Annotated in this window: 107 protein-coding genes (1 of these 107 cut by a window edge); 68 read left to right on the plus strand and 39 right to left on the minus strand. The window is 72.6% G+C overall.

Annotated elements, in window-relative coordinates:
- Positions 1-183: 183 nt before the first annotated feature.
- On the plus strand, positions 184-1,722 hold the full coding sequence (locus ABD268_RS18955; RefSeq protein WP_344156046.1) for a hypothetical protein: 1,539 nt from the start codon (positions 184-186) through the stop codon (positions 1,720-1,722).
- Positions 1,723-1,837: 115 nt separating this feature from the next.
- Here ABD268_RS18955 and ABD268_RS18960 read toward each other — a convergent pair whose 3' ends face one another.
- From ABD268_RS18960 to folE, 3 genes are read right to left on the minus strand one after another with little or no spacing between them, the layout of a single operon-like run.
- Positions 1,838-2,620, minus strand: coding sequence for a GNAT family N-acetyltransferase (locus ABD268_RS18960; RefSeq protein ID WP_344156049.1), 783 nt, complete (start codon positions 2,618-2,620; stop codon positions 1,838-1,840).
- A 36-nt stretch (positions 2,621-2,656) separates the two neighbouring features.
- Complete coding sequence (locus tag ABD268_RS18965) at positions 2,657-3,865, minus strand: NAD(P)/FAD-dependent oxidoreductase (protein WP_344156052.1); 1,209 nt, start codon at positions 3,863-3,865, stop codon at positions 2,657-2,659.
- Positions 3,862-4,506: a GTP cyclohydrolase I FolE gene (gene folE / locus ABD268_RS18970; protein WP_344156055.1), complete on the minus strand. Its 645-nt coding sequence runs from the start codon at positions 4,504-4,506 to the stop codon at positions 3,862-3,864. Before folE ends, ABD268_RS18965 begins: the two co-directional genes overlap by 4 nt.
- Before the next feature lie 49 nt (positions 4,507-4,555).
- Here folE and ABD268_RS18975 point away from each other — a divergent pair, with 49 nt between their 5' ends.
- The 4 genes from ABD268_RS18975 to ABD268_RS18990 all read left to right on the plus strand — a co-directional run bounded on the left by ABD268_RS18975 (position 4,556) and on the right by ABD268_RS18990 (position 6,759).
- Positions 4,556-5,257, plus strand: coding sequence for a helix-turn-helix transcriptional regulator (locus ABD268_RS18975; RefSeq protein WP_344156058.1), 702 nt, complete (start codon positions 4,556-4,558; stop codon positions 5,255-5,257).
- Between the two features lie 39 nt (positions 5,258-5,296).
- Positions 5,297-5,704 (plus strand): secondary thiamine-phosphate synthase enzyme YjbQ, encoded by a 408-nt coding sequence (locus tag ABD268_RS18980; RefSeq protein WP_344156061.1) that lies wholly within the window; start codon positions 5,297-5,299, stop codon positions 5,702-5,704.
- The gene (locus tag ABD268_RS18985; protein ID WP_344156063.1) at positions 5,701-6,276 is read left to right on the plus strand and encodes a GNAT family N-acetyltransferase; all 576 of its coding nucleotides are present in this window, start codon (positions 5,701-5,703) and stop codon (positions 6,274-6,276) included. Before ABD268_RS18980 ends, ABD268_RS18985 begins: the two co-directional genes overlap by 4 nt.
- Positions 6,277-6,381: 105 nt before the next feature.
- Entirely contained in the window at positions 6,382-6,759 is a 378-nt protein-coding gene (locus ABD268_RS18990; protein WP_344156065.1) for a cupin domain-containing protein, read from the plus strand.
- Here ABD268_RS18990 and ABD268_RS18995 read toward each other — a convergent pair whose 3' ends face one another.
- Together ABD268_RS18995 and ABD268_RS19000 are read right to left on the minus strand one after the other, a co-directional pair.
- Positions 6,760-8,091 carry a M20/M25/M40 family metallo-hydrolase gene (locus ABD268_RS18995; RefSeq protein WP_344156069.1) on the minus strand — a complete coding sequence of 444 codons (1,332 nt, stop codon included), beginning with the start codon at positions 8,089-8,091 and terminating at the stop codon, positions 6,760-6,762.
- Complete coding sequence (locus ABD268_RS19000; protein ID WP_344156072.1) at positions 8,088-10,235, minus strand: prolyl oligopeptidase family serine peptidase; 2,148 nt, start codon at positions 10,233-10,235, stop codon at positions 8,088-8,090. Before ABD268_RS19000 ends, ABD268_RS18995 begins: the two co-directional genes overlap by 4 nt.
- A gap of 18 nt (positions 10,236-10,253) precedes the next feature.
- On the opposite strand from ABD268_RS19000, the gene ABD268_RS19005 reads away from it, so the two are divergent.
- The 10 genes from ABD268_RS19005 (at position 10,254) to ABD268_RS19050 (ending at position 19,746) form a co-directional block, all read left to right on the plus strand.
- Positions 10,254-12,107, plus strand: coding sequence for an ABC transporter substrate-binding protein (locus ABD268_RS19005; protein WP_344156075.1), 1,854 nt, complete (start codon positions 10,254-10,256; stop codon positions 12,105-12,107).
- Positions 12,108-12,156: 49 nt separating this feature from the next.
- The gene (locus tag ABD268_RS19010) at positions 12,157-13,194 is read left to right on the plus strand and encodes an ABC transporter permease (protein ID WP_344156078.1); all 1,038 of its coding nucleotides are present in this window, start codon (positions 12,157-12,159) and stop codon (positions 13,192-13,194) included.
- Complete coding sequence (locus tag ABD268_RS19015) at positions 13,191-14,102, plus strand: ABC transporter permease (protein WP_344156081.1); 912 nt, start codon at positions 13,191-13,193, stop codon at positions 14,100-14,102. The genes ABD268_RS19010 and ABD268_RS19015 overlap by 4 nt, the downstream gene beginning before the upstream one ends.
- On the plus strand, positions 14,102-15,073 hold the full coding sequence (locus tag ABD268_RS19020; protein WP_344156085.1) for an ABC transporter ATP-binding protein: 972 nt from the start codon (positions 14,102-14,104) through the stop codon (positions 15,071-15,073). The genes ABD268_RS19015 and ABD268_RS19020 overlap by 1 nt, the downstream gene beginning before the upstream one ends.
- Positions 15,070-16,110: an ABC transporter ATP-binding protein gene (locus ABD268_RS19025; protein ID WP_344156088.1), complete on the plus strand. Its 1,041-nt coding sequence runs from the start codon at positions 15,070-15,072 to the stop codon at positions 16,108-16,110. The genes ABD268_RS19020 and ABD268_RS19025 overlap by 4 nt, the downstream gene beginning before the upstream one ends.
- Positions 16,107-17,222 (plus strand): aromatic ring-hydroxylating oxygenase subunit alpha, encoded by a 1,116-nt coding sequence (locus ABD268_RS19030; RefSeq protein WP_344156090.1) that lies wholly within the window; start codon positions 16,107-16,109, stop codon positions 17,220-17,222. Before ABD268_RS19025 ends, ABD268_RS19030 begins: the two co-directional genes overlap by 4 nt.
- Complete coding sequence (locus tag ABD268_RS19035; protein ID WP_344156092.1) at positions 17,215-18,390, plus strand: FAD-dependent oxidoreductase; 1,176 nt, start codon at positions 17,215-17,217, stop codon at positions 18,388-18,390. The genes ABD268_RS19030 and ABD268_RS19035 overlap by 8 nt, the downstream gene beginning before the upstream one ends.
- 148 nt (positions 18,391-18,538) lie before the next feature.
- Positions 18,539-18,757 (plus strand): hypothetical protein, encoded by a 219-nt coding sequence (locus ABD268_RS19040; RefSeq protein WP_344156094.1) that lies wholly within the window; start codon positions 18,539-18,541, stop codon positions 18,755-18,757.
- Between the two features lie 31 nt (positions 18,758-18,788).
- Positions 18,789-19,034: a hypothetical protein gene (locus ABD268_RS19045; RefSeq protein ID WP_344156097.1), complete on the plus strand. Its 246-nt coding sequence runs from the start codon at positions 18,789-18,791 to the stop codon at positions 19,032-19,034.
- A 55-nt stretch (positions 19,035-19,089) separates the two neighbouring features.
- On the plus strand, positions 19,090-19,746 hold the full coding sequence (locus tag ABD268_RS19050) for an SDR family oxidoreductase (protein ID WP_344156100.1): 657 nt from the start codon (positions 19,090-19,092) through the stop codon (positions 19,744-19,746).
- Here ABD268_RS19050 and ABD268_RS19055 read toward each other — a convergent pair.
- Together ABD268_RS19055 and ABD268_RS19060 are read right to left on the minus strand one after the other, a co-directional pair.
- Complete coding sequence (locus ABD268_RS19055; RefSeq protein ID WP_344156103.1) at positions 19,734-21,695, minus strand: CocE/NonD family hydrolase; 1,962 nt, start codon at positions 21,693-21,695, stop codon at positions 19,734-19,736. The genes ABD268_RS19050 and ABD268_RS19055 overlap by 13 nt on opposite strands.
- The gene (locus ABD268_RS19060; protein ID WP_344156106.1) at positions 21,692-22,768 is read right to left on the minus strand and encodes a P1 family peptidase; all 1,077 of its coding nucleotides are present in this window, start codon (positions 22,766-22,768) and stop codon (positions 21,692-21,694) included. The genes ABD268_RS19055 and ABD268_RS19060 overlap by 4 nt, the downstream gene beginning before the upstream one ends.
- A gap of 48 nt (positions 22,769-22,816) precedes the next feature.
- On the opposite strand from ABD268_RS19060, the gene ABD268_RS19065 reads away from it, so the two are divergent.
- Genes ABD268_RS19065 through ppk2 form a run of 3 tightly spaced genes read left to right on the plus strand, consistent with a single transcriptional unit; the run spans position 22,817 to position 25,187 of the window.
- Complete coding sequence (locus tag ABD268_RS19065) at positions 22,817-23,893, plus strand: histone deacetylase family protein (protein WP_344156109.1); 1,077 nt, start codon at positions 22,817-22,819, stop codon at positions 23,891-23,893.
- A gap of 41 nt (positions 23,894-23,934) precedes the next feature.
- A complete protein-coding gene (locus tag ABD268_RS19070; RefSeq protein ID WP_344156112.1) occupies positions 23,935-24,306 on the plus strand; it encodes a hypothetical protein in 372 nt (123 codons plus the stop codon).
- 50 nt (positions 24,307-24,356) lie between these two features.
- Positions 24,357-25,187 carry a polyphosphate kinase 2 gene (gene ppk2, locus ABD268_RS19075; protein ID WP_344156115.1) on the plus strand — a complete coding sequence of 277 codons (831 nt, stop codon included), beginning with the start codon at positions 24,357-24,359 and terminating at the stop codon, positions 25,185-25,187.
- A 2-nt stretch (positions 25,188-25,189) separates the two neighbouring features.
- Here the strand turns inward: ppk2 and ABD268_RS19080 are convergent, their stop codons facing one another.
- From ABD268_RS19080 to ABD268_RS19095, 4 genes are all read right to left on the minus strand, one after another.
- Complete coding sequence (locus ABD268_RS19080) at positions 25,190-25,867, minus strand: endonuclease V (protein ID WP_344156119.1); 678 nt, start codon at positions 25,865-25,867, stop codon at positions 25,190-25,192.
- 36 nt (positions 25,868-25,903) lie between these two features.
- On the minus strand, positions 25,904-26,383 hold the full coding sequence (locus tag ABD268_RS19085) for a GNAT family N-acetyltransferase (RefSeq protein ID WP_344156122.1): 480 nt from the start codon (positions 26,381-26,383) through the stop codon (positions 25,904-25,906).
- Between the two features lie 228 nt (positions 26,384-26,611).
- Positions 26,612-27,991 (minus strand): HNH endonuclease signature motif containing protein, encoded by a 1,380-nt coding sequence (locus ABD268_RS19090; protein WP_344156125.1) that lies wholly within the window; start codon positions 27,989-27,991, stop codon positions 26,612-26,614.
- Positions 27,992-28,338: 347 nt separating this feature from the next.
- Complete coding sequence (locus ABD268_RS19095; protein WP_344156128.1) at positions 28,339-29,358, minus strand: glycosyl hydrolase family 18 protein; 1,020 nt, start codon at positions 29,356-29,358, stop codon at positions 28,339-28,341.
- Between the two features lie 76 nt (positions 29,359-29,434).
- Between ABD268_RS19095 and ABD268_RS19100 the strand changes: the two genes are divergently transcribed.
- Genes ABD268_RS19100 through ABD268_RS19120 form a run of 5 tightly spaced genes read left to right on the plus strand, consistent with a single transcriptional unit; the run spans position 29,435 to position 35,590 of the window.
- Positions 29,435-29,863, plus strand: coding sequence for an NUDIX domain-containing protein (locus ABD268_RS19100; protein ID WP_344156131.1), 429 nt, complete (start codon positions 29,435-29,437; stop codon positions 29,861-29,863).
- Complete coding sequence (locus tag ABD268_RS19105) at positions 29,860-30,789, plus strand: SMP-30/gluconolactonase/LRE family protein (RefSeq protein WP_344156134.1); 930 nt, start codon at positions 29,860-29,862, stop codon at positions 30,787-30,789. The genes ABD268_RS19100 and ABD268_RS19105 overlap by 4 nt, the downstream gene beginning before the upstream one ends.
- A 57-nt stretch (positions 30,790-30,846) precedes the next feature.
- Complete coding sequence (gene dxs, locus ABD268_RS19110) at positions 30,847-32,775, plus strand: 1-deoxy-D-xylulose-5-phosphate synthase (RefSeq protein ID WP_344156137.1); 1,929 nt, start codon at positions 30,847-30,849, stop codon at positions 32,773-32,775.
- A gap of 11 nt (positions 32,776-32,786) precedes the next feature.
- Positions 32,787-34,073: a hypothetical protein gene (locus tag ABD268_RS19115; RefSeq protein ID WP_344156140.1), complete on the plus strand. Its 1,287-nt coding sequence runs from the start codon at positions 32,787-32,789 to the stop codon at positions 34,071-34,073.
- Positions 34,074-34,090: 17 nt separating this feature from the next.
- Complete coding sequence (locus ABD268_RS19120; protein ID WP_344156143.1) at positions 34,091-35,590, plus strand: amino acid permease; 1,500 nt, start codon at positions 34,091-34,093, stop codon at positions 35,588-35,590.
- Here ABD268_RS19120 and ABD268_RS19125 read toward each other — a convergent pair.
- From ABD268_RS19125 to ABD268_RS19140, 4 genes are all read right to left on the minus strand, one after another.
- Positions 35,587-36,288: a L,D-transpeptidase family protein gene (locus tag ABD268_RS19125; RefSeq protein WP_344156145.1), complete on the minus strand. Its 702-nt coding sequence runs from the start codon at positions 36,286-36,288 to the stop codon at positions 35,587-35,589. The two genes, ABD268_RS19120 and ABD268_RS19125, sit on opposite strands and share 4 nt — an antisense overlap.
- Positions 36,289-36,306: 18 nt before the next feature.
- Positions 36,307-36,630, minus strand: a complete 324-nt coding sequence (locus ABD268_RS19130) for a putative quinol monooxygenase (RefSeq protein WP_344156147.1) — start codon at positions 36,628-36,630, stop codon at positions 36,307-36,309.
- A gap of 89 nt (positions 36,631-36,719) precedes the next feature.
- On the minus strand, positions 36,720-38,807 hold the full coding sequence (locus ABD268_RS19135; RefSeq protein ID WP_344156149.1) for a 3-hydroxyacyl-CoA dehydrogenase NAD-binding domain-containing protein: 2,088 nt from the start codon (positions 38,805-38,807) through the stop codon (positions 36,720-36,722).
- 2 nt (positions 38,808-38,809) lie between these two features.
- A complete protein-coding gene (locus ABD268_RS19140) occupies positions 38,810-40,048 on the minus strand; it encodes a thiolase family protein (protein ID WP_344156151.1) in 1,239 nt (412 codons plus the stop codon).
- Between the two features lie 205 nt (positions 40,049-40,253).
- On the opposite strand from ABD268_RS19140, the gene ABD268_RS19145 reads away from it, so the two are divergent.
- The 3 genes from ABD268_RS19145 to ABD268_RS19155 are packed head-to-tail and all read left to right on the plus strand — an operon-like array spanning position 40,254 to position 42,990.
- Positions 40,254-41,201, plus strand: a complete 948-nt coding sequence (locus tag ABD268_RS19145) for a PAC2 family protein (RefSeq protein ID WP_344156154.1) — start codon at positions 40,254-40,256, stop codon at positions 41,199-41,201.
- A 49-nt stretch (positions 41,202-41,250) separates the two neighbouring features.
- The gene (locus tag ABD268_RS19150; RefSeq protein ID WP_344156157.1) at positions 41,251-42,108 is read left to right on the plus strand and encodes an acyl-CoA thioesterase; all 858 of its coding nucleotides are present in this window, start codon (positions 41,251-41,253) and stop codon (positions 42,106-42,108) included.
- Between the two features lie 27 nt (positions 42,109-42,135).
- Positions 42,136-42,990: an acyl-CoA thioesterase gene (locus ABD268_RS19155; RefSeq protein WP_344156160.1), complete on the plus strand. Its 855-nt coding sequence runs from the start codon at positions 42,136-42,138 to the stop codon at positions 42,988-42,990.
- A gap of 2 nt (positions 42,991-42,992) precedes the next feature.
- On the opposite strand, the gene ABD268_RS22845 is transcribed toward ABD268_RS19155, so the two are convergent.
- Both ABD268_RS22845 and ABD268_RS19165 read right to left on the minus strand, forming a co-directional pair.
- Positions 42,993-43,895 carry a MaoC/PaaZ C-terminal domain-containing protein gene (locus tag ABD268_RS22845; RefSeq protein ID WP_425573760.1) on the minus strand — a complete coding sequence of 301 codons (903 nt, stop codon included), beginning with the start codon at positions 43,893-43,895 and terminating at the stop codon, positions 42,993-42,995.
- On the minus strand, positions 43,895-45,229 hold the full coding sequence (locus ABD268_RS19165) for a 3-oxoacyl-ACP reductase (RefSeq protein WP_344156163.1): 1,335 nt from the start codon (positions 45,227-45,229) through the stop codon (positions 43,895-43,897). Before ABD268_RS19165 ends, ABD268_RS22845 begins: the two co-directional genes overlap by 1 nt.
- A 130-nt stretch (positions 45,230-45,359) precedes the next feature.
- Between ABD268_RS19165 and ABD268_RS19170 the strand changes: the two genes are divergently transcribed.
- Positions 45,360-46,655, plus strand: a complete 1,296-nt coding sequence (locus ABD268_RS19170) for an acetyl-CoA C-acetyltransferase (protein WP_344156166.1) — start codon at positions 45,360-45,362, stop codon at positions 46,653-46,655.
- A gap of 63 nt (positions 46,656-46,718) precedes the next feature.
- Positions 46,719-48,122, plus strand: coding sequence for a protein kinase domain-containing protein (locus ABD268_RS19175; protein ID WP_344156169.1), 1,404 nt, complete (start codon positions 46,719-46,721; stop codon positions 48,120-48,122).
- A gap of 16 nt (positions 48,123-48,138) precedes the next feature.
- Here ABD268_RS19175 and ABD268_RS19180 read toward each other — a convergent pair whose 3' ends face one another.
- The 4 genes from ABD268_RS19180 to ABD268_RS19195 form a co-directional block, all read right to left on the minus strand.
- Positions 48,139-48,831: a TetR/AcrR family transcriptional regulator gene (locus ABD268_RS19180; RefSeq protein ID WP_344156172.1), complete on the minus strand. Its 693-nt coding sequence runs from the start codon at positions 48,829-48,831 to the stop codon at positions 48,139-48,141.
- A 112-nt stretch (positions 48,832-48,943) separates the two neighbouring features.
- Complete coding sequence (locus ABD268_RS19185) at positions 48,944-50,488, minus strand: phytoene desaturase family protein (protein WP_344156175.1); 1,545 nt, start codon at positions 50,486-50,488, stop codon at positions 48,944-48,946.
- Between the two features lie 127 nt (positions 50,489-50,615).
- Positions 50,616-51,068, minus strand: coding sequence for an SRPBCC family protein (locus ABD268_RS19190; protein ID WP_344156178.1), 453 nt, complete (start codon positions 51,066-51,068; stop codon positions 50,616-50,618).
- A 71-nt stretch (positions 51,069-51,139) separates the two neighbouring features.
- Positions 51,140-52,651: an ATP-dependent DNA ligase gene (locus tag ABD268_RS19195; protein ID WP_344156181.1), complete on the minus strand. Its 1,512-nt coding sequence runs from the start codon at positions 52,649-52,651 to the stop codon at positions 51,140-51,142.
- 56 nt (positions 52,652-52,707) lie between these two features.
- On the opposite strand from ABD268_RS19195, the gene ABD268_RS19200 reads away from it, so the two are divergent.
- The 3 genes from ABD268_RS19200 to ABD268_RS19210 all read left to right on the plus strand — a co-directional run bounded on the left by ABD268_RS19200 (position 52,708) and on the right by ABD268_RS19210 (position 55,483).
- Positions 52,708-53,655 (plus strand): DNA-3-methyladenine glycosylase family protein, encoded by a 948-nt coding sequence (locus ABD268_RS19200; protein WP_344156184.1) that lies wholly within the window; start codon positions 52,708-52,710, stop codon positions 53,653-53,655.
- Between the two features lie 61 nt (positions 53,656-53,716).
- A complete protein-coding gene (locus ABD268_RS19205) occupies positions 53,717-54,658 on the plus strand; it encodes an SCP2 sterol-binding domain-containing protein (RefSeq protein ID WP_344156187.1) in 942 nt (313 codons plus the stop codon).
- Positions 54,659-54,793: 135 nt separating this feature from the next.
- On the plus strand, positions 54,794-55,483 hold the full coding sequence (locus ABD268_RS19210; protein WP_344156190.1) for a hypothetical protein: 690 nt from the start codon (positions 54,794-54,796) through the stop codon (positions 55,481-55,483).
- A 268-nt stretch (positions 55,484-55,751) separates the two neighbouring features.
- Here ABD268_RS19210 and ABD268_RS19215 read toward each other — a convergent pair whose 3' ends face one another.
- A complete protein-coding gene (locus ABD268_RS19215) occupies positions 55,752-56,228 on the minus strand; it encodes a calcium-binding protein (protein WP_344156193.1) in 477 nt (158 codons plus the stop codon).
- A 121-nt stretch (positions 56,229-56,349) separates the two neighbouring features.
- Complete coding sequence (locus ABD268_RS19220; RefSeq protein ID WP_425573762.1) at positions 56,350-57,570, minus strand: phospholipase D-like domain-containing protein; 1,221 nt, start codon at positions 57,568-57,570, stop codon at positions 56,350-56,352.
- A gap of 160 nt (positions 57,571-57,730) precedes the next feature.
- Between ABD268_RS19220 and ABD268_RS19225 the strand changes: the two genes are divergently transcribed.
- The 3 genes from ABD268_RS19225 (at position 57,731) to ABD268_RS19235 (ending at position 61,891) form a co-directional block, all read left to right on the plus strand.
- Entirely contained in the window at positions 57,731-58,186 is a 456-nt protein-coding gene (locus ABD268_RS19225) for an SRPBCC family protein (protein WP_344156199.1), read from the plus strand.
- A gap of 59 nt (positions 58,187-58,245) precedes the next feature.
- A complete protein-coding gene (gene uvrB, locus ABD268_RS19230; RefSeq protein WP_344156202.1) occupies positions 58,246-60,372 on the plus strand; it encodes an excinuclease ABC subunit UvrB in 2,127 nt (708 codons plus the stop codon).
- A gap of 232 nt (positions 60,373-60,604) precedes the next feature.
- Positions 60,605-61,891 carry an MFS transporter gene (locus tag ABD268_RS19235; RefSeq protein ID WP_344156204.1) on the plus strand — a complete coding sequence of 429 codons (1,287 nt, stop codon included), beginning with the start codon at positions 60,605-60,607 and terminating at the stop codon, positions 61,889-61,891.
- On the opposite strand, the gene ABD268_RS19240 is transcribed toward ABD268_RS19235, so the two are convergent.
- Entirely contained in the window at positions 61,845-62,906 is a 1,062-nt protein-coding gene (locus ABD268_RS19240) for an AbrB family transcriptional regulator (RefSeq protein ID WP_344156206.1), read from the minus strand. The genes ABD268_RS19235 and ABD268_RS19240 overlap by 47 nt on opposite strands.
- Positions 62,907-62,951: 45 nt before the next feature.
- On the opposite strand from ABD268_RS19240, the gene ABD268_RS19245 reads away from it, so the two are divergent.
- The gene (locus ABD268_RS19245) at positions 62,952-63,497 is read left to right on the plus strand and encodes a hemerythrin domain-containing protein (protein WP_344156208.1); all 546 of its coding nucleotides are present in this window, start codon (positions 62,952-62,954) and stop codon (positions 63,495-63,497) included.
- 16 nt (positions 63,498-63,513) lie between these two features.
- Here ABD268_RS19245 and ABD268_RS19250 read toward each other — a convergent pair whose 3' ends face one another.
- Positions 63,514-64,830: an FUSC family protein gene (locus ABD268_RS19250; RefSeq protein WP_344156211.1), complete on the minus strand. Its 1,317-nt coding sequence runs from the start codon at positions 64,828-64,830 to the stop codon at positions 63,514-63,516.
- A gap of 71 nt (positions 64,831-64,901) precedes the next feature.
- On the opposite strand from ABD268_RS19250, the gene ABD268_RS19255 reads away from it, so the two are divergent.
- Together ABD268_RS19255 and ABD268_RS19260 are read left to right on the plus strand one after the other, a co-directional pair.
- The gene (locus tag ABD268_RS19255) at positions 64,902-65,054 is read left to right on the plus strand and encodes a hypothetical protein (RefSeq protein WP_344156214.1); all 153 of its coding nucleotides are present in this window, start codon (positions 64,902-64,904) and stop codon (positions 65,052-65,054) included.
- A 3-nt stretch (positions 65,055-65,057) separates the two neighbouring features.
- On the plus strand, positions 65,058-65,240 hold the full coding sequence (locus tag ABD268_RS19260; protein ID WP_344156216.1) for a hypothetical protein: 183 nt from the start codon (positions 65,058-65,060) through the stop codon (positions 65,238-65,240).
- On the opposite strand, the gene ABD268_RS19265 is transcribed toward ABD268_RS19260, so the two are convergent.
- Positions 65,210-65,974: a DUF4118 domain-containing protein gene (locus tag ABD268_RS19265; protein WP_344156218.1), complete on the minus strand. Its 765-nt coding sequence runs from the start codon at positions 65,972-65,974 to the stop codon at positions 65,210-65,212. The two genes, ABD268_RS19260 and ABD268_RS19265, sit on opposite strands and share 31 nt — an antisense overlap.
- Before the next feature lie 84 nt (positions 65,975-66,058).
- Between ABD268_RS19265 and ABD268_RS19270 the strand changes: the two genes are divergently transcribed.
- The gene (locus ABD268_RS19270; protein WP_344156221.1) at positions 66,059-66,424 is read left to right on the plus strand and encodes an MmcQ/YjbR family DNA-binding protein; all 366 of its coding nucleotides are present in this window, start codon (positions 66,059-66,061) and stop codon (positions 66,422-66,424) included.
- A gap of 13 nt (positions 66,425-66,437) precedes the next feature.
- Here ABD268_RS19270 and ABD268_RS19275 read toward each other — a convergent pair whose 3' ends face one another.
- Complete coding sequence (locus ABD268_RS19275; protein ID WP_344156224.1) at positions 66,438-67,115, minus strand: ion channel; 678 nt, start codon at positions 67,113-67,115, stop codon at positions 66,438-66,440.
- Complete coding sequence (locus tag ABD268_RS19280) at positions 67,115-67,666, minus strand: DUF1707 SHOCT-like domain-containing protein (protein ID WP_344156228.1); 552 nt, start codon at positions 67,664-67,666, stop codon at positions 67,115-67,117. Before ABD268_RS19280 ends, ABD268_RS19275 begins: the two co-directional genes overlap by 1 nt.
- A 187-nt stretch (positions 67,667-67,853) precedes the next feature.
- On the opposite strand from ABD268_RS19280, the gene ABD268_RS19285 reads away from it, so the two are divergent.
- From ABD268_RS19285 to ABD268_RS19355, 15 genes are all read left to right on the plus strand, one after another.
- Positions 67,854-68,627, plus strand: a complete 774-nt coding sequence (locus tag ABD268_RS19285) for an MlaE family ABC transporter permease (protein WP_344156231.1) — start codon at positions 67,854-67,856, stop codon at positions 68,625-68,627.
- A 25-nt stretch (positions 68,628-68,652) separates the two neighbouring features.
- Positions 68,653-69,483, plus strand: a complete 831-nt coding sequence (locus ABD268_RS19290) for an MlaE family ABC transporter permease (RefSeq protein ID WP_344156525.1) — start codon at positions 68,653-68,655, stop codon at positions 69,481-69,483.
- Between the two features lie 4 nt (positions 69,484-69,487).
- Positions 69,488-70,801 (plus strand): MCE family protein, encoded by a 1,314-nt coding sequence (locus tag ABD268_RS19295; RefSeq protein ID WP_344156234.1) that lies wholly within the window; start codon positions 69,488-69,490, stop codon positions 70,799-70,801.
- The gene (locus ABD268_RS19300) at positions 70,798-71,910 is read left to right on the plus strand and encodes an MCE family protein (RefSeq protein WP_344156237.1); all 1,113 of its coding nucleotides are present in this window, start codon (positions 70,798-70,800) and stop codon (positions 71,908-71,910) included. The genes ABD268_RS19295 and ABD268_RS19300 overlap by 4 nt, the downstream gene beginning before the upstream one ends.
- Positions 71,907-72,881: an MCE family protein gene (locus ABD268_RS19305; protein ID WP_344156240.1), complete on the plus strand. Its 975-nt coding sequence runs from the start codon at positions 71,907-71,909 to the stop codon at positions 72,879-72,881. Before ABD268_RS19300 ends, ABD268_RS19305 begins: the two co-directional genes overlap by 4 nt.
- Before the next feature lie 17 nt (positions 72,882-72,898).
- Complete coding sequence (locus ABD268_RS19310; protein ID WP_344156243.1) at positions 72,899-74,089, plus strand: MCE family protein; 1,191 nt, start codon at positions 72,899-72,901, stop codon at positions 74,087-74,089.
- Positions 74,086-75,411 (plus strand): MCE family protein, encoded by a 1,326-nt coding sequence (locus tag ABD268_RS19315; RefSeq protein ID WP_344156246.1) that lies wholly within the window; start codon positions 74,086-74,088, stop codon positions 75,409-75,411. The genes ABD268_RS19310 and ABD268_RS19315 overlap by 4 nt, the downstream gene beginning before the upstream one ends.
- Positions 75,408-76,676: an MlaD family protein gene (locus ABD268_RS19320; RefSeq protein ID WP_344156249.1), complete on the plus strand. Its 1,269-nt coding sequence runs from the start codon at positions 75,408-75,410 to the stop codon at positions 76,674-76,676. Before ABD268_RS19315 ends, ABD268_RS19320 begins: the two co-directional genes overlap by 4 nt.
- Positions 76,673-77,191, plus strand: coding sequence for a hypothetical protein (locus tag ABD268_RS19325; protein ID WP_344156252.1), 519 nt, complete (start codon positions 76,673-76,675; stop codon positions 77,189-77,191). Before ABD268_RS19320 ends, ABD268_RS19325 begins: the two co-directional genes overlap by 4 nt.
- A 5-nt stretch (positions 77,192-77,196) precedes the next feature.
- On the plus strand, positions 77,197-77,916 hold the full coding sequence (locus ABD268_RS19330) for a hypothetical protein (protein ID WP_344156255.1): 720 nt from the start codon (positions 77,197-77,199) through the stop codon (positions 77,914-77,916).
- Between the two features lie 64 nt (positions 77,917-77,980).
- Positions 77,981-78,946 (plus strand): NAD(P)/FAD-dependent oxidoreductase, encoded by a 966-nt coding sequence (locus ABD268_RS19335; RefSeq protein ID WP_344156259.1) that lies wholly within the window; start codon positions 77,981-77,983, stop codon positions 78,944-78,946.
- Between the two features lie 2 nt (positions 78,947-78,948).
- Entirely contained in the window at positions 78,949-79,413 is a 465-nt protein-coding gene (locus tag ABD268_RS19340) for a pyridoxamine 5'-phosphate oxidase family protein (RefSeq protein ID WP_344156262.1), read from the plus strand.
- 13 nt (positions 79,414-79,426) lie between these two features.
- Positions 79,427-79,621 carry a ferredoxin gene (locus ABD268_RS19345; protein WP_344156265.1) on the plus strand — a complete coding sequence of 65 codons (195 nt, stop codon included), beginning with the start codon at positions 79,427-79,429 and terminating at the stop codon, positions 79,619-79,621.
- Positions 79,618-80,544 carry a 3-oxoacyl-ACP reductase gene (locus tag ABD268_RS19350; protein WP_344156268.1) on the plus strand — a complete coding sequence of 309 codons (927 nt, stop codon included), beginning with the start codon at positions 79,618-79,620 and terminating at the stop codon, positions 80,542-80,544. Before ABD268_RS19345 ends, ABD268_RS19350 begins: the two co-directional genes overlap by 4 nt.
- Positions 80,532-81,299: an SDR family NAD(P)-dependent oxidoreductase gene (locus ABD268_RS19355; RefSeq protein WP_344156272.1), complete on the plus strand. Its 768-nt coding sequence runs from the start codon at positions 80,532-80,534 to the stop codon at positions 81,297-81,299. The genes ABD268_RS19350 and ABD268_RS19355 overlap by 13 nt, the downstream gene beginning before the upstream one ends.
- Before the next feature lie 51 nt (positions 81,300-81,350).
- On the opposite strand, the gene kstR is transcribed toward ABD268_RS19355, so the two are convergent.
- Entirely contained in the window at positions 81,351-81,953 is a 603-nt protein-coding gene (gene kstR, locus ABD268_RS19360) for a cholesterol catabolism transcriptional regulator KstR (RefSeq protein ID WP_344156275.1), read from the minus strand.
- 146 nt (positions 81,954-82,099) lie between these two features.
- On the opposite strand from kstR, the gene ABD268_RS19365 reads away from it, so the two are divergent.
- From ABD268_RS19365 to ABD268_RS19375, 3 genes are read left to right on the plus strand one after another with little or no spacing between them, the layout of a single operon-like run.
- Positions 82,100-83,353: a glycosyltransferase family 4 protein gene (locus tag ABD268_RS19365; RefSeq protein ID WP_344156278.1), complete on the plus strand. Its 1,254-nt coding sequence runs from the start codon at positions 82,100-82,102 to the stop codon at positions 83,351-83,353.
- Positions 83,340-84,071 carry a class I SAM-dependent methyltransferase gene (locus ABD268_RS19370; RefSeq protein ID WP_344156281.1) on the plus strand — a complete coding sequence of 244 codons (732 nt, stop codon included), beginning with the start codon at positions 83,340-83,342 and terminating at the stop codon, positions 84,069-84,071. Before ABD268_RS19365 ends, ABD268_RS19370 begins: the two co-directional genes overlap by 14 nt.
- Positions 84,064-85,197, plus strand: a complete 1,134-nt coding sequence (locus tag ABD268_RS19375) for a prenyltransferase (RefSeq protein WP_344156284.1) — start codon at positions 84,064-84,066, stop codon at positions 85,195-85,197. The genes ABD268_RS19370 and ABD268_RS19375 overlap by 8 nt, the downstream gene beginning before the upstream one ends.
- On the opposite strand, the gene ABD268_RS19380 is transcribed toward ABD268_RS19375, so the two are convergent.
- Entirely contained in the window at positions 85,156-85,818 is a 663-nt protein-coding gene (locus ABD268_RS19380) for a class I SAM-dependent methyltransferase (protein ID WP_344156287.1), read from the minus strand. The genes ABD268_RS19375 and ABD268_RS19380 overlap by 42 nt on opposite strands.
- A gap of 78 nt (positions 85,819-85,896) precedes the next feature.
- On the opposite strand from ABD268_RS19380, the gene ABD268_RS19385 reads away from it, so the two are divergent.
- Complete coding sequence (locus tag ABD268_RS19385; RefSeq protein WP_344156290.1) at positions 85,897-88,002, plus strand: acyl-CoA dehydrogenase family protein; 2,106 nt, start codon at positions 85,897-85,899, stop codon at positions 88,000-88,002.
- Between the two features lies 1 nt (position 88,003).
- Here ABD268_RS19385 and ABD268_RS19390 read toward each other — a convergent pair whose 3' ends face one another.
- On the minus strand, positions 88,004-88,618 hold the full coding sequence (locus ABD268_RS19390; RefSeq protein WP_344156293.1) for a hypothetical protein: 615 nt from the start codon (positions 88,616-88,618) through the stop codon (positions 88,004-88,006).
- 78 nt (positions 88,619-88,696) lie between these two features.
- Complete coding sequence (locus ABD268_RS19395) at positions 88,697-89,587, minus strand: EamA family transporter (RefSeq protein WP_344156296.1); 891 nt, start codon at positions 89,585-89,587, stop codon at positions 88,697-88,699.
- A gap of 83 nt (positions 89,588-89,670) precedes the next feature.
- Here ABD268_RS19395 and ABD268_RS19400 point away from each other — a divergent pair, with 83 nt between their 5' ends.
- Positions 89,671-90,549 carry a LysR family transcriptional regulator gene (locus ABD268_RS19400; RefSeq protein ID WP_344156299.1) on the plus strand — a complete coding sequence of 293 codons (879 nt, stop codon included), beginning with the start codon at positions 89,671-89,673 and terminating at the stop codon, positions 90,547-90,549.
- Positions 90,550-90,558: 9 nt separating this feature from the next.
- On the opposite strand, the gene ABD268_RS19405 is transcribed toward ABD268_RS19400, so the two are convergent.
- On the minus strand, positions 90,559-91,794 hold the full coding sequence (locus tag ABD268_RS19405; protein WP_344156302.1) for an alpha/beta hydrolase fold domain-containing protein: 1,236 nt from the start codon (positions 91,792-91,794) through the stop codon (positions 90,559-90,561).
- Positions 91,795-91,940: 146 nt separating this feature from the next.
- Here ABD268_RS19405 and ABD268_RS19410 point away from each other — a divergent pair, with 146 nt between their 5' ends.
- Entirely contained in the window at positions 91,941-93,374 is a 1,434-nt protein-coding gene (locus ABD268_RS19410; RefSeq protein ID WP_344156304.1) for a WS/DGAT/MGAT family O-acyltransferase, read from the plus strand.
- A 5-nt stretch (positions 93,375-93,379) separates the two neighbouring features.
- Here the strand turns inward: ABD268_RS19410 and ABD268_RS19415 are convergent, their stop codons facing one another.
- The 3 genes from ABD268_RS19415 to ABD268_RS19425 are packed head-to-tail and all read right to left on the minus strand — an operon-like array spanning position 93,380 to position 96,475.
- Complete coding sequence (locus ABD268_RS19415; RefSeq protein ID WP_344156307.1) at positions 93,380-94,279, minus strand: aldo/keto reductase; 900 nt, start codon at positions 94,277-94,279, stop codon at positions 93,380-93,382.
- On the minus strand, positions 94,276-95,517 hold the full coding sequence (locus tag ABD268_RS19420; protein WP_344156310.1) for an amidohydrolase family protein: 1,242 nt from the start codon (positions 95,515-95,517) through the stop codon (positions 94,276-94,278). The genes ABD268_RS19415 and ABD268_RS19420 overlap by 4 nt, the downstream gene beginning before the upstream one ends.
- Before the next feature lie 49 nt (positions 95,518-95,566).
- Positions 95,567-96,475: an alpha/beta fold hydrolase gene (locus ABD268_RS19425; RefSeq protein ID WP_344156313.1), complete on the minus strand. Its 909-nt coding sequence runs from the start codon at positions 96,473-96,475 to the stop codon at positions 95,567-95,569.
- 82 nt (positions 96,476-96,557) lie between these two features.
- On the opposite strand from ABD268_RS19425, the gene ABD268_RS19430 reads away from it, so the two are divergent.
- The 8 genes from ABD268_RS19430 (at position 96,558) to ABD268_RS19465 (ending at position 107,753) form a co-directional block, all read left to right on the plus strand.
- Positions 96,558-98,798 (plus strand): acyl-CoA dehydrogenase family protein, encoded by a 2,241-nt coding sequence (locus ABD268_RS19430; protein WP_344156316.1) that lies wholly within the window; start codon positions 96,558-96,560, stop codon positions 98,796-98,798.
- Entirely contained in the window at positions 98,795-99,742 is a 948-nt protein-coding gene (locus ABD268_RS19435; protein ID WP_344156319.1) for a bifunctional MaoC family dehydratase N-terminal/OB-fold nucleic acid binding domain-containing protein, read from the plus strand. The genes ABD268_RS19430 and ABD268_RS19435 overlap by 4 nt, the downstream gene beginning before the upstream one ends.
- Positions 99,739-100,161: a hotdog family protein gene (locus tag ABD268_RS19440; protein ID WP_344156322.1), complete on the plus strand. Its 423-nt coding sequence runs from the start codon at positions 99,739-99,741 to the stop codon at positions 100,159-100,161. Before ABD268_RS19435 ends, ABD268_RS19440 begins: the two co-directional genes overlap by 4 nt.
- Entirely contained in the window at positions 100,158-101,324 is a 1,167-nt protein-coding gene (locus tag ABD268_RS19445; protein WP_344156325.1) for a lipid-transfer protein, read from the plus strand. The genes ABD268_RS19440 and ABD268_RS19445 overlap by 4 nt, the downstream gene beginning before the upstream one ends.
- Before the next feature lie 120 nt (positions 101,325-101,444).
- Positions 101,445-102,035: an OsmC family protein gene (locus tag ABD268_RS19450; protein ID WP_344156328.1), complete on the plus strand. Its 591-nt coding sequence runs from the start codon at positions 101,445-101,447 to the stop codon at positions 102,033-102,035.
- 78 nt (positions 102,036-102,113) lie between these two features.
- A complete protein-coding gene (locus ABD268_RS19455; protein WP_344156331.1) occupies positions 102,114-103,367 on the plus strand; it encodes a flavin-containing monooxygenase in 1,254 nt (417 codons plus the stop codon).
- Complete coding sequence (locus ABD268_RS19460; protein ID WP_344156334.1) at positions 103,364-104,560, plus strand: NAD(P)/FAD-dependent oxidoreductase; 1,197 nt, start codon at positions 103,364-103,366, stop codon at positions 104,558-104,560. The genes ABD268_RS19455 and ABD268_RS19460 overlap by 4 nt, the downstream gene beginning before the upstream one ends.
- A 43-nt stretch (positions 104,561-104,603) precedes the next feature.
- The gene (locus ABD268_RS19465; RefSeq protein WP_344156337.1) at positions 104,604-107,753 is read left to right on the plus strand and encodes an ATP-binding protein; all 3,150 of its coding nucleotides are present in this window, start codon (positions 104,604-104,606) and stop codon (positions 107,751-107,753) included.
- A 7-nt stretch (positions 107,754-107,760) separates the two neighbouring features.
- Here the strand turns inward: ABD268_RS19465 and ABD268_RS19470 are convergent, their stop codons facing one another.
- Positions 107,761-108,492, minus strand: a complete 732-nt coding sequence (locus ABD268_RS19470) for a dienelactone hydrolase family protein (protein WP_344156340.1) — start codon at positions 108,490-108,492, stop codon at positions 107,761-107,763.
- Positions 108,493-108,588: 96 nt separating this feature from the next.
- Between ABD268_RS19470 and ABD268_RS19475 the strand changes: the two genes are divergently transcribed.
- Entirely contained in the window at positions 108,589-109,497 is a 909-nt protein-coding gene (locus tag ABD268_RS19475; protein ID WP_344156343.1) for an aminoglycoside phosphotransferase family protein, read from the plus strand.
- 14 nt (positions 109,498-109,511) lie between these two features.
- Here the strand turns inward: ABD268_RS19475 and ABD268_RS19480 are convergent, their stop codons facing one another.
- On the minus strand, positions 109,512-109,766 hold the full coding sequence (locus ABD268_RS19480) for a PspC domain-containing protein (RefSeq protein ID WP_344156346.1): 255 nt from the start codon (positions 109,764-109,766) through the stop codon (positions 109,512-109,514).
- 110 nt (positions 109,767-109,876) lie between these two features.
- Positions 109,877-110,083 carry the final stretch of a TerD family protein gene (locus ABD268_RS19485; RefSeq protein ID WP_344156348.1) on the minus strand. 360 nt of this gene lie beyond the right edge of the window, so the window shows 207 of its 567 coding nt (coding positions 361-567); its start codon lies beyond the right edge, outside the window — the gene reads right to left on this strand; the stop codon is at positions 109,877-109,879.

Below are 110,083 nucleotides of genomic sequence, written 5' to 3' on the forward strand. Positions count from 1 at the left end.
CGGGGATCGATGGGTTCACTGACAGCCACCGCCGAAGCCTCGGGGCAGAAGTGTCACCACCAAGATGATTCAAAGTGTTACCGATGTCTTGATGCAGAACTGTCACCGATGTCCTGCCACATGACATTCCACATCTGTGAATGAGCGCTTGCCGACTCGAACAGGTGTTCGATAGAATCAGGTATGGACCTGGCCACCGCCCCCGACGCGCCGCCGGCGGACGCCGCGGAGACGTTGGCGTTGGCCGAGCGGCTGGTGGTCCGGCGCCGCCAGGTGGAGCTGGACGACCTGCGGGTCGCGGCGCACTGGGCCGCCCTGCACGGCAGCGACCTGCGGGAGGATCCGGGGTTCGTGCGGGGCCGGCCGGGCGCGGACCGGCTGATCAGCGTGGGCGGGGAGGGCACCCCGAAGGTGCGGGAGCTGTGCTTCCACGAGCTGGGGATCGCGCGGCAGGTGCACGCCCAGGCGGCCCGGGCGCTGGTGGCCGACGTGCTGGACCTGCGGCACCGGCTGCCGTTGACCTGGGCCCGGCTGGAGGCGCTGGCCGGGGACGCGTTCGTGGCCCGCAAGGTCGCCGCCAAGACCCGGGAGCTGCCGCTGGGGCTGGTGGGGCTGGTCGACGTCGCGGTCGCGACGGTCCTCGGCCGGGTGTCCGCGGGCCGGGTGCTGGCGATCGCCGAGGCCGCGATCATCGAGGCCGACACCGCCGGGCACGCCGAGAAGCTGGCGGCGGAACGTCGCCGCCGGTACCTGGGGCTGTCGCGGACCGACGAGCACGGGCTGCGCACCGTGATCGCCCGGGTCGCCGCCGGGGACGCGGTCTGGATCGACGCCACCGTGGACCGGGTCGCCGACCTCCTCACCACCCGACCGGACCTGCGCCCCGAGGACCCCGGGGATGACCTCACCCGGGATGAGCTCCGCGCCCTTGCGTTCGGGTGGCTGGCCCGCCCCGCCGAGCTCCTCCACCTGCTGCTGGAGGCCGCCCACACCGCCGAGCAGGACACCCAGGCTGCGGACGAGACCGATGCCGCGGAGCCCGAGCCCGAGCCCGAGGGGGTCGACCCGCTCGCGGAGTCCCGGTCCACCGCCCTGTCGCAGGAGGCGCTGGACCTGTTCCGGGCCGCCGACCTGACCACGCTGGCCCCGAGTGTGCAGCTGTTCGTGCACCTGCACCAGGAGGTGCTGGACGGCACCCCCGGGGTCGCGAGGGTCGAGGGGATCGGCCCGCACCTGCTCGAACAGGTGGTGGGTCTGGTGGCGCACACCCGGGTCACCGTCACGCCGGTGGTCGACCTGGCCGACCGGCACGCCGTGGACGGCTACGAGTTCCCCCAGGCGGTCCGGCACCGCACGAGGCTGCGGATGCCCGCCGAAGCCGCCCCCCACGCCACCCGGGTCACCGGGAACAGCCAACGCATCGACCTGGACCACCCCACCCCCTACGACCCCACCGGCCCCCCGAAGCAGACCGGCGACCACAACGCCGCCCCCCTGGGCCGCACCACACACCGGGCCAAGACCCATCTCGGCTACCGGGTCCTCCAGATCGGCGTCGACGCCTGGCTGTGGCGCACCCCGCACGGACTCTGGCGTGTCGTCGACCCCCGGGGCACCCACCCGATCAGCGACTTCGACGCCGCAGGGTTCACCAGCCCCGACCCCCTCCAGCGCAGCCTGGCCCGCCTGTGGTGGGAACACTGCGCCAGCAAGGCCGCCTGAGCGCATACTTCCGCTGTGCGATGGCTGATCAGGCTCGGTGCCGGGCTCGTGATCGTGGTGGTCACCGTCGTGGTCACGCACGTCCTGGGCCCGGGGCCGTCGGAAGCTTCCGCCGTCAGGCGCGGACGCGGCTGGCCCCGAGCTGGGTCTCAGTGTCGTCGAAGCCCACCGAGCGGTAGACCCGGATCGCCAGGTAGTCGGGGTCGGCGACCATGACGAGCGTCTCGGCGCCCATCTCGTCGAGCGCGTGCCGGCCGGCGGCGTGCACCAGCGTGCCGGCGAGCCCCTGGCCGCGGAACCCCGGGTGGGTCTTGACCTCCTGGTAGCGCGCCAGGCCGTCGGCCGAGGTGAAGATGCCCATCGAGGCGACCAGCCGCTGGTCGAGGAAGGCGCCGAACCACTGGCCGTGGCCGTTCCCGACGTTGCGCCGGTGCGCCTCGCCCCGCCGGGTGGCGAACTCCACGCTGTAGTGCTCGTCCTCGCCCTCAACGGCCAGCTCGACCTGTTGCGCCCAGTCGTCGTCACTGACCAGCGGGCGGACCTCGGCCGTCGGGTGCGGCCGAGCGGGCGGGGACACCGCGCGCGCCGTCATCACCGACGAGGCGTCGGTCTCGTAGCCCAGCTCGGCGAACGCCGCGAGGTCGCCGACGGAGCCCTCGGCCCCGTCCACGCCGAACGCCCGGTGCAGCGCGTCCGGGAACTCGCGCTCGAAGGTCTTCACCCAGTGGTCGGCCTGGCCCGGCTCCGGGGGATGTGCGAGCAGGAGGTAGTTCCCCCAGTGGAAGGTGGGGTTGGCCGGCGTCCGCACCACCAGGTGGGTGCCCCGGTCCTCGACCACGCTGCCGTCGAGCTGGAGCAGGGCGAGGTCGGTCCGGTAGCCGAGGGAGCGCAGGTGCATGCGCAGTTTCTAGCAGGCGGGGTCCACAGCGTGGGCCTACACGTCGGTGAGGGGAGTGCCCTCGTCGGCGAGTCGGTCGGGGTCGACGGTGCTGCCGACGAGACGGCGTACGACGTCGATCGCATCCCAGTCGTTGGCCTGCATGCCGGCCACGACGCGGGGGCCGTCGAGCCACCAGGCGGTGAAGACCCGGCCCTCGACATCACCGCGCAGCACCACGCGGTCGTAGGCGCCCGGGGTGGCGTGGCCGACGTACTCCATCCCGAAGTCGTACTGGTCGGTGAAGAAGTACGGCAGCGCGTCGGCGTCGGCCTGCCCGCCCATCAGGTTGGCGGCCGCGACCTTGCCGTGCTGGATCGCGGTGTCCCAGTGCTCCACCCGCAGGGACGTGCCGAGCACGGGGTGGTCGGCGTTGGCCACGTCGCCGGCGGCGAAGACGTCCTCGTGCGAGGTGCGCAGGTGCCGGTCGGTGCGGATGCCGTTCTCGACGACGAGCCCGGCGGCGTCCGCGAGCTCGGTGTTGGGCTGGACCCCGACACCCACCAGCAGGTGGTCGACCACCATCGTGCTGCCGTCGGCGAGCCGCACGTGCACCTCGTCGCCGGACCGGCTGATGCCGGTGACCTCGGCGCCGGTGCGCAGGTCGATGCCGTGCTCGCGGTGGAGCTCGGCCATCACGCCGGCCACCTCCGGGCCCAGCACCCGCAGCAGGGGGAGGTCGAGCGACTCCAGGACCGTGACCTCCGCGCCCGACATGCGCGCCGCGGCGGCCGCCTCGAGCCCGATCCACCCGCCGCCGATGACGCCGAGCCGGAAGCCCTCGCCGAACCGGCGACGCAGGTCGACCGAGTCGTCCATCGTGCGGAGGTAGCCGACCGAGGCGCCGCTGTCGTCCGCCAGCGCCAGCCGGCGTGGCCGCGCGCCGGTGGCGAGCAGCAGCCGGTCGTAGGGGATCGACTCGCCGGCGGCGAGGATCCGGCGCCCGGCCAGGTCGAGGCTCTCGACGTGGGTGGCCGTGCGCAGGTCGACGGCGTGGTCGGCGTACCAGCCGACGTCCTTGAGGATCGCGCTGTCGGCCTCCTTCTCGCCGAGCAGCACCGACTTCGAGAGTGGCGGTCGCTCGTAGGGCGGGTGCGCCTCGTCGGCGACCACGGTGATCTCGCCGTCGAAGCCGCGGTCACGGAGCTCCACCACGGTGGTGCCGGCGGCCAGGCCGCCGCCGACCACCACGATCCGGTCACTCATCGGGTGCCTCCTCGGGTCAGGGCCAGGAACTCGGCGCGGCTGGAGGGATCCTCACGCAGGGCACCCCGCAGCGTCGATGTCACGGTACGCGCCCCCTCGGCACGGGCGCCCCGCAGCGACATGCACGAGTGCTCGGCCTCGATCACCACGCCGACGCCCACCGGGGCCAGCCGCTCCTGCAGGTGGTCGGCGATCTGGGTGGTCAGCCGCTCCTGGGTCTGCGCGCGACGCGCGAAGAAGTCGACCAGCCGGGCGAACTTGGACAGCCCTAGGATCCGGTCGTCCGGCAGGTAGCCGACGTGGGCGACCCCGACGAAGGGGAGCAGGTGGTGCTCGCACAGGGATCGGACCGGGATGTCCTGCACCAGGACCAGCTCGTCGTACCCGGCGCTGTTGGCGAAGGTCGTCAGGTCGAAGTCGGGGACCGTGAGCATCTCGGCGTACGCCGCGACCAGGCGCCGCGGCGTCTCCAGCATGTCGTCGCTGTCGACAGGCAGCCCGAGGGCGGCGAGCATGGTCCCCGCCGCGGCCTCGGCGGCGTCGAGGTCCACGTCCGGCGCCGGCCGTGCCACGCGCTGCCGCCAGTGGCTGCGATCGACGGTCTCGTGGGCGAGGCTCCCGGTGGATGCCAGGTGGCTCATGAGGCTTCCCCAATCTTCTAAAAGTCAGTAATGTGAACGTTAGAGACTGGTGGCAACCACCGTCAAGACCCGGGAGGCGCGGACGATGGACGACGAGATCGAGGCGATCGCGGCGCTCGGCGACCCGGTCCGCCGCAAGCTCTACGAGGTGGTGGTCGCCGAGGGGCGGCCGGTCGGTCGCGAGGAGGCAGCCGCGGGCGCGGCCGTGCCGTTGCACACGGCGCGCTTCCACCTCGACCGGCTGGTCGAGGAGGGCCTGCTCGAGGTCGAGTACCGGCGGCTGACGGGTCGCAGCGGTCCCGGCGCCGGCCGTCCGGCCAAGCTCTACCGGCGGTCCGCGCGCGAGGTCGCCGTGTCGCTGCCCCGGCGCAACTACGACTTGGTCGGCTCGATCCTCGCCGCCGCCGTCGAGCGGAGCCTCGAGGGCGGCGAGCTGGCCGAGGCGCTGCGGCAGGAGGCACGTGCCCGCGGCCGGAAGGTCGGCACGGCGTACGCCGAGTCCGCGGGCGCCGAGCTCGAGCGCACCGCGACCGCGCTGGCCGGTGAGGGGTTCGAGCCGACGGTCGCCGACGAGGAGGTGTGCCTGCGCAACTGCCCCTTCGACTCGCTCGCCCGGGCCCACACGCAGCTCGTGTGCGGGGTCAACCTCGGGTTCGTCGGCGGGGTGGTCGAAGGGCTGGGGTGCTCGGGGGTCGAGGCGCGTCTGGCCCCGGCCGAGGACCGCTGCTGCGTGGTCGTCGCCGCGCACTGACGTGCCGGCGCTCCCCGCCGGCGTGGCACCATTCGGCGGATGGACTCCGAGATGCGCACCTACCGCACGGGCGGGCAGGAGACGGTCCGCGACCTCACCCGCGACTGCTCCGACTTCGTCGACGGACGCGGGGACGGGCTGCTGCACGTCTTCGTGCCGCACGCCACCGCCGGGATCGCGATCATCGAGACCGGCGCCGGCAGCGACGAGGACCTGCTGGCGGCGCTGGGCGACCTGCTGCCCGCGGACGACCGGTGGCAGCACCGGCACGGGAGCGAGGGGCACGGCCGGTCGCACGTGATGCCGGCGCTGGTGCCGCCGTACGCCACCGTCCCGGTCCTCGGTGGACGCCTCATGCTCGGCACCTGGCAGAGCGTGTGCCTGGTGGACCTGAACGTCGACAACGCCGAACGTCAGGTCCGGCTGAGCTTCCTGGGGGCGGCGTGAGCTCGTTCGAGATCCGGCCGGAACAGATGGTCGACCGCACCGCCGTGCGCGCCGTGGTCGAGGCCGCCTTCGGCGAGCAGGGGTTGGTGGTCGCCGACATGGTCGACGCCCTGAACGCCGCGCAGCGAGCGGAGCTGAGCCTGGTCGCGGAGGTGGACGGGGCCGTGGTCGGCCACGTGCAGCTGAACCACTCGTGGGTCGACGCCCGTGAGCGCCTCGTCGACGTGCTCGTGCTCAGCCCGCTCTCGGTCGCCCCGGACCGGCAGCGCGGTGGTGTCGGCACCGCCCTGGTCGCGGCCGCGCTCCAGGCCGCCGAGACCGCAGGGAGCCCGGCCGTGTTCCTGGAGGGCTCGCCGGCGTACTACGGCGCCCGGGGCTTCAACCGCGCCAGCGAGCTCGGCTTCGTCCGGCCCTCGGTCCGGATCCCGGTCGCGGCGTTCCAGGTCGCGCTGCTCTCGGCGCACGAGCCGTGGATGACCGGGCAGCTCGTCTACTGCGACCCGTTCTGGGCGGCCGACTGCGTCGGCCTCCGGGACCCGGACCTCGCCGAGCTCGAGGCGCGCTTCGCCTGACAAGGCCCGGAGGGCTGATCGGCCCTAGCCACCCCCCCGGCAGCCGGCGAAGCATGATCCTCGGAGCCTCGGTGAGGCGGGCGCCGGGCAGAGATGGAGGAAGCAATGTCGAAGGCATCGAGGACGACGGCGTCGGAGAGCGTCGAGGTCGAGGGCTACGAGGGTCACTTCGAGAACATGGACGACGGCTACACGGTGGCGTTCGAGAGGTACACCGCCGACGTCGACCTGACACCGTTCTTCAGCGGCCTGCCGGACGACCAGTGCCAGTGCGCGCACTGGGGATACGTGGTCGCGGGGAAGGTCACGTTCCACGGCAAGCAGGGCGACGAGACGTTCGAGGCGGGCGACGCCTACTACATGGGGCCGGGGCACACCCCGGAGCTCTACGCCGGCACCGAGGTCGTCGAGTTCAGCCCGACCCAGCAGCTGCAGCAGACCATGGAGGCGGTCACCCGGAACATGGAGAAGGTGTCGCACTAGCTACCCGAGCAGCCGACGGGCAAGGTCCACGTGGAAGGTGACGGCCAGGAGCAGGTCGTCGATGTGGACGCGCTCGTCGGCGTTGTGGAAGCCCGCGGTGAGCACCTCGGCCGAGGTGGACCGGAACGGGCTGAAGCCGTACGCCGTGGGGGTCCCGGCCGCGCGCAGGTAGACCGAGTCGGTGAAGCCGGTGCTGATGACCGGCAGCGGCAGCGCGTCGTCCCCGCCCGCCCGGAGCACCTCGGTGAGGGCCGTCATGAGCGGGGTGTCCGCGGCTGAGGCGCTGCCGGCGACCAGCTGCTCGGGCCACTCCAGCTCGTAGGCGAGGTCCGGGCCGAGCCGGGCTCGGACCTCGCGCTCGACGTCGGTCTCCGTCGTGCCCGGCAGGATCCGGCAGTCCAGCTCCATCGACGCGCGCGCGGGCATCACGTTGCGCGTGGTCGACCCGGCCAGCAGCGTCGGCGCCATCGTCGTACCGACCAGGGCCGGGAGCGAGTGGGCGAGGACCGGGTGCAGGGCGGCCGCCCGGGCGATGGCCTGCTCGAGGTCGGTGACCGGCTCGCCCAGCAGCAGCTCGAGCGTGCGGTCCACGAGTGCCGAGGGTGTGCGGCTCGGCATGCCCCGGCCTACGCGGCGCAGCAGCTCGCCGAGCAGTGGTGCGGCGTTGTCCCCGACGCTGGGCGTGGAGGCGTGGCCGGCCTCGCCGACCGCGACCACGCGCACCGGGTAGGTGCCCTTCTCGCCCACGCTGACGGTCTGCACGGTGCGTCCGTCGGGCAGCGGCAGCCGCTCGCCACCGCCCTCGTTGATCGCCAGGTCCGGCCGGATGTCCGGCCGGGCCTCGAGCAGCCAGCGCATGCCGACGTCGGCGGTGCCGTCCTCCTCGTCCGCGACCGCGAGGAGCCACAGGTCGCCCCGCGGCCGGAACCCGGACCGTGCCAGCTCGGCCATCGCCACCGCGCGCGCCGCCACCTCGTTCTTCATGTCGATGGCGCCGCGCCCCCACAGGAAGCCGGCCTCGTCGACGACCGCGGCGAACGGGGGATGGGTCCAGTCGCGCGGGTCGGCCGGCACCACGTCGGTGTGGCCGACGAAGGCGAGCGAGGGCGCCTCCCCGGTGCCCGGGATCCGCGCCACCAGGTTGGCCCGGTCCGGGTCGCGGGCGACCAGCTCGCAGTCGACCCCGGCGTCCGTGAGGTGGTCGAGCAGGTACGCCGCCGGGCCGGTCTCGTTGCCCGGCTTGCGGCCGAGCGCGGCCTCGGGAGCGTTGCTGGTGTCGAAGCGGACCAGCTGACGGGTGAGCTCGACGACCTCCTCGTGCAGCGGGTTCACCGGGCCACCGGCCCACCATGGACCCCCAACCGGTCGAGCACCCAGGCCAGCACCTCGGCCTCGTAGGCCAGGTGCCCGAACCGGCCGGACGGTCCGACGTGGGCGCCGGCCCCGGTCTCGCAGCGGAACAGGCAGCGGGGCGACCACTCCGGGTCGCTCGCGCGCAGGGCGGCCACCCACTTGGCGGGCTCGCGGACCATCACCCGCGGGTCGTGCACGGCTCCGGTGACCAGCAGGTCGGGGCGGCCGCCGGCGGGGGGCAGGTTGTCGTAGGGGGAGTAGGCCAGCATCCAGTCGAACTCCTCGCGCTTGCGCGGGTCGCCCCACTCGTCCCACTCGGTGACGGTCAGGGGCGTGGCGGCGTCGAACATCGTCGTGACCACGTCCACGAACGGCACCTCGGCCACCACGGCGCGCCACCGACCGGGCCGCTGGCTGAGGACGGCGCCCTGGAGCAGGCCGCCGGCGCTCAGGCCGCGCGTGGCGATCCGGGTCCCGTCGACCAGCCCGTCGAGGCCATCGGCCACCGCCAGGTGGTCGGAGAAGGTGCGGTGCTTGTGCTCCAGACGCCCGTCGAGCCACCAGCCGCGGCCGCCCTCGCCGCCGCCCCGGACGTGGGTGTGCACGTAGACGACGCCCCGGTCCAGGATGCTCGGCAGGGCCGGGTCCCAGTCCGGCTCCTCGGTCGCCTCGTAGGCGCCGTAGCCGTAGAGCAACGCCGGCGCGGTCCCGTCCAGGCGCGTGTCCCGGTGCCGGATCACGGTGGCGGGCACGAGCGTCCCGTCCGGCGCCGGGAAGCTCATCCGCTCGGTGACGTACCGGGTCGGGTCGTGCCCGGGCGCCCCCTCCCGCAGCCGGTCCTCGACCTTCCCGGAGGCGAGGTCGACGTCGGACCACACCGGGGGCTCGACGTGGGCCCGGTCCGTCACGGTCACCGCGGAGGCGTCGTACGCAGTGTTGCGGGCGAGGTGGACCGCGCCGGCGGGGAACCGGCTGGCCAGCACGGTGCCGGGGCCGGCCAGGTCGTCGGCGGGGACGATCCGGAGCCGGTGCTCGGAGCCGCTGCGCAGGCTCATCACGACGTGCCCGGCGAACGCGTCGACCCGCTCGAGGCGCTCGGCGGGGTCCTCGGGCCGCACCTCACGCCAGGTGCGGTGGTCCTGGTCGGCGTCGAGCGGCACCGGGCAGTCGACCAGGCGGAACTCCGGCGCCTCGTCGTTGGTCACCAGCAGCAGCCGTCCGGGACCGGTCTCGTCGCGGACGTGCTCGGCGCGGTACAGCACGCCGCGCCGGCGGCCGCCGACCGATCGCGCCGGCGACTCGGGGGAGTGGGCGTCGACCGCCCAGGTCTCGCCGGTGTCCCGGCTCTCGGCCAGGATCAGGACCACGTCGCCGCTGCGACTCTGCCGCAGGGTGAGCTCGAACCGCTCGTCCGGCTCGACCAGCACCCGCACGTCGTCCTCGACCGGGGTGCCGAGCCGGTGCCGCCACACCTCGTGCGGGCGGTAGGCCTCGTCGTGGACGGTGTAGAAGAACCAGGCCGAGTCCGCGCTCCACGCGCCGCCGTAGTAGCTGCGCGGCACCACGTCATCGAGGTCGGCGCCGGTGCGCAGGTCGCGGAACCGCAGGGTGAACACCTCGTCGCCGGCGGTGTCGACGGAGTAGGCGAGCAGGTCCTCGTCGGGGCTGACCAGGGTCAGGCCGAGGTCGAGGTAGCCGCTGTCGTCGGCCAGCGAGCCGATGTCCAGCACGACCTGCCCTGATAGCAGTGGGGTGCGGTTTTCGTCGCGTGACCCGCCTTCGAAGTCCGGATTCGGTATCGAATCGGTCTCGGAGCCATGGATTTCTCTGACCAACTGACCGTAGTCACTTCCCGCGAGGTGCCGGGTGTAGTAGGAAAACCTCGAACGCCGCCACGTCGGTGAGACGTCGGCGTCCGGAACTCGGGACACCATCTCGGCCTTAACGGTGGAGACAAGGGAGTGCAGATGCGCACACGCAGAGTCGTAGAAGGCCCGTTCGGCGGCCAGGTTCTCCAGCAGGTCCGACGTCGAGTGGCGCATCCAGTGGTAGGGATCCGGGCGCGTCACGCCGTGCTCGCAGTGCTCGAACGACTCGCGTCGGGCCACCGGAGGTCGGGTCATGGCGGTCAACGTACTCCCGTGAGCCTGCTGGCGGCGGCCGGCCTGACGGCAGCCTTCCTGACGCCGGGGCTCGCCCTGGGCGGGGCCGCTGCCCCGGCGACCGCCGCCGACAAGACGACCTTCACGCTCGGGATCCTCAGCGAGGTCGACTCGTTCAACCCCTTCCTCGGCGTCCAGTCGGAGGCCTACGAGGCGTGGGCGCTCAACTACGACTTCCTGGTCGGCTACTCGATGAAGGACATCTCGCCCGAGCCGGAGCTGGCCACGAAGTGGTCCCACTCCGACGACGGGCTGACCTGGACCCTCACCATCCGCGACGGCGTGAAGTGGTCCGACGGCGAGCCCCTGACGGCCAACGACGTCGCGTTCACGTTGAGCCGGATCATCGACGACGGTGGTCCCTGGGCGGTCAACTACGGCACCTACCTCAAGGGCGCAACCTCGGCGACCGCGACGGACGACACCCATGTGGTGCTCAAGCTGAGTCAGCCGATCGCCTCGCTCCCGCTCCTCCCCATCCCGATCGTGCCCGAGCACATCTGGAAGAACGTCAACGTCGACGACCTCAAGAGCTACGCAGCGGAGCCCGAGAACGGCCAGCCCGTGGTCGGCTCGGGCGCCTTCACGCTCGTCGAGGGCACGGCGGGTGGCTCGACGTACCGCTTCGAGAGGAACCCCAACTACTGGGGTCCGACCCCGCACATCGACGAGGTCGTGATGCAGGTCTACAAGAGCGCGGACCCGATGGTCCAGGCGCTCATCAAGGGCGAGATCGACTTCGCCGAGGACATCTCCCCCCTGCAGGTCAAGTCGCTCGAGGGGAAGCCGGGGATCACGGCTCACTTCGGCAACGGGGTCTACTTCGACGAGATCGCGTTCAACACCGGCGCCGTCGACCCCGAGACCGGCCAGCCGAAGGGGGACGGCAACCCGGCGCTGAAGGACCCGAAGTTCCGGCATGCGCTCGGCTACGCGATGGACAACCAGCTGATCGCGGACAAGGTCTACCAGGGCGCCGCGGAGCCAGGACAGACGATCATCCCGCCGTCCTACTCCGAGTGGAGGTGGGAGCCACCGGAGGACCAGGCGTTCACGTTCGACCTGGACAAGGCCGGCCAGCTGCTCGACGAGGCCGGCTACAAGAAGGGGTCCGACGGGCTGCGGACGATGCCGGACGGGTCCCCGCTGGGGACCCTGCGGCTCGCGGCCCGCAGCGACGCGACATCGGACACCTCGATCAACACCATGGACTACTTCAAGGAGTGGCTCGACGAGCTCGGCATCAAGGCCGAGGTGGTCCCGTACACGTCCGGCCGGCTCACCGAGGTGATCCTCGACGGCAACTACGACGCCTTCGAGTGGGGCTGGTACGTCGAGGCCGATCCCGACGGAGTGCTCAGCTACTTCACCTGCGACGCGCGTGGCGCCCTGTCCGACTCGTGGTACTGCACCAAGAAGTACGACCGGATGTACGAGCAGCAGCACGTGGAGATGGACCACGACAAGCGCGTGGCCATGGTGACGAAGATGCAGCAGATGATCTTCGAGGCCTCGCCTTACCTGGTCACCGTCTACATCACGACCGGCGAGGCGGTACGCAGTGACCGGTTCGCGTGCTTCCAGCCCCAGCCCGACCCGGGCGGCGTCTGGCTGATCCAGTACGGCGGGCACAACTACACGGCGATGCGGCCGGCCGACGAGGCCGGTGACTGCGACGGGGTGACGAGTGCCATCGGCGCGACGGCCCCCTCGGACAGCGGCGGCTCGAGCTCGACGTTCTGGATCATCACGGGCGGCGCCGTGGTCGTCCTGGCAGCAGCGGGCGGGGTCGTGCTCGTGCGTCGTCGCGCGACGGTCGGCGAGCGCGAATGAACCACCCCACGAAAAGACTCGCTCCGCTCGCTTTCCGCGGGGACCCCGAATGAGCCTCGCCACCGCGACCGAGAGCAGCGTTCTCCCGCAGCCGCGCGCGAGGCACCACGGGTACGGCAGGTATGTCCTGACGAAGGTCCTCGGTGCGGTGGGCAGCCTCGCCTTCATGCTGGTGCTCAACTTCTTCCTGTTCCGGGTGATCCCGGGCGACCCGGCGCGCACGCTGGGCCGCGGACGGTTCACGAACAAGGAGCAGATCGCGGAGTTCAACAAGACCTACGGTCTGGACGAGTCGCTGCCCCAGCAGTTCCTGACCTACCTGACGAACCTGGCGCACGGTGAGCTGGGCATCTCCCTGAAGTACCGCGCCCCCGTCTCGGAGCTGATCGTCGACCGGATGTGGCCGACCATCCTGCTGGTCGGCACCTCCACGGTCCTGGCCACGCTGATCGGCGTCTGGCTGGGCATCCGGGGGGCCTGGAAGCGGGGCGGCACCTTCGACAAGGCGTCCACCGGCACCTCGCTCACGCTCTACTCCATGCCCGAGTGGTGGCTCGGGCTGCTCCTGATCGCTGTCTTCGCGGTCGGCTGGGGCCCGATCCCCGGGATCTTCCCGACCGGCGGGCTGCACTCGGTCGACGCAGATCCCTCGTCGCTGTCGGGCGTGCTGGACACGGCCTGGCACCTCACACTGCCCGTCATCACCCTGACGCTGGCCTACCTCGCCGACTACTCGCTGATCATGCGCAGCTCGATGCTCGACGAGCTCGGCGAGGACTACCTGACCACCGCCAGGGCGAAGGGGCTCCGCGACATCGTCGTGCGCAACCGGCACGCCGTGCCCAACGCGCTGCTGCCGACCACGACGGTCATCGCCCTCAGCATGGGTTACATCGTGGCCGGGGCGATCACCGTCGAGACCGTCTTCTCGATCCCGGGTCTCGGCCTCCTCGGCGTCGACGCGCTCGAGGTCCCCGACCTCTGGCTGCTGCAGGGGGTCTTCCTGGTCGCGTCCGCGGGCGTCATCCTGGCGAACCTGGCCGCGAACCTGCTCTACGGGGTCCTCGACCCGCGGGTGCGGACATGAGCGCCAACGCGGGCCCGGTTCTCTCCGCACGCCAGCTGGCCCGGCGGCGGCGGCGAGCCAGCCTCGCCCGGGGCTGGGCACTCTTCCGCCGCAAGCGGTCCGGAGTGGCCGGGCTCGCGATCCTGGCGGTCTTCGTCGTCCTCGCGCTGGCCGCGCCGGTGCTGGCCTCGTCCGAGGGCCTCCAGGTGACCAAGGCGACCGGCGGCGTGCTGGAGCCGCCGTCCTCGGAATACTGGCTCGGCACCGACGACCAAGGCCGCTCGGTGCTGACCCTGCTGCTGTGGGGCGCCCGGATCTCGCTCCTCGTGGGGCTGGCCGCGACCCTGATCTCGATGGTGATCGGCACGCTGGTGGGGCTGACCTCGGGCTACTTCGGCGGCTTCGCCGGGGGAGCCCTGTTCCGGGTGACCGAGTGGTTCCTGGCGATCCCGTTCCTGCCGGCGGCCATCGTCCTCGCGACCGTGCTCGGCCGCTCGCTGTTCAACATCGTGCTGGTCATCGGGATCACCTCCTGGCCCAGCACGGCCCTGCTGATCCGCGCCCAGACCCTGTCGATCAAGGAGCGGCCCTACCTCGAGCGGGCCCGGGTCCTGGGTGCCGGTCGATGGCACCAGATGAGCCGGCACGTGCTGCCCAACGTGATGCCGATGGTCTTCGCCAACACCACGCTCACCGTGGCCATCGCGATCCTGACCGAGACCACGCTGAGCTTCCTCGGGCTCGGCGATCCCACCCGGGTGTCATGGGGCTCGATGCTCGACGACGCGTTCTCGGTCGGCGCCATCACCACCGGGGCGTGGTGGTTCATCGTGCCGCCGGGCGTGTGTGTCGTGCTGGTCGTGCTCTCCTTCACCCTGATCGGGCAGGCGCTCGAGGAGGTCCTCAACCCCCGGCTGAAGGGACGCTGATGACCGACCTGCTGAGCATGCGTGGAGTGTCGGTGACCTACCGGACCGAGACCGGTGACGTCCCGGCTGTCCGTGACGTCGACCTCGAGCTCGCCAGCGGCGAGATCGTCGGTCTCGCGGGGGAGTCGGGCTGCGGCAAGTCCACGCTGGCGAGCACGATCCTGCGCCTGCAGCCGCAGACCGCGACGGTCACCGGCGAGGTGCTCTTCGAGGGCCGCGACGTCCTCACCATGGGGTGGGGCGACCTGCGCGCCCTGCGCTGGGCCGGCGCGTCCATGGTCTTCCAGGGCGCGCTGCACTCGCTGAACCCGGTGCGCCGGGTCGGCGACCAGATCGCGGAGCCGATCCGGGTGCACACGCCCGAGGTGCCCGACGAGCAGGTGCGGGCGCGGGTGGGAGAGCTGCTCGAGCAGGTGGGCATGCCGGCCGTCCGGGCGCGCGCCTACCCCCACCAGCTCTCGGGTGGGCAGAAGCAGCGGGTGATGATCGCGATGGCGCTGGCCTGCCGGCCCCGACTGATCGTGGCCGACGAGCCGACCACAGCGCTGGACGTGATGGTGCAGGCCCAGGTGCTGGACGTGCTCTCCGCCCTCGTGCACGAGCTCGGCGTCGGCATGCTGATGATCAGCCACGACCTCTCCGTGCTCGCCGAACTGTGCGACCGGATCGTGGTGATGTACGGCGGCCGCGTCATCGAGACCGGCCCGTCGAAGATGGTCTTCGGCGAGGCCCTGCACCCGTACGCCGACGCCCTGTCCGCAGCGTTCCCCCGCGTGGGCGACCGGGCGGCCCGGTTCGCGCCCTCCGGGCTGCCGGGTGACCCACCCGACCCGGCGGCGCTCCCCCCGGGCTGCGCGTTCGCGCCCCGGTGTCCGCGCGCGATCGAGGACTGCACGCTGGCGGTGCCCGAGCTGCTCTCGTTCGGCGACGACCGGTCGGCCGCCTGCATCCGGTTGGCGGAGGTGTCATGACCGGTCCGCAGCTGGAGGCGCACGGCGTCAACGTCGAGTTCATCACCCGGGGCGGCCAGGTCGCCCGGGCGCTCGACGGCGTCGACCTGCGGGTCGGCGCCGGCGAGATCGTCGCGCTGGTGGGGGAGTCCGGCTCCGGCAAGACCACGGTGGCTCGCACCATGCTGGGCCTCGAGCGCCCGGCCTCCGGGCGGATCGTCTTCGACGGGGAGCCGCTGAGCTACTCCACCCGCGCGCTGCGCAGGCTGCGCCGCCGGGTCCAGATGGTGCTCCAGGACCCCGCGGGCGCGCTCAACCCGCGTCAGACGGTCTACGAGTCGGTGGCCGAGGGCCTGCGCCTGCACGGCATCGTGGCGAAGGACCCGGAGCGGCGCACCGAGGCCGAGCTGGTCGCCGCCGCGATGTCCTCGGCCGGGCTGCGGCCCCCGGAGGCGCTCTTCCTGCGCTACCCGCACGAGCTCTCGGGCGGCCAGCGCCAGCGGGTCCTGATCGCAGGTGCGCTGGCCCTCGGTCCCGAGCTGCTGGTCGCCGACGAGCCGGTCTCGAGCCTGGACGCCTCGATCCGCGGCGAGATCCTCGCCCTGCTGCTCCGGCTGCGCGAGGAGCTCGGGCTGGGCGTGCTCGTGGTCACCCACGACCTCGGCCTGGCGTGGAACATCGCGGACCGGATCGCGGTCATGTACCTCGGCCGGATCGTCGAGGCGGGCCCCACCGAAGAGGTCCTGCAGGCGCCGCAGCACCCCTACACGCAGGCGCTGCTCTCGGTCGTCCCGGAGATGGAGGAGCTGCGCCCGGTGGTGCTCACCGGCGAGATCCCGGACCCGACCAGGATCCCGGGCGGCTGTCGCTTCCACCCACGCTGCCCCGCGCTGCAGGACGGGACCGCCGCCGCCGAGGGCGTCGACGACCGCTGCCGCGAGCAGCCGCTGGAGATCCTTCCCGACGACACGGTCGGGCACCACGTCGCCTGCCACCTCGCGCGGCTGCGCAACTCCACCGGCCCCCGGACATCCCCGGAGAGTCGGAGCCTGGCGTGAGTCCGCTGCAGGCCGCGCTGCCCCGGGAGATGTACGTCGACCGGGACGCGTGGCTGCGCGAGCGCGACCGGGTGCTGTACGCCGAGTGGTTCTGCGTCGGACGCACCGGCGACCTCGGCCTGGCCGAGGGTGGCCGGGTCGCGGTCGTGGACGTGGCCGGCGAGTCCGTGCTGGTGACCCGGGACGACGACGGCGCGCTGCACGCGGCGTACAACGTCTGCCGGCACCGCGGCTCCCAGCTCTTCCCGACCCCGGCCGGCGCCGGGCCGACGTGCGCGGCGGTGGGCGCGCTTCGCTGCCCCTACCACTCCTGGACCTACTCGCTGGCCGGCGAGCTGCTCCGTTCCCCGCACACCGACGACATCGACCCGGCGGACTTCTCGCTGCACCCGGTCGGCGTGGAGGAGTGGGCGAGCTTCCTCTTCGTGCACCTCACGCCCTCGTCGGCGGCCCCGATCGGCGCCGTGCTGGAGCGGGCGGCGACCCACCTCGCCAACTACGCCATGGGCGCGCTGGTCACCGGACACACGCTGACCTACGAGGTGGCCGCGAACTACAAGGTGGTCGCCGAGAACTACAACGAGTGCTACCACTGCGGGCCGGTCCACCCCGAGCTCACCCGGCTGGTGCCGGCCTTCGGCGGCGGCGGTGCCGGGCTGGGCTGGGAGGACGGGATCCCGCACCGCGAGGGCGCGTGGACCTTCACGACGACCGGCACCACCACCCGGGCGCCGCTCCCGGGTCTGTCCGAGGCCGAGCGCAGCCGGCACAAGGGCGAGCTGGTGCACCCCAACCTGATGCTCTCCTGCTCCGCGGACCACGTGGCGGCGTTCGTGCTGCTGCCCCAGGACGTGGACCGCACCCGCATCGACTGCCACCTGCTCTTCGCGGCCGACGCGGTCGCCGACCCCGGGTTCGACCCCTCCGACGCCGCCGACCTGTGGGACCTGGTGAACCGGCAGGACTGGGCGATCTGCGAGTCCGTGCAGCGCGGGATGTCGTCGCGCAGCTACACGCACGGCTGGTTCGCGCCGATGGAGGACGACAGCGCGGACATCCGGCGGTGGCTGCTGCCGAGGCTGGCGCAGGATCCCGGGCCCACCGGTGGCTGAGTCCTGCGACTTCGTCGTCATCGGCCTCGGTGCGCTCGGCAGCGCCGCGGCCCACCAGCTGGCCCGGGGCGGCCACTCCGTCGTCGGGCTCGAGCGCTTCGAGCTGGGGCACCACCGCGGCGCCAGCCACGACACCAGCCGGATCCTGCGGCACAGCTACCACACGCCGGAGTACGTCCGGCTCACCCAGCAGGCGTACGACGACTGGGCGCGGCTGACCGCGGACAGTGCCGGTCTGGGCGGGGGTGAGGAGCTGGTCACCACCGTGGGCGGGCTCGACCTCTTCCCGCCGGACCCGGCGATCCCAATGGCCGACTACGTCGACAGCCTGACCGAGGTCGGCATCGACTTCGAGCTGCTCGGCGTGGACGGGGTCCACGAGCGCTGGCCGCAGTTCCGGCTCCCCGAGGGGACGTCCGGGCTGTTCCAGGAGGCGGCCGCGATCGTGCCGGCGGGCCGCGGCACCCGCCTGATGCAGCAGCTCGCGGTCCGGCACGGCGCGGTCCTGCGCGACCGGTCGCCGGTCACGGGCATCCGCGACCTCGGCCCCGCCGGCGTGGAGGTCGGGGCCGGCGGCACGGCGTACCGCTGCCGGGGCGTGGTCGTCTGCGCGGACGCCTGGACCAACGACGTGCTCGCCGGCCTGGGCCACCGGGTGCCGCTGACCGTGACCCTGGAGCAGGCGACGTACTTCGCCCCCGACCGGCCGGCGCTGTTCGAGCCCGGCCGACTGCCGCTGTGGATCTGGATGGACGAGCCGTCCTTCTACGGGTTCCCCTGCTACGGCGAGCCGACGGTCAAGGCCGCCCAGGACTGCGGCGGGCCGGTCGTCGACCCGGACCGGCGCACCGACGACGTCGACCCGCAGCTGCTCGCGCTGCTGGCCGACCACGTGGCCCGGGTGCTGCCCGGCGCGGGCCGGCCGGTGCGGTCGCTGCGCTGCCAGTACACGCTCACCCCCGACCGGGACTTCGTGATCGACCGGGTGCCGGGGCACGAGTCGGTGGTGGTCGGGCTGGGGGCGGCGCACGGGTTCAAGTTCGCGCCGACCTTCGGGCGGCTGCTCGCCGACCTGGCAACCGGCGAGCGGGACACCGTCTCGCCCACCTTCTCCCTCGACCGCCCGGCACTCACCGACCCCGACCACGCGCCACGCTGGCTGGTGTGACCGGAGCAGGCCCGCCGGCAGGAGGCCTGCGGGGCGGGGTCCACCGGGCGCTGGTCATCGGCACCCGGGGGCACGTCGTGGCGACGAATCACGTCCTGCGCGCGGTCCGGCGTCTCTGTGCTGAGGGCGGAGGAGCATACTGGAGGTGATGACATCCTCATACGGTCCACGGCGGCACCTCGCCAGCAGCCCCTTCAAGCCGGACCCCGAGCCGACGATCGAGCAGTTCGAGCTCGACGACCTGGTCTCGCACGACGCGTACGGGGTGGGTCGCGTGATCGGCAAGGAAGCCGACGCCGTGACGGTCGACTTCCGCACGCGGACGGTTCGCATCACGAGCCCGTTCCACAAGATGTCGAGGCTGTAGCCGGACATGGAGACGGTCCGGTGAACCAGCGATGAGCAAGATGGACGACCTGCGCGCCATGCGTGAGGCTCGCTACGCCGAATCCGCGGCACGCGCCGGCACGTCCCGCGCGACGTCGAAGAGGCCTGCGAAGCCCGCGCCCGAACCAGTCGTGGCCCAGCGTCCCGCGGCCGACCCGGAGCCTCCGGAGGCGTCGCTGTGCGGCCATCGGGCCATCAGCGGGCGCACCTGCACGCGCGAGAAGGGCCACGCCGCGAAGAGCCACCGCTACTCCTGAGCGGGCCACGCCGTCGCAACGCGCGCCCTGCCCGGGACGCCTCTAGGGTGGCCCCATGAGCAACCCCGTGATCGTCGTGGTGGGTGCAGGTCCCGGTGTGAGCGGCTCGGTGGCGCGCCGGTTCGCCCGTGAGGGGTACGACGTCGGGCTGCTCGGCATCGACCAGACCGAGCTCGACGGGCTCGCCGAGACCCTCCGCGACGGGGGCGTCGACGTCGACACGGCGGTCGTGGACATCACCGACGTGGAGGCGTGCACGGCGGCGATCGCCGAGCTGGGCGAGTACTTCGGCCGCATCGACGTGCTGCACTTCAACCCGAGCGCCTTCCGGCAGAAGGACCCGCTGCAGCTGACCGTCCGCGAGCTGCTGGAGGACGTCGCGCTGGGTGTGGGCGCGCTCCTCACCGCGGTCCAGGCGGCCCGGCCGTTCATGGGTGTCGGTGGCCGGGTGACGGTGACCGGCAGCATGGCGGCCGACAAGCCGTGGAACGAGGCGGCCTCGCTCGGCGTCCAGAAGGCCGGCGTCCGGAACCTGGTGCACAGCCTCGACACGACCCTGGAGCCGGACGGCATCCGCGCGGTCTCCGTGACCGTCCGCGGCACGCTCTCCCGCGAGGGCGCCTTCACCCCGGACCGGGTCGCCGAGGCGATCCACGCCGCGGCGGGCCAGGACGAGGCGGACTGGCGCACCGAGGTCCCCTACGCCGGCTGACGCCCTCCACCCCGGTGGGGCAGCCGCTCGTGCCAGGTGCGGTGCGAGACCGGCTCGTCGTCGAGCCGGGCCCAGGTCTCGATGGCGACGTCGACGCCGTCGCCGGTGATCGTCACGTCCATCACCGACCGGACGTGCACGGCGACACCGGGCCAGGCGAGCTCGAGGGTGGTCTGCGCGTGCGCGGTCTGGGCGAAGGTACGCCGGTCGACGCCGACCTCGCCGAAGTAGTCCTCCCGGGCGCGGCCGTCGTACGGCGTGTCGTACTCCGAGACCGCGTGCGTGCGGGCGTGGGTGGTGCGGCGCAGGACGTCGTCGCGGATCTCCCAGGTGACGCCCTCGGCGCTCTCCGCGGAGTGCTCGGCTCCGGGGGTGAACGTCGGCGCCGGGAAGTCACCGACGAGCAGCGGCAGCTCGAGCGAGCCGCGGTGGACGGTGAGCGCGACCGGCGCCGGGGGAGCGACGGTGTTGGGCCAGTCGGCCCCGGCGACGCTGACGCGCAGCCGGTTGCCCGGCGTCCACGAGTAGGCGCACGCATCGAGGTCGAGCGGCACGTCGTGCTCCTCGCCCGGGACGAGCGGTGCGGGTGTCCCGTGGACGCCGTCGCGGAACGCGAGGTCGAGGGTCCCGCGGGAGACCAGCGCGGACGTGCCGTCGGGGAAGACGTCGCAGAGCTTCACCGAGAGCGAGGCGGCGGGGGCGTCGGCGCTGACCCGGAGCGTCACCCGCGGATGGCCGACGACCGGGTCGCGCGGAGGGTCGAGGTCCCATGTCAGGGACCGGGCGTCGTCGAGACGCTGGTCGGTCGACAGGCCCCACGGCAGGTGGCCGGCGCAGTCGATCCACGCCGCGGTGCCGAGGTCGGGCACGACGGCCAGCGACTGCTGGCCCTCCAGGCCCAGCGTCCGGGTCGTGGTGGGCGGCACCGAGGGCAGCCGCAGCCACCGGCCCTCGTGCAGGTCGAGGTCCGGCTCGGGGCGGGTCGAGGAGCGGACGAACACGTCGCAGTGGGAGGTCTCGACAGGCTCGACCACCGAGGACCGCTCGACAGGCTCGCGCAGCCACCGGTCGAACCACGCCGCCATCTCGGTGTCGAAGTCGATCCGGGGGCCCGGCATGGCGTGCGTCGGGTCGGCGTGCGCCCAGGGCCCGGCGAGCAACCGGTGCGGCACGCCGTTCGCGGCGAGCGCGGCCACGGTCCGGAACGAGTTGTTGCGGTAGCCGTCGGCCCAGCCGGCCACCAGCATCGTCGGGCAGGCGATCCGCTCGTAGCCGGCGCCGTCGGCGCCGAGCCGCACCGACCCGCGGCGCCAGTAGTCGCCGTGCACGCTCTCGCGCAGCCAGGTCAGCACCCACGGCTCGTTCGTCGCGAGCCGTCGCAGCCACTCGTCCTGCCAGCCCTCGCCCCAGACGGCCGGCACGGGAGGCAGCACGCACATCGGCGTCATGTAGTGGCAGTAGTCGACGAGGTCGACCAGCCGCAGCGCGCCACCGCGCCAGTGCACGTCGTCGGTCCAGCGGTCGTCGGTGGCGTAGATCGCGCAGATCGCCTTCAACGCCGGCGGCCGCTCGCAGGCGATCTGCAGCGAGTTGAAGCCCGAGTACGACGTGCCGAACATGCCGACACCTCCGTCGCACCAGTCCTGGGCGGCCAGCCAGGCGATCACCTCGACCAGGTCCCGCTGCTCCTCGGCGGGGTACTCGTCGGTGGCGTCGCCCGACGACGACCCGGTGCCGCGCAGGTCGAGCCGGCACACGGCGTACCCGTGGGCGTCGCGCAGCGCCTCGTAGCCGGCGGCGTACGACGAGGTCAGGTCGTCCTTGCGGTAGGGCAGCGCCTCGAGCAGGCACGGCTGCGGCCCGCTCGCCGGGTCGGGGAGGAACAGGGTCGCGGCCAGCTCGACCCCGTCGCTCATCGGGACCAGCACCTCGCGCCGCGTGCCGGTCATCGGCGCACGCCGTCCAGCAGGGCGAGCACCTCCGGCGAGTGCAGCGACTCGCTGGAGTGGCCGTCCCGGCCGACCGTGGTCGGGGCGGTGAGCATGGAGTTGAGCACGGCCTCCTCGGCGGCCTCCACCACGGCGCTGAACAGCGGGTCCAGGGCGCGGCCGGAGACCAGCGGAGTCCCGTCCGGGCGGCCGTCGCGGTCGAGCCGCCTCCCGGTCCCGAAGCCGAGGAAGATCTCGCCGCTGCCGTGGTGGGCCACCGAGCCGGTGCGGGCCAGGCCGAGGCCGATCCGCCGGGCCAGCCGGGCGCAGGACGCGCCGTCGACGGGCGCGTCGGTGACGACCAGGCCCAGGCAGGACCCGGCCGGCTTCGTCGGGGCGGACGGTGCCGGGGGCAGCAGCCGGCCGACGGGGACGCCGGCGACCACCAGCTGCTCGCGCACGCCGTAGTTGGTGAGCAGCAGCACCCCGACCGTGTGCCCCTCGGCGGTGACCCGGGACGCCGTACCGATGCCGCCCTTGAAGCCCAGGCAGGACATGCCGGTGCCGGCGCCGACCGCGCCCTCGTCGGGAGGTACGCCGGAGCCGCGGCTGACCAGCGCCGCCCGCCGGGCCACCCGCACGTCCTCGGCGGTGACCTGCATCCGGCGGCAGTCGTTGAGGTGGGAGTCGTCGCACTCGCCGACGATCGGGATCACCACGTCGTCGGCGACCTCGGGGTGCTCCTCGAGCTCGATCTCGCAGGCCGCGTCGTAGACCCGGCCCAGCTGCATCGTGGACGTCAGGTGGACCGGGGTCTCGGCCGAGCCCCACTCGGCCGCGGTGAGGAAGCCGGTGCACTCGCCGGCGCCGTTGAGCACGGCCCCGCCGGCCGGCACCGGCCGGTGGTAGGCGTCCTCGGCGAGCACCACGGTGGTCACGCCCGTGCGGGCCAGCCCACGACCCTGCGGCGGGGGCGGCTCGTCACGGTGGACCGTGGCGTGGCCGACACCGACGCCGGCGACGTCGAGGACCGAGTTGGTCGGCCCGGTCGGCAGCGTCCCGATGCGGAGGCCGAGGTCTCTGGCGCGCGGCATGCCCTCATCCTGCCCCGGCCGCGGCTGCGGTGGTGGGATGCTGACGCGGTGACGACCTCCTCCACACCGGGTCGGGTCCCGGTGGTCTGGTCCCCGGACACCCGCCTGCACGAGCCGCGGCACGAGATCTGGGTGGGCGCCGCGACCCCGGCCGTGGAGGTCCCCGCGCGGGTCGACGCCATCCTCGCTGCGCTCGAGGGGCACCCGCGGCACGAGGCGACCCGACACGACGACGCGGTGCTGTCCGCGGTGCACGACGAGGGGCTCCTGGACTTCCTGGCAACCGCCGCCGAGGCGTGGGCGGCGGGTCCGTACGCCGAGCTGGTCGGCCAGGACCGGGTGGTGCCGTACTTCTTCCCGACCCCGGCCATGACGCAGGGGATGACGCCGACGCCGGCGGTCGCGCTGCACGCGCAGACCGGCCGCTGGTGCTACGACACGATGACACTGGTCGGCCCGGGGACCTGGCCCGCGGCGCGGTCGGCGATCGACGTGGCGCTGTCCGCGGCGGACCTGGTCGCGGCGGGGGAGCGGACGGCGTACGCGCTGTGCCGGCCGCCGGGACACCACGCGACCCGGGCGGGGTACGGCGGCTCCTGCTACCTCAACAACGCCGCGGTGGCGGCCGAGGCGCTGCGCCGGTCCGGGCACGAGCGGGTCGCGGTCGTCGACGTGGACGCCCACCACGGCAACGGCACCCAGGCGATCTTCTGGGACCGTGCCGACGTGCTCTACGGGTCGGTGCACGTCGACCCGGGCGCCGGGTGGTTCCCGCACCTGTTCGGGCACGCGACGGAGACCGGCACCGGCGAGGGTGCCGGCACGACGCGCAACCTGCCGCTCCCGGAGGGCACGCGCGACGCCCGCTGGGTGGAGGCGGTCGGCGAGCTGGCCGACTGGGCCGGCTCCGCCGGGTGCTCCGCCCTCGTGGTCTCGCTCGGCGTCGACGCCGCCGCGGATGACCCGGAGAGCCCGCTGCTCGTGACGGCCGACGGGTACCGGGGCGCCGGCCGGGCGCTCGGCGCGCTCGGGCTGCCGGCCGTGCTCGTCCAGGAGGGCGGCTACCACCTGCCCAGCCTCGGCGGCCTGGTGGCGGCGTACGTCGAAGGGCACGCGACCTCCTAGATCGGTCGAACACGTGTTCGATCCTGTCGTACGATGGGTCCATGCCCACGTACGTCGCCCCGCCCGGCTGGCCGGCCCCGGTCCGGCCGCCCGACGCCCCGGACTGGGAGCGGACGGCCCAGAGCTGGTTGCTCGACATCTGCCCGCCGGAGTACCGCTCCTATCCGGCGCTGCGCCGCCACCTGGTGGTGCTGGCCCGCTTCGCGGTGCTGCATGTCGAGGCCAGCCAGGTCGCCGTGCGCCGCGGGCTCTCGGAGGCGCGGGCCGACCTGCGCGACGTGGCCGCCCTGGAGGTCGTGGACGCGGCCGTGCAGACCTGGCTGGCCGAGGAGGCCCGGCTCTCCGGGCTGCGTCGCGCGGCCGGTCTCGTGGAGGAGGCGCTGCGGGGGCGGCGGTTCGTCGCCCGGCTCTGAGCCGCTCGCCGGAGCCGCTCCACGGCGCCGCTGGGCGGTTAGGCTGGAGCATGGGGAAGAACCGTGGCGAGGGCGGTGACAAGGCCGAGCAGAACGTGCCCACGGCGGCCTACGAGGCCGAGTTGTTCCGGCTGCAGGCCGAGCTGGTCAAGGTGCAGGAGTGGGTGCGCGCCGAGAAGCAGCGCATCGTGGTGATCTTCGAGGGGCGCGACGCTGCCGGCAAGGGCGGCACGATCACGCGGATCACCCAGTACCTCAGCCCGCGGGTGGCGCGGATCGTCGCGCTGCCGGCGCCGACCGAGCGCGAGCGGAGCCAGTGGTACTTCCAGCGCTACATCGAGCAGCTGCCCAGCGCCGGCGAGATCGTGCTCCTGGACCGGTCCTGGTACAACCGCGCCGGGGTCGAGTGGGTGATGGACTTCTGCACCCCGGCGGAGTACCGCCGCTTCCTGCACCAGTGCCCGATCTTCGAGCGGCTGCTCGTCGAGGACGGCATCCTGCTGCGCAAGTACTGGTTCTCCGTCAGCGACCGGGAGCAGCAGAAGCGCTTCAAGTCCCGCCTCGAGGACCCGATGCGCCAGTGGAAGCTGTCCACGATGGACCTCGAGTCGATCAGCCGCTGGGAGGACTACTCGCGCGCCAAGGACGAGATGATGGTGCACACCGACATCCCCGAGGCGCCGTGGTACGTCGTGGAGAGCGACGTGAAGAAGCGGGCCCGGCTCAACACGATGGCGCACCTGCTCTCGACGCTCGAGTACACCGACGTGGCGAAGCCGGTCCTCGAGCTGCCGCCCCGGCCGAAGCCGAAGGGCTACGAGCGCCCGCCGCGCGAGCACACGACGTACGTCCCCGACCACTGCGCCAGCCTCGGCTGGTGACGTCAGCGCACGTCGGCGCGTGAGCGGGCCTCCCGGGCCGCTTGGCGGGCCCGGCGCAGCGGCTCGGGGGTACGCCGGCGCGCCGCGCCGCTGACCAGCGCGACGGCGGTGTGGAGGTCCACCCGCCAGCCGGGATGCACCACCAGCGGGCGTACCCCGGGCCGGGTGCGCAGCCAGCACGCGACGACCTCGTCGCCGAGGCGCAGCGGGCTGGTGGCGCCGCGTCGGTCGGCCGGCCACGGGCCCTCGGCGCGCAGCGGGCGGTGCGTCACGCCCACCGTGGGCATCGCGAGCTCCGCGCCCAGGTGCAGCGCCAGCCCGGCCCGGTGGGGATGGTCGCGCCCGGTCGCGTCGACGAGCAGCACGTCCGGACGCCCCGCCAGGGCGCGCACCGCCTGCTCCATGAGCGCTCCGAGCCTCAGCGCCAGCAGCCCCGGCACGTACGCCGCCCCCGCGGCTCCGCGGATCACGTGCTGCTCCAGCACCCGGCCCTCGCGCATCGCCACGGACGCGGTCCAGGCGGGGTCCCCGGCACTGCCGGGGCCGGCCTGGCCGCGCGCGAAGCACACCCAGCATCCGCCGGTGCGGAGGCCTTCATCCGGCGGCGTCCAGGGCTCGGCCGGAGTCGCCGCCAGCTCCCGCTGCCGAGCGACCAGCGACTCCTCGTCCGTGGGCCACATGCCTCCATCGTGACCCGGGGCTGCTCGGTGGCAGGGCTATGAGTGCGCGGACAGGTGGAGCTCGTACTCGGCGAGGACCGGATGCGGCGCGAACGGTGATCGCGACGTGCGGCCGTTCGGCCGCCAGCCCTGCTTCTCCCAGAACCGGCGGGCACGGTGGTTCTCGTCGAAGACGCGCAGCCAGATCCGGTCCAGCTCGTGCGGGTAGGTGGCGACCAGGGCGTCGTGGAGAACACCTGCCAGTCCGCTGCCCCACGTGCCGACGGCCGTGCCGAAGTGCAGGAGCTCATCGCCTCGCCGGGCGGCGAATCCTGTGATGCGCTCGTCCTGATCGGTCGAGACGTAGACGGCGACACCAGGGTCGTGCAGCTCGGCACGCCATCGCCCCAGGATTGCGGCCCGTGGGAACGGGTGAGTCGCCTGCGGGAACACGTGGGCCAGCGCCACCACCGACGCCTCTCCCTGCACGTCGACCAGCTCGTCCAGGTCGGCATCGGTCGCTGGTCGGACGTGCATGCCTCGATCATGTCCTGCGGAGGGCGTGCGGTGCGCCGACCCGCGGTGACCCGAACGGAGGCAGTTGGACCCGGCCTGCTGGGCGTCAGGCGGGGATCGGCTCGGCCGTGGGCTGAACTGCCCGGCGTCCGTGCACGGCCAGCCGGACGGTGGGCGTCGCACCAGGGCGTGCTGGCAGGCTCCAGCGCCCGGTGTCCGGGTGGTGGAGCCTGCTGACTCGGTGGGTGCTCAGTTGGTGGGGAGCTCGAGGGTGCCGAGTGGGGTGACCAGGTAGGAGCGGCCGTGGGGGCCGTGCCATTCGTAGGTGCCGTCGGGTCTGCGTCGGTAGCGCCAGCGTCCGCTGGTCTTGCAGCGGTGGTGTCGTCTGCAGAGGCAGGCGAGGTTGTGTGGGTTGGTCTGGCCGGGTGGGCCGCCCTCGTCCATCGGGAAGTAGGGGTCGATGTGGTCCAGGTCGGTGGCGCGGGCGTCGACGTTGCACCAGGGGAAGACGCAGTGGCCGTCGCGGAGAATCACGATCTCGCGGATCTCCTCGGACGGGTCGTGCCCGTCCACCGCGGGACACCGGTTCAGGTCGAGGACCGGCCGGATGACCACGTCGGATCTGCCGACCCAGTCGCGGAGCTTCTCGAGGGTGGCCGGGCCGAGCTTCTCCACCTGACCGACCGCGGTGTTGTCTTCGAGAGTGCTGTTGAGGTGGAGGAGGTCGGTGAGCGAGGCGTGCGCGTAGAGCACGGTCCGCGGCCGCCGGCTGGGCGTGCTGGTCTCGACAGGCTCGACCACCGGGTCGTCGTCGCCGTCGCCGATCAGGGCGGTGAGGTCGAGGGTGGCCTGCTGGGAGGCGATGGCGCCCAGCGCCTTGGCCTTGCGGACCTCCAGCTCGTCGGTGTCGCCGAGGGCCTTGAGCGCGGCGGCCTGTTCGCAGACCAGGTCGTGGAACGCGGTCAGGTCGAGGGTGTCGCCGGCCACGTCGAGGTAGCTGGTGCCGTCGGCGTCGCCGGGGGCGGGGTGGCGCAGGGTGACGTGCCAGCCCTTCTTGCCGGTCTTCTCGCGCTGCTCGAGGAGCTCGGGGTGGTACTTGGCGATCGCCATCGCGACCGCGGTCTGGATCGCGGCGAACCCGCAGGAGGCCAGCTTCGGGGCGAGCCGGGCGTCGACGTAGCCGGCGGCCTCGCGGGACAGCGGGTGGGTGGCCTGGGCGACGTGTCGGGCCTTCCACGGGTCCACGGTCAGGTCTTCGACGAGCCGCCAGATCCGGGGGAGCCGGTGCTGGAGGTCGAGGGCGTCGGCGATCAGCTTCATCCCGGACATCGTGGACACCCCGAGGGCGGCGGCGACCGGCTCGGGTGCGAACGCGGACACCGCCGGGGTGCCCTCCCCGCCCAGCGACTCGTCGACGTTCAGGACCCCGGGCAGCGAGTCGCCGGCCCAGGTCGCCACCCCGGTGTCGACGGTGGCGGGGTGCCGCACGCACCACTGCGCGGCCAGCCGGAGCTTGCTCCGCTCCGCGACCCGGGCGGCGATCTTGGCGTCGTCGAGCAGCGCGAGGAGCCAGTCGGCGTCGAGGTCCTCGACCACCACCGGCTGTCCCATCGCGTCCACCTCGAGCATGGATCAATCCAAGCATCGGGCACCGACAGTCCGGCCCCGGAAACCGCGTGGTTGAGCGGGTCTGGGGAAAGCGGAAAGTAAACTTCTCGACCGGGATGGCGTGGTCTCGACAAGCTCGACCACCGAGAGAAGTTCGACCAGCGGGGGCGACCCGTGCGCCGGGCGCTGACTGCAACCCCCGGCGTACCCGATCCCCGTAGATGCGATAGACCGCAACCATCGACGAGCCGCCGGCCGCCGGCGGGGGTCTCGAGGCTCGACGCCCGGCGTGGTCTCGACAAGCTCGACCACCGAGGGACGCTCGACCACCGAGGGACGCTCGACCACCGGGCGAGCTCGGGCCTGCCTCAGCGCAGCGCGTCGGCGGAGCCGAGCCGCCACAGCGCGAGGCCATGCGTACCCCGCCGGACGGCGAGGTCGTGGCGCAGGTCGTAGGAGCGGCCGTCGGACCACCAGAGCACGGTTCCGTTGGAGAGCCGCGCCGTCCACTCGCCGGGCCTGGCCTTCCAGACCGCCCGGGCGCCGTCCTCGCGCACCAGCCGGCGGGCGCCCTCGAGGGTGACCATGTGGCCGGTGCGGTTGCGTGGCCAGGTGTAGCCGTAGCCGGCGACCCCGAGGTCGACCTTCGACATCGGCACCTTTGTCGTGAGCGCCGCGAGCGCGCGTCGCTGCCACGTCAGCGCACCGACGGGTCCGGGCCCGGACCAGCCGGCGCCGTGCTGGTCGTAGGCCATCAGCACGACGGTGTCAGCGACCTGGCCGAGCGGCCCGAGCCGGTAGCCGAGGGCGCGGTACCCGCGCACCGAGGTGGAGGCGCTCAGGTCCACCGACACCGTGCGTTCGACGGGCATCCGGGTCTGGAGCTCCCGGAGCAGCAGCACCAGCCCCGGCCCGTCCGCGGGCCGCAGCCGCTCGAGGTCGACGTTGAGCCCGTCCCACCCCTGGTCGGAGACGTACGACGCCAGCCGCGCCGCCACGCGGCGCACCCGGCCCTCGTGGCGCAGCAGCCGGGAAACCGCGCGGGTGTCGAACGCCCCGAGCCGGTTGCTCCAGTTGCTGAACAGCGGCTCGGCCCGCACGCCGTGGTCGTGAGCCGTGCCGAGCAGCCGCAGCGCCTGCGCCGAGGGGGCGGTCACGCCCTTCCCGCTCGGGGCGAGTGTCAGGTCGGCGACACCGAGGGTGGTCAGGGCTGCGGCGTCGCGGTCGACGATCCGGTCGGAGGAGCCCTCGAGGATGTAGCCGGTCACGGCCGGTGGGGCGGCCCGGCCAGCAGGCTGCGCGAGGCTGCCCGTCGCGGAGGGCGCGGACGCACCGATGGTGATGGCCAGCGCCGTGGCCAGGATCCCGAGGTTCCTGCGGTGGAGCACGGCGCCAGACTGGCACGGCGGCGGCGTGGCGCGGCGGCGACAGGCCGGGTCGGGCCGGGACGGCTAGGTTGGCGGCGTGCAACGGTTCGCAGGCGTGATCCTCGTCGACCGTCGAGGCTGGGTGCTGCTCCAGGAGCGCGACGAGCACCCGGCCATCGACCCGGAGAAGTGGAGCCTGTGCGGCGGCCACCTCGAGCCGGGGGAGGAGTACCACGTCGGGGCGCTGCGCGAGCTCGAGGAGGAGACCGGAATCCGCATGGATCTCCACGAGCTGGAGCTCTGGACCGAGATCGAGATCGTCCACGAGGCCTACGGATCCGTCGACACGATGCAGGTCTTCGTCGGCGCCACGGCGTTGACCGACGACGACGTCGTGCTGGGGGAGGGGCGCCAGATCGTGTTCGTCGAGCCAGCGGTCGTGCCCACCCTCGACCTCAGCCCGACCGCGCTCAGGATCGTGCCCGCGTTCCTCGAGTCCGACCACTACCGGAGGCTGACCCGATGACCCAGGCCCTCACCGTCGTCCCCGTACCCGGCCCCGGCGCCGAGGACGTCGTCGTCGGCACCCGCGGCCGCGACGAGGGCGCGGTCTTCACCGGTACGGCGGACGGCAGCATCTTCCGGGTCAGCCACGACGCCCGCCGGATCGACCGGGTGGCCCACACCGGCGGCCGCCCCCTCGGGATCGAGATGGACCCCGACGGCCGGCTGCTGGTCTGCGACGCGCACCGCGGCGTGCTGCGGGTCGACCCGGCCACCGGCGCGGTCGAGCCCCTGGTCGAGCAGGTGGGCGGGCGCCCGATGATGTTCTGCAACAACGCCGCGATCGCGAGCGGTGGCGACCTCTGGTTCTCCGACTCCTCCGCGCACTTCGGGATCGAGCGCTGGAAGGACGACTTCGTGCAGGACACCCGGACCGGGCGGCTGCTGCACCGGCGTGCGGACGGGCAGGTCGACGTCGTCCTCGAGGGGCTCGCCTTCGCCAACGGCGTGGCGTTGAGCCGGGCCGAGGACTTCGTGGCCGTCGCCCAGACGGCCGCGCGCAGCGTCGTACGCCTCTGGCTCGCGGGGGAGCGGGCCGGCCAGCAGGACTTCCTGGTCGAGGACCTCCCGGGCTACCCGGACAACATCGCCCGCGGCAGCGACGGGCTGATCTGGGTGACGATCGCCTCACCCCGCGACCCGCTGGTGGAGCGGCTCCAGGCCGGCCCGCGCTGGCTGCGGCGCCAGGTCACGCGGATCCCCGAGCGGCTCCAGCCGAAGCCGAGGCAGACCGTGCGCGTGCAGGCGTACGACGACTCCGGCCGCCTCGTGCACGACTGCGACGCGCGGCCCGACGGCTACCACATGGCCACCGGTGTGCGCGAGCACGAGGGTCGGGTCTGGCTGGGCAGCCTGGAGGAGCCGGCCGTCGCGGTTCTGACTCTCTGAGGGTCCCCGGATACAGTGAACGGTCGGCAGCATTCACCCGAGAGAACCGGAGGACCCATGGGCTTGCTGGAGTCGATCGCGACCCCGGAGGACCTGAACGGCCTCTCTGAGGACCAGCTCGACACCCTGGCCACGGAGATCCGGGACTTCCTGGTCGAGACGTGCTCGCGCACCGGTGGCCACCTCGGCCCCAACCTCGGTGTGGTGGAGCTGACCATGGCGATCCACCGGGTCTTCGACTCCCCGCGGGACCGGGTGGTCTTCGACACCGGCCACCAAGCCTACGTCCACAAGCTGCTGACCGGCCGCATGGCCGGCTTCGAGAAGCTCCGCCAGGAGGGTGGCGTCAGCGGCTACCCGAGCCAGGCGGAGTCGCCCCACGACATCGTCGAGAACTCCCACGCCTCCACCGCGCTGAGCTACGCCGACGGGCTGGCCAAGGCCTACGCGATCCGCGGCGAGGACCGGCACGTGGTGGCGGTCATCGGCGACGGCGCGCTCACCGGCGGCATGGCCTGGGAGGCGCTGAACAACATCGCGATCGCCAACTCCAGCAAGCTGGTGATCGTCGTCAACGACAACGGCCGCTCCTACACCCCGACCATCGGCGGCCTCGCGAACGCGCTCACCGGGCTGCGCACCAACCCGCGCTACGAGCACGTCCTCGACATGGTCAAGCGCCGCCTCACCGCCGTGAAGGGCGTCGGCCCCGCGGCGTACGACGCCCTGCACGCGATGAAGAAGGGGCTCAAGGACGCGCTCGCGCCGCAGGGCCTCTTCGAGGACCTCGGCCTGAAGTACGTCGGCCCGGTCGACGGGCACGACCGCGCCGCGATGGAGCACGTGCTCGCCCAGGCCAAGCGGTTCGACGGCCCGGTCATCGTGCACGCGCTGACCCGCAAGGGCTTCGGGTACGACGCGGCGGAGCGCCACGAGGCGGACCAGTTCCACTCGCCCGGCCCGTTCGACGTGGACAGCGGCGAGGAGATCCCCAAGGGCCGGATCTGGACCGACGTCTTCGCCGACGAGATCGTCCAGATCGGCCAGCGCCGCAAGGACGTCGTGGCGATCACGGCCGCGATGGTGCACCCGGTGGGGCTGCACCACTTCCAGGCCCGCTTCCCCGACCGCACCTTCGACGTCGGCATCGCCGAGCAGCACGCCGCCACGTCGGCCGCGGGCCTCGCACTCGGTGGCCTGCACCCGGTGGTCGCGGTCTACGCCACCTTCCTCAACCGCGCCTTCGACCAGGTGCTCATGGACGTGGCGCTGCACAAGTGCGGCGTCACCTTCGTGCTCGACCGCGCCGGGGTGACCGGCGACGACGGCGCCTCCCACAACGGCATGTGGGACATGTCGATCCTGCAGGTCGTGCCGGGCCTGCGGCTGGCCGCGCCGCGCGACGCCACCCGGCTGCGTGAGGTGCTCAACGAGGCCGTCGAGGTCGACGACGCCCCGACGGTGGTCCGCTTCCCCAAGGGCCCGCCGCCCGAGGACGTGCCGGCGGTCGGCAGGGCCGGCGGCGCGGACGTGCTGGTCCGCACCGGCACCAAGGACGTGCTGATCGTGGCGGTCGGCTCGATGGCCACCACCGCCGTCGACGTCGCCGACCGGCTGGTCGCCCAGGGCATCGGCGTGACCGTCGTCGACCCGCGCTGGGTGATGCCGGTCGACCCCGCGATCGTCGACCTGGCCCGCGAGCACCGGCTCGTGGTCAGCATCGAGGACAACGGCAAGGTGGGCGGCTGCGGCGCGGTGCTGCTCCAGACGCTCAACGAGGCCGGGGTCACCACGCCGTTCCGCCTGCACGGCATCCCCCAGCAGTTCCTCGACCACGCGAAGCGCGCCGTCATCCTCGAGCGGATCGGCCTGACCCCACAGGCCCTGGCGCTCTCGATCGTCGAGGACATCTCGACGGGCTCGACGCACCGCATCAACGACCTGACCCCGGGGGAGTCGCTGGTCGACTCCGACCAGCCGCTGTAGGCCGCACCGCGATGCGACGCCCGCACCGGCCGCCCGGGCGCCTGCTGTCCGCGGTCCTGGTGCTGGTCGTCCTCGGCGGCGCGCTCTCCGCCTGCCGCGACGACGCCGAGAGTGCGCCCCCCTCGCCGGCGGCCCACCCCGCGCCGGACGTGCTGCACGGCCTCGAGCGGGCGCTCACCCGCCGCGCCGCGGCCGTACGCCGTGGGGACGCGCAGGCGTTCGAGTCCGGGCTGGCCGCGGGCAGGCCGGCGTTCCTGCGCGAGCAGCGCACCTGGTTCGCCAACGTGGCGCAGCTGCCGCTGGCCCGGTTCGGCTACGACCTGGACCGCAGCACCCTGGTCCGGGACGGCAAGGACTACTGGGTGGTGGTCGGGCGGAGGATGCAGCTCGACGGGTACGACGACCGTCCGGTCACCGCCCCGGACCGCTTCCGGTTCACGCCCGGCCACCGCCCGGGCCGGTACCTCCTGGCCTCGACGACCGACCCGGCCTGGGAGCGGGCGCACCACGTGCAGGCCCAGCCCTGGGACGCCGGCCCGGTGCAGGTGCGCGAGGGCTACGGCGTGCTGGGGATCTTCGACGAGGGCAGCATCGGCTCCGCCCGCGCGATCGTCTCCTCGACCGAGTCGGCGATCGGCTCCGTGGCCGCGGCCGTGCCCTACTCCTGGCCGCACTCGGTCGTTGTCTACGCCCCGTCGGACACCGACTTCCTGACCTCGCTGGAGGGCGTGCCGGGCGACGACCCGGCCAGCCTCGACGCGGTGGCGTTCAGCGTGGCCTCGGCGCCGGGTGGCCCGGTGGCGGCCACCCGGGTGGTGCTGAACCCGCGGATGCTCGACCGGGGCGCCCCCGAGCGCGACCGGCTGATCCGTCACGAGGTCACCCACGTGGCCGTCGGCCGGCACGACGACCGGGCGCCGGTGTGGCTCAGCGAGGGCATCGCGGAGCTGGTCTCGGTGCAGCCGATGGCGCCCCAGGACCGGCTGGTCCCCGAGGCCGCGGTGCGGCAGGCGCGGGCCGGGGTCGAGGACCTGCCCGAGGACGCGACGTTCAACGACGCCGAGTCCGGGGTGCACTACGCGGTGGCCTGGTGGGCGTGCCAGTACGTCGCGGAAGCATTCGGCGACGGCGCGCTGTGGGACCTGCTGGACGCCATGGACCAGCCCGGTGCCGACCCCGACCGGATCCTCGAGGAGCGGCTGGGCCTGACCTCGCAGGATCTCGCGGGGAAGGCGGGCCGGATGATCGAGGCCACCTTCGGCCCGGACGAAATCGGGGCTCGTCGGCAGCGGTCCTGAGCCGCTACCGTCCCTTCATGGACGTGTTCCGCACCAAGACCGTCGAGTACTCCATCTCCGAGACCGAAGATCCCGAGCACCGGTTGAAGAAGAGCCTCGGCGCCCTCGACCTCACCGTCTTCGGCGTGGGTGTCATCATCGGTGCCGGCATCTTCGTGCTCACCGGAACCGTGGCCGCGTCCAACGCCGGCCCGGCCGTGGCGATCTCCTTCGCCATCGCCGGGCTCGCCTGCGCGTTCGCGGCGCTGTGCTACGCCGAGTTCGCCTCGACGGTCCCGGTCGCCGGCAGCGCCTACACGTTCAGCTACGCGACCTTCGGCGAGCTGATCGCCTGGATCATCGGCTGGGACCTGGCCCTGGAGTTCACGATCGGCGCCTCGGCCCTGGCGACCGGCTTCTCCGGCTACTACCAGCAGGTCGTCGACGGTACGCCGTTCGAGGTGCCCACCTCGCTCGGCTCCGCGGCCGACGGGACCGTGGACCTGCCCGCGATCGTCATCTCGCTGCTCGTGACCGCGGTGCTGGTCGCCGGGATCAAGCTGTCCAGCCGGATCAACCAGATCATCGTGGCGATCAAGCTCCTCGTCGTCGCGGCGGTCATCATCTTCGGCATCAGCTACATCGACACCGGCAACTACACACCGTTCGTGCCGCCCTCCCAGCCGTCCCCGGCGGGCGAGGGCGGCTTCCTGCAGTCCACGCTGATCAGCTCCCTGCTCGGCATCGACCCGGCGGTCTACGGCATCGCGGGCGTCTGGTCCGGGGCCGCGATCGTGTTCTTCGCGTTCATCGGCTTCGACGTCGTGGCCACCACGGCGGAGGAGGCGAAGAACCCCCAGCGCGACGTGCCCCGCGGGATCCTCGGCTCCCTCGCCATCGTGACCGTGCTCTACATGGCCGTCAGCCTGGTCATCACCGGCATGCAGAGCTACACGAAGATCGACCCGGCCGACGCCGCACCGCTGGCCACGGCCTTCGAGTCGGTGGGGCTGGACTGGATGGACCGGTTCATCTCCGTCGGCGCCTGCATCGGGCTGATCGTCGTGGTGATGATCCTGATCCTCGGCCAGACCCGGGTCGGCTTCGCGATGGCGCGCGACGGGCTGCTGCCCCGTGGCCTGGCCAAGGTGCACCCGAGGTTCGGCACGCCGTACATCTTCACGATCATCACCGGCATCGCCGTCGCGACCATCGGCGGGCTGGTCGACCTGGCCACCCTGGCCAACCTGGTCAGCATCGGCACCCTGTTCGCGTTCGTGCTGGTAAGCGTCGGGGTGCTGGTCCTGCGCCGCACCCGGCCCGACCTGCCGCGCGCGTTCCGGACGCCGGCGGCGCCGGTCGTGGCCGGCCTCGCGGTGCTGATGTGCGTCTACCTGATGCTCAACCTGACCGGTGAGACCTGGCTCCGCTTCGTGATCTGGATGGCCCTCGGCTTCGTCGTGTACTTCGGCTACGGGCGGCAGCACAGCCGGGTCGGCATCCGGCAGCGGGAGGAGCGCAGCGACACCGCTCCCTAGACGACCCGCACCGTCGTCGGGCGGGTGGTGAAGTTCCAGACCTTGAGCGACAGCGCCCGGCTGAGCCGGATGCACCCGTGGGACTCGGTCATGTTGGTGCCGAGGTACCAGTCGGGGTGCATCTGCCTGCCGTTGGACTTGTACGTCGGGATCCGGTGGAAGCCCACGCCGCACGGCGCGAACCGCACGAAGTTCATCAGCCAGACCTCGCCGCTGCTGGTGGAGTTGCGCTTGATCCGCGCCGCCCGGCCGCAGTACGAACCGGTGCGGTGGATGCCAGCGTGCAGCACCGACGGGTTGTCCACCATCCCGCCCTGGGCGACGACGCCGCCCTTCGGGCCGACGAGCCACACCCAGTTCTGCCGGTGGCTGATCACGATCCGCCGACCCTTGCCCGACTTCGCCGGCACGGGTCGCCGGTCGCAGTGCGGCGCGGCCTCGGCGTACAACCGCTTCCGGGTGCCCGGGTCCAGCTTGCCGGTCTGGGGGCGCGCCGTCCGCGACTGGAACCGGAGCACCGCCGAGCGGGTCCACGGCCCGAGCTCGCCGTCCGCCGGCCCGGCCCGGCAGCCCAGGTGGTTGAGACGGTGCTGGGCCTTCTCCACCCACGGCCGGCCGGCCGCCTCGGCCGGGACCACCGCGAGGGCCAGCGTCAGCGCGGTGACGAGCGCGGCGACGCAGGGCAGCAGTCGGTTCATCGAGTCCTCCCGGACGGGTCAGCCGACCTGCATCTCGCCCAGCTCCGACCAGTCGTCCTGGTCGACGGACTGGCTCACGATCTTCGGGGTCGCGGCCAGGTAGCCGGGCAGCTTCTGCTGCGCGGCCTTGAAGTGGTCGCTGCTCACGTGTGCGCCGCCCGCGTCGCCGTCGCGGAAGGCCTCGACCAGGACGTACTCGTGGGGGTCGTCCAGGCTGCGGGACCAGTCGAACCACAGGCAGCCGTCCTCCGCGCGGGTGGCCTCGGTGAACTCCCGGCTGATCTCCGGCCACGCCTCGGCGTGCTCGGGAAGGACCTGGAACTTGGCGGTGATGAAGATCATCGGCTCTCCTCCTGGGCGAGGCTCGGGCGAACAAAGCAACCGGCCGGCCCGATGCTACGGGCCGGCCGGTCGTCAGTTCGTCGGACAGGTCAGTGGAACTTCTTCCCGCTGACCTTCTCGCCGAGCCCCTCGCGGTCCAGCAGCATCGTGAGCCCGCCGTTCCAGAACGAGAAGCCCGCGCCGGTGATCATCGCCAGGTCCAGGTCCTCGGGAGCGGCGACGACACCCTCGTCGAGCATCAGTCGCGCCTCCTCGGCCAGCCCGGACAGCACCCGGGTGCGGACCTCGGAAGGCTCGAGCACGACCGGGCTCTCCGGGGTCTCCAGCAGCGCCTCGACCTCCGGGTCGAGCGCCCCGTCGGGGCCGTAGTACGACGTCTTCCGCGCCGCCACCACGCGCTCGAGCGCGGGGGACACGTAGAACCGGTCCGGGAACGCACGCTCGAGCGTCTCCACGTTGTGCAGCGCGATCGCCGGCCCCACGAGCGCCAGCAGCTGATGAGGCGGCATCGGCGCCACGCCCGCGAACGCACCGTCCACGACCGGCACCGGGGTGCCCTCGTCGACGATCCTGCCGACCTCGCCCATGAAGCGGCCGAGCAGCCGGTTCACGATGAAGGACGGGCTGTCCTTGACCAGGATCGTGGTCTTCTTCAGCGCCTTGCCGGTGGCGAACGCGGTCGCCAGCGTGGCGTCGTCGGTCGCCCCGCCCTTGACGATCTCCAGCAGCGGCATCACCGCGACCGGGTTGAAGAAGTGGAAGCCGACGACCCGCTCGGGGTGCTCGAGGTCGGCGGCCATCTCGGTGATCGACAGCGACGAGGTGTTGGTCGCCAGGATGCACTCGGGCGACACGACCTTCTCGACGTCCGCGAAGACCGACTTCTTGACCGACATCTCCTCGAAGACCGCCTCGATGACGAAGTCGGCGTCGGCGAAGACCTCGCCCTTGTCGATCGCGCCGGAGACCAGCGCCTTGTGGCGGTTGGCCTTGTCCTGGCCGATCCGGCCCTTGGCGTGCAGCTTGTCGATCTCGCCGTGGACGTAGGCCACGCCCTTGTCGACGCGTTCCTGGTCGAGGTCGGTGAGGACCACCGGCACCTCGAGGCGGCGGACGAAGAGCAGTGCGAGCTGGCTGGCCATCAGGCCCGCGCCCACGATGCCGACCTTGGTGACCGGGCGGGCCAGCGACTTGTCGGGCGCACCCGCCGGGCGCTTGGCCCGCTTCTGCACCAGGTCGAACGCGTAGAGCGACGCGATCAGCTCCGGCGTCTGCGACATCGCCTGGAGGGCGTCGTCCTCGCGGGCGAAGCCTGCGTCGCGGTCGCCGTCGCGGGCCGCGTCGATCAGCTCGACGGCCGTCCTCGCGGCCGGGCTGGCCCCACCGGTCTTCTGCTCGGCGACCTGGGCGCCGTGCGCGACGGCCGCGTCCCACGACTCGCCCCGATCGATCTCCGCCCGGTCGACGGTGACCTTCCCGGCCAGCACGTCGGCGGCCCAGAGCAGCGACTGCTCGAGGTAGTCGGCGCCGGAGAAGCAGGCGTCGGCCAGGCCGAGCTCGAAGGCGGCCTTCCCGCCGAGGGTCTTGCCGTTGTTGAGCGGGTTCTCGAGGATCAGCTTCACGGCCTTCTCGGGGCCGACCAGGTTCGGCACCAGGTAGGCGCCGCCCCAGCCGGGGATCAGGCCGAGCATCACCTCGGGCAGCCCCAGCGCGGGAGCACTGTCCATCACGGTGCGGTAGGTGCAGTGCAGCGCGACCTCGAGGCCGCCGCCCAGCGCGAGGCCGTTGACGAACCCGAACGACGGCTTCCCACCGTCCTGCAGCTTGCGCATGACCGCGTGCCCGAGCTCGGCGATCACGCGTACGCCGTTGGGGCCGCCGCCGGCGATCGAGGTCAGGTCCGCACCGGCGGCCAGGATGAACGGCTTGCCGGTGACGCCGAGCGAGGTGATCTCGTCGTCGGCCAGCGCCGCGTCGATGGCGGTGTTGAGCGAGATCAGGCCGCGGGGCCCGAACGTGTTCGGCTTGGTGTGGTCCTCGCCGTTGTCGAGGGTGATCAGGCCCATCACGCCGGCGCCGCCGGGGAGGGTGACCTTGCGGAGCCTGGCCTCGGTGACGCGCTCGGCGTCGGAGGAGATCTCCTCGGCCTTCGTCAGGAGGTCGTTGATCGCGGTCATCTTCAGGCGCCCTTTCCGTCGTTCGTGGTCTCGACAGGCTCGACCACCGAGGAGCCGTTCCAGTTCGGGTTCTCCCAGATCACGGTGCCGCCCATGCCGATGCCGATGCACATCGTGGTGAGGCCGTAGCGGACCTCGGGGCGCTCCTCGAACTGGCGGGCCAGCTGCGACATCAGCCGCACGCCCGAGGACGCGAGCGGGTGGCCCATGGCGATGGCGCCGCCGTACGGGTTCACGCGCGCGTCGTCGTCGGCGATGCCGAAGTGCTCGAGGAAGGCCAGCACCTGCACGGCGAAGGCCTCGTTGACCTCGAAGGCCTGGATGTCGTCGATGGTCAGGCCGGCCTGCTTGAGGGCCTTCTCGGTCGCCGGGATCGGTCCGGCGCCCATGACCTCGGGCTCGACGCCCACGAACGAGTAGGACACCAGCCGCATCTTGATGGGCAGGCCCAGCTCGCGGGCCGTCTCCTCCTCGGCGAGCAGGGCCGCGGTGGCGCCGTCGTTGATGCCGGCGGCGTTGCCGGCGGTGACCTTGCCGTGGGACCGGAACGGGGTCTTCAGCGTGGCCAGCGACTCGAGCGTGGTGCCGGGACGCATCGGCTCGTCGGTGCTCGCGAGACCCCAGCCGAGCTCCGCGGACCGGGTGGCGACCGGGACCAGGTCGGGCTGGATCTTGCCGGCGTCGTAGGCGGCCGCGGTCTTGTCCTGGGAGCGGACCGCGTAGGCGTCGACCCGCTCCTTGGTGATCGTCGGGTAGCGGTCGTGCAGGTTCTCGGCGGTCTTGCCCATGACGAGCGCGTCGGGGTTCACGATCCGCTCGGAGAGGATCCGCGGGTTCGGGTCGACGCCCTCGCCCATCGGGTGTCGGCCCATGTGCTCGACGCCGCCGGCGATGGCCACGTCGTAGGAGCCGAACGCGATGCCCGAGGCGGTCGTGGTCACCGCGGTCATGGCACCGGCGCACATCCGGTCGATGGCGAAGCCGGGGACGCTCTGGGGGAGTCCCGAGAGCAGCGCGGCGGTGCGGCCGATGGTCAGGCCCTGGTCGCCGATCTGGGTGGTGGCGGCCACGGCCACCTCGTCCACCCGCTCGGGCGGGAGCGAGGGGTTGCGGCGCATGAGCTCGCGGATGCACTTGATGACGAGGTCGTCGGCCCGCGTCTCGGCGTACTGGCCCTTGGCCTTGCCGAACGGGGTGCGTACGCCGTCGACGAAGACGACCTCTCGCAGCTGTCGGGACACTCTCGTGGTCCTCTCACGGATGGGGTGCGGGGGATGGTGCCGCGCCAACGTTACCCTGCGGTAACAACGCTCGGCAGCGGGGTGACGGTGTGGGTGTCGTCACCACCACCCCGGGGAGGGACGCCGGGGAATATCGTGGGCAGCGACGGTGCTGCCCACCCGCGCCCCTCGTTGCCACAGCTCCACCACCCGGAAGGACCTCCCCGTGTCGCAGGAACCCCGTCTCGTGCACATCGTCGACGACGTGCCCGAGCTCGACGCCGCCGTCGGCGAGCCCGGTCAGGAGCGCGCCCTGACCATGGTGCTCGTCCTCGACGGGTTCCTCGACGCGGGCAACGCCGCCGCCCGCGCGGCCCAGCACCTCGTCGACCTCGGCGAGGGCCCGGTGGTGGCGACCTTCGACGTCGACCAGTTCCACGACTACCGCGCCCGGCGCCCGGCGATGTCGTTCGTCCGCGACCACTACGAGGGGTACGACGCCCCGCGGCTGGTGGTGCGGCTGCTGCGCGACACCGGCGGCACGCCGTACCTGCTGCTCCAGGGGCCCGAGCCGGACAACCGGTGGGAGGCGTTCACCCGGGCCGTCCGCGAGGTGGTCGAGCGCTTCCGCGTGACCCGGGTCGTCAGCATGGGCTCGGTGCCGATGGCGGTGCCGCACACCCGCCCGATCGCGATCACCCACCACGCCAACGACCCCGGGCTGCTGATCGGCGAGAGCGCCTGGCGCGGCGAGCTGCGGATCCCCAGCAGTGCCCAGGCGCTGCTGGAGGTCCGGCTCGGTGAGTGGGGGCACGCGGCGATGGGCTTCGTGGCGCACATCCCGCACTACCTCGCCCAGCTCGACTACCCCAAGGCCGCAGCGGCGCTGCTCGAGCACGTCGAGAAGGCCGGCCGGCTGACCATCGACCTCTCCGACCTGCTGGTCGAGGCCGAGGAGCGCGAGGTCGAGATCGCCCGCTACCTGGCGGCCAACGACGAGGTCAACGACGTCGTGATCGCCCTCGAGCAGCAGTACGACGCCTTCGAGCGGGCCGAGGAGAGCGGCTCCAGCCTGCTCGCCGAGGACCAGCCGCTGCCGACCGGCGAGGAGATCGGGCAGCAGTTCGAGCAGTTCCTGGCCGGGCTCGACGGTCCCGACGCCGACCAGCCCTGACCCGCCTCCACCGACCCGCCGGCCCCGCCGGCCCGACCCAGGAGCCTGCGTGCCCGCATCCGCCGACGAACTCCTCGCCCTGCTCGACCTCGAGGACCTCGACGTCAACCTGTTCCGGGGCCGGCAGCCCGAGACCTCGCTCCAGCGCGTCTTCGGCGGCCAGGTGGCGGCCCAGGCGCTGCTGGCCGCGGCGCGCACGACCGACCCGGCGTACGTCGTGCACTCGCTGCACTCCTACTTCCTGCTGCCCGGCGACACCGCGGTGCCGATCATCTACGACGTGGAGCGGCTCCGGGACGGGCGCTCGTTCGGCACCCGCCGGGTCGTGGCGCGCCAGCACGGCCGGCCGATCTACTACCTCACCGCGAACTTCCAGAAGGCCGAGGAGGGCTTCGAGCACCAGGACGTCATGCCCGAGGTGATCCCGCCCGAGGAGGGGCTCGACCTGGGTGCGATGTTCCGGTCCCGTGGCGGCGGAAGCACCGAGGAGTGGGAGCGGGAGTGGGCGGCGCTCGACGTGCGCTACGTCGGCAACTCCCGGCAGGGACTGCCCGAGGACCCGGCCCATCCCGCGCGGGCGCGGCTGTGGATCCGGGTCAACGGCGAGATGGGTGACGACCCGCTCCAGCACCTGGCCGCCTTCACCTACGCCAGCGACATGACCCTGCTCGGCTCGACCCTGGTGCCGCACGGCGTCAACATCTCGAGCCCGGGCATGCAGGTCGCCTCGCTCGACCACACCGTGTGGTTCCACCGGTCGTTCCGCGCCGACGAGTGGTGGCTCTACGACCAGGAGAGCCCCTCGGCCTCCGGCGGGCGCGGGCTGGCCGTGGCCCGGGTCTTCACGCAGGACGGCACCCTGGGCGCGACCGTCGCCCAGGAGGGCCTGATCCGCCACCGCGACTGACCGCCACCCCGACCGAAGGACCGCCCCGTGCCCACCGTTGCCCGCGACCTCCTCGAGCTGCTCGACCTCGAGGAGCTCGACGTCGACCTGTTCCGCGGCCGGCAGGCCGACACCGACCGGCAGCGGGTCTACGGCGGCCAGGTGGCCGCCCAGGCGCTGATCGCCGCCGGGCGCACCGTCGACCAGGGGTACGCCGCGCACTCGCTGCACTCCTACTTCCTGCTGCCCGGCGACACCGCGGTGCCGATCATCTACGACGTCGAGCGGATCCGGGACGGGCGCTCCTTCGCCACCCGCCGGGTCGTGGCGCGCCAGCACGGCCGGCCCATCTACTACCTCACCGCGAGCTTCCAGAAGGCCGAGGACGGCTTCGACCACCAGGACGTGATGCCCGACGTCCCGGCGCCGGAGGACGGGGTCGACATGATCGGGCTGATGCGGGCCGGCGGGGCCCCCGATGCCGACGCCCTGGCCCGGGAGTGGGCGGCGCTCGAGGCGCGCCACCTCGGCACCTCGCGGCGCGGTCTGCCCGAGGATCCCGAGCACCCGTCACGGGCCCGGATGTGGGTCCGGATCAGCGACCGGCTCCCCGACGACCCGGTCGTGCACCTCGCGGCCTTCACCTACGCCAGCGACATGAGCCTGCTGGGCGCCTCGCTCGCGGCGCACGACACCAACCCGGCGAAGGTCCAGATGGCCTCGCTGGACCACACGCTCTGGTTCCACCGGCCGTTCCGCGCCGACGAGTGGTGGCTCTACGACCAGGCCTCGCCGTCGGCCGGCGGCGCGCGCGGCCTGTCGCTGGCCCGGGTGTTCACCCGGGACGGCCGGCTGGTGGCCAGCGCGGCGCAGGAGGGCCTGATCCGCCCGCGCCGCGACTGACCTCAGAGTCCCTGGGTGCGGCCGGCCAGGTGCGGGGCGCCGGACCTCGGGCTGGACAGGGAGAACGCGTAGCCGTCCTCGAGGGGCCGCGACCCGAACGCCACCGGGCCGGGCAGCAGGACCGGCTTCTTGAAGGCGACCTCGACCCGGACGGCGTCCGGGAGGCGGTTCTCCAGCATCGCGACGCACCGGGCCTTGCTCCACATGCCGTGCGCGATCTGACGCGGGAAGCCGAGTGCCTTCGCGGTCAGCGGGTAGAGGTGGATCGGGTTGTGGTCGCCCGACACCGCGGCGTACCGCCGGCCGAGGTCGCCCGGCAGCTGCCAGACGATGCCGGTCGGCGGGGCCTCCGGGAAGGACCTGCCGGCTGCGGCACCGTCGTCGCCGCGCCCCCGGCGCAGGAACGTCGAGGTCTCCTCCCACACCAGCTCGCCGGCCGAGTGGACCGTGGTGAGCATGTCGAAGACCTGCCCCTTGGCGTGCGGTCGGAGGTTCTCGGCGCGCGCCGTGACCTGCACCTTCTCGGCGACGGCGACCGGCCGGTGCTGGGTGATGGAGTTCTCCAGGTGCACCGTCCCGATGGCCGGGAACGGGAAGGAGGTGTCGGTCATGATCGCCATGTGCAGGCCGAAGGCCAGCAGGTGCGGGTAGGTCAGCGGCACCGTGTCCTTGCGCGGGAAGCCGCAGACCTCGGCGTACGCCGCGACGTGGCTTGGGTCGATCGGCACGTCGTGTCGGGTCAGGGCCAGGTGGGGCAGCTCGCTGCCGTGCTTGCGGATCCCGGGCAGCGCGCCCAGCGCCGGCACGGACGGGAGCGCGGCCTTCAGCAACATCGGCAGCGCGTGGGGAGACCCCTCCACCACCCGCGGAGCGCTGCCTTCGTTGGTCGAGCCTGTCGAGACCATCAGGCGCCCAGCATCATCTGGCCGCAGACCCGGACCACGTTGCCGTTGACGGCGGTGGAGCCGGGGTTGGCGTACCAGGCGATGGTCTCGGCGACGTCGACCGGCAGGCCGCCCTGGGACATGGCGTTCATGCGCTGGCCCACCTCGCGGGTCGCGAACGGCACCGCCGCGGTCATCTGGGTGATGATGAAGCCCGGCGCGACCGCGTTGATCGTGATGCCGTCCTTCATCTCGCCGGCGAGCGAGTCCACCAGCCCGATGACGCCCGCCTTGGAGGCGGCGTAGTTGGTCTGGCCGACGTTCCCGGCGATCCCGGCGATCGAGGCGACGCCCACGATCCGGCCGTTCTCGTTGACGACGCCCTGGTCGAGCAGCTCGCGGGTGATCCGCTCCGGGGCGATCAGGTTGACCGCCAGCACCGAGTCCCACCGGTCCTCAGCCATGTTGGCGAGCTTCTTGTCGCGGGTGATGCCGGCGTTGTGGACCACGACGTCGACCCCGCCGTGCTTCTCCTTCAGGTGGTGCGCGATCCGCTGCGGCGCGTCCTTGCCGGTGATGTCGAGGGTCAGGTGGTCGCCGTCGAGCTCCCTCATGAGGGCCTGGAGCTCGCTGGCCGCCTGGGGCACGTCGACGCCGACGACCGTGGCGCCGTCGCGGTGCAGCACCCGTGCGATCTGCTCACCGATGCCGCGGCTGGCCCCGGTCACGAGCGCGACCTTGCCCTCCAGCGGCCGCTGCCAGTCGGTGACCTCGACGGCCTTCGTCGTCCCGGTCGCGCCGATGCGGACGACCTGGCCGGAGACGTAGGCCGACTTGGGGGAGAGGAGGAACGCCAGCGTGGACGCGCTCGCCGCCTCGGCGCCCTCGGCGACGTAGGCGAGCTGGACCGTGCCGCCGTGGCCGATCTCCTTGCCGAGGCTGCGGGTGAAGCCCTCGAGCGCTCGCTGGGCGACGCGCTCGCCACCCTCGACGCTCTCCGGCGGGGTGCCGAGCACGACCACGCGCGGGCAGGTGTCGAGGCTGCGCAGCACCGGGGTGAAGAAGTCCCGCAGCGCGTGCAGGTCGGCCGAGCCGGTGAGCCCGGTGGCGTCGAAGACCAGGCCCTTGAAGGTCTCGCCCTCGGCGGCTGCCTGCGAGGAGGCGATGCCGAGCAGGTCGAGCAGGCCCGGGAGCGACTCGGCGAGCCGGCCGCGCCCGCCCACGAGCACGGTGCCGTCGACGAGGGGTGCGCCCTCGGTGTACCGCTCCAACGGGGTGGGGTTGGGCAGGCCGAGGTTCTTGACGAGCAGCTTGCCGACCGGCGACTGCACGAAGCCCTGGTACTTGTCGCTCATGGACGTCGAGTCCTCCTGGAGACGGGGCGGGAACAAGATCATGTAACTAGACGTGTAACTCTGCGTCCACATTTCGTGACGTGGCACTCATAACCTTCACTCCCTGCCGCGTGAACGCAAGGATGTCGCCATGAAGACCGAGACCCGCCGCGTCGCCCTCATCGGCGGCAACCGCATCCCGTTCGCCCGTTCCAACACCGTCTACGCCGACGCGTCCAACCAGGAGATGCTGACCGCCGCCATCGACGGCCTGGTGGCCCGCTTCGGGCTCGAGGGCGAGCGGCTCGGCGAGGTGGTCGCGGGTGCGGTCCTCAAGCACTCGCGCGACTTCAACCTCACCCGTGAGGCCGTGCTCGGCTCGAAGCTCTCCCCGGAGACGCCGGCCACCGACCTCCAGCAGGCCTGCGGCACCGGTCTCCAGGCGGCGATCCAGGTCGCCAACAAGATCGCGCTCGGCCAGATCGAGGTCGGCATCGCCGGTGGCACCGACACCACCTCCGACGCGCCGGTCGCCATCAGCGACAAGCTGCGCAAGAAGCTGATGAAGGTCAACGCCGCCCGGGACACCAAGGGCCGGATCACGGCGCTGGGCGCCATCCGCCCCGGCGACATCGGCCTGGAGATCCCGCAGAACGGCGAGCCGCGCACCGGCCTGTCGATGGGGGAGCACGCGGCCCTCACCGCGCTGGAGTGGCAGATCGGCCGCGAGGAGCAGGACGAGCTCGCCGCCGCCTCCCACCAGCACCTCGCCGCGGCGTACGACGAGGGCTTCCTCGACGACATGGTCACGCCGTTCCGCGGCGTCGAGCGCGACAACAACCTCCGCCCCGACTCCAGCGCCGAGAAGCTCGCCAGGCTCAAGCCGGTCTTCGGCAAGGGCGAGGCCGCCACGATGACCGCCGGCAACTCGACGCCGCTGACCGACGGCGCCTCGACCGTGCTGCTGGCCTCCGAGGACTGGGCCAAGGAGAAGGGCCTCCCGGTCCTGGCCTACCTGACCGCCTACGAGACCGCCGCGGTCGACTACGTCCACGGCGGTGAGGGCCTGCTGATGGCGCCGGCGTACGCCGTGGCGCGGATGCTGCAGCGCGAGGGCCTCTCGCTGCAGGACTTCGACTACTACGAGATCCATGAGGCGTTCGCCTCCCAGGTGCTCTCGACCCTCAAGGCGTGGGAGGACCCGGTCTTCTGCAAGGAGCGCCTCGGCCTCGACGCGCCGCTGGGTGCGATCGACCGCTCGAAGCTCAACGTGAAGGGCTCCTCGCTGGCGGCCGGGCACCCGTTCGCCGCCACCGGCGGGCGGATCGTCACCGTGCTCGCCAAGCTGCTCGCCGACAAGGCCGGCGCCGACGGGTCCGGCGGACGGGGCCTGATCTCGATCTGTGCCGCCGGCGGCCAGGGCGTCGTCGCCATCCTCGAGCGCTGACCCCGAGCCCTCCCTCGGCGCCGCTGCCGGCATCAGTCGGCGCAGGACGGGTACGACCGTCGCATGGAGGATGTCGTGGGTGACCTGGCCGGCGGCCGCTACGAGCTCCACGAGATGGTGGGCTCGGGCGGCACCGGCTCGGTCCGCCGGGCCCACGACACCCTCCTCGACCGTTCGGTGGCGGTGAAGATGCTGCGCGGCAACACCGCCGACGAGACCGTCCGGGCGCGGATGCGTGCGGAGGCCCAGCTGGCCGGCTCGCTGCACCACCCGGGCATCGCCCAGGTCTACGACTACGGCGAGGAGACCGCGGACGGCGCCCCCGCGCCGTACATCGTGATGCAGTACGTCGAGGGCACCTCGCTGTGGCAGGTCCTGCGCGAGCGCCGCACCCTGCCGCCGGTCGAGGTGATGCACCTCGTGGCCCAGGTGGCGTCGGCCCTCGAGGTGGCCCACGAGGCCGGCATCGTGCACCGCGACCTGAAGCCGGCGAACATGCTGGTCACGCCCGAGGGCCGCATCGTGCTGGTCGACTTCGGCATCGCGCGCACGCAGGACGCAGACCCGTTGACGCTGACCGGCACGATCGTCGGGACCGCCGACTACATCAGCCCCGAGCAGTCCGAGGGACGGTCGGCGACCAGCCGGTCCGACCTCTACTCCCTGGGGATGGTCGCCTACGAGTGCCTCAGCGGCAGGAAGCCGTTCCGCCGCGACTCCGACGTGGCCACCGCGCTCGCGCACATGGTGGACGAGGCGCCCCCGCTGGGCCCGAACGTGCCCGAGGACGTGCGAGCCCTGGTCGAGCAGATGATCGCCAAGGACCCCGAGGACCGGCCGGTCGACGCGGCCGAGGTCGCCGCCCGCGCGGCAGCGCTCGCCGGGCCCCTGACCAGCGCGCCGCAGCCGTCCGGGTCGGTGGAGGTCCCCGGGGCGCCGGTGCCGAGTGCGGGGCTGCGCCGCCCGTCGATGCGTCACCACCCGGTGTTGCGCTCCCGACGGGTGTACGTCAGCGCCTCGGCCCTGCTCGCTGCGGTGGCCTGCTCGGTGTTCGTCGCCGCGCGGTCCCCGGCGGTGCGGGTGCCGGACCTCGAGGGGCAGCGTGCCGCGCCGGCCGAGCAGACCCTGGAGGACCACGGCTTCGACGTGCGACGCTCCTACGCCGACCAGCCCGGCACCCGGCGCGGAACCGTCCTCGACCAGCGTCCGGCGCCCGGCACGCGTGGCGAGGACGACACGGTCGTGACGCTGACGGTGGCCTCGGGCCGGGCCGACCTCCGCGCCGAGGACGTGACGGGGGAGTCCTACGACCAGGCGGCCCGCGACCTGGTCGCCCTGGGCCTGGTGCCCTCGCGGGCGTACCGGACCCAGGCCGAGGGTGCTGGCGGGGTCGTGGCGGTCCACCCGACCGGACGGTTGCCGCAGGGGACCGCAGTCACGCTGATCGTGGCCGTCGCTCCGGAGTGACCTGCAGCGACCCGGTTCAGCCGGGCCGCGCGGCGAGGGCCAGCGCGGAGGCGACCAGGTAGTCCTTGACCTGGTCCGGCGAGATCGAACCGACCGTGGGGATGCCGGGAGCGGCCTCCTTGACGAGGATCCCCACCCGCGCCAGCTGCAGGGCGCCGAGCCCGCTGGCGTAGAGCGTGTTGGCGAGCAGCGTGGGGTCGGCGACCGTGAAGTCCCCGGAGGCGACCCCGTCCTCCAGTGCGCTGCTCAGCGTCGCCAGGCACGAGGAGATGCCGCGGCCGAGCCGGAACAGCGCCCCCTCGGAGATCTCCTCCAGCAGCTCCGGGCCGCTGCGGCGCATCAGGGCCTGGGCGCAGTCGGTGAAGGCGGGGTGCGCCAGCCCGTAGTCGACGAACGCCCCGACGATCGCCTCCAGCCGCTGGCGCGCGTCGTCCTCGGACGCCGCCGCTGCGCTCAGGGCGTCGCGCAGCTCGTCGAGGTAGGTCACCAGGGTGAGCGCGAAGAGCTCCTCCTTGCCGGTGAAGTGCCGGTAGACGATCGCGCGGTTGATCCCGACCGCGCGGGCGATGTCCTCGATCTGTGCGTCGCGCACGCCGCGCTCGTCGAAGAGGGAGCGGGTCGCCGCGAGGATCTCCTTCTCGCGGGCCCGGCGGCGGGTCGCGGCGGCGGAGCGCCGGCCATCCACCACGGGCTGTTCCTGGGTCGGCATGTACCCATCGTAGGGAAGTGCAACGCCGAGTTGCACGGCTGTGGCACGCGCGTGACGAATCGTGGGACGGGGCGGGACGACGCCACCGGGCGGGGCCGCCCGGGTCAGCCGGTCATCCGGCTGGCACCGGCGTCTCGGCGGCCGCCCTGCGTGCGGCGGCCTGCCCGGACGCCATCACCGCGTTCATCCCGCCGACGGTCGTCCAGGCGCCGGCAAGGTGGAGGTTGGGCAGGGGGGTGGTCGTCGGCAGCCAGCCCAGTCCGCTGTTCTCCGGGGTGTTCTCGTAGCCCTCGATCGCTCCGCGTGGACTGCGGGTGTAGCGGTGGTTGGTCAACGGGGTGGAGGCCTCGCGGTGCTGGACGGCCTCGAGCAGTCCGGGGATCGCTTCCGCGGCGCGGGCCAGCAGCATGTCGGAGACGTGCTGCTTGATCGCCTGGTAGCGCGGCAGGTCCTGGTAGTGCGCCAGGTCGCCGCCGCTGCCCCAGGTGTCCTCGTGGTCCCAGGGAGCCACGGTGGTCAGCACGACGACGGCATGCCCCGGCGGGGCGCAGCCGGGGTCGACCCGGGTGTAGTCCGTCACCGCGATCGCGGTCTTGTCCCAGTCACCCCCCTGCGCAGCGCGCCACGCGACCTCGGGGTCGCCGGAGGGGTCGAGGAAGAGCTCGTGCGGCAGCCCCTGCTGGGCGGGGACGTCGCGGTCGAGACCCAGGTAGACCGAGAAGGTCGTGTAGCCGGGCCGGGGTCGCTCCACCTGGTCCACGTAGCCGACCGGGAGGTGCTGGCGGCCCACCATGTCGAGCATCGTTCGCGGGGCGCTTGCGTTGCTCACGACCACGTCGGCGGCGAGGTGCAGCCCCTGATCGGTGTTGACCGCGACGACGCGGCCGTTCTCCACCTCGAGGCCGGACACCAGGTGTCCGTACCGGATCTCGCCACCGTGCGCCTGCAGGCTCTGGGCCAGGGCGGTGGAGATCGCCTGCGCACCGCCTTCGGGGTACCAGCCGCCGTGCTGGTGGTAGGAGCCGGTCATCGCCGCGCCCACGGTCGCTGCCAGGTGTGCGGGCGGCAGGCCCGCATAGCCCCACAGGGCTCCCAGCGCCCCCCGGGCCCGCGGGTCCGTCACGTGCCGGCGCAGCAGCTGGTCCCAGGTCTCTCCGGCGGCGCGCGCGAGCGCCGGGTACTGCCGCATCAGGCCCTCCAGGTCTGGGGCGCGACCGGCTGCCGTGTCGACCTCGAGCCGCCGGGACTCCCGGTAGACCGTGTAGGCCTCGTCGAGATAGGCGCGGATGCCCTCGATCTGCTCAGGGAAGTGTCGAGCCAGCTCCGCCTCGTAGTGGAACGGGTCTGCGTGCGCGACGAGGTCCCGGTCTCCGGAGCGCACCACGTAGAGCGGGTCGAGCCGGTGCAGCCTGAGCAGGTCCCCGATGCCGAGCTCGCGGTAGAGGTGGTCCACCCCGCCGCCGCAGTCCAGGCCGTTCAGTGCGTGCAGGGCGGCGTCGAACCGGTACGGCCCGCGCTGGAACGCGGTGGCGTACCCGCCAGGCACGGCGCCCTGCTCCAGGACGACGGGGTGCCTGCCCTGCATCGCCAGCGTCACCGCGGCCGCCAGCCCTCCCAGCCCGGCCCCGATCACGACAGCGTCGACGCGCTCGACCATCACAGCCTCCCGATGTCGGTGTTTGCTCCCCTCGTTCGAGGACATCGCCGCCGACAGGCACGCGGGCAGAGGCAGAGGTCCTGAGCGGGCGACTCCCTGAGGGAGTGCGCTGCGTGGCTGTCTCGTGCTACCGGCTCGACGCGAGGAGGTCGCGCAGCTTCTGGAAGGACTCCGTCCAGCCGTCCCGGTGCAGCGCGAGCCGCGCCTCGGTCGCGAACTCGTCCTGCACCAGTGAGAGCTCCGTGCCGTCGCCCCTGGCGCGCAGCGACAACCGGACGACGGTCTCGCGGTCGTCGGGGTCGGGCTCCTCCCAGCGGAAGCTGTAGACGAGGTGGTCCGGCGGGTCGATCTCGAGGAACTCGCCCGCGAGGTGGAACAGGTCACCTTCTGGTGGCTGCATCCCGAAGCGGTAGCCGCCGCCGACGCGCAGGTCGAGCTCGACCTCGGGGATCGTGAAGCCGGCAGGCCCCCACCACTGCGGCAGGACAGCCGGGTCGGTCAGCGCGTCGAAGACCCGCTCGCGTGGTGCGTCCAGGACGCAGCCGAGCTCGAGGACCAGTCGGTCCGCGGGACCGTTCATGTCTCCACTCTCGCACCACCCCCGAACACCGGTCTCCGCTGGAACCGTTGCGACCAGGACCGGCTTGTCCGTCACAGGAACCCTCGCACGGTCTCGACGGTGTCCGCCTCGTGCGGCGCCTTGTCGTCGCGGTAGCGGACCACGCGGGCGAAGCGGAGCGCCATCCCGCCGGGGTAGCGCGAGGAGCGCTGCACCCCGTCGAAGGCGACCTCGACCACCTGCTCGGGCCGCACGTGCACGACGTACGACGAGCGTGCGGTCTCCAGCTCCAGGAACCGTCTCGTCTGCCAGGCGAGCATCTCGTCGGTCATCCCCTTGAAGGTCTTGCCGAGCATGACGAAGGCACCGGACGCGGGGTCGCGGGCCCCGAGGTGGATGTTGGACAGCCAGCCCTCGCGCCGGCCGCTGCCCCACTCGACAGCCAGCACGACCAGGTCGAGCGTGTGCACCGGCTTCACCTTCACCCAGGCGGCGCCGCGGCGGCCGGCGTCGTACGGCGCGGCGAGGTTCTTCACCACCACGCCCTCGTGCCCGGCGCGCAGCGCGTCCTCGAGGAAGAACCGGGCGGCGTCGGGGTCGGCCGTGACCAGCCGCGGGACCCGGTGCTCGGCCGGGACCAGCCGGTCCAGCGCGGCGAGCCGCGCGGAGCCGGGCGCGTCGAGCAGGTCCTCGCCGTCGTGGTGGAGGACGTCGAAGAAGTACGGCGTCACGGCGACCCCGGCGTGCTGCGCGGTCCGCGAGGCGGTCTCCTGGAACGGCCGGGGCCGGCCGTCCTCGTCCAGCGCCAAGGCCTCGCCGTCGAGGACGAAGCGCGAGGCAGGGAGGGCCCGCGCCACCGCGACCACCTCGGGCAGCCGGGCGGTGATGTCCTCCAGGGTGCGGGTCGCGACCAGGACCTCGTCGCCGTCGCGGTGCACCTGGATCCGGATGCCGTCGAGCTTGACGTCGACGGAGACCGGCTCGGCGGCCGGTCCGGTGGCCTTGGCCAGCGCGGCCGCGAGGTCGGGGGCGCTGGAGGCCAGCATGGGCAGCACCGGCCGGCCCACCTCGAGACCGAACCCGGTCAGGGCCTCCTCCCCGCCGGTCATCGCGGCGACCGTCACGCGGACGGTCGATCCGGCCAGCATCGCGGCGCGCCGCACCGACGTGAGAGGCACGCCGGCGGCCCGGGCGACCGCCTCCTGCACGAGCGCGTCGAGGGCGCCCTGGCGGACCGCGCCCGTCACCACGCCCCGGAGCCAGGCCTGCTCCGCGGCGGTGGCCCGGCCGAACAGGTCGGCCACCGCCGCCGCCCGGGCGGCCTGCGAACCCGCCCCGGCGAGCGCGGCGATCGACTCGAACGCCTCGTGCACCTCGAGCACGGTCAGGGTGGGGACGTCCGCCGGCTCGGGGAGCCCGCTGAGGCCACGCCAGCCGAGCCCGGTGCGCCGCTGCCGCAGCGTGCCGCCGAGGTAGGCGGTCACGGTCTCGACCTCCTCGGGTGCGGCCGCGGCGAGCAGCGTGGCGATGGCGGCGACCTTGGCCTTGCGGGACCGGGTCGACGACACGGCGTCGGAGGTGGCGACGAGGTCGGAGAGCAGCACCCGGCCATTGTGACCGGGACCGCCGACACGGCGGAGCGCTCGGATACCGTGCCGGGGTGACTTCCGAGGCGGGCCAGGTGCGGGTGTGGCGACCCGGCCGGCCGTGCCCCGTCGCGCGGATGCTCCTGCACCGACGGCGCGGCGCCGGCGACCCGACGTACCACCTCGACGACACGGGCCGGCACTGGCGCGGCGTGCGCACCCCGGAGGGCCCGGCCACGCTGGTCGTGCGGGCCCGGGCCGCGGACGGCGAGGTGCACGCCGAGGCCTGGGGCCCGGGCGCGGGCTGGGTCCTGGAGTCGGTGCCAGGACTCCTCGGCGCCGACGACGACCCGAGCGGGTTCGAGCCGCGGCACCCGGTGCTCGTGGAGGCGTGGCGCCGCTACGGCGAGGTCCGGATCGGGCGCAGCGGCCTGGTCATGGAGTCGCTGGTCCCGGCGATCCTGGAGCAGAAGGTCACCGGGCAGGAGGCGTTCGCGGGCTTCCGGATGCTGGTGCACCGGTACGGCGAGCCCGCGCCCGGCGCGGGGCCCCGCGGCCGGCGGCTGTGGGTCCAGCCCACCCCCGACCGGCTTCGCACGATCCCGTCGTGGGAGTGGCTGCGGATGCACGTCGACCCGGCCCGGTCACGGACCCTCGTCCAGGCGGCACGGGTGGCCGACTCCCTGGAGCGCACCGCGGGGCTGCCGCACGACGAGGCGGACCGCCGGATGCGCAGCCTGCCCGGGATCGGGGTGTGGACCAGCGCCGAGGTGCGGCAGCGCGCCCACGGGGACCCCGACGCGGTCTCGTTCGGCGACTACCACGTGGCCAAGGACATCGGCTGGGCCCTGACCGGGACCCCGTTCGACGACGAGCAGCTCGAGGAGTTCCTCGAGCCCTGGCGCCCGCACCGGGGCCGGGTCCAGGCGCTGGTCGGGGTGGCCGGGCTGCACCGGCCGCGGCGGGGAGCCCGGATGGCGCCCCGCACCCACCTGCCCGCCACGGTCACCCGACGGGTCTGAGCCTGTCCGGCATGCGGTGCGCGGCTGTGGCGGCTCCTCGTACCGCCGGTACGGTGACCGCGTGAGCCCCGACCTCGAGCACCTCCGCACCGCCTCCCGCGACGAGGCCGCCGCCTTCTTCGCCGAGGTCGACGCCGAGGCGCTGGTGGCCGCGGTCCGGGCCACCACGGACGAGGAGCTGCTCGGGCTGGTCTCCCGGGACGACATCCGGCCCGTCGCGGTCGAGGGCATCCTGGGCCGGCTCCACGAGTACGCCGTGGCCGAGCGGCTGGCCGACCTGCGCGGCGTCGTGCGCTTCGACCTCGAGCGGCGCGGCACCCTGCTGGAGCGGCACGCGATCGCCTTCGAGGGCGGCGGCCTGACCCTGAGGCCCAGGCTGTCGGACGCCGAGCCCACCGACGTCGTGCTGCGCACCAGCCTGCTGCGCTTCGTGCGGATCGTCAGCGGCGAGCGGAACGCGGGGCTGGAGTACCTGAGCGGGAAGCTCGACATCGACGGCGACGCGATGCTGGCGCTCGCGGTCGGCGGCATCTTCCGGGTGCCGGGCAGCGGCGAGGTGGCGGTCGACCCCACCGCGCTGGACCCGGTCGACGTGGCCACGGCGCTCGCCGAGGTCCGCTCCGACCACCTCCGGAAGGTCATGACGTCGGGCTTCCGGTCGATCGTGCTGGAGGAGATCTTCCGCCGGCTGCCCGAGTACGTGAACCCCCGCAAGGCGGCCAAGGTGCACCTGACCATCGGCTTCCGGCTGCTCGGCAACCCCAACGGCGACGTCGAGCGGTACGTCGTGCGCGTGGCCGGCGGCGCTGCCACGGTGACCGCCGGCGACGAGGGGGAGCAGCGCGACGCCACGGTGACCTGCGAGGCCCACGACTACCTGCGGCTGGCCACCGGGCACCTGAACCCGGTCACCGGCGTGCTGAAGGGCCAGCTGAAGGTCCGCGGCGACAAGGCCAAGGCGCTCCAGCTGAGCTCGGTCATCGACATCCCGAAGCCGCGCTGAGCCCTTCGTCCCCGATGGTGGGGAACTTGGTCCCCTGATCGCGCGACGCGGCTGCGCGCGCGCCGCCACGGTGGTCTCATTTCAGGTGGGCCGACCGTCTTCCGGGGCGGTCGCGAACGGGGGCGGAGGCCAGCCGTGACGAAGGTCGGGCGCGCGCTGAGGATCGGGCTGGTCGGCGCGGTCGTCGTGGTCCTCGCCTCGGCCGTGAACAGCCTCGGGGGGACCCGGGACCCCGGCGCTCACCGCCACCACCGGCACCAGCAGGTCCAGGCCCCCGAACCACGGCCACCCGACGCGCTGCCGGCGACGGGGGCCTACGTGCACACCCGGGTCCTCGAGTCGGGGGTCCTCGACGTCGACCAGTGGCTGCGGACCCGGGCACCGGTCCGGGAGGTGACCCTGGGCGCGGACCCGATCCCCGGCCCCGGCGGTCCGCCCGTGGCCACGTTCGTGAGGGTCGCCGCCGACGGGGAGGCCGTCACGGGGCCCGACGCGGTCGGCATCCAGCCCCGGACCGTGCACCTCGGGGGCCCGACCCGGCTGGTCCACGTCAGCTACCTGCTGACCGGGGTCGTCGTCCGGGAGGAGCCGGGCGCCGGCGATCCGGTCGCCGTGATGACGTCGCTGGGTGTGGACCACTCCGGCCGGCAGGGCACGCTCCGCGAGTCGGTCTCCGGCGACGTCCGGCAGCTGCACTGCTGGCCGCGGCCGGCCACCGTCGCCGCCGCCCGGCCGTGTGGGCACCGGCAGGGCGACGACTGGCGGGTGTGGCTGACCGAGAGCCAGCGGGACACGCAGGTCGCCGCGCAGCTCGGGTCGCAGTGACCGTTCCTGTGCCGGGACGAGACCGCGGCTCAGCTCGGCAGGACGGGACGCTCGATCAGCGGTGTGAGCGGCTGCAACGCGCATCGGTCATGATGTCGCGGTGTTCATCCCGCACCTGGGTCGCACCGTCAGTGATGAGGTGCCTGGAGTGGTGGATGGAGGGCGACATCGCCGTCTGATCGAGGCAGACGGGCTCGACGGCACGCTCGAACGACCGTGCGACAGAGTCTGCCCCGGGTCCGCGCAGGTGAGTGGCCGGTGCGCCGGACTAGTCAGGCGAAATCCATTTCTCGCACCCCACGTTGGCTCCGACGAGCCAGCCGCCGTAGGGCGAGTAGACGGTGTCGTGGCCGGGACCGCAGTGGACGTACACAAGGGTGAAGCCGCCGCCCGTGGCGCTTCCAAGCCTGATGGTGTCGTTGCCGGCGCCGGCGTAGACCGTGTCGCCGTTGTAGTGGGGGAAGATCCGGTCAGCTCCGGGACCACCGTGGAGCACGTCCTTGACGGCGTCCTTGCCCGAGTGGATGCGGTCCGCGCCCGGTCCCCCGAAGACCTTGTCCCTGCCGCGACCTGCATCAATCGTGTCCGCCCCGCCCTCGCCGTGGATGGTGTCCGCTCCCTTGGTGCCGGTCAGGACGTCCGGGCCGGACGTGCCGTTGATGACCGCTGCGGCCGCCGGGGCGCCCGCGGCACCAACCACCAGCACTCCGGTCGCCCAGGCGAGATGAATTCGTCGGGTCTTCATGGCACCACGCCCCATTTCCGGGAGCAGACCCACACCTCGGCCTCAGCCTCCACCTCTGCAGCGTCCGCCGGACCACTCCGCGACCGGCAGGGTCGCACGTCCCGAGGTGGACGGGCCCAGGTCAGAGCAGGGGGCGCAGCGGGGCCAGCACGAACTCGGTGAACTTGCGGTGCAGGTCGCGCGCCTCCCACTCGCCGCTGGTGAGCTCGAGGCAGTTGGACTCGTCGACGGTGAAGATCTCCTCCATCGCCGCGGCCAGCTCCTCGTCGATCAGCTCCACGTTGATCTCGTAGTTGCCGGTCAGGCTGAGCCGGTCGATGTTCGCGGTGCCGACCGTGGTCCAGGTCCCGTCGATGGTGGAGGTCTTCGAGTGCACCATCGCGTCCCGGTAGCGCAGGATCCGGACGCCCGCGTCGAGGAGCTGGCTGAAGTACCCGCGGGAGATCCAGTCGGCCACGATGTGGTTGGACTTCAGCGGGATCAGCAGCCGCACGTCCACGCCACGCCGGGCGGCCGCCTTCATCGCGTCGACGAAGTCCTGGTCGGGGATGAAGTAGGCGTGGGTCATCCAGACGTTGCGGCTGGCCCGGTTGATCGCCTCGAGGTACATGCCCCGGATCGGGAACATCCACAGCCGCGGCACGTTCCGGTGGAAGCGGATCCGCGACTCCCACGTCGACGCGGTCTCCAGCAGCAGCGGACGCTCGCTGGTGCCGATCCGCCGGCGGCGGTTGAGGTTCCAGAAGTCCGCGAAGGCCCGCTTCAGGTCCCAGACCCCGGGCCCGGTGATGCGCATGTGGGTGTCGCGCCACTCGGTCTCGTAGGCCGACCCGATGTTGAAGCCGCCCACGAACCCCACCTCGTCGTCGACGACGAGGATCTTGCGGTGGTCGCGGCCGTACCGGCGCAGGTCGAGGACCCGCCAGCCCGCGGCGTACACGGGGTACCTCAGCACCTTCATCGTCGGCGGGAACCGCTTGAACCGCGGGGAGACCACCAGGTTCGCGAAGCCGTCGTAGATGCAGTAGACCTCGACGCCGCGCTCGGCCGCCGCCGCCAGCGCGGCCTTGAAGCGCTCGCCGATCTCGTCGCCCTTCCAGATGTAGGTCTCCAGCAGCACCTGGCGGGTCGCGCCGTCGATGGCGGCGAGCATGTCGTCGAACAGGTCCTTGCCGAACGTGTACGTCGTGACCGTGCCCTCGCCGATCGGGACCGTGCGCGGGGGAGTGACAGGGAAGGGCTTCGGCTTCTTGCCGCGCCGGCGGTAGGAGTCGACGAGCGACATCCCGATCGCGAGCGCCAGCTGCACCCCGAAGACCGCGAGCAGGGTCCGGCGCAGCATCCGCACCAGCCGGTCGGCGACGGATGGGACGGATGTGGTCACGGGGTCAATCTAGTCGGCGCCCCCGCACCCGGTCCCCCTTCCCGGGCAGCCGGGACCTCAGGCCCTGCAGCTACCGGTCCGCCCGGCGGTTCACTGTCCTCGAGAGGGGTGGGGAGACATGCCGCGAGTGAGGGGATCGATCGACATCGCACGGCCCGTCGAGGCCGTGTTCGACGTGGTGGCGGACCAGACCAACGAGCCGACCTACAACCCGGCGATGGTGAGGTGTGAGCAGGTGGCGCCCGGGCCGGTGGGCGAGGGCAGCCGCTTCCGGTCCGTGGCGAGGAGCGCCGGTCGCGAGGTGCCGATGACCAGCGAGCTGGTCGACTACCAGCGACCACACCACTTGGGCGTGCTGACGTCGGTGGACGGGACGATCATCGACGGCACGTTGGACTTCGAGCCGTCGATGATCGGCACCCGGATGACCTGGGACTGGGACGTCCGGACCACGGGCCGGCTGCGGGTGGTCGGCCCGGTGGTCGCCTTCCTCGGACGACGCCAGGAACGCCGGATCTGGGGCTCGCTCAAGGCGCAACTCGAGCAGCAGCAGGGCTCGCGCACGGGCGCCTGACCCCGGCCCGCGCGCGGACGCGGAATACCACTGTCGGCGGCGGCGTTTAGGCTCGTCGTATGCGACCAGTGACCGATCTCGAGCGCCGGGTGGCCCCTTTCCAGGTCGTCTCGGACTACCAGCCGTCCGGCGACCAGCCGACGGCGATCGCGGAGATCTCGAAGCGGATCAAGGGCGGGGTCGAGGACGTCGTGCTCCTCGGTGCCACCGGTACCGGCAAGACCGCCACGGTCGCGTGGGTCGCCGAGCAGCTGCAGCGGCCGCTGCTGGTGATGCAGCCCAACAAGACGCTGGCCGCCCAGTTCGCCAACGAGCTGCGCCAGCTCTTCCCCGACAACGCGATCGAGTACTTCGTCTCGTACTACGACTACTACCAGCCCGAGGCCTACGTCCCGCAGACCGACACCTACATCGAGAAGGACTCCTCCATCAACGAGGAGGTCGAGCGGCTGCGCCACTCGGCGACCAACTCGCTGCTGACCCGTCGTGACGTGATCGTGGTGAGCACCGTCTCCTGCATCTACGGCCTCGGCACCCCGCAGGAGTACGTCGACCGGATGATCCGGCTGAGGGTGGGGGAGGAGCACGACCGCGACTCGATCCTGCGCCGTCTGGTCGAGATCCAGTACACCCGCAACGACATGAGCTTCACCCGGGGCACCTTCCGGGTCCGCGGCGACACCCTCGAGATCTTCCCGGTCTACGAGGAGCACGCGGTGCGGATCGAGTTCTTCGGCGACGAGATCGAGCGGCTGATGTCGCTGCACGCCGTCACCGGTGAGGTGCTCACCGAGGACGAGGAGCTCTACGTCTTCCCGGCCACCCACTACGTGGCCGGGCCCGAGCGGATGGAGCGCGCGATCCGCGGCATCGAGCTCGAGCTGGACGAGCAGCTGGCGAAGTTCGAGCGCGAGGGCAAGCTGCTGGAGGCCCAGCGGCTGCGGATGCGCACGACGTACGACATCGAGATGATGCGCCAGGTCGGCTCCTGCTCCGGCATCGAGAACTACTCGATGCACATCGACGGCAGGGCCCGCGGCTCGGCGCCGAACTGCCTGCTCGACTACTTCCCCGAGGACTTCCTGCTCGTCGTCGACGAGTCCCACGTCGCCGTCCCGCAGATCGGCGGCATGTACGAGGGCGACATGTCCCGGAAGCGGAACCTGGTCGATCACGGCTTCCGGCTGCCCAGCGCGATGGACAACCGGCCGCTGCGCTGGGAGGAGTTCCTCGACCGGATCGGCCAGACGATCTACCTCTCGGCGACCCCGGGCGACTACGAGCTCGACAAGGTCGGCGGGGACACCGTGGAGCAGATCATCCGGCCCACCGGCCTGGTCGACCCCGAGGTCGTGGTCAAGCCGACCAAGGGCCAGATCGACGACCTGATCCACGAGATCCGCACCCGCACCGACAAGCACGAGCGGGTCCTGGTCACCACGCTGACCAAGAAGATGTCCGAGGACCTCACCGACTACCTGCTCGACGCGGGCATCCGCACCCGATACCTGCACTCCGAGGTCGACACCCTCAAGCGGATCGAGCTGCTGCGTGACCTGCGGCTGGGGGAGTACGACGTCCTCGTCGGCATCAACCTGCTGCGCGAGGGTCTCGACCTGCCCGAGGTGTCGCTGGTGGCGATCCTCGACGCCGACAAGGAGGGCTTCCTCCGCTCGGACAAGTCCCTGATCCAGACGATCGGCCGTGCGGCGCGCAACGTCTCCGGCCAGGTGCACATGTACGCCGACCGGATCACCCGGTCGATGGAGTCCGCGATCGACGAGACCAACCGGCGCCGGGCCAAGCAGGTCGCCTACAACACCGCCCACGGCATCGACCCGCAGCCGCTGCGCAAGAAGATCGCCGACATCACCGAGATGCTCGCCCGCGAGGACGAGAGCACCCAGGCGCTGCTGGAGACCTGGGCCGGCACCGAGGCCAAGGGGCGCGCCGGCGGCGTGAAGGCCAAGCAGCCCGTCCCCGGGCTGTCCAAGGAGGCGGCGGGCAAGCACGCGGCCGACCTCGCCGGGATGCCCAGCTCCGACCTCGCGCAGCTGATCCAGGACCTGACCGACCAGATGAGGAACGCCGCGGCCGAGCTCCAGTTCGAGGTCGCGGCCCGGCTGCGTGACGAGATCTCGGAGCTCAAGAAGGAGCTCCGCCAGATGATGGAGGCGACCAAGTGAACGCCCGGCACGCACGCTGGCTGCGTTCTCGTCGCTCGACGGCCAACCCCGGGCCGCCTTCGCTCCTCCGCCTTGCCATCGCACGCACCGGACGTCCACTTGCCGTGCCCGACTGGCGGGCACGCTGGCTGCGTTCTCGTCGCTCGACGGCCAACCCCGGGCCGCCTTCGCTCCTCCGCCTTGCCATCGCACGCACCGGACGTCCACTTGCCGTGCCCGACTGGCGCGCCGCGTGACGGACAGCCTCCGGCGGGCGTACGCCGTCTGGATCGTCGGGCTCCTCGTCTACTTCCTCGCGGTCTTCCACCGCTCCTCGCTCGCGGTCGCGGGCCTCGCGGCCACCGAGCGCTTCGACATCTCCGCGTCCCAGCTGGCGACGTTCACGATGCTGCAGCTGCTGGTGTACGCCGGCATGCAGATCCCGGTCGGCCTGATGGTCGACCGGTTCGGGTCGCGCAGCGTGCTGCTCGGCGGCACCCTGCTGCTCACCGCGGCGCAGTGCGGGTTCGCGGTGGCCGACAGCTACGGGCTCGCGCTGGTCGCGCGGGTGTTCGTGGGGATGGGCGACGCGATGACGTTCATCTGCGTGCTCCGGCTGGTGAGCACCTGGTTCCCGGTCCGCCGGATCCCGCTGGTCACCCAGCTGACCGGCACCCTTGGCCAGCTCGGGGCCGTGGTCGCGGCGGTCCCGATGACCTGGGCGCTCGGCCACCTCGGCTGGACCACGGCGTACCTCGCGGCGGCCTCGCTCGGCGTCGTGCTCGCCGTCGCCCTGCTCCTGGTCCTCCACGACAGTCCCGAGGCCCGTCACCTCCGCGGACCCCGGCTGTCCCTGGCGACGGTGCGCGCCAGCCTGGCCGCCTCGTGGGCGCACCCCGGGACCCGGCTCGGGTTCTGGATCCACTTCTCGACCCAATTCAGCCTCACCGCGCTGACGCTGCTGTGGGGCTACCCGTTCTTCGTCCGCGGCGAGGGTCTGAGCCCGACCACCGCGGGCAGCCTGCTGACCGTGCTCATCGTGGCCGTCATGATCGCCGGCCCCACCCTGGGGTGGCTGGTGGGCAGCCATCCCTGGCACCGCTCGTCGATGGCGCTGGTCATCGTCTCGACCATCGCGGCGGTGTGGACCGTGGTGCTCGCCTGGCCCGGCTCGGCGCCGGTGTGGCTGCTGGTCGTCCTGGCGCTCGTCGTGGGCGTCGGCGGGCCCGCCTCGATGATCGGCTTCGACGTCGGGCGGACCTCCAACCCGGCCGACCGGCTGGCCAGCGCCAGCGGGATCATCAACCAGGGCGGCTTCCTGGCCAGCCTGCTGCTCGTCGTCACAGTCGGCCTGGTCCTGGACTGGCGCACGCCCGGCGACAGCACGGCGTACACCCCCTCGGCGTTCCGGTGGGCGATGAGCGCCCAGTACGTCCTGTGGGGGATCGGGCTGGTCCAGGTCTGGCGCTACCGCCGACGGGCCCGGTCGGTCATCAACCGCGACGAGCTCTACGCAGCCAGCTCGCCAACGGCGGCGTGAGCAGCAGGATCACCAGCAGCCGGAAGATCTGCACCGCCATCACGTAGGTGACGTCGGAGCCGCTGTCCGCCGCGGTGGCCAGCACCGCGAACAGCCCACCCGGGGTCGTGGCGAGGTACGCCGTGAGGCCGTCGACCCCGGTGGTGACGGTGAGCAGCGCGCCGAGACCGGCGCACAGCCCGATCAGCCCCGCGATCAGGGCGAGGACGACGGGCAGCATCCGCGTGATCGCGGCGAGGCTGGCCCGGGTGAAGCGCAGCCCGACCTGGACACCGATCAGCAGGTAGGCCAGCCACTGGAGCAGCAGCGGCACCGCGGCCTCGTCGAAGCCGAACCAGCCACCGACGCTCAGCGCCACCGCCACGGCCAGCGGACCCAGCAGCGTCGCCGTGGGGATCGCGCCGATCCGGGCGAGCAGCAGGCCCACGACGAGGGCGACCGCGACGTACGCCAGGTCCGTCGGCCACGGCGCGTCCCCCTGGGCGAGGGTCCCCAGCCCGCGCTCGGGGTGGAAGACGGCGGCCGTGACCACCGGCATCGCCACCAGGACCAGGAGCACCCGGAGGTACTGGACGACGGTGACCACCCGGTCGTCGGCACCGAGCTCGTGGGCCACGGCGACGACGCCGGAGGCGCCACCCGCGACCAGCGAGAAGACGCCGGTGACCCCGGAGACGTCGCGGCGCCGCGAGAAGAGCCAGCCGGCGCCCAGGCTCGCCGCCAGCGTGCCGAGCGTGACCAGCACGATCGGCAGCAGGTCCGAGCGCATCCGGGACAGTGCCTCCAGGCTGACCATCGAGCCGATCGTGATGCCGATCAGTCCCTGGCCCACCCGAAAGGCCAGCACCGGGACGCCGAGGGCCCGGCCCGACGTCAGCGCGTGCGCCATCCCGCCCAGCAGCGCGCCGAAGAGCACGGGGGAGGGCAGCCCCAGCAGCTCGAAGCCGAGGCTCGCGACGGCGGTGACCGCCAGGATCAGCGCCCACGAGGCGACGGGGCTGCGAGCGGCTGGCATCGACGTCACCCTAGACGGCTGGGGCCGCCGGTTAGGGTGCGGGACATGACGACCATCGACCTCGGCAGGCCCGTCTCCGGCGACGTGGTGGAGCTGATCCTCGACGACCACCGGCGTTTCGAGACCCTGCTGCGCGACCTGCGGGACAGCAGCACCGACCGGGACGCCGTACGCCAGGCCTTCGCGACCCTCCACGTCGCGCACGCGGAGGCCGAGGAGAAGCACGTCTACCCCAAGCTGCGCCGCAAGCAGGCCGTCGGCGAGCACGAGGCCGAGCACGGCAAGGAGGAGCACGCCGAGGGCCACGAGGCGTTGCTGGCGGTCCTGGAGCTGAAGGGCACCGACACCCAGGCCTTCGAGGACGCGGTCGAGGAGCTGGCCCGGGTGGTCAACCACCACCTCACCGAGGAGGAGCTGACCATCCTCAACCCCGCCCGTGAGGAGGTCGGGGAGCGGGTGCGGGCCGAGCTCGGCGAGGCCTTCGCGAGGGAGCGCAACGCGCAGGTGGACGCCGGCTGCGGGAGCCTGGAGAACGTACGCCGCATCGTCGCCGAGGCCGCGCGGGAGGGCCTGCTGGACGACGAGGACTGACCCTCGTCGCGGCGGCTCACTCGTCGGGGCGGTCGCGCTCGGGCTGCTGGTCGTCGGGCAGGCTCGGCAGCAGCTGGGTCTCCGCGTCCGGGGAGGTGGCCGGGGGAGCGGCTCCCCGGCTGCCCGGCGTCGGGATGCCGGCGCGCGGCAGGCGGGGCCGGGCCGGCGGGACCAGCCGGAGCTGGCGACGGATCCGCTCGGCGAGGTCCAGCTCGCGCAGCAGCCGCTTGACCGTGGAGAGCACGGTCACGTGCAGCTCGAGCAGCTCCGGCTCGGCGCCGCCCAGGACCACGTCCTCGAGCCTGGCGCGTGCCTCGTGGAGTCCTTCGAGCGCCTCCCGGAGCACCCGCACGTGCCCGGAGCTGATGTGCTCGGCGGGGCCCGCCTCGTCGTGGACCAGCTGTCCGAAGGCGTCGATGCCCGCCGCCATCTCGGCGAAGGTCTGGGCGAGTCCGAGCAGCACGGGCTCGGCGTTCTCGGACTCGGCCCAGGTCGCGTCCTGCGTCGCGTCGACGAGCGCGCGGAACATGCTGCGGATCGCCACCGCGGAGTGCTCCAACGACTCCAGGCCCTGCCGCAGCCCCGGCCCCACGTTGGGCGTGCCGACGGCGCGAACGTTGAGCCGGCGACCCTGCTCGGCATGCAGCAGCGCGGCACCGACCCGAGGGATGTCGTGCGTGATGCGCCGCGCCTCGCCCAGCCATGCCCTGGCTGCCGGTGCCACCTCCCGGCCCTCGGCGGCCAGCTCGGTGAGCTCGTCGGCGGCGCGGTTCAGCAGGTCGCTGACTGAGTCGGCCAGGCCGTCGATGGCCCGGCCGGCGTCGGCGCTCGCGACCTTCGGTGGGAACAGCAGGTTCGCGGCGATGCCGACGGCAGCGCCCACCAGGGTCTCCGCGATGCGCTGCCAGGCGGCCGACTCGGCGGCCAGCGATCCGACGCCGAGCACCAGCATCCCGCTGATCGCGACCTCGATGAGGTTCGAGCGCAGGCGCAGCAGCTGACCGATCGTGATCGAGACGAAGATGAGCAGGCCGAGGCTCCACCACTCGAGCGGGACCATGACGGAGAAGGCCACGGCGAGCGAGACACCGGAGACGACGGCGACCACTCGGTCCAGGCCGCTGGCGAGGAGCGACACGGGGGTGACCTGCACGACCAGCATCGCGGTCAGCGGCGCGAGCAGCGGCTGGGTCCCCGGGAAGAGCAGCGTGCCCACGACGTAGCTCGCCGTCGCGGCGATCGTGATCCGCAGCGACCACAGCAGGGTCGCGCGCCCGTCACCACGGAGCCGGATCATCCCGCCCGTGAGCTTCGCTCGCCGCCAGTCGCGCACCCCTCATCTTGATCGATCGAGGCAAAGATCGGCGATCCCGGCCGCGACATCGTCCGAGAAAGGGGGTTCGGATGGATGCCGACAGAAGGACTGCCTTCCTCGCAGGCGCGCTCTTCCTGGTCACTCTTCTCACCTCGATCCCGGCAGCGCTCTACCTCTACAGCCCGGTGCTGGACCACACCGGGTACGTCGTCGGTGCCGGCAACGGGCTGATCCTCGGGTAGCTGATGTACGCCTCCGGCCTCGTGGCTGGCTCCGCGGCCCAGGCCCTCGCGACGATCCCCGAGTTCCTCTGGGAGCTGTCGCTCGGCATCTACCTGGTGGCCAAGGGGTTCAGGCCGTCGCCGATCCTCGCCGAGGCCGGGTCGCGGTCGCGAGGTCAACCGGCGTCCACCGACGCGGCGACCTGATCGGCCAGGAGCACCGCGACCCGGCGCTGCTCGCGGGTCGGGTAGGTGATGCGCGTGGCGGCGGTGACCAGGAAGTGGCCGACCACCCGCGACCCGCGGCGCACCGGCAGCGCGACGTACTCGTTGTTGGGCAGCCCCAGCCGGTCCACGTCCACCGTGTGGTCACCCCGGGTGACCACCCCGTCGTGGTCGACGGCGGCGATGCGCGCGTCGTGGACCGGGCCCTCGACGAAGCGGCACTCGTCGACCCCCAGCACGTCGGAGATCTCGCGGGCGACGAGGTCGACCAGCGTGGAGGCCGGGGTGTCTCCCTCGGACACGACCTTGGCGGCGCCGAGGACACCCTCCAGGTATCCCGAGCGCCGGGCGGCGCGGGCCTGCTGCCGGTATCCCCACAGGGCGATCTCGGTGACGGCCAGGCCGATCAGCACGAGCAGCAGGGTGGCCTCGACGTCGTCGGCGTCCGCGATCGTGAGCCGCTGGTAGGGCTTGGTGAGAAAGAAGTCGAACCACACGCCACCGGACACCGCGGCGAGCAGCCCGGCGGCCCGATCGCCGGTGGCCGCGGCCGCCACCACCCACAGCACCAGGATCAGGACCACGGTCGCCGCCGTGATGCTCTCTCGGACCGGCGACAGGATCGTGCAGGTCGCCAACGGCAGCAGCACGGCCGCGATCCGGACAGTGGTCCGCCACTGCCTCCCGAGTGCCCTTCCCCCACCGTCGTCCGCCATGCGCCCGTGCTCCTGTCAGCAAGAGGACCCTCCGACCAGTGTGGCACCGTGCCGGCATCACCGGCGGGGGGCGACAATGGAGGGATGGACGCGGAGTCGCTCCTGGCGTACTGCCTGGCCAAGCCCGGCGCCTGGCCGGACAACCCCTGGGGCCACGACCACCCGGTGATGAAGGTGGGCGAGAGCACCGGGGGGAAGATCTTCGCGTTCCTCGGCCCGGACGGCGTCGGCGTCAAGGGCGGTCCGAGCCGGGAGGCGGCCGACGAGTGGCTGGCCCGCTACCCCGGGGCGGCCAGCGTGATGGCCTACATCGGCCGGTCCGGCTGGAACGACCTGTCGTTCTCCGGGACGATCCCCGACGAGGAGCTGCTCGAGGCCGTGGACGAGTCCTACCGGCTCGTCGTCGCGAAGCTGCCGAAGAAGTACCGCCCCGTCGGCTGGGACGACTGACGTCCCGACGGGCTCAGCGGCGGGTGCCGCGGGTCACCGTCAGCCCGACCAGGCGGGCGACCACGAGGGCGATGTACATGACGCCCGCGACCTGCTCGACCATCACCAGCGACCGCGCGTGGGCGAGGACCGGCACGACGTCGGAGAGGCCCACGCTGGTCAGCGTGGTGAAGGACAGGAACAGCAGCTCGAACCAGGACTGCTCGGCATCGCCGCCGGCACCGACGAACGAGCCCGGCCAGATGACCTGGGCTGCGGCGTACACGTAGGCGAAGCCCCAGGCGACGACGGTGAACGCCGCGCCGGTCGCGTAGAGCTCGTCGCGGCTGACCCGCTCGTCGTGGAAGAGGTAGCGGATCATCCCGTAGGAGACGAAGAAGTAGAACGGCGCGTGCAGCGCCGCGTTCACGAGCACGATCGTGTCGTTGGTGGGGTCCATCGCCTCCCACACGGTCGTCACCAGCGCCGGGGTGCCCAGGAGCAGCGCCACCCAGGTCAGCGCCGGGGTCCGCCGGACGGCGGCGAGGGCCAGCAGGACCACGACCATGCCGACCACCCCGATGATGGCCCGTCCGGCGCGGGACTGGTCGAGGAAAGGGTAGGCGAGCACGGCCACCAGCTGGGCGACCAGCAGCAGGGCGGAGGGATGCTGCTGGGCCAGTCGGACCCGGCGGCCCACGGTCTCGACCATCAGCGGTCCTCGTCCTCGTCGCCCTCGGGCCGTTCCTGCTCGAGCTCCCGGGCCTGCTTCTTCTCCAGGCGCCGGCGGTTGGCCTCGATGATGTCCTGGCGCCGCACCAGGGTGCGCATCAGGTGGATGCCGGTGCCGGCGATGACGAAGCCGGGCCAGAAGAACCCGCCGCCGATCAGCAGCCAGATCACCACGCAGAGGATGCTCGGCCCGAGGAAGCCGAGCAGCGCCTCGCGGCGATCGGACTCGTACGACGCCACCGCGCGCCGCTGCAGCTCGTCGGCGGGCACCAGGGCGGGGGCGGCGTACGCGTCCGGGACCCGGGCGACGAGGTCGGAGACCAGCGGTGGCAGCTCACCGAGCGTCCGGGCGGCCGCGGCTGCCTCGGTGCGGCTCTCGAGCTCGTCCCCGTCGAGGCGGCCGTCGGCGTACGCCTCGACGAGCACCTGACGGACGACGTCCCGGTCCGCGTCGGAGGCGCGGAGGACGGCATTGGCGGGCGGCCGGGGGTCGTGCGTGAACGACGACCAGATGTCACCGGATCCGTTCACTGCTGGCGCCCCTCCACAGTCCGCATCCTAGGTCGCGGTCCCGCTCCCGCCGGTGACCCGCGCGTCACCTCGCGGGTCGACGTTCGTTGAACGGGCCAGCAGTGGGCACGCTCGGGCCGGATTGCCCAAAATGAGAACACGTTCTACTCTGTGGCGGCTGGCCACACCGATCCGGGAGGTACGACCCATGGCGTTCTCCGCTGTGTCGGTCATCCGTGGCCCGGGTGAGATCGCCGCGATGGTCGTCGAGGTCACCAAGCGGATCTTCACCTCGCCGTTCCAGGTGCGGGAGTTCCTCGAGCAGGCGTGGTTCATCACCAGCGTGACGCTGATGCCCACGATCCTGGTGTCGATCCCGTTCGGCGCGGTCATCTCGCTGCAGGTCGGCAACCTGACCGGGCAGCTCGGGGCCCAGTCCTTCGCCGGCGCCACGGCCGTGCTCGCGGTGGTGCGCGAGGCCGCACCGATCGCGGCCGCCCTGCTGATCGCGGGGGCGGCCGGCTCCGCCATCTGCTCCGACATGGGCGCCCGCAAGATCCGCGAGGAGATCGACGCGATGGAGGTGCTGGGCATCGACCCGCTGGCGCGGCTGGTCGCGCCGCGCGTGGTCGCCACCATGTTCGTCGCGCTGATGATCAACGGGCTCGTGATCGGGGCCGGGATCGGCGGCGGCTACTTCTTCACCGTCATCGTGCAGGGCGGCTCCGCCGGCGCGTTCCTGTCCTCGTTCACCGCGCTCGCGAGCCTGCCGGACCTCTACATCTCGATGGTCAAGGCCGTCGTGTTCGGCTGGCTCGCCGCGATCGTCGGTGCCTACAAGGGACTCAACGCGGGCGGCGGTCCCAGCGGTGTCGGCCGGGCCGTCAACGAGTCCGTGATCATCGCCTTCATGCTGCTGTTCTTCCTGAACGCCGTCATCACGGCGATCTACTTCCAGGTCGTCCCGCCCCCGGGGATGTGACGTGGCGACCCTCAGCTCGACCCGGGTGAGCGCGATCGGCAGCACGATCGTCCGGGGCCGCAGGGACTCCCTGGAGCAGTACGGCGACCAGCTGCTGTTCTACGTCAAGGCACTGGCCTGGACCCCGCGCGCGATCAGGCGCTATCCACGCGAGATCGTCAACACGCTCGCCGAGGTGACGTTCGGCGCCGGAGGACTGAGCCTGATCGCCGGGACCGTGGGCGTCATCGCGTTCCTCGCCTTCTTCGCCGGCACCGAGGTCGGGATCCAGGGCTACGCGTCGCTGAGCCAGATCGGGGTCGCGAAGTTCAGCGCGTTCATCTCCGCCTACTTCAACACGCGTGAGGTCGCGCCGCTGGTCTCGTCGATCGCGCTCGCCGCCACGGTCGGCTGCGGCTACACCGCCCGTCTCGGGGCGATGCGGATCTCCGAGGAGATCGACGCCCTCGAGGTGATGGCGATCCCGTCGCTGCCCTTCCTGGTCACCACCCGGATGATCGCGGCCTTCGTGGCGGTCATCCCGCTCTACATCGTGGCGCTCTGCGCGTCGTACCTCTCCCCGCGGTTGATCACCACGCTGGTCTACGGCCAGTCACCCGGAACCTACGACCACTACTTCCTGCAGTTCCTGCCGCCGATCGACATGCTCTGGTCCTTCGGCAAGCTGCTCTTCCTCGCCACGGCGATCATCCTCATCCACTGCTACTACGGCTACACCGCCTCCGGCGGTCCTGCCGGCGTCGGCATGGCCGTGGGCCGGGCGATCCGCACCAGCATCGTGACCGTGGTGGTCGCCGACTTCTTCCTCAGCTTCGCGATCTGGGGCTCCACCACCACCGTGCGGATCACGGGGTAGCCGCATGCTGGTCAACGTCCACCACGACAGCCGGGCCGAGCACGCCCGGCTGCTCGTCGCGGGGGTGGCCTTCCTCGCGCTCATCGCGACCCTGGTCGGCCTCTCGATCGCGGTCTACCAGAAGGCCTTCGACGAGGTCACGATGGTGACGATCAAGGCCGACCGGGCCGGGCTCCAGCTGGCGAAGTTCGGCGACGTCCGGATCCACGGGGTGCTGGTCGGGCAGGTCCGCAGCATCGACCAGGACGGCGAGCAGGCCTCGATCCGGGTCGCGCTGCAGCCGGACGAGGCGCGGGCCATCCCCGAGAACGTCGAGGTACAGATCCTCCCGACCACGCTGTTCGGCCAGAAGTACATCTCCTTCGTCCGGCCCCCGCACCCGTCGGGCGCCTCCCTCGCCGACGGTGACGTGATCCCGTCCGACCGCGTCGAGACCAACGTGGAGCTCAGCCGCATCCTCGCGAACCTGTTCCCGCTGCTGCGCTCGGTGCAGCCCGCCGACCTGAACGCCACCCTCAACGCCCTCGCCACGGCGCTGCAGGGACGCGGCGAGCGGATCGGCGAGACGATGGACCGGCTCGACTCCTACCTCGGCGTGGTCGACGCCCACCTGCCCACGCTGCGCAAGGACCTGGTGCTCCTCGCGCAGGTGGCCGACACCTACGACATTGCGGCACCGGACCTGATCGGGATGCTGCGCAACGTGACGGTCACCAGCAAGACGGTGCTGGAGAAGAAGGACGACCTCGACGTCTTCCTCGGCGACCTCCAGGGACTGGCCGACACCTCCACCCGGGTGCTGCAGGACAACGGGTCGAACCTGATCCGCATCGGGCAGGTGACCGAGCCGATGACGCGGTTGCTCGCGGTCTACTCCCCGGAGTACCCCTGCCTGCTCCGCGGCCTGGCGCGTTACGAGCCGCTGCTCTCCAAGGTGTTCGCCGGCAGCATCATCCGCCAGGAGTTCATCTTCAACACCCCGCAGTACCGCGAGTACGACCAGCGGGACCGTCCCGTCTACGGGGAGGTGGGGCACGGGCCGTGGTGCCTCGGCCTGCCGAGCCCGCCCATCCCTATCGGCCCCCAGCCGCTGCGCGACGGCACCGACATGGACGACAACCCGCCGACCAGCAGCGTCCCCGGTACCCAGCCGGCCTCCTTCTCCTCGCCCGCGAGCGGGTTCGCCGGCACGCCGGGGGAGCGGGAGATCGTGAACGCGATGCTGGCCTCCCGGTCGGGCCGCCCTGCGGACAGCTACGGGTCCCTCGGCGCCCTCATGTACGGGCCGCTGGTGCGCGGGTCGGAGGCGTCCTCGTGAGCCCTTCGACACGGGCGCGGGGCGCCCTGCTCAGGAACCACAGGAACTCCACCACCGTCAGCGCCGCGGTCAAGCTCGGCATCTTCACCCTCTCCTCGGTGCTGGTGACCGGCCTGCTCGCCGCGATCATGGGCAACATCGGCTTCGGCGCCGGCAAGGAGTACAAGGCGGTCTTCACCAGCGCCTCGATGCTGGAGAAGGGCGACGACGTACGCATCGCGGGCGTCAGTGTCGGCGAGGTCAAGAAGGTCGAGCACTACGAGCGCAACGACGCGATCGTCACCTTCCGGATCAAGGCGGACGTGCCACTCACCACGGCCTCGCGTGCCGAGATCCGCTTCCTCAACCTGGTGGGGGACCGCTACCTCGCGCTGGAGGAGGGGTCGGACGCGCACGCGGAGCCGCTCGCCTCCGATGCGACGATCCCGGTCTCGCGGACCAGGCCGGCCCTGGACCTCACCGTGCTCTTCAACGGCTTCCAGCCGCTCTTCCAGGCGCTCGACCCGCGGCAGGTCAACGACCTGAGCATGAACATCGTCCAGGTCCTCCAGGGCGAGGGCGGCACCATCGAGAGCCTGCTGACGAAGACCGCGTCCCTGACGAACAGCCTCGCCGACCGGGACCAGCTGATCGGGGAGGTCGTCACCAACCTGGGCCAGACGCTCGACACCGTCGACCGGCACCACCAGCAGCTGACCCGGCTGGTGGAGGAGCTGAAGGGCTGGATGGCCGACCTGGCCCGGGACCGGAGGACCATCGGCTCGTCGCTGGAGAACATCTCCGAGCTGACCGCGGTCGTCGCCGACCTGGTCAGGGGGAGTCGCCCGATGCTCAAGGCGGACGTCGTCCAGCTGCGCCGCCTCGCCCAGCTGCTGAACGAGCCGAGGAACCGCAAGGTGGTCGTCGAGCTGCTCGACCGGCTGCCGGAGTCGATGAGCGACCAGACCCGGACCGGGACCTACGGCAGCTGGTACAACTACTACCTCTGCGGGTTCAGCGGGAACATCAAGCTCCCGGTCATCAGCAACACCCCGGGACTCAAGAAGCTCCAGGCCGAGCTGAACCACCTCTCGTTCCAGTCCACGGCGTCCCGGTGCCAGACCTCATGAGGCGCTACTCGGAGGCACAGATCCTCAGGCTGGGCGCGATCACCCTGGTGATGATGCTGCTGGTGATGGCGGCCGCCTTCAACCTCTCCAAGTTCCCCGGCTTCGGCGGTGACCGCTACCGCGCCGAGCTCTCCGACGCCAGCGGGCTGCACCGCGGCAACATGGTGCAGGTCGGGGGCATCCGGGTGGGGCGGGTGAAGGACGTCGAGATCGAGGACGACGACAAGGTGCTGGTCACCTTCGAGGTGGACCACGGCGTCGAGTTCGGCGACGAGAGCCGGGCCTCGGTCGAGGTGCTGAACCTGCTCGGCGAGAAGTACCTCGAGCTCACGCCAGCCGGCTCGGGACAGCTCTCCTCCGACGACGTGATCCCGCTGGGCCGCACCCGGTCGGCGTACGACATCGTCGGCGTCTTCGGTGACCTGACCTCCACCACGGAGCGGATCGACACCGACCAGCTGGGCAAGGCGTTGAACGTCATCTCCGCCACGGTCGACACCGCGGGCCCGGAGATCCACTCCAGCTTCGAGGGCATCGCGCGGCTCTCGCGCACCGTCGCCTCCCGCGACCAGCAGATCCAGTCGCTGCTCCGGAGCTCGCGCGACGTGAGCAAGGTCCTCGCCGACCGGAGCGAGGACATCGTCGACCTGATGCAGCACAGCGACCTGGTGTTCAAGGAGCTGCGCCGGCGCAAGGCCGCCATCCACCGGCTGCTGGTCAACGCCCGGGTGCTCGCGGTGCAGCTGCGGGGCGTCGCCACCGACAACGCGAAGGAGATCGGTCCGGCGCTGGCTCAGGTCGACGACCTCCTCGACCTGCTCAACAGCAAGGAGGAGCAGCTGAAGGCCACGCTGCACGCGGTCGGTCCCTACGCCTCGATCCTCGGCAACACCATCGGCACCGGGCCGTGGTTCGACGCGTACGTCGTGAACCTCGCGGCCATCCCGACCGGCGAGTTCGTCCCGGAGTGATGCGGATGCTGCCACGAGTGAACCGTCGCGCGCTGGTCGCCGCCACCGTGGCGGCGCTGCTGGTGGCGACCGCCCTGCTGCTGGTGCGCGACACCTCGGAGACCAGGACGGTGACCGCGCACTTCCCCCGGGCGGTGAGCGTCTACCAGGGCACCGACGTGCGCATCCTCGGCGTGAACGTGGGCCGGGTCACCGCCGTCATCCCGGAGGGCAACTCGGTGCGCGTCGACATGGAGTACGACGCGAAGTACAAGGTCCCCGCCGGCGCCGAGGCCGTGATCGTGACCCCGACGCTGGTGGCGGACCGGTTCGTGCAGCTGACCCCGGCGTACTCCGGCGGCGCGTTGATGGCCGACGGCGCCGACATCCCCCTGCCCGACACCGGCGTCCCGGTGGAGCTGGACCGGATCTACGCCAGCCTGCGGGACCTGTCCGAGGCGCTCGGCCCCAACGGGGTGAACAAGGACGGCACGCTCGACCACCTGCTCGAGGCCGGGGCGAAGAACCTGAAGGGCCAGGGCCGGCTCGGCAACCGGATGCTCACCCGGCTGTCCCAAGCGGCCGACACCTTCGGCCGGGGTAGCGGGGACCTGTTCGCGACGGTGACCCAGCTCGCGAAGTTCTCCGAGGCCCTGGGCAGCAACGACCGGCTGGTGCGCGCGTTCATCAAGGACCTGTCAGGCATGTCCTCCTCGCTGGTGGGCGAGCGGGTCGAGCTCCAGCGCGCGCTCGCCTCGGTCGCCCGCGCGGTCGGGACCGTCAAGGGCTTCGTGCACGACAACCACCGGGCGCTGGTGACCGACCTGGAGAAGCTGACCCGGGTCATGAAGACCATCAACTCCGAGCGGGACAGCATCGACACCGCGCTGCGGGCGGGACCGCTGGCCCTCGGCAACCTCGCGGTCGCCTTCAACAACCAGACCAACTCCATCGGCTCGCGGATCGGCGTCAACGGGACGTTCGGCGACTTCGACGGGCTGCTCTGCTCGATCGTCATGCAGTCCGGGATGCCCCGGGCCAGCAAGGACCTCGCCTGCAAGATCTTCAAGCAGATCGAACCCGTCGAGGACCAGACCGGGAAGCAGCCCGGCGGTGGGTCGACCGGTCTGCAGTCGCCGTCGCTGAGCAGGGTCGAGCAGCGCGCCACCCAGCAGTACGTCGACCAGGACAGCGGCTCGCTGGCCGAGCTGATGGGCGGTGGGGCATGAGGACCCGTCACGCGCGCTGGCTGCCGGCCGTCCTCGCCGGCACCCTGCTGACCTCCGGCTGCCAGTTCGACGGCGCCTACGATCTGCCGCTGCCCGGGTCGCCCGTCGACGAGGACCACTCCTACGAGGTCACGGCGGAGTTCGCGGACATCCTCAACATCGTGCCCAGGTCGCCGGTCATGGTCGACGACGTCACCGTCGGCGAGGTCACCGACGTCGAGCGGGTGGGCTGGCACGCACGGATCACGCTGCGCGTCCGCGACGACGTCTCCCTGCCCGACAACGCCGTCGCCGACATCCGGCAGGTCAGCCTGCTCGGCGAGAAGTACGTCGCCCTCGAGCCGCCGAGGGACGCGCGGCCGACGGGCCGGCTCGGCGACCACGACAACATCCCGCTGTCGGACACCGGCCGCAACCCGGAGGTCGAGGAGGTGCTCGGGGCGCTGTCGTTCCTCCTCAGCGGCGGTGGCGTCGGCCAGCTCGGGTCGATCACCCAGGAGCTGAACAAGGTGATGGACGGCCGCACCGACCGGCTGCGCCACCTCCTCGGCTCGCTCGACGACGTGATCGGCACGCTGGATGCGCAGAAGGCCGACATCATCCGGGCGATGGAGTCGATGAACAGCCTCGCCGCGACCCTCAACAGGGAGCGGGACACCATCGGCCGCGCCCTCGACGTGGTGGGGCCGGCCGTCTCGGTGCTCGCCGACCAGCACGACGAGCTGGTCGAGATGCTCGAGTCCCTGGACCGCCTCGGCGTCGTCGGCAGCAGGGTGATCGGGGCGAGCAAGGACGACGTCATCAAGACGCTCGCCGACCTGCGGCCCGTGCTGACCAGGCTCAACCAGGCCGGCGACGCGCTGGCGCCCGGACTCGACATGGCGATCAGCTTCCCGTTCCCCAAGCAGGCCTCCGAGGTCGTCAAGGGGGACTTCGCCAACGCCTACATCCGGGCGGAGATCAACCTGGACACCCTCACCCAGGCGGGCCCGGACCCCGGGCCGGTCGAGGTGCCGGACCCGGCCCAGGTGCTCGGCGACGTGCAGAAGTGCCTGGACAGCGGCGACCTCACCAGCAAGGCCTGCCGCACGGTGCTCGACGACGGCAACGCGTACAAGAAGCTGGTCAAGGCCTGCAAGAGGAAGAAGAACAAGGACAACCCGGTCTGCCGGGCCGTCAACCAGCTGCCGAGCGGCGGCGGGCTCCCGTCCGTCCCGGGGCTGCCCGGCCCGGGCCTCGACGCCGCGTTGTCCAGCGGCGCCCCCTCGCCCGTCCCGTCGTCGGCGGCGCTGTACGGCGGAGCGTCGGTGGTGGGGTCATGAGTCGTGGCGTCAAGATCCGGATCGCGGCGTTCCTGGTGCTCAGCGCGGTCGGCATCGTCTACGTCGCCGCGTCCTACCTCGGCTTCGTCGACCGGGTCCTCGGGCGCGGGCTGGACGTGCACGCGACCCTGCCCACCTCCGGCGGCCTCTACGAGGGCAGCGAGGTGACCTACCGCGGCGTGAAGATCGGCAAGGTCTCCGCGATGCACGCGACCCGTGACGGCGTCACGCTGGATCTCGCGCTCCAGGACGGCACGAGGCTGCCCGAGGACTCGCCGATGTTCGTGCACAACCTCTCGGCGGTGGGGGAGCAGTACCTCGACTTCGAGCCACCCGACGACCAGGGGCCGTACGCCGAGTCCGGCGACACCCTGGCCGGCTCCCGCGAGTCGCTGCCGGTGGACGAGGCGGACCTCCTCGTCGAGCTCGACAAGTTCGTGGGCTCGGTCGACAGGAGGAGCCTCCGGACGGTCGTGCAAGAGCTCGGGCTGATGTTCCACGACACCGGTGTGCCGATGGAGCACCTCATCGACAACGGCGGCCGGTTCGTCGACGAGGCCGCCGCCCACGAGCAGCAGACCATCAGCCTCCTCGACAACGGCCTGACGGTGCTGCGGACCCAGCGCGACAACGGCGAGAACATCCGCAGCCTCTCCCGCGACCTGCGGCTGATCACCGACTCCCTGCGCACCAGCGATGGCCACCTGCGCACCGTCCTGCAGGGCACCCCCGGGACCGCACGCGAGGTCGACAGCCTGCTTCAGGACCTCGAGCCGACCCTCCCGGTCCTGCTCGGCAACGCCGTGAGCGTCAACCAGGTCGTCGTCTCGCACCTCAACGGCATCGAGCAGCTGCTGGTGACCTACCCGCGGATCGTCTCCAGCGGCTTCTCGGGCACCCCGCCCGACGGCTACGGGCGGGTGAACCTGCAGTTCGCGAACAAGGTCCAGCCGTGCACGAAGGGCTACATGCCGCGCAGCCAGTGGCGCCGGGGCGACCAGGTGACCGACACGCCGATCTTCCCCGCCCGCTGCCTGAGCGGACCGCCGTACAACATGCGCGGCTCGCGGTACGCGCCCGGAGGCGGCGCGAACCCCTCGCCCGGCCGGGCCTACCGTGGTTCCTACGACCCCCGCACGGGCGTGGTCGATGGTGCGGTGGACGCACGGGGAAACCCGGTACGGTTCCTCGACCAAGGCAACCTGTCGATCCTCGGAGGCGATTCGTGGAAGTGGCTCCTGGTGGGTCCGGTGGCGACCCGGTGACGCCCGAGGCGCGCACGCACACCCGGCTCAACCTCGCCCTCTACGTCGTCGTGCTGCTGGTGGCCTGCGCCTGCGTGGCCGGCGGGGTGAACGTCTACCGCACCCACGGCCAGCGGGCGGACGCCGCCGTCGAGCAGGAACGGTACGGCGACGTGCTCGCCGCGGCGGAGACGGAGGCGGAGGCCTTCATCAACATCCGCTACGACGACGCCGAGGGCAGCATCGACAAGGTGGCCCGGGGTGCGACCGGCCAGTTCCGCAAGCAGTACGACACCTCGACGAAGGACGTGGTCAAGGTGCTGAGGCAGAACCGGTCCGTGATGGACGGCAAGGTGGTCTGGGCCGGTGTCGTCGACGTCGACCAGGACAGCGCCACGGTCATCGCGGCCACGTCCGGCACGGTCGCCAACGTGCAGACCGGCAACAAGCCGGTGGCCCGGAACTTCCGGCTCAAGCTCGACCTGGTCCGCTCGGGCGACCGCTGGCTCACCACCAACCTCGAGTTCGTGGGCTGAGCGCGATGGCCTCCACCCCGCCCCGCCCGCCCCGCCCGCCCCGTCGGCCCGTCGTCGGCTCGCGCAGCCCCACCGCCCGCCCGCGCCGCGTGGCGGGGCTCCGTGACGAGGCCGGCGAGCCCACGGAACCCACGGAGGTCCTCGAGCACCCGGAGGGCGACTCCACGCCGATCGAGACCACGGGGACCCCCGATCCGTCCCGCCGCCGGCTCGGGGCACTGGGCAGCCTGCGCACGACCGTGGTGCTGCTCGTCGTCCTCCTCGTGCTGGTCGCCGTCGCGGCGGCGGAGTCGTGGGACCTCTGGCTGCGCGACGAGCCCACCGTCTCGGCGAGCCGCCCGGTGGTGACCGGACAGCTCGCCCACCAGGCGGCCGTCGAGGCCGCGTCGTCGGCCACCGAGGAGATCCTGTCGACGTCGTACAAGAACTACGACGACCAGGTCGACCAGGCGACCGGCAAGATGACCGACTCCTTCGCCGAGGAGTACCGGAAGACCGTCGGCGACATCCGCGGCGACTTCGTCGAGTCGAAGACCGAGCTCACCGTCAAGGTGGTGGCGGCGGGCGTCGTCCGGGCGTCGTCCCAGCAGGTGCAGGCCCTGCTGTTCCTGAACCAGTACGTCCAGAAGCAGCGCAAGGACACTGCGTTCACGCCGTACCGCGCGCTGGTCACCGTGGTGCACACCGAGCACGGCTGGCTGGTCTCCGACATCGAGACGCAGTAGCCCTGAGCGCGGGTTTCTGCCAAACTAGAACACGTTCCAGTCAGTTCGGGAGGAGGATCGGGTCATGCACGACACCGACCTCCTTGTCATCGGCGCGGGCCCCACGGGCCTGTTCGCTTCCTACTACTCCGGATTCCGGGGCCTGCGGGTCGCGGTCGTCGACTCGCTCCCCGAGCTCGGCGGCCAGATCACCGCGATGTACCCCGAGAAGCAGATCCTCGACGTGGCCGGCTTCCCGACCATCAAGGGTCGCGACCTGGTCGAGGGCCTGGTGGCCCAGGCCGCGACCGCGAACCCGGAGTACTTCCTGGACCGGACCGCCACCAAGCTCATGCACGACGCCGACAGCGTCACCGTCGGGCTCGACGACGGCACCGAGATACGGGCGGGGGCGGTGCTGATCACGGCCGGGATCGGCAAGTTCAGCCCGCGGCCGCTGCCGGCCGGCGAGGGCTGGCTGGGGCGGGGGCTGGAGTTCTTCGTGCCCAGCTTCGCGCCGTACGCGGGCAAGGACGTCGTCATCGTCGGCGGGGGCGACAGCGCCTTCGACTGGGCGCTGCACCTCGAGCCGGTCGCCCGGTCGGTCACGCTGGTGCACCGCCGCGACGCGTTCCGCGCCCACGCCCGCACCGTCGAGCAGGTGCGGTCCTCCGCGGTGCGGATCCTGACCAAGGCCGAGGTCACCGCCTTCCGCGGCGACGGGGTCGTGGAGTCGGTGGACGTCCTCGCCGACGGCGAGTCGATGACGCTGCCCGCCCAGGCCGTGGTCGCCGCACTCGGCTTCATCGCCGACCTCGGGCCGCTCCAGGAGTGGGGCATCGAGGTCGAGAAGCGGCACGTCGTGGTCGACTCCGCGATGCGGACCAGCGTCGAGCGGGTCTTCGCCGCCGGGGACATCACGGAGTACCCGGGCAAGGTGCGACTCATCGCGGTCGGCTTCGGCGAGGCCGCCACCGCGGTCAACAACGCCGCGGTCGCCATCGATCCCAGTGCGCACGTGTTCCCCGGACACTCGAGCGAAGGATCCTGACCATGGGCGGACGCGACGGGGTGCGCATGGGCGACGGGGAGGTCGCGGACTTCCTCGTGGACAACCTCAAGGTGCAGGTGGCGAGCATCGGCCGGGACGGTACGCCGCACCTCACGACGCTCTTCTACGTCCCGATCGACGGCCGCATCGCGTTCTGGACCTACGCCCGGAGCCAGAAGATCCGCAACCTCGAGCGGGACCCGCGGGTCAGCTGCCTCGTCGAGGACGGCACCGACTACTTCGAGCTGCGCGGGGTGTCGATGACCGGGCGGGCCGAGATCGTCCGCGACCACGACCGGATCCTCGAGATCGGCTCCGCGGTCGCCGTCCGCATGGTCGGGGCCAAGAGCCTCGACGACCTCGGCGAGATCGGTCGCAGCACCGTCGAGAAGCAGGCCACCAAGCGGGTGGCGGTCGTCATCCATCCCGACCACGTCGCGACGTGGGACCACCGCAAGATGGTCTGAGACAGGAGAACCGATGAGGATCAAGGTCGACTTCGACCTCTGCGAGTCCAACGCCCTGTGCGAGGGCCTGGCTCCCGACGTCTTCGCGCTGGACGACGACGACTTCCTCCAGCTGAGGACCGACGAGACGACCGACGAGAACCTCGAGAACGTCAGGCGCGCCGTGGCGGCCTGCCCGCGGGCGGCGATCTCCGTGGAGGAGGCGTGAGCGACGACCTGTCCCTGGACGGCCGGGTCGCCGTCGTCACCGGCGCCGGGGCGGGCCTGGGCCGTGCCGAGGCGCTGGCGCTGGCCGACGCCGGGGCCGCGGTGGTGCTCAACGACCTGCCGGGCGCCGCGGACGGGGCCGCCGAGGAGATCCGCTCGCGCGGAGGCGCGGCGGTCATCGTCGGGGGTGACGTGGGGGAGCGGGCCACCGCCGACGCGATGGTCGCGGCCGCGGTCGACGAACTCGGCGGCCTCGACATCGTCGTGAACAACGCCGGGATCACCCGCGACCGGATGCTGTTCAACCTCTCCGACGAGGAGTGGGACCTGGTCATCCGGGTCCACCTGCGCGGCCACTTCCTGCTCTCGCGCAACGCCGCGGCGTACTGGCGGGCGAGGGCGAAGGAGACCGGCGGCCCCGTGTACGGGCGCGTGGTCAACACCGCCTCGGAGGCGTTCCTGGCCGGCTCGCCCGGCCAGGCGAACTACGCCGCGGCCAAGGGCGGGATCGCCGCGCTGACCCTGTCCACCGCGCGCGGACTGGGCCGGATCGGGGTCCGCGCGAACGCCATCTGCCCCCGCGCCAGGACGGCGATGACGGCCGAGGTGTTCGGCGACGACGACTCCGGGCTCGAGGTGGACCCGTACTCACCCGACCACGTGGCCCCGCTGGTGGCCTACCTCGCCTCGCCGGCCGCGGACGCCATCACCGGGCAGGTCTTCGTCGTGTACGGCGGCATGGTCGCCCTCCTGGCTGCGCCCGTCGTCGAGCAGCGCTTCGACGCCTCGGGGTCGAGCTGGGACCTCGGCGACCTCGACAAGCAGCTGGGCGGCTACTTCGACGGCCGCGACCCGTCGGTGGGATTCGCCGCCGACGCGGTCATGGGCCTGAGCATCCAGGAGCAGGGGACATGGATCGTCTGAAGGACAAGATCGCGATCGTGACCGGCGGCGCCCAGGGCCAGGGCGCGGAGATCTGCCGCGCGTTCGTGGCCGAGGGTGCCAGGGTCGTCGTCGCCGACATCGCCAAGGAGGCCGGCCAGGCGCTGGCCGAGGAGCTGGTCGCGGCGCACGGCGACGTCGTCCACTTCGCCGACCACGACGTGAGCGACGAGGCCTCCTGGGTGCGGGTGGTGACGCAGGCGAACGAGCGCTTCGGGCCGGTCGACGTGCTGGTCAACAACGCCGGCATCCTGCGGTTCGGCGAGATCGAGAGGATGAGCGTCGAGGAGTTCGAGCTGGTCTTCCGGGTCAACCAGCTCGGCTGCTTCCTGGGCATGAAGTCCGTGGCGCGCACCATGCGCAAGAACGGCGGTGGCTCGATCATCAACGCCTCGTCCATCGAGGGGCTGGGCGGGATGGCCGCGTGCGCGGCGTACTCCGCCACGAAGTTCGCGATCCGCGGCATGACGAAGGTGGCGGCCATGGAGCTCGGGCCCAAGGGGATCCGGGTGAACTCCGTGCACCCCGGCATGGTCGACACCCCGATGACGCGCGTGCACGGCGGTGACGCGGCCATGGAGTACGGCGCCTCGAAGGTGCCGTTGCGTCGGGTGGGCCTGCCGAGCGACATCGCGCCGCTCTACGTCTACCTCGCCAGCGACGAGAGCGCCTACGTCAACGGTGCCGAGATCGCGATCGACGGCGGCGTCACCGCGACGCACGCCTTCGGGGGGTGAAACTGCGCCGACTCGACGGTGTGTCGGCGTGCAACTGCGCCGCCTCGGCGGTCAGTCGCGCAGGAGGAGCCGGACGGCGACGTCCATCTGCTTGGTGACGTCGCCGGCGGAGGTGCGGCCGGTGACCCAGCCCACCAGCGCGGAGAGCCAGACGTCGCCGATCACGCGGGCGATGGCCACGTCGTCGTCGGTCAGGTCCTCCTTGCCCGGGTGCATGGCGCGGGTGAGCATCGTGCTGAGCAGCATGCCGACGGTGTGGATCTCGCTCTGCACGGAGGCGTCGGCGAACATGAACGCCCGGGTGAGCGCCTCGGTCAGGTGCGGGTCGCCCTGGAGGCCCTTGGTGGTCCGGTTCAGCAGGAACATGACGCGCTCGTGGGCGGTGTCGCCGGGGATGGGCTTGTCCCGGGTGGCCGCCTCCGCGCGCTCGAACTCGCGGCCGAGCGCGGAGACCAGCAGATGGATCTTGGAGGGGAAGTAGCGGTAGAGCGTCCCGAGCGCCACGTCGGCCTGCTCGGCCACGGCGCGCATCTGCACGGCGTCGAACCCGCCCTTGGACGCGAGTGCGATGGTCGCGTCGAGGATCCGCTTGCGCCGGTCCCGCTGCGCGGCGGACCCGAGTTCCTCGACCGACAGCGAGTTGGCGCTGCTCACGGAGCCTCCCATGTCTCTCCCTCTCCGAGATCTGGTCCACCGAACCGTCCGGTGGACCAGACATCTAGGCTAACAACCGGTAGGCCATAATAGGAACACGTTTCACTTCGTCCGGCCCGGACGTTCCCGAAGAAAGGTCGTGGCGGATGCGGATCGCACTGCTGTCCTACCGGAGCAAGCCCCATTGCGGTGGACAGGGTATCTACGTCCGGCACCTGAGTCGCGAACTGACGAACCTGGGCCACCAGGTCGAGGTCTTCTCCGGGCAGCCCTACCCGGACCTCGACCCGGGTGTGGCGCTGACGAAGGTGCCGAGCCTGGACCTCTACCGGGAGCCGGACCCGTTCCGGATCCCGAAGCCGCGCGAGTTCCGCGACCTCGTCGACGTCGAGGAGTTCCTGACCATGTGCTCGGCCGGGTTCCCGGAGCCGAAGACGTTCAGCACCCGCGTCGCGAGGCTGCTCCGGGACCGGGTCGCCGACTTCGACGTCGTCCACGACAACCAGGTGCTCGGCTACGGGATGCTCGACATCGAGAAGATGGGGCTGCCCCTCCTCACGACCCTGCACCACCCGATCACCTTCGACCGGCGCATCGACCTGGCGGCGGCGCCGTGGCGCAAGAAGCTCTCCGTACGCCGCTGGTACGGCTTCCTGCGCATGCAGGGCAAGGTCGCCCGGCAGGCCCGCAAGATCCTCACCCCCTCCCAGGCGTCGAAGCGCGACATCGTCAAGGACTTCGGGGTCGACCCCGCGCGGCTGCAGGTGATCCTGCTCGGCGTCGACGACGGCTTCGTGCCGCCGACCGAGCCGCGGGTGCCCGGCCGGATCCTCGCGATGGCCAGCGCCGACGCGCCGATGAAGGGGATCGCCACCCTGCTGGAGGCCTTCGCCAAGCTGCGCACCGAGCGCGACGTCGAGCTTCTGCTGGTCACCAGGCCGCAGCCGGGCGGGCGGACCGAGCAGCTCATCGAGCGGTTGTCGATCGGGGACTCCGTCCGCTTCGTGCACGGCGTGAGCGACGCCGAGCTGGTGGACCTCATGGGCTCGGCCGAGGTCGCCTGCGTGCCCTCGCTCTACGAGGGGTTCTCGCTGCCCACCGCGGAGCTGATGGCGTGCGCGACCCCGCTGGTGGTGTCGCGGGCCGGGGCCATCCCGGAGGTGGTCGGTCCGGACGGCGAGTGCGCCGACCTGGTCACCCCCGGCGACGTCGGCGAGCTGGAGGCCGCGCTGGCCGCCCTGCTCGACGACCCCGAGCGACGCGAGCGGATGGGTGCCGCCGGTCGGCGGCGGGTGCAGGAGCTGTTCAGCTGGCGGGCGGTCGCCGCGGCGACCGCCGCGGCGTACGAGGAAGTGATCGCCGACTACCGGCGCGAGAGGGGAACCAGTGCTGACCGTTGACTTCGACCGCCTCGGGCTGCGCCCGGGGGACCGGGTGCTCGACATGGGGTGCGGGGCCGGCCGGCACGCCTTCGAGATGTACCGCCGTGGCGGCGACGTGCTCGCGTTCGACCAGGACGCCGACGAGCTGGCGGGCGTCCGCGAGCTGTTCGCGGCCATGAAGGAGGCCGGCGAGGTCCCGGAGGGCGCGGAGGCCGACGTCAAGGAGGGTGACGCCCTCTCGCTGCCCTTCGCGGACGGCGAGTTCGACCGGGTCGTCGCGGCCGAGGTGCTCGAGCACATCCCCGCCGACATCCAGGCCATCGACGAGCTGGTCCGGGTGCTGCGCCCCGGCGGCACCATCGCGGTCTCGGTGCCGCGCTGGTTCCCGGAGATCGTGAACTGGAAGCTCTCGGACGACTACCACAACGTGCCGGGTGGGCACATCCGGATCTACTCCGACAAGGAGCTGATCGGGAAGCTCACCAATGCCGGGCTGCACTTCGAGGGCAAGGACTACGCCCACGGCCTGCACTCGCCGTACTGGTGGATCAAGTGCGCGGTGGGCGTGCGCAACGACGACCACCCGCTCGCGAAGGCGTACCACAAGCTGCTGGTCTGGGAGATCATGAAGCAGCCGAAGGCCCTCCGGGCGGCGGGCCGCGTGCTCGACCCGCTGATCGGCAAGAGCATGGTGCTGTACTTCAGCAAGCCCACTGCCGGGCAGGGCGATGGCTGACCCGCTGGCCCGGATCCCGCACGTCGGCGGCATCCTCACCGCCGGGCAGGTCGCCGAGACCGCAGCCTCGATCGCGGCGATGCAGGAGCCGAGCGGCGCCGTGCCCTGGACCATCGGCGAGCACACCGACATCTGGAACCACGTCGAGGCCGCGATGGCGATGCTGGTCGGCGGCCAGGTCGAGGCCGCCGAGCGTGCCTACGAGTGGGTGCCGACGCTGCAGCGCGCGGACGGCTCCTGGCCGATGAAGATCGTCGGCGGCGAGGTCGAGGACCACCGCGGCGAGGTCAACATGTCGTCGTACCTCGCGGTCGGGATCTGGCACCACTGGCTGGTCCGGCGCGACATCGCGTTCGTGCACCGCTTCTGGCCGGCGGTCCGCGCCGGGCTCGACTGGGTCGTCTCCATGCAGCTGCCGTTCGGCGGCATCGCCTGGTCCGAGGAGTGGGAGGAGGGCCGGCCGGTCCGGCGCGACGAGGGGGCGCTGCTGGCGGGTTCCTCGAGCATCTACCAGTCGCTGCGGGCCGGCGTCGCGCTCGCCGACCTGGTCGACGACCCGCAGCCCGAGTGGGAGCTGGCGGGTGGGCGGCTCGGCCACGCGATCCGCGAGCACCGCGACCTGTTCCTGGACAAGGCCACCTACTCGATGGACTGGTACTACCCGGTGCTGGGCGGCGCGGTCCGCGGCGACGCGGCCTTCGCCCTGCTCGAGACGCGGTGGGACGAGTTCGTCGTCGAGGGTCTCGGGATCCACTGCGTCGACACCAACCCCTGGGTGACCGGCGCCGAGACCTGCGAGCTGGCGATGGCGCTGGACGCGCTGGGGGACCACCAGCGCGCGCTACGGCTGCTCGCGGACATGCAGCACATGCGCGGCGAGGACGGGAAGTACTGGACCGGCTGGGTCTACGGCGACGACGTGCACTGGCCGGTGGAGCACACGACGTACACCGCGGCCGCGGTGATCCTGGCCGTGGACGCGCTGGGGGAGACGCACGGGCACGCCACCGAGGGCTCCGGCATCATGCGGGGCACGTCGCTGGCGCCGCACTTCACCGAGCTCGCGCTCGAGTGCGGCTGCCCCTCAGGTGACGCGGTCTCCGGCTTCTCCGCGCGTGCGCGCTAGCACCCGCATCGACCCCAGGGCCTCGACCTCCTCGAAGTCGCCGCTCTCGAGCGCGCGCAGGAACACGTGGTACGGCGGCCGGCCGCCGTCGGCCGGGTCGGGGAACACGTCGTGGATGACCAGCAGCCCGCCGGTCATCAGCCAGGGCGCCCAGCCGGTGTAGTCGTTCTGGGCGTGCACCTCGGCGTGCCCGCCGTCGATGAAGAGCATCGACAGGGGAGTGCGCCACAACGCCGAGACGGTGGTCGACCTGCCGACCACCGCGACGACCTGGTCCTCGAGCCCGGCACGGGCCAGCGTGCGGCGGAAGACCGGCAGCGTGTCCATCAGCCCGAGCTCGGGGTCCACCAGGCTGGCGTCGTGGTGCTCCCACCCGGCCTGGTTCTCCTCCGAGCCCCGGTGGTGGTCGACCGTGACGACGGTGCCGCCCACCTCGCGCGCCGCCGCGCCGAGGTAGATCGCGGACTTGCCGCAGTAGGTGCCGACCTCGAGCACAGGCCCGTGGGGCAGCCGCTCGCGCGCGACCCGGTGCAGCAGCAGGCCCTCGTCCTCGGGCATGAAGCCCTTCGCGGCGAGGGCGTGGGCGAGCAGGTCGGTGGGCATCGTGGTGGTTTCCGGCACGGCGCCACCCTAGTAGGGTTAGAACACGTTCTATTCTGATCGGTGGTCGAGCCTGACGAGGCCACGGAGAGGTAGCCCATGGCGCTCGGGATCACCGACGAGCACGTCGAGCTGGCGGCCAGCCTGCGCCGGTGGGCGGCGGGCCTGGCCCCGACAGCCGCCGTGCGGGCCGCGGAGGGCGAGCCGGACGAGGCGTTCGCCGACGTCTGGAAGGCCGCCGGCGAGATGGGCGTGACCGCGATCGCGCTGCCCGAGTCGGCCGGCGGTGGCGGCGGCACGTTGCTGGACGCGGCCGTCGCACTCGAGGCCTGCGCCCACGAGCTGCTGCCGGGACCGCTGCTCGGGACCGCCGTCGCCGCCGCCCTGCTCGCCGGGACACCGGTCGCGGCCGCGATCGCGGACGGCGCGGTCGTTGGCGTGGCGCTGTCCCGGCACGCGGTCTGGGACGCGCCCGGCGCCACCCACCTGCTGGTGGCCGACGAGCGGGACGGCTGGTACGTCGTGCCGCGGGACGCCATCGAGCTCACGCCGGCCGTCGGCCCGGACCTGAGCCGCCGGTTCGGGGTGCTGGACCCCGTCGACCCGGAGCGGATCGAGGGGGCGCTCCGGGTCGACGGGCTGACCGGCCCGCGGGCCCGTCGTACGGCCGTGACGCTGGGCGCGGCCGAGGCCGCGGGGGTGGCGCGGTGGTGCCTGGCGACGGCGGTCGAGCACGCGAAGGTGCGCGAGCAGTTCGGCCGGCCGATCGGCAGCTTCCAGGCGGTCAAGCACCTCTGCGCCGAGATGCTGGAGACCGTCGAGTCGTCCACCGCCGCGGCGTGGGACGCCGCGAACGCCGCCGGGAGCGCCGCCGCGTCGCCGGACGACGACGACCAGTGGGCGTTCGCCGCCGACGTCGCCGAAGCGGTGTGCTTCGACGCGGCGGTCGAGGTCGCCAAGTCCTGCATCCAGGTGCTCGGCGGGATCGGCTTCACCTTCGAGCACGACGCGCACCTCTACCTGCGGCGTGCGCTGGCGCTGCGCGGCCTGCTGGCCGACCCGGACGCGGCCGCCGCGCGGCTCGCGGCCGGGGCCGCCGACGGCGTACGCCGTGAGGTCGCGCTGGACCTGGACGGCCGGGACGAGCCGCTGCGTGCGGAGATCCGCGCGCGGGTGGCCGAGATCGCCGCGGCGCCCGGCGACCGGCGCCGGGCCGGGCTGGCCGAGGCCGGCTACCTCGCCGCTCACTGGCCGGCGCCGTACGGACTGGGTGCCGACGCCGTCACCCAGGTCGTCCTCGACCAGGAGCTCGCCCGGGCGGGAGTGGAGCGCCCCGATCTCGTCATCGCCGGGTGGGCGGTGCCGACGATCCTCGCCCACGGCACCGAGGAGCAGCGGGACCGCTTCGTGCGACCGTCGCTGCTCGGCGAGCTGACCTGGTGCCAGCTGTTCTCCGAGCCGGGGGCGGGGTCCGACCTGGCCTCGCTGCGCACCCGCGCGGAGAAGGTCGAGGGGGGCTGGCGGGTCAGCGGCCAGAAGGTCTGGACGTCGCTCGCGGACAAGGCCGACTGGGCGATCTGCCTGGCGCGCACCGATCCCGACGCCCCGCAGCACCGCGGGATCAGCTACTTCCTCGTGGACATGCGGTCGCCCGGGATCGAGGTCCGACCGCTGCGTGAGATCACCGGGCGGTCGCTCTTCAACGAGGTCTTCCTCGACGACGTCCTCGTGCCCGACGACTGCCTGGTCGGCGAGCCCGGCGACGGCTGGCGGCTGGCGCGCACCACGTTGGCGAACGAGCGCGTCGCGATGGCGAGCAACCGGCTCGGGCGCAGCGTCGAGCGCGCGGTGTCGCTGCTGACCGGGCCGGACGACGTGCGCGACTCCGCCCAGATCCGGGTCGGGCGCGCCGTCGCGCTGTCGACGGTGTGCTCGGTGCTGGGGGTGCGGTCGACGTTGCGCTCCATCGCCGGACAGGGGCCCGGTGCCGAGTCGAGCGTCGCGAAGCTGCTCGGCGTGCGCAGCCGCCAGGACGCCGCCGAGCTCGTGGTCGAGCTGCACGGCGAGCGCGGCGTGCTCGGCGGGCCGGACGTCGCGGCCGACGTCGAGGAGATGCTCAACACCCGGTGCCTGTCGATCGCCGGGGGCACCACCCAGGTCCTGCGCAACGTGGCCGCCGAGCGGATCCTGGGCCTGCCCAGATAGCTCAGGCGCGCACCGCCGGGCCGGGCGCGGCCGGGGCGCCCTCGGGTCGGCGGAGCAGCAGCGCCGCGCCGGTGGCCAGCCAGGCCACACCGAACGGGACGGCCAGGAGAACCGCGGTCGTCTGCTCGTTCGTCCCCAGCAGCAGGACGGCGCCGATGAGCAGGCCGATGCCGGCCCAGGTCGGCACGACCCGGCTGCGCAGGACCGTCCAGGCGACGAGCGCGAGGCCCACGACGAGCGCGGCGACACCGGGGCCGACGAACGCGGGCATCCAGGGGAAGTCCCCGTCGTACGCGAGCGCCTGCACGCCGGCTGCCAGGGCCAGGGCTCCGATGCCGAACCCGCACGCGGCCGCACCGAGGACGCCCGTCCGGCCGAGCTCGTTGCGCCGACGGACGAGCAGCATCAGGGTGGTGCCGCAGGCGATCATCATCGCCGCAGCCAGGGCCACGAGCACCGCGGTGCCGGTGCTGGCGCTCCGCATCGGCAGGTAGTCGCACTCGCTGCCGACGCACCCCCGCGGCTGCGAGGCGTGCATGATGCTCGCCGCTGTCCACGCGCATCCACCGACCACGGCGCATGCTCCGCCGACCTGGGCGAGACGCGTGTCGTCCATCGATAACCTCCCGTCGGCGTCAGTGTGGGGCGCTCACGGATGGCCCGGCAAGCCGAATGTGGGGGAGCCGCACCCCGCTCACCCGACCAGAACGCGCTCGCGCTGGTCGGCTGTCGTTGCCTCCCGGCCGCCCGCACGCGTGGCTCCGGCGCCCGCGACGACGACCAGGGCGACCCCGGCGACGGCCAGCACGCCGGGGACCTGGTGCAGCAGGACGAGCCCGACCAGGGCCGCGATGGCCGGCTCCAGGCTCATCAGGGTCCCGAACGCCGCGGTCTCGAGGCGTCGCAGGGCCAGCATCTCCAGGCTGAACGGGATCACGGGGAGCAGCATCGCGAGACCCAGGCCGACCACGACGAGCTCGAGCGTGAGGCTCGTGACGAAGCCCGGCCCCGCCACCGCGGTGGCCACCAGCCCGGCGACCGGCAGCGAGATGGCCAGCCCCTGCAGTCCGTCCACGGCGTCGCCGACCACCTGGGTGAGCAGGATGTATGCCGCCCAGCACGCGGCGGCGCCCAGGGCCAGGGCCACACCGACCGGGTCCGTGCCACCCTCCCAGGGCCTGGTCAGCAGCAGGATGCCGGCCAGGGCGAGGGCCGGCCACACCAGCCGGCGGAGGTCCCGGTTGCGGGCGACGGCCACACCCAGGGGGCCCAGGAACTCCAGGGCGCTGGCGGTGCCCAGCGGGATGCGGGCCAGGGCTGCCATGAAGAGCAGCGTCATGCTGCCGGTCGCCACCCCGAGCGCGGCAGCTGCGGCGACGGAGCGGGGGGACAGGCTGGTCGGGCGAGGTCGCATCAGGAGCAGGGCCAGGGCGCCGGCACAGCCGAGTCGCAGTGCGGCAGCTCCGTCCGCACCCAGGCGGTCGAGCATTCCGACGGAGGCCGCCAGGCCGAGCTGCACGCACGACATCGACACCACGGCCATGAGGGCGCCGGAGTGTGCCGAGCTGAGAGCAGGGGAAGTCATGCGCCCAGTTCAGCCGCCATGACCGTTCACGTCCACGTGACTCTGGTTGACGGTGCGTTCAGAATTCCTTGACAATGTCGGGTGTGGACCCCCGTCGGCTCGAGCTGCTCCTCCAGCTCTCCCGGTGGGGCTCCATGCGCGCCGTGGCCGATGTCATGGGGGTGACCACCTCGACGGTCTCCCAGCAGATCGCGGCGCTCGCCCAGGAGGCCGGCACCTCACTCCTCGAGCACGAGGGCCGCGGCGTGCGCCTCACCCCGGCCGGCCGCCGGCTGGCCGACCATGCCGTCACCGTGCTGGCGGCCCTGGACGCGGCGCGCGCCGATCTCGACCCCGACGCCACGCCGCGGGGAACCCTGCGCGTGGCGGCCTACGGCACCGCGATCCGCGACGTGGTCCTCCCTCTCGTGCGGCAGCTCGCCGAGGCCCATCCCGAGCTGCGGCTGAGCATCCGCGAGCACGAGCCCGGCGAGGCGCTCGAGCTGCTGGACGGCGACCACGTGGACCTGGCGCTGACCTACGACTACAACCTCGGGCCGGCGAAGTTCGCAGCCACGCTGGTCACGCAGCCGCTCGGCAGCACTGCCTGGGGCCTGGGGGTGCCGGCGGGCGACACCCGTAGCGCACCGGCCACCTCGCTGGAGGTCTTCGACCGGTACCGCCACCACGACTGGATCGTGAACTCCAGGAACACCGCGGACGAGGAGGCGGTGCGCACCGTCGCCTCCCTGGCCGGCTTCGAACCCCGCGTGGTGCACCGGGTGGACAGCCTCGCGCTGGTGCAGCACATGATCGCCGAGGGACTCGGGGTCGGGTTGCTGCCCGCGGATCTGACGACGATCCCCACTGTCGCCGTGCAGCCGCTCGACCATCCCGCCGTCGTGCTGCGCTCGTACGCCGTGTCCCGGCGCGGGCGAGCCGTGTGGCCGCCGTTGGCGCTGGTGCTCCGCCTCCTGGCGTAGGGCACCTCCCTAGGGTTCGGCGTGCTCGCGACGGTAGAGGTTCCAGTGCCAGTGCAGGTAGCGGTCGATGGCACGGACGATGTGGGCGCTGCGGATCGAGGGGAAGACGTCGAAGGCGTGCTGGGCGCCCGGCAGCTCGGCGTACACGACCGAGCGCTTGGAGGTGCGGCGGAGCTTCTCGACGAACAACCGGGCCTGGTCGACCGCGACCAGGGTGTCGAGCGAGCCGTGCAGCACGAAGAAGTCGGGTGCGTCCTCGGTGATCCGCAGGATCGGGGAGGCCGCCTCGAAGGCCTCCGGGTCGTCGGCCCAGCGCCGCTGGAGGATCCGCGGGCCGAGGAACCCGTCGCGCATCTGCTGGGCGCTGCGCAGCCCGGTCGAGCCGGCGACGTCGTAGACGCCGTAGTGGGGGACCGCTACCTGCACGCTGGTGTCCGCGTTCTCGAAGCCGGGCTGGAGCGTGCGGTCCCCGGCGGTCAGGGCGGCCAGTGCGGCCAGGTGGCCGCCGGCGGAGCCGCCCGTGATGGCGACGTACGACGGGTCCCCGCCGTAGTCCGCGATGTGGTCGCGGATCCAGGCGATCGCGCGCTTCACGTCGATCACGTGCGCGGGGAACGCGTCCCGCGGTGAGAGCCGGTAGTTGATCGCGACGCAGACCCAGCCCTTGGCCGCGAGGTGCTGCATCAGCGGGATGCCCTGCTGGTCCTTGTTGCCGATGCTCCAGCCGCCGCCGTGCACCTGGAGCAGCACGGGCGCGTCCGCGGGGACCCCGGACGCCGGGTGGTAGACGTCGAGCAGGCCGCGCTTCCCGTGCTCGGGCGCGTAGGCGATGTCGCGCTCCACCGTGACCGCGACGCTGCGCACCCGGAAGGGGTTGACCAGCTGGCGCCAGGGCGTGGCGAGATCGGCGGGCGTGGGTCGGGTCTCCAGCTGGTCGAGGTAGTCAGCCCCGAGCGCCTCGGTGAGCGCGTCCTCGGCGGTGGTCTGGACCCGGCGGCTCTGGTCGATCAGGAAGCCCAGCCCGACGGCGCTGCCGGCGGCCAGCGCGAGGCCCACCGTGTCCCGGCGGCGGCGTCCTACGTGCGCGGCCGCGTCGGCGGCCGTCACCGCGAGCAGGTGGGGCGCCAGCTCCCCGGCCAGCCAGCCGGCGAAGAACGCCGGGATGCCGAACCGGAACCCGGGCACCGGTCGGATCGCGTTCGCGGTGAGGGCGGCCGTCACGATCTGGCGACGCAGGAAGGACATGCGACCGATGCTAGCCGGGAGCTAGAACGTGTTCTCTCCCCGCTTGCGGAGCGGAACCGGGTGAGAGTGGCCTCACGCGTGCCCGAGCGCCGCCCCGCTCGTTATGGAATGAGAACACGTTCCAGTTGCTGACCTAGGATGGGCCCATGGACCGACTGTCAGGCCTCGACGCGAGCTTCTTGTACCTCGAGACGCCGGCTCAGCTGATGCACGTGTGCGGCCTGATCGCCCTCGACCCCGGCACCATGCCCGAGGGGTACACCTTCGGCGGGCTGAAGGACGCCATCGAGCGCCGGGTGCGCGACGTGCCCGCGTTCACGCGCAAGCTGCGCAAGGTGCCGCTCGGCCTCGACCACCCGGTGTGGGTGCACGACAGGCACTTCGACATCGACCGGCACGTGCACCGGCTGGCACTGCCGCAGCCGGGCGGCTACCGGGAGCTGACCGAGCTCGCGGGCCACCTGGCCGGGCTGCCGCTGGACCGCTCGCGACCGCTGTGGGAGATGTGGGTGATCGAGGGCTACGAGGGCGACAAGGTCGTGGTCTTCTCGAAGATGCACCACGCGACCGTGGACGGCGTCTCCGGGGCCAACCTCGTCTCCCACCTGTGCAGCCTGGAGCCGGACGCGGAGCCGCTGGCGCCCGGACCGGGGAGCCAGCCCGGCCACGAGCCCGGGCACCGCGAGCTGCTGGGACGGGCCGTGCTGAGCGCCGCGACCCGGCCGCTGCACGCGGTCCGGCTGCTGACCCCCTCGGTGGACCTGCTCGCCAAGACGGTCGGTCGTGCCCGGGCCGGCACCGCGATGGCGGCGCCGTTCTCCGCGCCCCGGACCTCGTTCAACGGCACCATCACCGGGCACCGGGCGATCGCGATCGCCGACCTGGACCTCGAGGACATCCGCGAGATCAAGAGCGCCACCGGCACCACCGTGAACGACGTGGTGCTGGCCGTCGCGGGCGGCGCGCTCCGGTCCTACCTCGACGACCGCGGCGAGCTGCCGGAGAGCTCGCTGCTCGCCACCGTGCCGGTCTCGGTGCGCGAGGAGTCCCGGCGTTCCCACGGCGCGAACAAGGTCTCGGCCCTCTTCGCCCGGCTCGGCACCGACATCGAGGACCCGCTGGAGCGGCTCCGGGACATGGCCGAGGCCAACCGGAACGCCAAGGAGCACCACACCGCGATCAGTGCCGACTCGCTGCAGGACTGGGCGGAGTTCGCGGCGCCGCGGACCTTCGGGCTCGCGGTGCGGGCGTACGCCGGGCTCCGCCTGCCCGAGAAGCACCCGGTGGTGCACAACCTGGTCATCTCCAACGTGCCCGGTCCACCGGTGCCGCTGTACTTCATGGGCGCGCAGATCCTCGCGCTCTACGCGTTGGGCCCGGTCTTCCACGGGGCCGGTCTCAACATCACCGTGATGTCGAACAACGGCCAGGTGCACGTCGGGATCATCGCCTGCCGGGAGTCGATGCCCGACGTCGACGACCTCGTGCAGCGCTTCCCCGCCGAGCTGGCGACGCTGAAGGCCGCGGTCATCGGGGAGCAGACGACCACGCCGCTCAGGAAGCCCGCCCGGCAGGGGTGACCGGCTCAGCCGGGACGGTGGAGCGCGTCGAGCCGCGCGACCTCCTCGGCCGTGAGGCGCAGCGCGCCCGCCGCGACGTTCTCGGCGACGTGATCGGGGTCGCCGGTTCCCGGGATCGCGAGGACGTGCGGACCCTGGTGCAGGGTCCACGCCAGCCGCACCTGCGCCGGCGTGGCATCGTGGGCACGAGCGACGGCGAGGACCTCGTCGGGCTCCGCGCCGGAGGCGCCCTGCTCGCGACCCTCGCCCGCGATGGCGAAGAACGGCACGAACCCGAGCCCCTGCTCGCCACAGGCCCGCAGCACCTCCTCGGTCCCCGGGAGCCGGGAGTCGATGCCGAAACGGTTCTGCACGCACACGACCGGCGCGACCTGCTGCGCCTCCGCGAGCTGGTCGAGGCCGACGTTGGACAGCCCGATCTCCCGGATCAGTCCGGCGTCCCGCAGCTCGGCCAGGGCGGCGACGTGCTCGCCGATCGGCCGGGGTCCGAAGGTCCGCAGGTTGACCAGGTCGAGGTGGTCGCGGCCGAGCTGGCGCAGGTTCTCCTCCACCTGGCCGCGCAGCTGCCCGGGCGTCGCCCAGGGGAGCCACTCGCCGGAGGCGTCCCGGGCGGGCCCGACCTTGGTCGCGATCACGAGGTCGTCGGGGTAGGGCGCCAGGGCGCGGTTGAGGAGCTCGTTGGCCGAGCGGCGTGCGGAGAAGTAGAAGGCGGCCGTGTCGATGTGGTTGACGCCGAGCTCGACGGCACGGCGTACGACGTGGATCGCGCGGTCGCGGTCGCGCGACCCGGCGAGGTCGAAGGCGACCGGTCCGGGCAGCCGCATCGCGCCGAAGCCGATCCGGTTGACGGTGAGGGTGCCGAGCTGCCAGGTGGTGGGCGAAGCGGTGAGGTGGTCCGAGATCATCCCGGGAGTCTGGCAGAGGGCGGCCCCGCCACGGGCGCGATCGGCTCGCCCCGCAGCACGACCGCGACCGGGCGCACCAGGGCGGTCACGTCGCTCTCCAGGTCGCCGTCCACCACCAGCAGGTCGGCGTCGTACCCCGGGGCGAGCCGGCCCTTGCGGCTCCCGAGGCCGATCCCGTCGGCGGCGCCGGCGGTCGCCGTGGTGACGGCCTCGGCCGTGCCCAGTCCCGCGGTCACCAGCTCGCTCACGGCCAGCCCGAGCAGGCCGTGCCGCTTGCCCGGGTTCAGGCCGGAGTCGACGCCGGAGATGATCCGGACGCCGGCGCGGTGCAGCCGGGCCACGAACTCGGCGCGATCCCGGACGAAGCCCTGCGGCGTCGTCCCCATCCGGGCGATCACGGCCGCGATCGCGGGCGGCGGGTGGTCCAGGACGCGGGGGTCGGTGCCGAGCGTGGGACAGACCACGGTCCCGCTTGCGGCGAGCGTCGCGAGGGTCTCCTCGCTGACCCGTCCCATCCCTTCCGCGGTCGTGCAGCTGCAGTGCTCGATGCCGTCCACCCCGGCCGCCAGGGCCTGCTCGACCGCGATCGTCGCGTGGGCGTGCGCGGTGACGGGCAGGCCGGCGGCGTGGGCGCGCTCGACGACCAGCCCCAGCTCGGCCGTCGTGAACTGTGACAGCAGCACGTCGCTGCCGGGGGTGTTGACGCCGCCCGAGGCCATCACCTTGACCACGTCCACGCCGTGCTCGACGCGCTCGGCGACCGCCCGCTCGATCTGCTCCGGGCCGGCCACCTCGCCGCCCATGAAGTGGCAGTGCCCGCCGACGCTGGTCAGCGGCGGCCCGGACGCGGCGATCGTCGGCTCGCCGGCGCCCCCGGCCGCCTGCCGGTCCCGACGCCGGACCACGCAGAATCCGCGGTCCCCGAGGTCGCGGACGGTGGTCACGCCCGCGGCGAGCTGGTCGTGCAGTGCCTCGGTCACGACGGCGTCGATCTCCTCCTCGGAGTAGCCGGCGATCCGGTCGAGCGCGCCCATCCTGCTGTCGGCCACGAGGTGCGTGTGGGCGTCGACCAGTCCGGGCAGGAGGGTGCCCTCGTAGGTGGTGACCGGGCAGCCCTCGGGGAGCGGGTGGTCGGCGGGCTCGACGCCGACGACCAGGCCGTCCTCGACCAGGACCGTGGCGCCGCCTGCGCGGAACAGCTCCCCGTCGAACGCCCTCGATGCCCGGATGGCATGCATGAGACCCGTCCTACGCGCGCGAGGCGGGTGGGGCAACCCCCCGATCGTGTCAGTGCCGGGACAGGTCGCGGCGCCGGGCGTCGACGGTGGTGGCCGCCTCCACGAGGGCGGGGACGAAGGTCTCGGCCTCGAGCACGCAGGAGGCGTGCCCGGCGTCGATGTCGTGGATGGTGGCACCCGGGATACGGCGGGCGAGCGCGATCTGGTTGTCGGGGTCGAGCACCTTGTCGCGCAGCGTCACGACGACCGCGGTCGGCACGTCGATCCGGTCCAGCCACGGCCGGGAGTGGTGCCGGCCCAGCGCCGCGAGCGCCTGCCCCACGGCCCAGGGGCTGGTGCTGCGGAGCTCCGCCATCGCCCAGTCGTGGATGTCGGAGGGCTCCATGTCCAGGGCCCGGGCCGCCGTGCGCGCCGCCTTCACGGCCGTCCGGGACCGGGAGAGGCCGCGTGCGCCGACCATCGCCACCTCCAGGCCCTGGTGGAAGACCCGCTCCGCGACCGAGGAGCGGAACCGGTCCGTGGTCGCGCAGAGCACCAGTCCCTCGATCCGGTCCGGGTGCTGGCGCCAGACCCGCTGGGCGACGATCGAGCCCATCGAGTAGCCCCCGACGACGACGTGGCGCAGCTCCAGCGTCTCGACCAGGGCGGCCACGTCGTCGGCGCAGTCGTGGAGGGAGAACTGCGGGGACTGGATGCCGCGCCCGTGCCAGCGCTGGTCCATGGTGACCACGCGGAAGCGCCGCGAGAGGGGCTGGATCGCGGGGTACCAGGTGAGCAGCCCGGTGCAGCCCACCGCGTGCAGGAGCACGAGCGTCGGCGCGTCCGGGGTCGGTCCCGCGGTGTCGGTGACGTACGTCGAGCCCCGGCCGGGCAGCTCGACCATGCGGCCGGCGGGGATCAGGGCCCAGGGCATGTACACCTGGCGGCGCAGCACCTCGCGCGGCGACGGCACGGTCATCCGGTCCTCCCTCTCGACCCCCGAGTCCGTCTAGAGTAGAACAGGTTACAGTTTGGCGGCACCCCGGACGGCAGGAGGCAGCGTGGGTCAGGACGGCTGGACGACGTCGGTGTCCGAGGCGACTGAGGCGGTGCGTGCGGTCGTCTCCGAGGTGCTCGACCGCGCCACCGGGGACCTCGACGCGGACTGGTCGGCGCTCGCCGCGGCGGGCCTGCTCGGGCTGCCGGTGCCCGAGGAGCACGGCGGGGAGGGCCTCGGCCTCGTCGAGGTGGCCGTCCTGCTGCGTGAGGCCGGTGCCCGCGGCGCACGCCTGCCGGTGTGGGAGACGCTCTGTTGCTCGGCCCTCACCCTGGCCGCCCACGGCACCGACGCCCAGCGAGCCGAGCTGCTGCCCGGCGTCGCCGACGGCGGGAGGCTGCTCAGCCCGGCCGTGCGCGAGGCCGGACGCGGCATCCCCGAGGGCCCCTCGACGACGGTCGCCGGCGAGGGCGCCGGCGTCCGGGTCACCGGCCGCAAGGTCGGGGTGACGTACGCCGACCGGGCGTCCCGGCTGCTCGTGCCCGCGACGCGCGCCGGCACCGCCGCCGTCGTCGTCCTGGTCGACCCGGTCGGTCCCGGCGTCACGCTGCTGCCGTCGGGGTCGTCGAGCGGCGAGCCGACGCACACCGTGGTCCTCGACGGCGCCCCGGCCGACCTGCTGGATCCGGGGAACGCCGACGGCCGCGCCGCCCGGCTGCTGTGCGAACTCGCCGTCGCGGGGCTCTGCGTGAGCGCGGCCGGCGTGGTGGCCGGCGCCCGAGACCTGACCGCGTCGTACGTCACGGGGCGCGAGCAGTTCGGCCGCAGGCTGGCGGAGTTCCAGGCCGTGGCCCAGCAGGTGGCCGACGTCCACATCGCCTCGCGCACCCTCGACCTGGCCGCGACGAACGCCGCGTGGCGGGTCGCCGAGGGTCTTGACGCCACCGACGACCTCGCGGTGGCGGCGTACTGGACGACGACGCAGGGGCCGGCCGCGCTGCGCACCTGCCACCACCTGCACGGCGGCATGGGGGTCGACGAGACCTACCCGCTGCACCGCTTCTTCTCCCGGGTCACCGACATCGCGCACGCCCTCGACGCCTCGGCGGCGGACGTGCGGCTCGAGGACCCCGCCGCCAAGAACCTCGAGCTGACCGCCGATCAGCGGACGCTCAAGGCCGAGCTGCGCGGCTACTTCACCGGGCTGGCCGGCCGGGAGGAGCACGCCGAGATGGGCCGGGACCGGCACGGTGAGACCTACCAGCGCGTGGTCCGGCAGATGGGCAAGGACGGATGGATGGGCGTCGGTTGGCCGACGGAGTACGGCGGCCACGGGCTCGGCGAGGTGGAGCAGACGATCTTCGCCAACGAGGCGCAGCGGGCCGACGTGCACCTGCCGGCGGTCACGCTCCAGACCGTCGGGCCGACCCTGATCCGTTACGGCACCCAGAAGCAGAAGGACCTGTTCCTCCAACGGATCCTCGAGGGTGACGTGCACTTCGCGATCGGCTACAGCGAGCCCGACGCGGGCACCGACCTCGCGTCGCTGCGCACGTCGGCGCGGCTGGTCGACGAGGGCGACGGCGCGCCCTGCTACGTGGTCAACGGGCAGAAGCTCTGGACCACGGGCGGGCACCAGGCCGACTACCTGTGGCTGGCCGTGCGGACCGACCCGGACGCGCCGAAGCACCGGGGGATCTCGATCCTCATCGTGGACACCTCCGACCCCGGCTACTCGTGGACCCCGATCATCACCGCCGACGGCTCGCACCACGTCAACGCGACGTACTTCAACGACGTCCGGGTGCCCGCCGACATGCTGGTCGGCGAGGAGAACGAGGGCTGGAGGCTGATCACCACCCAGCTCAACCATGAGCGGGTGATGCTCGGTCCGGCCGGCCGGCTCGAGGGGCTGCGCGACCGGGTCGCCGAGTGGGCGGCCGGGGCCGGCGTCCTCGACGCGCCCGACGTGCGGGCGACGATGGGCCGGGTGACCGCGGCGTTCCGGGTCAACGAGCTGCTCAACTGGGAGGTCGCCCGCGCGGCCGAGCAGTCGATCAGCGTGGCGGACGCGTCGTCCTCGAAGGTCTTCGCCTCCGAGCAGGTCCAGCACCTCCTCGCCGACCTGGCCGCGGTCGTGCACCGGTACGGCGACCCGTCGGAGGGGGAGACCGCCCACCTGATGGCCTACCTCGACGCCCAGGCGAAGCGGAACCTCGTGCTGACCTTCGGCGGCGGCGTCAACGAGGTGCAGCGCGAGCTGATCGCGATGTTCGGGCTCGGGCTGCCGCGGGTGCCCCGATGAGCGAGGTCTCGACGAGCTCGACCACCGGAGGGTCGCACCAGCGGATCATGGCCGAGGCGGAGCGGATCCGGGCGCTCGGCGAGGCGGTCGAGCGGGAGGCGCGCGACCCGGTGAACCAGCCCACCATCAACAGCTGGCTGGAGGCGATGGGCAACGACAACCCGCGCTTCCGGGCCGGTGAGGCGCCGCCGTCGATGGCCCAGGTCTGGACGATGTACGGCCTCGGCGGCCGTCCACCGGCCGACGACCCGCTGCACGGGATGATGCGGGTGCTGACCGACGAGGGGTTCACCGCCGTGCTCGGCACCAACTGCGAGCAGAGCTACGACCGCTACCTGACGGTGGGGGAGCAGGTCCGGGTCACCACCGCGCTCGACGCCGTGGTGGGTCCCAAGCAGACCGCGATGGGTGAGGGCTACTTCGTCACCTCCCGGAACACCTGGTATGTCGGGGGCGAGCGGGTCGCGTCGATGCTGTTCCGGGTGCTGAAGTTCAGGCCGAGGGGACCCGCGGAGGTCGGTGATCTAGACACGCTCGATCAACGGGAGGGCGCCTTCGTGCTGCGCCCGATGCGGAACCGCGACACCGACTTCTTCTGGGAGGGGACCGCCGCCGGTGAGCTGCGGATCCAGCGCTGCAACGCCTGCGGTGTGCTGCGCTTCCCGCCCGGCCCCGCCTGCCCCGACTGCGGCGCCCTCGACCGCGGCCACGTCGTCGCGTCCGGCCGGGGCACCGTGTTCTCGTACGTCGTGCACCGGCACCCGCCGGTGCCCGGTCGCGAGCTGCCGATCGTGATCGGCCTGGTCGACCTCGAGGAGGGCGTCCGGATGGTCGGCGAGCTGGTCGGCACGGAGCCCGGCGACGTCGAGATCGGCATGCCGGTGAGCGTGGACCTCCACCGGGTCGACGACGACCTGACCCTGCCCAGGTGGAGGCGCGCATGAGACCGGGAGACATCCTGCCCCCGTGGGAGGTGTCGATCACGCCCACGCTGGTGGTGAGCACGGCGATCGCCACCCGGGACTTCCAGGACGTCCACCACGACCGCGACCTCGCGCAGTCGCACGGCTCGAAGGACATCTTCCTCAACATCCTGACCTCGACCGGGCTCGTCGAGCGCTACGTCACCGACCACCTCGGGCACGAGCGCGACGTGCTGGGGATCGCGATTCGGCTCGGGGCGCCGGCGTACCCCTACGACACGCTGACCTTCACCGGCACCGTGGCCTCGGTCGACGACGGCGTCGCGGTGGTCGACGTCCGCGGGGCCGTCTCGCTCGGCGACCACGTCACCGGCACCGTGCGCCTGTCGGTGGTCGAGCCCGGGCCGCCGGTGGTCGAGCCTGTCGAGACCACGCCATGACGCCGCTGTCACGACAGGCCGCGATCGTCGGGATCGGGGCGACCGAGTTCTCCAAGGAGTCCGGGCGCTCCGAGCTCCAGCTCTCGGTCGAGGCGGTGCAGGCGGCACTGGCCGACTGCGGGCTGGCGCCGCGCGACGTCGACGGGTTCACGACGTTCACGATGGACACCTCCTCGGAGATCGCGGTGGCCCGCGAGCTCGGGTGCGGGGAGCTGCGGTTCTTCAGCCGGATCGGCTTCGGCGGCGGGGGTGCGTGCGCGACCGTGCAGCAGGCCGCGATGGCGGTGGCCACCGGGGTCGCCGACGTGGTCGTGGCCTACCGCGGGTTCAACGAGCGCTCGGGCAGCCGGTTCGGGCAGTTCTCGGTCGCGGCCGCCCAGCAGGTCAACACCAACGGCCTCGACAACGCCTGGACCTACCCGATGGGGCTCGGCACCCCGGCGGCGACGGTGGCGATGCAGGCCCGCCGCTACATGCACGAGTACGGCGCGACGTCGGAGGACTTCGGGCGGGTCGCCGTGGCCGACCGCCGGCACGCGGCGACCAACCCCCACGCGTTCTTCCACGGCAGGCCGATCACGCTCGAGGACCACCAGGCCTCACGGATGGTCGTGGAGCCGCTGCACCTGCTCGACTGCTGCCAGGAGAGCGACGGCGCGGTGGCGATCGTGGTGGTCTCCGCCGAGCGGGCGCGCGACCTGCGGCAGCGGCCGGCGTACGTCGCGGCGGCGGCGCAGGGGAGCGGCGTCGACCAGTTCGTGATGACGTCGTACTACCGTGAGGACATCGGGATCCCCGAGATGGGCGTGGTCGGCCGCGAGCTGTGGCGCCAGTCCGGGCTCCGACCCACCGACATGGCGACCGCCGTGCTCTACGACCACTTCACGCCGTACGTCCTGATGCAGCTCGAGGAGCTCGGCTTCTGCGGGCGCGGCGAGGCGCCGGGGTTCGTCGCCGACGCGGCGATCGAGGTTGGCGGCCTGCTGCCGCTGAACACACACGGCGGCCAGCTCGGCGAGGCCTACATCCACGGCATGAACGGCATCGCCGAAGGGGTGCGCCAGGTCCGCGGCACGGCCGTCAACCAGGTCGACGCCGTCGAGCACGTGCTGGTCACCGCCGGCACCGGCGTGCCGACGAGCGGGTTGGTGCTGTCGGTCTGACCGACCGTCCCCGGTCCCGTGGTGGCGGGAAAGCCGGGGGAAGGTCGGGGGAAGGCCCTCCAGAGAGCGTGTGGCAACCGGCTGATCGAGGCCGGGACACCACACAGGAGGAATCCCGAGATGACCACCACCACCGAGAACCCCCGCCGCAACGGCGTCGACGTCGCGACCCTGTTCGCCACCCTCGACGCGGTGAAGGGGCAGCCGGAGATCGCGCAGTTCCAGTTCCGGGCCCGCAACACCTGGCAGGGCGGCACCCACAGCCGGACCGAGTTCTCCGACTTCCACGGCGCGCTGCAGGAGATGGAGCACCAGCACGTCACCGTTGTCGAGGCCGACCACCCGGCGGTACTGGTGGGTGCGGACCACGCGCCGACCCCCGCGGAGTACCTGCTGCACGCCGTGGCCGCCTGCCTCACCGCCGGGATCGGCAACATCGCCGCCGCCCGGGGCGTGGACCTCTGGAAGGTGAGCTCGACCGTGGAGGGCGACATCGACCTGCTGGGCATCCTCGGCCTGTCCGACGGCTCGGTCCGCAACGGCTTCGAGCAGCTGCGGGTCACCTTCGACATCGAGGGTGACGCCGATGACGACACACTGCGCGCGATCGTCGAGCAGTCCCGACGGCGCTCGGCCGTCTACGACGCCCTGACCAACCCCACCCCGGTCCACGTCGACGTGGTCGTCGGTGGCAGGCGCGAGCCCAGCTGAGGCAGCGCCGCTGACGGAGCGACCGCGGCCCGGTCGGCTCGAACCGCCGACCGGGCCGGGCACCAGGAGGACCTTCCCATGAGCACCATCGACACCATCGTCATCGGGGCCGGCCACGCCGGCCTGGCGGTGAGCCGCCTGCTGAGCGAGGCCGGACGTGACCACGTCGTCATGGACCGCGGCCGGATCGCCGAGCGCTGGCGCAGCGAGCGCTGGGACTCGCTGCACCTGCTCACCCCGCGCTGGATGACCCGGCTGCCCGGCTGGCGCTACCCCGGCGAGGACCAGGACGGCTTCATGCCGGCCGCCGAGCTGGTGGGCCACCTCGAGCAGTACGCCGCCGCGAACGCGGCCCCGCTGGTCCTCGGGGACGAGGTCCACCGCGTCACCCTGCACCGGGACCGGTACCGCGTCGAGACCGGCGGCCGCTCCTGGAAGGCGCGGCACGTGGTCGTCGCCACCGGCGCGACCGGGCGGGCGAACGTGCCGGCGGGCATGGACCGGCTGGACCCGGACATCGCGCTGGTCACCAGCGCGCAGTACCGGAACCCGGACCAGCTGCCCCCCGGTGGTGTCCTCGTCGTCGGGGCCTCGGCCTCCGGCAGCCAGATCGCCGACGAGCTGGCCCGTGCCGGACGTCGGGTCGTGCTGGCCGTCGGCCGGCACACGAGGCTGCCACGCACCTACCGGGGCATGGACGTCTTCTGGTGGCTCGAGCAGACCGGTCGCCTGGCCCGCCAGGTCACCCGGGGCGAGGCCCGTGTCGAGCCCTCGCTCCAGCTGGTGGGGCGGGAGCCCGCGGACCCCCGCGGCTCCGACGTGGACCTCGCGACGTTGCAGCGGTCCGGCGTGGAGCTGGCCGGTCGCCTGGGCGAGGTGGCCGGCCACCGGGTCGGCTTCCGTGACGACCTGGCGGCCTCCACCCACACCGCCGACCAGCAGATGTTCCGGTTCCTCGACTCCGTCGACCGCTACGTCGACCTCCAGCACCTGGGTGCCGAGGTGGACCCGGCGGTGCGGCCGCCGCGGGTCGCCACGTCCGATCCGCTCACGCACCTGGACCTGCGCGCCGCAGGAATCGGCACGGTCGTGCTGGCCACCGGCTTCCGGCCGCACCACCCCTGGCTGAGGATCCCGGTCGTGGGCTCCGACGGCGCGATCCAGCAGGAGCGCGGCGTCACCGCGGCGCCCGGGCTGTACGTCGTCGGCCAGCGGTTCCAGCACCGGCGCGACTCCACGTTCATCGACGGCGCCCGGTTCGGCGCCCGGGACGTGGTGTCCCACCTGTGCGGCGGCGAGCTCGCCGCCGGCGCGTTGGAGGAGGCGTCATGAGGACCTACGACGCAGTCGTGGTCGGGGGTCGGGTCGCCGGGGCCTCGACGGCCCTGCTGCTCGCCCGCAGCGGCGCCCGGGTCGCGCTGCTGGAGCGGTCGGCGTACGGCGCGGACACGCTGTCCACGCACGGCCTGATGCGCGCCGGGGTGCTGCAGCTGAGCCGCTGGGGACTGCTCGACCGGGTCGTCGCGGCCGGGACCCCGCCGATCAGGACGACGACGTTCCTCTACGGCGACCAGGAGCCGGTGCACATCTCGATCCGGCCGAGTCCCGGCGTCGACGCGCTGTACGCGCCACGGCGTACGGTGCTCGACCGGATCCTGGTGGACGCGGCGAGCGAGGTCGGCGTCGACGTCCTGCACGGGACGCGCGTCACCGAGCTGCTGCGGGACCGCGCCGGTCGCGTGTCCGGGGTGCGGGCCCGCACGCCCGGGGGACCGCGCGACCTGGCCGCCCGGTTCGTGGTGGGTGCCGACGGGATCGCCTCGTCCGTGGCCCAGCAGGTCGGTGCCCCGCTGCTGCGCGAGGGGCGCTGGGGCAGCGCCGCGCAGTACGCCTACTACGAGGGCATCGGCGGCACCGGCTACGAGTGGGCCTACCGGGACGGTGTCGCGGCGGGCCTGATCCCGACCGGCGACGGGCTCAGCTGCGTCTTCGTCGCCACGTCCCCGCAGCGGATGCGCACGCTGCGCACGGGTCGGTCGGCGGAGGACACGTTCGAGAGGGTCTTCGGGATGGCCGCGCCGCGGTACGCCGACCGGCTGGCCGCGGCCACGCGGGTCGGGCGGCAGTTCGGCTGGGCCGGCAGGCGCGGGTTCGTGCGCAGGTCGTGGGGCCCCGGTTGGGCGCTGGTCGGCGACGCCGGCCACTTCAAGGACCCCATCAGCACGCACGGGATCACCGACGCACTGCGCGACGCCGAGCTGCTGGCCGGCGCCCTGCTCGACGCCCTCACCGGCATCAGGGACGAGGCCACGGCGCTCGACGCCTACCAACGCCGGCGGGACCTGCTCTCCGCCCAGCTGTTCCAGGTCAGCGACGAGATCGCCGGCTACGAGTGGGACAGCGACCAGGTGCAGCCGCTGCTGCGTCGGGTCAGCGCCGCGATGATCGACGAGGTCGAGATGCTGGAGTCGCTGACCCCGGCCGTCCCGGATCGGCCCGGTCACCCCGCGCCCGTGTGGCGGTAACGTAGTGCGGGCGGGGCGGACCCCATCCGGTCGAGGCAACCACATGGACGTCACCATCACGTTGCTCGGGAGATTCTCGGTCGTGCTCGGAGGCACTCCGGTGCCCCCGGACGCATGGAGCCGCCGCGGGGCGGCCGCGCTGGTGAAGCTGCTCGCGGTCGCCGAGGGGCGCCGGATGCACCGCGAACAGGTCATGGACACCCTGTGGCCCGAGCTGCCGGTCGAGGCCGCGGCACCACGGCTGCACAAGGCGGCGCACTACGCGCGACGGGCGCTGGGAGGCGGCACGGCCGGCCTGGCGCTGCGCAACGAGCTCGTGATCCTGGCCCCCGACGCCGACGTCCGGGTGGATGCCGTCGAGTTCCGGCGGTGCGCCGAGGCAGCGGTGGCCTCCGGCTCGGCGGCCGAGGCGGAGCAGGCGCTGGCGACGTACGCCGGCCCGTTCCTGCCCGACGACCTCTACGAGCCGTGGACGGCGCCGTGGCGCGACGCGCTGGGCGTGCTCCACGAGGACCTCCTGCGCCTGGCCGGCCACTGGGAGGACCTGCTGCGGGTCAACCCCACTGACGAGGAGGCGCACGTGTCCCTGGCCCGCGAGCACGCCGACCGGGGCGACGTGCGCGCCGCACTGCGCCAGCTCGAGCGGATGGAGCAGGCGCTGCGGCGCGAGCTCGGCACGGCGCCCAGCGCCGCGGCACTGCAGCTGCGCAGCCGGCTCTCCGGGGCGATCGAGCAACCCGGGGCCGGCCGCGCCGCCCCGGAGACGACACGCCTGGTGGGACGTCGTGGCGTGGCGGACGCGATCAGGGCCCGGATGGACCGCGCGGACGCGGGCAGCGGCAGCACGGTGGTGCTGACCGGGGTGGCCGGCGTGGGGAAGTCGGCGCTGCTCGACCTCGCCGCGGCCCTGGCCCGCCGGCGCGGCTGGCGCGTCGCCCGCGGCGGGGCGTCGGCGGTCGAGGGCTCGTGGCCCTACGCGCCGGTGCTGGAGGCGTTCGGAGACCTGTGCCGACGCCATCCCACGCTCCTCGACGGGCTGGACGACATGTACGGCGACGAGCTCGGCCGCGCGCTGGGTGGCCGGCAGATCTCGTGGGACGGCGAGACCGCGCACCAGCGGCTGTTCGTGGCGGCCGCCGAGCTGCTGCGCCTCTCCGCCACCGGCCGCGGACTGCTCCTGGTCGTGGACGACCTGCACGAGGCCGACGAGGCATCCCTGCGGCTGCTCCACTACCTGGCCCGCTGCGCCGTCACCGAGACGGTGGTCATCCTCGTCGCCGCCCGTCCCGGCCCCGACCGCTCGCTGCGCGAGGTGCAGGAGAGCCTGGTGTCGCGAGGGATCGGCGAGGTCATCGAGCTCGCGCCGCTCGACGAGGGCGCGACCCGCAGGCTTCTCGAGCTGCGGTTCCCGGACCTCGACGAGCGCACCGTCCAGGAGGTCTGGGCGGTCTCGGCCGGGTTGCCCTTCCGGGTGCTGGAGGCGGCGCGCGACGCCGGCAGCGGGACCCGGAACCTGGCGGTGTCGGGGCTGACCCAGGACGCGCTGACGGTGTTCCGGCGGGTGGCGCTGCTGGGCGCGGCGTTCACCACCGACGAGCTGCTCGCCGCCTCCGGCGCCGACGAGCCCGCGACGTACGCCGCGCTCGAGGCCGCGCTGGCCACGTCCGTGGTCGAGCCGGCGGAGGCCGGCTACCGGTTCCGCCACGCGCTGGTGCGGGAGTCGCTGCTGGCCGGCTTCTCGGCCCACGAACGCTCGCGTGCCGGGCGCCAGATCGCCGAGCGGCTCGCCGACCTGGACACCCCGCCGACCCGGGTGGCCCGTCTCTTCGTCGCCGCGGGCCATCCCCGGCAGGCGGTTCCCTACGCCACGCCCGCGATCGAGACCGCCGGCGCGCTCGGGGCCTACCGCGACGGGCTCGCGCTGCTGGACGCGGTCGTCGACCACGCGTCGGGGGTCGACCGGGCCCACCTGCTCGCCCGGCGCGGGGACCTGTTGATGGCGTTGGCGGACCCGTCCGCGGTCGACGCCTACCGAGCCGCACTGTCGATCACCAGCGGGACCGAGCACCGCCTGGTCCGGACGCGGCTCGCGCGAGCCGCGACGTACCAGGGCGACTTCGAGACCGCCGAGGTCGCCCTCGCGAACCTGGGCCTGGAGGGTGACGCCGCGGACGCGACGCTGCTGCTGGCCCGGGGGAACCTGGCGTACTTCGCCGGTGACGTCGAGTCCGCGTGGGAGGCGGCGGACGAGGCGCGCTCCCTACTGCAGCCGGGCGACGCCTGGCAGATCATGGACCTCGTCGGGCTGCAGGGCCTGATCGCGCACCAGCGTGGCGAGTGGAACCAGCGCTTCCTGCGCGAGCTGCGTCGTACGCAGGACAACCCGGGGCTCGCCACCGCCGTCTTCGACGCCCACCTGTGCGTGGCGGAGTACCTCCTCTACGGCCCGACCCCGTACGACGAGGTGATCGAGCTCGGCGGCGGGCTGCGCCGGCGCGCCCAGCAGCACGGGGCGCTGCGTGGCGTCGCCTTCGCGACCGCCCTGATCGGCGAGGCGGCCCTGCTCAAGGGCGACCTCGACCTGGCCGAGAGCGAGCTCCGGGAGGGTGTCGACCTCCACCGGGACGTGGACGCCTCGGCTGGGGAGGCGCACTGCCTGCAGCGGCTCGCGGAGGTCCGGCTGACGCGAGGGGACCGGGACGGGGCGCTGGCGCTGCTGCAGCAGGCGCTGCCCCTGGCCCGGTGGTCGTCGATCAGCATGCACCTGTTGCAGCGCATCCACGGGACGACGATCTCCGCGGCCAGGACCCCCGACGAGGCGGTGACGGTGGTCGAGCGAGCCGAGGCGGCGATGGGGGAGAGCGATCACTGTCCCTTCTGCGACGTCATGTTCGCCGTCCCCGCCGCCATCGCGTACGCCGACGCGGGTGACGTGCCGACCGCCGGCCGCTACCTCGAGATGGCCGAGATCTCCGAGGGCAGGTGGGAGGGCACCTCCTGGGACGCCGCCGTCGCGGAGGCCCGCGCCCACCTGGCCCGGGCGGACGGCCGGCCGGAGGAGTCCGAGCGGTGGATCGAGACGGCGGCCGCCCGGTTCACGACGGCGGGACAGCCGCTGGACGCGGAGCGCTGTGCCCGCACCGCCGCGGAGTGGGCGTCCCGGCCGCAGCCGGCGGTGGCCGGCGGTCGGTGAACCCCGCTCAGGCGTTGAGCTTCTCGTCGAGGAACGCCAACACCCGGTCGACGCCGACCTGCTGCCGGTGCGCGGTCAGCGTCGCGTGCCCCTTCCCCTCGAGCTCGACGCGGATGAACCGGTCGCCGATCTCGCGGGTCAGGGTGTCGAAGCGCGTGCCCGGCGCGAAGTCGTCGCGGTAGCGGAGCCCGAGCACCTCGCAGCCCGCCGCCGCTCGCTGCTTCACCGCGGCGAGGTCGGTGGGGGAGAGGTTGAGGTCCGCGGCCCGCTTCCTGCCGATGGCGAAGGGCACCGACGGCTGGGCCACCACCGGGGCGGCGACGGCCGGGTCGACCATCATTGCGAGCGCGAAGCCCCCGGTGAAGCACATCCCGAGCGCCCCGACGCCCGGGCCGCCCAGCTCGGCGTGCAGCTCTCGGGCGAGGCTCCGCAGCCAGCCGGCCACGGGTGAGGTGACGCCGGTGGCCAGCTTGGTGAACTCGGCGCTGACGCACACGGTGCGGATCGAGCGCAGCACGTTGCCGGTGCTCATCGGCGCCTCCGGGGTGCCGAACAGGTGCGGCATCACGACCGTGAAGCCGGCGGCCACCACCTCGTCCGCGAACCCGATCACCTCCGGGGTGATGCCCGGGATCTCGTGGATCACGATCACCCCCGGTCCGCTGCCCCTGCGGTACGTCGGGTGGGTGACACCGTCGAAGCTGTGCTCGCCAGGGGTCCAGCCGTCCAGGAGGGTCATGGGGCGAGTATGGCGGCTGGGAGCGGGGCCGTCCCGTGCTCGCGGCGCCGGAAAGTCGGTCGCCCGCCGTGCAGTCCCGTGCTTGGGTGGGTCCCCATGACACTCCTGCACCCGGACGAGGTCGACATCGACGAGGCCACGATCCACCGGCTCATCGCTCGCCAGCTCCCCGACCGGGCCCACCTGGACCTGAGCCCGGCGGGGCACGGGACGGACAACCGGATGCTGCGCCTGGGCGACGACCTCGTGGTGCGGCTGCCGCGCAAGCCGGGCACCGCAGCGCACGTGGGCAAGGAGCAGGCGTGGTTGCCTCGCCTGGCGCCGCACCTGCCCATCGCGGTGCCGGAGCCGGTCGCACTCGGCCGAGCCGGTGACGGCTACCCGTTCCCCTGGTCGGTCTACCGGTGGATCGACGGCTCCGAGCTGGATCCGGACGCCGTCGAGGACCCGGTCCGGCTGGGGCGCGACCTGGCCGGCTTCGTGCACGCGCTCCAGGCGGTCGACCTGATGGGAGCCCGGCGTGAGGAACCGCTGTCGTCGTACCGGGGTGGCAGCCTGCGGGAGCTCGCCGGCTCGACCTTCGAGAACCTCGCCGCCTGCCGCGACCTGAGTGGACTCGACCTCGACCTGGCCGGCCTGGAGGCCATCTGGCGGGCGGCGATGGAGCTGGACGAGCCACGGGACGCCCACACCTGGATGCACACCGACCTCAAGCCGTCCAACCTCCTGGTCCGGGAGGGCGTCCTGGTGGGAGTGGTCGACTTCGGTGGCCTCTCCGTCGGTGCGCCGACCTGCGAGCACGCCGCCACCTGGGATCTCCCTCCCGAGGCCCGTCACGCGTACGCCGACGCGCTGGGCCTGGACCGGGGCACCCGGCAGCGAGCCCGAGCGTGGGCACTGGCCATCGCCCTCTCCGGGGTGCCGTACTACTGGTCGACCTGGCCGGAGTTCGTGCAGGAGTGCCTGCGTCGGCTCCGACTCGTCCTCGACGACGCGGACGGCTGAGCGCAGCCGCGGGGTCAGCCGGTGGGGGCGGGCGGTGTCGGTGTCGGGACCCGGACTGTCTCCTCAGACGGCATCAGGATCCACAGGATCGGGTAGACCAGGATCTGGCTGCCCGGGATGACCATGAGCAGCAGCAGGAAGAGGAGCCGCGCAGGCCACGGGGCGATGCCGAACCGGCGGCCGAGGCCGGCGCAGACACCGCCGAGGATCCGTCCGTCCCGCGGGCGGACCAGGCCGTGCTGGGCGAAGCTCTGGTGGATGTCGTTCATGGGGGTCTCCTCGGTGTCGGTGTCGGGGCGTCTCCCCGACATCTCCACTGTGCGCCGCCGGGACGGGCCGCCACATCCGGTGCCACCCTGTCCCGACCCTGAGCGGCCCCTCAGAGGAACGGGCGCAGCGCCTCCACCGACTCCGTCGGGATCTTCACCGCGATCCCCTGGCCGATCGCCCGGAACCTCCACTGCTCGCCGTCCCGGAAGAGCTTGGCCATCGCGAGGCCCGTCTGGGGCACCCCGCCGCTGAGCGTGAACCGGGCCAGCTCGAGTCCCCGCTCGTCGACCAGCCGGCAGTAGGCGTTGTTGATCCA

Origin of the sequence: Nocardioides koreensis (assembly GCF_039531775.1) — a bacterium.
Classification (GTDB): domain Bacteria; phylum Actinomycetota; class Actinomycetes; order Propionibacteriales; family Nocardioidaceae; genus Nocardioides; species Nocardioides koreensis.

What these genes read in the sequence shown, in the direction of transcription:
- ABD268_RS18955 (WP_344156046.1), top strand. Translation starts at nt 184, where the DNA reads ATGGACCTGGCCACCGCCCCCGACGCGCCGCCGGCGGACGCCGCGGAG.
- ABD268_RS18960 (WP_344156049.1), bottom strand. Translation starts at nt 2,620, where the DNA reads ATGCACCTGCGCTCCCTCGGCTACCGGACCGACCTCGCCCTGCTCCAG.
- ABD268_RS18965 (WP_344156052.1), bottom strand. Translation starts at nt 3,865, where the DNA reads ATGAGTGACCGGATCGTGGTGGTCGGCGGCGGCCTGGCCGCCGGCACC.
- folE (WP_344156055.1), bottom strand. Translation starts at nt 4,506, where the DNA reads ATGAGCCACCTGGCATCCACCGGGAGCCTCGCCCACGAGACCGTCGAT.
- ABD268_RS18980 (WP_344156061.1), top strand. Translation starts at nt 5,297, where the DNA reads ATGGACTCCGAGATGCGCACCTACCGCACGGGCGGGCAGGAGACGGTC.
- ABD268_RS18990 (WP_344156065.1), top strand. Translation starts at nt 6,382, where the DNA reads ATGTCGAAGGCATCGAGGACGACGGCGTCGGAGAGCGTCGAGGTCGAG.
- ABD268_RS19000 (WP_344156072.1), bottom strand. Translation starts at nt 10,235, where the DNA reads ATGACCCGACCTCCGGTGGCCCGACGCGAGTCGTTCGAGCACTGCGAG.
- ABD268_RS19010 (WP_344156078.1), top strand. Translation starts at nt 12,157, where the DNA reads ATGAGCCTCGCCACCGCGACCGAGAGCAGCGTTCTCCCGCAGCCGCGC.
- ABD268_RS19015 (WP_344156081.1), top strand. Translation starts at nt 13,191, where the DNA reads ATGAGCGCCAACGCGGGCCCGGTTCTCTCCGCACGCCAGCTGGCCCGG.
- ABD268_RS19020 (WP_344156085.1), top strand. Translation starts at nt 14,102, where the DNA reads ATGACCGACCTGCTGAGCATGCGTGGAGTGTCGGTGACCTACCGGACC.
- ABD268_RS19025 (WP_344156088.1), top strand. Translation starts at nt 15,070, where the DNA reads ATGACCGGTCCGCAGCTGGAGGCGCACGGCGTCAACGTCGAGTTCATC.
- ABD268_RS19040 (WP_344156094.1), top strand. Translation starts at nt 18,539, where the DNA reads ATGACATCCTCATACGGTCCACGGCGGCACCTCGCCAGCAGCCCCTTC.
- ABD268_RS19045 (WP_344156097.1), top strand. Translation starts at nt 18,789, where the DNA reads ATGAGCAAGATGGACGACCTGCGCGCCATGCGTGAGGCTCGCTACGCC.
- ABD268_RS19050 (WP_344156100.1), top strand. Translation starts at nt 19,090, where the DNA reads ATGAGCAACCCCGTGATCGTCGTGGTGGGTGCAGGTCCCGGTGTGAGC.
- ABD268_RS19055 (WP_344156103.1), bottom strand. Translation starts at nt 21,695, where the DNA reads ATGACCGGCACGCGGCGCGAGGTGCTGGTCCCGATGAGCGACGGGGTC.
- ABD268_RS19060 (WP_344156106.1), bottom strand. Translation starts at nt 22,768, where the DNA reads ATGCCGCGCGCCAGAGACCTCGGCCTCCGCATCGGGACGCTGCCGACC.
- ABD268_RS19070 (WP_344156112.1), top strand. Translation starts at nt 23,935, where the DNA reads ATGCCCACGTACGTCGCCCCGCCCGGCTGGCCGGCCCCGGTCCGGCCG.
- ppk2 (WP_344156115.1), top strand. Translation starts at nt 24,357, where the DNA reads ATGGGGAAGAACCGTGGCGAGGGCGGTGACAAGGCCGAGCAGAACGTG.
- ABD268_RS19080 (WP_344156119.1), bottom strand. Translation starts at nt 25,867, where the DNA reads ATGTGGCCCACGGACGAGGAGTCGCTGGTCGCTCGGCAGCGGGAGCTG.
- ABD268_RS19085 (WP_344156122.1), bottom strand. Translation starts at nt 26,383, where the DNA reads ATGCACGTCCGACCAGCGACCGATGCCGACCTGGACGAGCTGGTCGAC.
- ABD268_RS19090 (WP_344156125.1), bottom strand. Translation starts at nt 27,991, where the DNA reads ATGCTCGAGGTGGACGCGATGGGACAGCCGGTGGTGGTCGAGGACCTC.
- ABD268_RS19105 (WP_344156134.1), top strand. Translation starts at nt 29,860, where the DNA reads ATGACCCAGGCCCTCACCGTCGTCCCCGTACCCGGCCCCGGCGCCGAG.
- dxs (WP_344156137.1), top strand. Translation starts at nt 30,847, where the DNA reads ATGGGCTTGCTGGAGTCGATCGCGACCCCGGAGGACCTGAACGGCCTC.
- ABD268_RS19115 (WP_344156140.1), top strand. Translation starts at nt 32,787, where the DNA reads ATGCGACGCCCGCACCGGCCGCCCGGGCGCCTGCTGTCCGCGGTCCTG.
- ABD268_RS19120 (WP_344156143.1), top strand. Translation starts at nt 34,091, where the DNA reads ATGGACGTGTTCCGCACCAAGACCGTCGAGTACTCCATCTCCGAGACC.
- ABD268_RS19125 (WP_344156145.1), bottom strand. Translation starts at nt 36,288, where the DNA reads ATGAACCGACTGCTGCCCTGCGTCGCCGCGCTCGTCACCGCGCTGACG.
- ABD268_RS19130 (WP_344156147.1), bottom strand. Translation starts at nt 36,630, where the DNA reads ATGATCTTCATCACCGCCAAGTTCCAGGTCCTTCCCGAGCACGCCGAG.
- ABD268_RS19135 (WP_344156149.1), bottom strand. Translation starts at nt 38,807, where the DNA reads ATGACCGCGATCAACGACCTCCTGACGAAGGCCGAGGAGATCTCCTCC.
- ABD268_RS22845 (WP_425573760.1), bottom strand. Translation starts at nt 43,895, where the DNA reads ATGGTCTCGACAGGCTCGACCAACGAAGGCAGCGCTCCGCGGGTGGTG.
- ABD268_RS19165 (WP_344156163.1), bottom strand. Translation starts at nt 45,229, where the DNA reads ATGAGCGACAAGTACCAGGGCTTCGTGCAGTCGCCGGTCGGCAAGCTG.
- ABD268_RS19170 (WP_344156166.1), top strand. Translation starts at nt 45,360, where the DNA reads ATGAAGACCGAGACCCGCCGCGTCGCCCTCATCGGCGGCAACCGCATC.
- ABD268_RS19175 (WP_344156169.1), top strand. Translation starts at nt 46,719, where the DNA reads ATGGAGGATGTCGTGGGTGACCTGGCCGGCGGCCGCTACGAGCTCCAC.
- ABD268_RS19180 (WP_344156172.1), bottom strand. Translation starts at nt 48,831, where the DNA reads ATGCCGACCCAGGAACAGCCCGTGGTGGATGGCCGGCGCTCCGCCGCC.
- ABD268_RS19185 (WP_344156175.1), bottom strand. Translation starts at nt 50,488, where the DNA reads ATGGTCGAGCGCGTCGACGCTGTCGTGATCGGGGCCGGGCTGGGAGGG.
- ABD268_RS19190 (WP_344156178.1), bottom strand. Translation starts at nt 51,068, where the DNA reads ATGAACGGTCCCGCGGACCGACTGGTCCTCGAGCTCGGCTGCGTCCTG.
- ABD268_RS19215 (WP_344156193.1), bottom strand. Translation starts at nt 56,228, where the DNA reads ATGAAGACCCGACGAATTCATCTCGCCTGGGCGACCGGAGTGCTGGTG.
- ABD268_RS19220 (WP_425573762.1), bottom strand. Translation starts at nt 57,570, where the DNA reads ATGCTGCGCCGGACCCTGCTCGCGGTCTTCGGGGTGCAGCTGGCGCTC.
- ABD268_RS19225 (WP_344156199.1), top strand. Translation starts at nt 57,731, where the DNA reads ATGCCGCGAGTGAGGGGATCGATCGACATCGCACGGCCCGTCGAGGCC.
- uvrB (WP_344156202.1), top strand. Translation starts at nt 58,246, where the DNA reads ATGCGACCAGTGACCGATCTCGAGCGCCGGGTGGCCCCTTTCCAGGTC.
- ABD268_RS19240 (WP_344156206.1), bottom strand. Translation starts at nt 62,906, where the DNA reads ATGCCAGCCGCTCGCAGCCCCGTCGCCTCGTGGGCGCTGATCCTGGCG.
- ABD268_RS19245 (WP_344156208.1), top strand. Translation starts at nt 62,952, where the DNA reads ATGACGACCATCGACCTCGGCAGGCCCGTCTCCGGCGACGTGGTGGAG.
- ABD268_RS19255 (WP_344156214.1), top strand. Translation starts at nt 64,902, where the DNA reads ATGGATGCCGACAGAAGGACTGCCTTCCTCGCAGGCGCGCTCTTCCTG.
- ABD268_RS19260 (WP_344156216.1), top strand. Translation starts at nt 65,058, where the DNA reads ATGTACGCCTCCGGCCTCGTGGCTGGCTCCGCGGCCCAGGCCCTCGCG.
- ABD268_RS19265 (WP_344156218.1), bottom strand. Translation starts at nt 65,974, where the DNA reads ATGGCGGACGACGGTGGGGGAAGGGCACTCGGGAGGCAGTGGCGGACC.
- ABD268_RS19270 (WP_344156221.1), top strand. Translation starts at nt 66,059, where the DNA reads ATGGACGCGGAGTCGCTCCTGGCGTACTGCCTGGCCAAGCCCGGCGCC.
- ABD268_RS19275 (WP_344156224.1), bottom strand. Translation starts at nt 67,115, where the DNA reads ATGGTCGAGACCGTGGGCCGCCGGGTCCGACTGGCCCAGCAGCATCCC.
- ABD268_RS19285 (WP_344156231.1), top strand. Translation starts at nt 67,854, where the DNA reads ATGGCGTTCTCCGCTGTGTCGGTCATCCGTGGCCCGGGTGAGATCGCC.
- ABD268_RS19295 (WP_344156234.1), top strand. Translation starts at nt 69,488, where the DNA reads ATGCTGGTCAACGTCCACCACGACAGCCGGGCCGAGCACGCCCGGCTG.
- ABD268_RS19305 (WP_344156240.1), top strand. Translation starts at nt 71,907, where the DNA reads ATGAGGCGCTACTCGGAGGCACAGATCCTCAGGCTGGGCGCGATCACC.
- ABD268_RS19315 (WP_344156246.1), top strand. Translation starts at nt 74,086, where the DNA reads ATGAGGACCCGTCACGCGCGCTGGCTGCCGGCCGTCCTCGCCGGCACC.
- ABD268_RS19320 (WP_344156249.1), top strand. Translation starts at nt 75,408, where the DNA reads ATGAGTCGTGGCGTCAAGATCCGGATCGCGGCGTTCCTGGTGCTCAGC.
- ABD268_RS19330 (WP_344156255.1), top strand. Translation starts at nt 77,197, where the DNA reads ATGGCCTCCACCCCGCCCCGCCCGCCCCGCCCGCCCCGTCGGCCCGTC.
- ABD268_RS19335 (WP_344156259.1), top strand. Translation starts at nt 77,981, where the DNA reads ATGCACGACACCGACCTCCTTGTCATCGGCGCGGGCCCCACGGGCCTG.
- ABD268_RS19340 (WP_344156262.1), top strand. Translation starts at nt 78,949, where the DNA reads ATGGGCGGACGCGACGGGGTGCGCATGGGCGACGGGGAGGTCGCGGAC.
- ABD268_RS19345 (WP_344156265.1), top strand. Translation starts at nt 79,427, where the DNA reads ATGAGGATCAAGGTCGACTTCGACCTCTGCGAGTCCAACGCCCTGTGC.
- ABD268_RS19355 (WP_344156272.1), top strand. Translation starts at nt 80,532, where the DNA reads ATGGATCGTCTGAAGGACAAGATCGCGATCGTGACCGGCGGCGCCCAG.
- ABD268_RS19365 (WP_344156278.1), top strand. Translation starts at nt 82,100, where the DNA reads ATGCGGATCGCACTGCTGTCCTACCGGAGCAAGCCCCATTGCGGTGGA.
- ABD268_RS19375 (WP_344156284.1), top strand. Translation starts at nt 84,064, where the DNA reads ATGGCTGACCCGCTGGCCCGGATCCCGCACGTCGGCGGCATCCTCACC.
- ABD268_RS19385 (WP_344156290.1), top strand. Translation starts at nt 85,897, where the DNA reads ATGGCGCTCGGGATCACCGACGAGCACGTCGAGCTGGCGGCCAGCCTG.
- ABD268_RS19390 (WP_344156293.1), bottom strand. Translation starts at nt 88,618, where the DNA reads ATGGACGACACGCGTCTCGCCCAGGTCGGCGGAGCATGCGCCGTGGTC.
- ABD268_RS19395 (WP_344156296.1), bottom strand. Translation starts at nt 89,587, where the DNA reads ATGACTTCCCCTGCTCTCAGCTCGGCACACTCCGGCGCCCTCATGGCC.
- ABD268_RS19405 (WP_344156302.1), bottom strand. Translation starts at nt 91,794, where the DNA reads ATGTCCTTCCTGCGTCGCCAGATCGTGACGGCCGCCCTCACCGCGAAC.
- ABD268_RS19410 (WP_344156304.1), top strand. Translation starts at nt 91,941, where the DNA reads ATGGACCGACTGTCAGGCCTCGACGCGAGCTTCTTGTACCTCGAGACG.
- ABD268_RS19415 (WP_344156307.1), bottom strand. Translation starts at nt 94,279, where the DNA reads ATGATCTCGGACCACCTCACCGCTTCGCCCACCACCTGGCAGCTCGGC.
- ABD268_RS19420 (WP_344156310.1), bottom strand. Translation starts at nt 95,517, where the DNA reads ATGCATGCCATCCGGGCATCGAGGGCGTTCGACGGGGAGCTGTTCCGC.
- ABD268_RS19425 (WP_344156313.1), bottom strand. Translation starts at nt 96,475, where the DNA reads ATGACCGTGCCGTCGCCGCGCGAGGTGCTGCGCCGCCAGGTGTACATG.
- ABD268_RS19435 (WP_344156319.1), top strand. Translation starts at nt 98,795, where the DNA reads ATGAGCGAGGTCTCGACGAGCTCGACCACCGGAGGGTCGCACCAGCGG.
- ABD268_RS19440 (WP_344156322.1), top strand. Translation starts at nt 99,739, where the DNA reads ATGAGACCGGGAGACATCCTGCCCCCGTGGGAGGTGTCGATCACGCCC.
- ABD268_RS19445 (WP_344156325.1), top strand. Translation starts at nt 100,158, where the DNA reads ATGACGCCGCTGTCACGACAGGCCGCGATCGTCGGGATCGGGGCGACC.
- ABD268_RS19450 (WP_344156328.1), top strand. Translation starts at nt 101,445, where the DNA reads ATGACCACCACCACCGAGAACCCCCGCCGCAACGGCGTCGACGTCGCG.
- ABD268_RS19455 (WP_344156331.1), top strand. Translation starts at nt 102,114, where the DNA reads ATGAGCACCATCGACACCATCGTCATCGGGGCCGGCCACGCCGGCCTG.
- ABD268_RS19460 (WP_344156334.1), top strand. Translation starts at nt 103,364, where the DNA reads ATGAGGACCTACGACGCAGTCGTGGTCGGGGGTCGGGTCGCCGGGGCC.
- ABD268_RS19465 (WP_344156337.1), top strand. Translation starts at nt 104,604, where the DNA reads ATGGACGTCACCATCACGTTGCTCGGGAGATTCTCGGTCGTGCTCGGA.
- ABD268_RS19470 (WP_344156340.1), bottom strand. Translation starts at nt 108,492, where the DNA reads ATGACCCTCCTGGACGGCTGGACCCCTGGCGAGCACAGCTTCGACGGT.
- ABD268_RS19475 (WP_344156343.1), top strand. Translation starts at nt 108,589, where the DNA reads ATGACACTCCTGCACCCGGACGAGGTCGACATCGACGAGGCCACGATC.
- ABD268_RS19480 (WP_344156346.1), bottom strand. Translation starts at nt 109,766, where the DNA reads ATGAACGACATCCACCAGAGCTTCGCCCAGCACGGCCTGGTCCGCCCG.